We start from the raw sequence: 115343 nt of genomic DNA on the forward strand, positions 1-115343 counted from the left end.
CTCGCCGCCGAGTGCCGCAAGCAGAATCCAGCCGTCATAAGCAAACAAGGTGGCCAGTATGGCAGCGCCGAAATTCATGTCCGACATGCTGCTTGTAACGGCTGTAAAAATATGCTGATCGCCTTTCCAAAGGCCGAACACGATCATGCAGATAATCGGAATCAATTTGCCGACAGTCGTAATTCCCTGGACGATGCCGCCATATTTCGTTCCGATAATATTAATGATGCTTAAAAACAAAACGGCTGAAATCCCGATCAATTTAGACCAGCCGGAATCCCAATTGAACAAGTGCGCCATCAAAGAGCCGAAATACAAGCCGATTGCTCCGATAATGGCGGGGCCGTAAATGATAATTTGAACCCATCCGCACAAAAAGCCCCAAAATTCCCCGTACACTTCTTCGAGATATGTATAAAGTCCGCCCGTTTTCGGAATCTGAGTGCCGATTTCCGCAACGGTCAATCCGCCTGCAAGCGTCAAAATACCTCCTAACAGCCACGCGATAAGCGCAGTTTTCGCATCACCGGAGTAGGCAAGCACGGCGCCTGGTTTCATAAATACGCCGGAACCGATGATGGTGCCGATAACAAGTGAGAGGGCGATGGTAAGGCCGATCTCTTTTTTAAGTCCGTTCTCTTCAATCTGCATATCCTTTCCCTCCAGATGTAAAATAGTCATGATGAAAAAACTATTTTCCATATTGTAAACCCTAATTGCTGAAACACGAATAAAATAAATTTTCTGATTTTGTTGTTTTCCCTAAAAGATAAAGGTTTCTGCTTTTGAGAAGGAAAAAATACCGTTTTAAAAGCGAACATTAATGGTTTTTTTATATCAAAGGTTCGTTATTTAGGGAGCGGCAGTCTGCAGACCGTCTGTGAAGCAGATGGGTTGACTTTACGATCCGGATAACATAAATTGTATATATAAATATCTCGAAATCGAGATAATTGACTGGAGGATAACATAATGAAAGTTAATGGAATACACCATGTATCAGCATTGACGGCTGATGCGCAGAAAAATTTAGATTTCTATCGGAACATCCTGGGACTGAAGCTTGTGAAAAAGTCCGTAAACCAAGATGAACCGACGATGTATCATTTGTTTTACGGTGATGAAACAGCCAATCCGGGATCTGAATTGACGTTTTTCGAGATTCCGCGGATTGCGCCGTTTCATGCGGGAACAAACAGTATTTCTTCAATCGGCCTGCGTGTCCCGGATGCACAAGCGCTCCAATATTGGAAAAAACGATTTGAAGAGCATCAGGTCTCTCACAGTGAGATCGTGAAAATAGCGGGCAGGGACACACTCGCTTTTTGGGATCATGAAGGACAGCGGCTTGTGCTGACAGCTGACGAAAAAGGAAAAGACATCGGTGAAGCGGTGAAGCAAAGCGGCATACCGGAAGAATATTCTTTCCGCGGTCTTGGTCCCGTTGAATTGACCGTCCCGTATGCAGAACCGACGCTGCGTGTGTTAACCGATGTGCTGGGCTTCACTGAAATCGGGAAAGAAACGCATGAAGACCGGGGCACGGTTACGGTGCTCGAATCCGGAAACGGAGGCGCGCGTACAGAAGTCCATCTCATTGAAAGAAACGATCTTCCGCGCGAGCGTCCTGGAAAAGGCAGCGTGCACCATGTGGCCTTCCGCGTCCAGAATGAAGAGGAGCTTGCTTTATGGCACCGCATCATTACGAAAGAAGGTTTCAGCAACTCAGGCATTGTAGAGCGTTATTATTTCAAAGCGCTGTACTTCCGGGAGCCGAACGGAATTCTGTTTGAATTGTCAACGGACGGTCCGGGATTTATGGTTGATGAAAAACCTGAAGAGCTGGGCAAAACGGTTGCGCTCCCGCCTTATCTCGAACACCGCCGTTCTGAAATAGAAGCGCGGCTGAAACCGATTCAGTAAATCAGAAATCATGACAGATGCCTCCCGGCTTGACGGGGGCATCTTTTTTTTTCTTTTTTACCCGTTTTGTCATTCTTTTTACCTATTTGTAAACGGCAAAATAATTGTCTTTGTTTATTAATAAATTTTTCACATTTGGTTGTTACACTTGTTCAAAGTTAAACAAAAGGAGTGAAAACACAGGTGAAAATGAAAAAACGCGAGATAGACGCAGTCTTAATTCTCATTTTACTCGCTTCCGCATTCTTGAATATGTACAACATCTGGAATGACGATACGGTGAATCCTTATTACACCGCAGCGGTAACGAGTATGCTTCAAAGCTTTCATAATTTCTTTTACGCTTCATTTGACGCAGCCGGGTTTATCACGGTAGATAAACCGCCTGTTACATACCAGATTCAAACGATCAGCGCGCTGATATTCGGTATGCACGGGTGGAGCGTCATCCTGCCTCAGGCATTGGCGGGTGTAGGTTCAGTTCTATTCATGTACTTATTAATAAAGCCGACGTTCGGAAAAACGGCGGCGCGCATCGCCTCATTTGTCATGGCGTGTACACCGATCGCAGTAGCGGTCGCGCGGACGAACAATGTCGATGCTTTACTGGTCTTTTTCCTCTTGTTCGCTACATGGCTTCTCTTTAAAGCAATCAGAAAAGGCAGACTGATTTGGCTTTTGGCGGCATTTTTTGTCGTCGGAGCAGGCTTTAACACAAAAATGCTTCAGGCTTATATGATTTTGCCGGCCTTCTTGCTGTTCTATATGATTGCGGCAAACACCACGATTAAGAAAAAAATCATTTCATTGGTAAGCGCGTTAGCCGTTTTAGCAGCCGTTTCATTGTCATGGCCGCTCATTGTTGACAATATTCCTGCCAGCAAAAGGCCATATGTCGGAAGCAGCCAGACAAACTCCGTATTGGAATTGGCCTTCGGATATAACGGGATTCAGCGGCTGACAGGGCAAAGTTCCGGCGGCGGCCAGGGCGGGCCGGACGGAAACGCATCGAAAGAGATGTCTTCTTCCGGCGGTTCTTCACAAATGCAAAAACCGCCTGGCCAGTCTTCAAGCAGCAGTTCAGCAAGCGGAGACAAATCACAAAACGGCAGTATGACGGCACCTCCATCTAACGGGAAAATGCCAAGCGGCGGCGAAATGCCAAGCGGCGGTCAAGGAGGCCCTCCAAGCGGCGGAGATGGCGGCGGAGGCGGTCCCGGCGGCGGAGGAAAAAGCGGTACAGGCACCGGCTCGAAAATGCAATCAGGTTCAGGAATGTTCGGTACGGGAACCCCTGGTCCGCTGCGCCTTTTCCAAACGGAATTATCTGATCAGATCAGCTGGCTCCTGCCGTTTGCGATTTTTGGAATGGCCGGTTTATTGATCGCCGGGGCGAGAGAAAGAAGACGATTATCAGCAGAACAGAAGGAAACGATCTTTTGGGCAGCGTGGCTTGTGCCGATTGCCGGATTCTTCAGTGTCGCAGAATTTTTCCACCATTATTATCTCATTATGCTGGCGCCTCCGATCGCGGCACTTGTCGGTGCGGGATGGGTCGCCCTCGTTCATCTGTACCGCAAGCAGGCGGGATGGAAAACTTGGCTATTGCCGGCCGCTATTCTTGTGACAACCGGATTTGAGCTGTTTATCCTCAGAAACTACAATGATCAAATCGGCGCAGGCTGGAGCATCGGAGTAGGCGTTATCGGCGCAGTGGCTGCCATCGCTCTGTTCGTATTCAAACAGCGCCAAAAACCGCTCAGTTACTATGTTTCACTTGCAGCCCTTCTCGTCTTGATGGTCATGCCGATTTATTGGGCGAGCACACCGCTTCTGTACGGAGGCAACAGCTCATTGCCTGAAACAGGCCCTCAGCTCGCTTCAACAAGCGGAAAAGGCATGGGAATGGATAACGCATCTGTCAATACAAAACTGATCAACTATTTAGAGAAACACAACGCCGGAGCGGACTATCTATTTGCAACAACCGATTCCAACACTGCGGCGCCTTACATTATTAAAACGAAAAAAGCGGTCATGGCGATCGGCGGATACAGCGGGTCTGACCCGGCCATTACGCTGGCCCAATTTAAAAAGCTCGTAAAAGAAGGGAAAGTAAAATACTTCTTAGCATCCGGAATGGGCAAAGGCGGAAATAACGATATTGTGCAGTGGGTTGAGAAAAACGGAAAGAAAGTATCTTCAGATAAATGGCAATCAAACACAGATCAGAAAACGAAAAATAGTGATGCAGCTGATAAAAAAAGCAGCAAGGCCTCAGGTAAAAACAGCCGAATGAGCGGCGGGCCGGGCGGAATGAATCAATCAGCTTCACTATACGAACTTCAATCTGATGAATAGGAGGAAAAAACATGAGCAGACATATTCAATATTCAATAGTCGTCCCGGTTTATAACGAGGAACTCGTCATTCAGACAACCTATCAGCGTCTGAAAGAAGTGATGGATCAAACAAAAGAGCATTATGAATTGATCTTTGTCAATGATGGAAGCAAAGACCGCAGTATTGAGATTTTAAGAGAGCAAAGTCTGATTGATCCGAGAGTGAAAATTATAGATTTTTCCAGAAACTTCGGACATCAGATCGCGATCACAGCGGGTATGGATTATGCAGAGGGGAATGCAATCGTCGTCATTGACGCCGATTTGCAGGACCCTCCTGAATTAATCCTTGATATGATTGAGCAGTGGAAAGAAGGCTACGATGTGGTGTACGCCGTCAGAACGAAACGAAAGGGAGAAACCTTTTTCAAGAAACAGACGGCCTCTATGTTTTACCGGCTGCTGCGGAACGTGACTGATATTGATATTCCGCTCGACACCGGAGATTTCCGCCTGCTGGACAGAAAAGTCTGTGATGAGATGAAAAAATTAAAAGAAAAAAATCCTTTTGTCAGAGGGCTCGTCAGCTGGGTCGGCTTTAAGCAGACTGCTGTAGAATATGAACGAGATGAGCGGCTTGCGGGGGAAACGAAATACCCGCTTAAAAAAATGCTGAAGCTTTCCATGGACGGGATCACAACGTTCTCTCATAAACCGCTCAAGGCGGCAAGTTATGCGGGAATGATCATGTCCGGAGCGGGTTTTCTCTATATGTTTATCGTTTTATACATGAAGCTGTTTACGAACAGCACCATTACGGGCTGGTCCTCTCTGATTGTGATACAGCTGTTATTCAGCGGCATCGTTCTATTAATGCTCGGAATGATCGGCGAATATATCGGAAGGATTTATGACGAAGCAAAAGACCGTCCGCTCTATATCGTGCAAAAAGCGTACGGCATTAAAAACGAAAAGATTTATCGGGACCAGCATATGTCTTAACCGAAGCACCCTGTCCGGCCAGCGGACAGGGTGTTTTTATATCAGAAATAAAAGCCGCGGGATGACAGAATGTCCCGCGGCTTTTTTTATTCATCTGCGGCCGGTCTGCGTGTGCAGAGAGCGCATGATCAGTCCGGTTCCCGAAAGGTTCAGTAAAATGCTTGCACCAAGCGTCATTCCCCAAGCAGCGTTTTGCTGAGGAAGCTGAATGCTCAGCTGCAGCAAGATCAGACCGGTAACGACCAGCAAAAGTCCGGTTTGTTTCATGTGTATGTATCCTCCTTTGTACACTAAGTCATACGGCTGATCCAGGCCTAAAGTTTCATCCGTATATAAAAAATCCAAGGCGGCCGCCTTGGATTTTTGTTAAGAAGATGTTTCTTCTTTTTGAGTCAGTTTCATTTTTTTCGTCATTTCCTTGCCGTTTCTGATAATCTTCACGTCAACGGTGCTGCCGACTTTCGTATTCTTGTAGAGAATATTGCGAAGTTCGCTGCCCGTGTCGGTTTCTTTCCCTTTTAAGCTGATAATGATGTCTTCTGCTTTTAATCCGGCTTTGGCTGCAGGTGAGCCCTGCGCCACTTCGCGAATATAAACGCCTTTATTCAGCTGTTTGCCGAAAAGCCCGAGTGTGCCTTCCTGATAGTTTTGCGGCACTTGTTCCAAGTCGATCATGCTCACGCCGATATAAGGGCGCTCCACCTGTCCTTTCGTGAGAAGCTCTTCGGCGATCGGTTTTACATCGTTGCTCGGGATGGCAAAGCCGATGCCTTCTACATCACTTTCGCTGATTTTCATGCTGTTGATGCCGATGATTTTGCCGTCTGTATTCAAGAGCGGTCCGCCGCTGTTTCCGGGATTGATGGCGGCATCGGTTTGGATGACGTTGATGCTTGACTCACCGGCTGACGTAGAGATCGAGACGGTTCTGTTTAAGCCGCTCACGATGCCCTGTGTGACGGTGCGGGAAAGGTCTTTTCCAAGCGGATCACCGATGGCGATGACGGATTCACCCGTTCTGAGAGCGGATGAGCTGCCGAAGCTTGCCGTTTTTGTCACGTGTTTATCACTGATTTCTAAAACGGCCAAGTCTGTCAGAGAGTCGCTGCCGACGAGTTTAGCTGTTACATCGGTGCCGTCATATAATGACACTTTAAGGGAAGAGGCGCCTTCGACCACGTGGTTATTCGTAATGATATACGCTTTGCCGTTTGCTTTCTTAAAAATAACGCCTGAACCCGATCCCGTTTCCGCATCTTCACCCGATGAATTTGAGTTTGAATCTGAGCTTGATCCGAATCCGAATAAATCGGAACTGCTTTGCTGCTTCTGCAGATTGGTGATTCCGACGATCGCCGGTGAAATGTCTTCCACCATATTCGAAATGCTGCTTGAATTTGCCGATGAGCTGTTTGCCGATTTGCTGCTGCCGGAATCAGAAGATGTCTGCTTGGCGGTTACCGATGACGTTTCCTGAGCGGGAGCCGTATTGGAAGTATCTTGAGTCTGATGGTCTCCAAGCGGCGTAAATGTATAGATGCCGAGGGCGAGCCCTCCGCCGATCACTCCGCCGAGAAGCGGTCTGAACCAGCCGAAGCTTCGTTTTTTCTTGTCCTCGTCCGACGCGGAATATCCGGCCGGCTGCGGGTTTTCTTTTACTAAAAGGACTTCCTGTTCTTTTTGGTCTGTCCGATTTTCATCACGATAGTTATCCATCATGTTCACTCCGTTTCTCTATTTTCATCATAGCATGAAGCCTATTATTACTGACTCCATCTTAAACAAAAAGTGTGGGATAATAATGAAAAGATTGTGGGAAATTGTGAAAAAGGCGTAATCGGACGGAGGCGCTTTATATTGACAATTTCCATCGGATTTGAAATAATAAATGAGATATTATGTTCAATCCTTCACATGAAAAGATATGAAAAATTCTGTCAAGCTAATGGGGGAAATCTGTTAGCTTTTTCACTTTGTTAAATAGTCAGAAAGGAGTTGTCAAATGAAAGAAAAACATCATTGGATTATTTCTCTGCTCGCTGTGCTGGCGGTCGGGCCGGGGCTGATGTCGAATACCGCACTTTCGGCTGTCCAAAGCCTTGTCCGGCAGACGGTCGGCGGTGAAAACTTTGACTCTTTTCATCCGATTATTATCGGTAATATGGCATTTGCCTTATTCGTGCCGGCGGGGCCGTATTTAAGAAAAAGATTCGGCTCCCGGCCTGTCTATATGATTTCGATGGCCGCGGGTGTCATCGGAGCGCTCCTTGCTGCTGTGACAAATGATATTTATCCGCTCGCCGCGGGCCGTTTTTTACAGGGAGCTGCGGCGGGCACTATGCTGATGATTATGATCCCGATGCTGGTGCTTTCGTTTCCGATTGAGCGCCGGAATTACGCATTATTTGTGTTAATCGGCGGATTTTACGGGTCCGTCATTATGGGGACCGTTTTAGGCACGGCGGCGGCAAGCGCCGGCCATTGGCATTGGCTGTTCGGCATTTTTGGCCTGCTGTCTTTTTTCGGCCTCATTTTCAGTTATATGTGGCTGCGGGATGACGCTCATAAAAATGCTGAAAAATCTCCATTTGACGGCATCGGTTTTCTGTTAGCGGGTGTATCAGCCGTGCTGACCGCCTATACATTTATTCATCTGCCGAAATGGGGCTTTTCATCATGGCAGACATTGGCGGGATTTGGAGGAAGCATCGTCATTCTTCTGATCTTGCTGATCATGCAGTACAGAAACGAACATGCGCTGATTTCGATTAAACTTATGCTGATTCCAAAGCCGATTCTGGGTGTTTTCATGATCGCTGCGGGCAGTATTTCCATAGCGGTCAGTCTTTCTGCATTTCACGGGGAGCTTCAGACCGCATATCATATGTCACAAACTCAACTGATATTCCTATATGCGAGCCTTTTGGGAGGCGTGGCCATCGCCGCTGTCATCAGTGCATTAGCATATGATAAAGTCGGTCCGGGCATGCTCGGCATAACAGGCTCTGTTATACTGGTGTTCGTGAATTTTCAATGGATGACGGCGGATCATCATATACCGCTTATTCTATTTGCGGGGCTTTTCGTGATGCTGGCGGCCGGGACAGGGCTTATTGTGGCAGCCGGACTGATGGGAGCCGCGTTGGGCGGACCGCTTCCGGAACTGGTGAAACGCATGACGGCAGTTCAGTTTTTAAGGCTGTTCATTTATATGGGCGCACCTGTTTTAATAGGGTATTTTACGAAAAGAGATGCTTCCGGCATGCTTCGGGGCGCGCGCGGCACACAATCACCGCATGACCTGCTGATGGGGACATACAGCGATTTGTTTCTTATTGCTTTCATCTTAAGCTTGCTTTTAGTGTGTTTATCATTTGTCATGAATGCGACCGGCATGGGACATAAGCTGGCGCATAAACCGCATGCCGTCCGTAAGCAGGCGGCTGAACCGATCAGGCATCAGGTCATTCCCGATCATGAATACAGAAGTGCGGTCAGACAGTTTCAGCGTCATCATATAAGCAAAAACAGTATGTAACTTTTTCTAACAGCAAACCCTTTTCCCGGTGAAAAGGGTTTGTTTTTTCCCATAATAGCAGAATGGTATATTGCATGTTTCATCCTTTTTTAATATAATTTGTTAGAATATTCATAATTTAATATCGAAATTTTAAGTAAAAAAGGAGGCATTACATGAAACTGTATCTATCTGTGGATATGGAAGGGATTTCCGGACTGCCTGATGAAACATTTGTCAATTCCCGCATGCACAATTATGAGCGCGGCAGGGTTCTGATGACCGAAGAAGCAAACTGGTGCATCGCAGAAGCGTTTAATAACGGATGCACGGAAGTGACCGTGAATGACAGCCACTCAAAGATGAATAATCTGCTCGCGGAAAAACTTCACCCTGAGGCAGAGCTGATTACGGGGGATGTCAAGCCGTTTTCCATGATGCAGGGGCTTGATGAATCGTATTCAGGTGTGATGTTTATCGGCTATCATGCGAGAGCGTCGATGCCGGGCGTCATGTCGCACAGCATGATATTCGGCGTCCGCCACTTTTACATAAATGATAAGCCGGTCGGTGAACTGGGGTTAAATGCCTATCTCGCCGGATTTTACGATGTCCCTGTCATCATGGCTGCCGGAGACGATTGCGCCGCAAAAGAAGCGGAGGAGCTGATCCCGAATGTAACGACTGCCGCCGTCAAACAAACCATTTCAAGAACCGCGGTCAAATGCCTGTCCCCTCAAAAAGCCGGACGGCTCCTGACGGAAAAAACAGCCTATGCGCTCAAAAATAAAGATAAGGTCAAACCGCTGACTCCGCCTGAAAGACCTGTATTAGGCATTGAATTTGCCAACTACGGACAGGCTGAATGGGCCCATTTAATGCCGGGCACAGAAATCATCCCGGGAACGACAATCGTTCAATTTCAGGCAAAAGACATGCCGGAAGCCTATCAGGCCATGCTCGTCATGACAGAACTCGCCATGAGAACAACATTCTGTTAAAGGGGTGAACGGCATTGCTGCGGTATTTTATCAAACGTTTTATCGCCATGATTATGACCGTCCTCGTCATCACCACTCTGACATTTGTCATGATGAAAGTGATACCCGGCTCGCCTTTTAACGAAGAGCGGGGCACAAACGAAGCGGTCCAGCGAAATCTCGAATCCTACTACCATCTGAACGAACCTCTTATCACTCAATACGCCATCTATCTAAAATCCATTCTTACCTTTGATTTCGGTCCTTCAATTAAAAAACCGTCAGACAGTGTAAACGCCATGCTTGAACGCGGGTTTCCGGTCTCATTTGAGCTTGGGATAACGGCGATCATCATCGCTGTGATTTCCGGGCTCGCGCTCGGCATAATGGCCGCTCTCAGGCGCGGCGGCTTTCTCGATTATGCGGCCATGAGCCTTGCGGTGCTCGGGATTTCCATTCCGAATTTTATTATGGCTACGCTGCTGATTCAGCAATTTGCGGTTCATCTGAAATGGTTTCCGGCAGCTACTTGGACGAGTCCCGTTCACATGGTCCTGCCGACTGTTGCGCTTGCCGTCGGTCCCATGGCCATTATCGCGAGGCTGACAAGATCAAGCATGTCCGAAGTGCTGACTCAGGATTACATCCGCACGGCAAAAGCAAAGGGGCTTTCTCCCGTCAAAATTGTGATCAAACACGCATTAAAAAACGCTCTTATGCCTGTTGTGACAGTACTCGGGACGCTTGCCGCAAGTATTTTAACGGGCAGTTTCGTCATCGAGAAAATTTTTGCCATACCGGGAATGGGCAAATATTTCGTAGAAAGCATCAATCAGCGTGATTACCCGGTCATCATGGGAACGACCGTATTTTACAGTGTGATTCTGATCGTCCTGCTGTTTCTGGTTGATTTGGCATACGGCCTGTTAGACCCGCGCATAAAACTTCATAAGAAAGGGTGATCCTGATGAATCTCCCGCAAGAAACGGTAAAACACACAGAAGTGCCTGATGACTGGTTTCAGCCGGGCGCGGAAAGAAAGGGTGAAACCGAGTCGGTCAAGCGTCCGAGCCTGTCTTACAGTCAGGATGCGTGGCGGCGGCTTAAAAAGAACAAATTGGCGATGGCCGGGCTTGTGATTTTATGCTGCCTGTTTCTATCGGCTGTGTTCGGTCCGCTGATATCACCGCACAGCGTGACAAGGCAGACGCTCGCCGAGCAGAATCTTCCGCCGTCTTTTTCACACTGGTTCGGAACCGATGAACTTGGCCGGGACGTGTTTACAAGAACGTGGTACGGAGCGAGGATCTCTTTATTTGTCGGTGTGATGGCGGCGCTGATCGACTTTTTGATCGGCGTTATCTACGGAGGGGTCGCCGGATACAAAGGGGGCCGGACAGACAGCGCCATGATGAGAATCATCGAGGTTCTCTACGGATTGCCGTATCTGCTCGTTGTCATTTTGTTAATGGTGCTGATGGGGCCGGGGCTCAGTTCCATTATCGTCGCTCTGACCGTGACGGGATGGGTCGGCATGGCGCGGATTGTCAGAGGGCAGGTGCTGAGGATGAAGCATGATGAACACGTATTGGCTTCGAAAACGTTTGGAGCGAAAACATTTCGGATCATTAAGAAAAATCTGCTGCCGAATACGATGGGAGCCATTATTGTCCAAATGACGCTTACAGTGCCGGCGGCGATTTTTGCGGAATCATTTTTAAGTTTTCTCGGACTCGGCATTCAGGCGCCGTTTGCAAGCTGGGGCGTCATGGCAAACGACGGGCTGCCGGCGATTTTATCAGGCCATTGGTGGCGGCTGTTTTTTCCCGCTTTTTTCATTTCCTTGACGATGTACGCGTTTAACGTACTTGGAGACGGCTTGCAGGACGCGTTAGACCCGAAACTGAGGAGGTAGGAAAAATGGCGCAGCAAGTTCTTTCCGTTAAAAATCTGCATGTTACTTTTTCAACATACGGAGGCACTGTAAAAGCCGTAAGAGGCGTCAGCTTCGATTTATATAAAGGTGAAACGTTTGCGATCGTCGGTGAATCGGGCTGCGGAAAAAGCGTGACGTCACAAGCCGTGATGGGTCTTCTTCCGAAACATTCGGCAAAGATTGAATCCGGAAGCATACAATTTAAACAGAAAGACCTTTGCCAAATGTCGGATCGGGAAATGCGGGGAATCCGGGGGCGCGATATTTCTATGATCTTTCAGGACCCGATGACGGCGCTCAATCCGACTTTGACCATAGGGGATCAGCTCTCAGAAGCGCTGTTGGAACACCGCGCCATGACAAGAAAACAAGCTGAATCCGAAGTTCTCGCCATGCTGGATCTGGTCGGTATCCCGGACTCGAAATCCCGCCTGAAGCAGTACCCCCACCAATTAAGCGGGGGCATGCGGCAGCGGATCGTGATCGCGATGGCTCTGATCTGCGAGCCGGAAATTATGATCGCCGATGAACCGACAACGGCTCTTGATGTGACGATTCAAGCACAAATCCTTGAATTATTTAAGAAGATTCAAAGAAAAACAGGCGTGTCTATTATTCTGATCACACACGATCTCGGCGTCGTCGCTCAGACCGCCGACAGAGTCGCCGTCATGTATGCGGGGAAAATCGCCGAAATCGGCACGAGGCATGATATTTTTTACCGTCCGGCTCATCCATACACAAAGGGGCTGCTTCGTTCAGTGCCGCGGCTGGATATGGAGGATAGTGAGCTGTCGCCGATTGACGGGACGCCGCCTGATTTATTCGATCCGCCGCCGGGCTGCCCGTTTGCCGCCCGCTGCCCGGACAGGATGATCGTCTGTGAAAAGGTATACCCGGCAACAACCGTGACATCCAAAAGCCATATCGTTAATTGCTGGCTTCAGGATCACCGTGCAGAGCGGCTGAAGCAGCAGCTGACGGCAGCAGAGGAAAAAGGGGGATTGAAATGAAAAAGAGATGGGCGATCGGTGTGATTGCTGTTGTTTCGTTTGCTCTGATGGGCTGTACAGCCAATGAACAGGCGGGGACAGAACCCGGCAAAGCAAAAGAACAGGGGGGTGAAACGGTGCTGCGGCTCAATAACGAAAATGAGCCGACCTCACTTGATCCGCCGATCGGATTTAATAATGTTTCCTGGCAGCCGCTGAATAACATCATGGAAGGATTGACGAGGCTCGGAAAAGATAATAAACCCGAACCGGCCATGGCGGAAAGCTGGAAGGTGTCCGCTGATAAGCTGACATATACCTTCAATATCCGTGATAACGCCGAATGGACAAATGGCGATCCCGTTACGGCGGAAGACTTCGTGTACGCCTGGAAACGGATGCTCGATCCGAAAACGGGCGCATCTTCCGCATTTCTCGGCTATATGATCAAAGGCGGGGAAGAATTTAACAGCGGAAAAGGCAAAAAAGAAGACGTGAAAATCACGGCAAAAGATAAAAAAACGCTTGTCGTCACATTGGCGGCACCGCAGGATTATTTTCTGAGCGTCGTGTCCAATCCGGCGTATTTCCCGATTAATGAGAAGGTCGCCAAGGCTGATCCGAAATGGTTCACTGAAGCAAAAACCTTTGTCGGCAACGGGCCGTTCAAACTGACGGAATGGAAGCATGACGACAGCATGACGATGGTCAAAAACGAGACGTATTGGGATAAAAAGACGGTGAAACTGGATAAAGTCACATGGGCGATGGTCAGTGATCGGAATACCGACTATCAGATGTTCCAGTCGGGGGATTTGGATACCGCCTTTGTGCCGGCAGAGCTGAGCGAGCAGCTGATGGGAGGAAAAAATGTCCGCACGTGGGATCAGGCCGGACTCTATTTCTATCGTTTTAACGTAAAAATGGAGCCGTTTCAAAATGAGAAGATCAGAAAAGCGTTCGCGGCAGCGATTGATCAGAAAGAAATCACGGATTATGTGACCAAAAACAGTGAAAAGCCGGCACATGCCTTTGTATCCCCGGGATTTACTCAGCCTGACGGGAAAGATTTCCGCGAAGCGGGCGGCAGTTTATTAAATCCGGATGAATCAGAAGCCAAAAAACTGCTGGAAAAAGGCATGGCGGAAGAGCATTATGACAAGCTGCCCGCCGTTACATTGACATACAGCACAAAACCGGAGCATAAGAAAATAGCGGAAGCGGTTCAGCAGAAGCTCAAAAGTGTGCTCGGTATAGACGTTAAGCTCGCCAATATGGAATGGAACGTCTTTTTAGAAGAGCAGAAAGGACTGAAGTTCCAGTTCTCTCAAAGCTCATTTTTACCGGATTACGCAGATCCGATCAGTTTTCTTGAGGCTTTCCAAACGGATAATTCCATGAACCGCACCGGCTGGGGCAGCGCGGCATACGACGGCTGCATCAAGCAGGCAAAACAGGAGGCCGATGCCAAAAAACGTTTTGCGCTCATGCATAAAGCGGAAAAGCTGCTCATGAATGAGGCTCCGATCATTCCGATTTACTTTTACAATCAGGTGCATCTGCAGAACAGCGGCGTGAAGGGCATTGTTCGGCACCCCGTCGGTTACATTGATCTGAAATGGGCGGAAAAGTCCTGATCTTACAGCGGAAACATATGCCGCTCTTTATCCATTAAAGGAGCGGCGTGTTTCACTTTTCAATCCGGAAAGGAGATTGAAAAAGTTATGAACCATAAACCGAAAGCACTGCAAAAAGGCGACACGGTCGGTGTGATTGCGCCCGCAAGCCCGCCTGAGAGCGGGACGCTGCAAACCGCGCTGCTGTTTTTAGAGAATGAGCTTGGCCTTCATGTGAAACTCGGCCGGGCGCTGAAGACCCGTCACGGCTATTTGGCGGGAGAAGACCGGGCGCGTCTCGATGATCTCCATGACATGTTTAGTGATCAGAATGTCAAAGCGGTGATATGCGCGTGCGGAGGATTCGGCACGGGCCGCATTGCCGCCGACATCGATTTCGGCTTAATCCGCCGCAATCCGAAAATTTTCTGGGGATACAGTGATATCACGTTTTTACATACCGCCATTCATCAAAATACAGGGCTCGTCACATTTCACGGCCCGATGCTGAGCACGGATGTCGGGCTTGAAGACGCTGATCCCCTGACAAAAGCGTCGTATCATCAGCTTTTTACAGAAACGGAATTCACCTATACGGAGGACATTTCTCCCTTAGAGGTGCTGACAGGCGGAAGGGCCGAGGGAGAGCTTGCGGGCGGCAATCTGTCGCTCATTACGTCCACACTCGGCACGCCGTTTGAAATCGATACGAAAGACAAATTGCTGTTTATCGAGGATATTGATGAGGAGCCGTATCAAATCGACAAAATGCTGAATCAATTAAAGATGGCAGGAAAACTGTCAGACGCAGCCGGAATCCTGGTCTGTGATTTTCACCAATGCGAACCGAAGCATAAAGAAAAGTCGCTTACTTTAGAGCAAGTGCTGAATGATTACATTGTCAAATCAGGGAAGCCCGCGCTTAAAGGCTTTAAAATCGGCCATTGTTCACCGAGCTTCGCCGTTCCGATCGGAGCCCGCGCGGTTATGGATACGGCGGCCAAAGCGGTAACGATTGAATCGGGGGTTTCCGGAAGGGAGTGATCAGGCGTGAGGATAACAGATATTCAAACGGGACGGATGTCCGTGCCGCTGAAAAAGCCGTTTAAGACCGCTTTGCGCACGGTTTACAATGCTGAATCGGTCATTGTGAAGCTCACTTTTGACAACGGTCTGACCGGCTGGGGGGAGGCGCCGCCGACGGTTGTCATTACAGGCGACAGCACGGCCGGTATTGAAAGCGCCGTCCACGATGTGCTGAAGCCCGTTCTCTTGGGGCGGAGCCTTTTCGGCACGGAAGCTGTTCTGTATGATATCAGCCGGCTGTTGGAAAGAAATCAAAGCGCAAAAGCCGCGGTGGATATGGCTGTATATGACGGATGGGCGCAAATGCACGGACAGCCGCTTTACCGGCTTCTCGGCGGCTATCGGAATACACTGGAAACAGATTTTACCGTCAGCGTCAATTCTCCTGAGGAGATGGCGGGGGATGCAGACCGTTATATGAACAAAGGATTTCATATTTTAAAAATAAAAGTCGGCATAGGTGACATATCGGACGATGTTGCCCGGATTCAGGCGATCAGATCACGTGTCGGCGGAAACGTCAAACTGAGATTGGACGCCAACCAAGGCTGGACGCCGAAAGAAGCCGTGACTGCGATCCGAAAGATGGAAGACGCCGGCCTCGGCATTGAGCTGGTCGAGCAGCCTGTTCATAAAGACGATATCGCCGGGCTGAAGCAGGTTACCGATGCCGTAGACACGCCGATTATGGCGGATGAGAGCGTCTTTACCCCTCGTCAGGCCTTTCACGTGCTGCAGACGAGAAGCGCCGATTTAATTAATATTAAGCTGATGAAAGCGGGCGGCATAAAGCAGGCGGAAACAATCAATGCGATGGCCGAAACGTGCGGCGTGGAATGCATGGTCGGCAGCATGATTGAGACCAAGCTCGGCATCACCGCCGCGGCTCATTTTGCCGCGGGCAAACGGAATGTGACAAGGTTTGATTTTGATGCGCCGCTTATGCTGAAAGATGATTTGATTCAAGGCGGCATCACATACAGCGGCAGTCAGATTACGATTCCCGACGAACCGGGTCTCGGCATTACCGGTGTGTCGATACAAGAGGAGGCGAAAAGATGAGAGCAGCCGTTACAGCGGCGGCAGCCAACGTATGGACGCTGCCGTCATCTCCCCGTTCGGATGATGCGCCGATGCTTGAAAACCCGCCGCAGATCAGAAAATGGTTAGCGTTTATGGGATATGAAGAGCGGCTGCAATTATGCACAGACAACCTTGTCCAAACGCAAGCGCTTTTCGGGGAAGAAGTGATCATTCTCAAAGAGGAAGGGGAATGGGCTTTTGTCGCCGTTTCCGGCCAGCCTTCAAACAAGGATGCGCGCGGATATCCGGGCTGGATGAAAAAAAGCCAGCTTTCAAAAGACGGCTTTCATACATCTTCCCCCGCCGTATGGATTACCAAACCGACAGCTTTTTTATATCACACAAACGGCGAACCGGACTTGGAAGTAAGTTTCTTAACGCGTCTTCCGGCATCAGGACGTGAGAAAGGCTTTTTCCGGGTGCTGACGCCCCTCGGAGAACGGTTCGTAAATGAAGCTGACGCAGACGAGTGCCGGCATACGGAAGGACGGGCGGCCGATGTCATCGAAACGGGCATGATGTTTCTCGGGCTTCCGTATTTATGGGGAGGACTGAGCGGTTTCGGGTTTGACTGTTCCGGGTTTATGTATTCGATATTTAAAGCAAACGGCTATACCCTTCCCCGTGATGCAAAGGACCAAGCAAAAGCCGGATGCGGCGCGGCGGTAAACGATATCCGGCCGGCTGACCTTTTGTTTTTCGCCTATGAAGAAGGAAAAGGCGCGATCCACCATGTCGGTTTGGCGCTGGGAGACGGCCGAATGCTGCACTCCCCGAAAACGGGGAAAACAATCGAAGTGCTGTCTTTGGAAGGAACCGTCTATGAAAAAGAATTATGCACCGTACGCCGCTGTATAAGCGAAAAGGGGGAATAGAAAATGACGGCATCTCCGCTCCTTGAAGTCAGCGGGCTGAAAATGCATTTTGACGCAGGAAGAAAGAAAGCCGTAAAAGCAGTCGACGGTGTCAGTTTTCACATTAAAAGAGGGGAAACATTCGGACTTGTCGGAGAATCGGGATGCGGTAAATCGACGCTCGGAAGGGTTATTCTCCGTCTGTATGACCCGACGGCCGGTTCGGTATCATATGAAGGGACGGATATACACCGTGCCGCGGCAGAACAGCGGTCTGTCTTCTTCCGCAAGCTGCAGATGATTTTCCAAGACCCTTACGCCTCGTTAAATCCGCGCCTGACCGTAAGGGAAATTATTATGGAGCCGATGGAAATCCACAATCTTTACAATACAAGAAAAGCCCGTCTGATGATGGCGGATGAACTGCTTGAAGCTGTCGGGCTCCATCCGGATTTCGGCAGCCGGTATCCTCACGAATTCAGCGGCGGACAGAGGCAGAGAATCGGGATTGCCAGAGCGCTCTCTCTGCATCCCGAATTTATCGTGGCGGATGAGCCGATTTCCGCGCTGGATGTGTCGGTACAGGCTCAGGTCGTCAACCTTTTAAAAAGGCTTCAGAAAGAGAAAGGGCTGACATTTTTATTTATCGCCCACGATTTATCAATGGTCAAGCATATCAGCGACCGGATCGGCGTGATGTATTTGGGCCGCATGATGGAAATTACAGAAAGCGCTGCGCTTTACCGGGAACCGCTTCACCCTTATACGAAGGCGCTTTTATCCTCAATCCCGATTCCTGATCCGCTTCTTGAGGACAAGCGTGAACGGATTATTCTGAAAGGGGAGCTGCCGAGCCCCCTTAACCCGCCGAGCGGCTGTGTATTCAGGACGCGGTGTCCTGAAGCGATGGAGCTCTGCGGTAAGATAACGCCTGAGCTTGAAGAAGTGAAGGCGGGGCGTTTTGTCGCCTGCCATTTATACAAAAAGTGGCTGGGACAAAACTAGCTTCAAATAATGAGAAAGGTGAATTTGGGGGTACTCAAATTCATCTTTCTTTATTTTTATGTATAAATTCTTCTATTACCTTAGAAGTTGGCAGTGAATTTTCTTAAATTCACTGCCATTAATGCGAGACCCATTTCGTTTGCTACCTTCGATTTTCCTCGTACAGAAAATCGAGTGAAACGCAAATTAGCCTTCAAGAATCCAAAAACTGGTTCCACATCGGTTTTACGTTTTCGATAGATGGCACTCGTTTTCTCTTCTGAAAGCTTCGCTCTCACATATTCTTTTTGCTGTTCCCATTTTTTGTTCACCATTAGTTTTCGATTGTTTCCTTCTTTTGCCTTGGTACATGATGAACGGAATGGGCATCCTGAACAGTCTTCGCACTCGTAGACTTTGAAACTCCTTTGGAAACCTGTAGCGTCCGTTCGGACAGAATGATATTGAAATTCTAAACGTTTCTGATTAGGGCACGTATATGTATCGGTTTCTTGATCATATACCCAGTTATCAGGATTAAATGTATTTTGTTTGTACTTTTTCTTTTGTTCCTTCAAAAACATGTTATATGTTATCAGTGCTTCTCGGTTTCTGTTTGAGAGAATATCACTAAAGTTTTGTTCACTACCATAACCTGCATCTGCAACTATATGTTTCGGTAACTCGAAATAATGTTGCTCGATCTCATCTAAAAATGGAATTAACGTACGTGTATCTGTTGGGTTTGGAAATAGACTATAAGCAAGCGCATATTGACCTTCCGTTGCGATTTGTACATTGTAACCAGCTTTCAATTGCCCGTTTTTCATATAATCATCTTTCATTCGCATAAATGTCGCATCTAGATCTGTTTTAGAATAGCTATTACGTGGTCCAAAGATTTTAAGATCCTGTTGGTACTTCCGTTTTCTTAGGATAAAATCAATCAACTGTTTACGCACTTGTTTCGGGTATTTTCGTTCCCTTCGTAAGGCTTTTCGTTCCGTAACGTCTGAAGATGCTTCTATTTGTTTATCATATTCGGTCACTACTTCGTCTACTTTTTGAACCATTTGAGTGAGCTCTCCAAATGATAGCTGTTCATCACTTTCCCGTTCCATTTGGGGTATGATTTCGTTCTCAAGCAACTCATTGTACAACTGGTTTGACTTATCAATTAAACGCTGATGAAATTTCTCAATCGCTTTCTTCCAGACAAACGTAAATTTATTCGCATTCGCTTCAATCTTTGTACCATCGATAAATATCGCTTCTTGATCGATCAGTTTTTCTTCAATCAATTGGCAGCGAAATTGGATGAAACATTGACGGATTAAATCTTTCACTACTGGTTGAACACGAAATCGGTTAATTGTACGGTAGCTTGGTTCATACCCTTGAGCTAACCACATCATACGGATACTGTCTTTTAATAGGGCCTCTATTTTACGCCCTGAAAAGACAGATTGAGTGTAGGCACATAGAATAATTTTAAGCATCATGCGTGGATGATAGGCAGGACAACCTTCATTTCGAAGAAATGGTTCAAACGCTTCTTGAGGGATACTTTCCACTAAATGATGGACATGGTAGGCAATATCATTATTTTGTAACTTTACTTCTAAATCTAAAGGCAAAACGATTTGATTCATGGTATAATCTTTAAACATAAGGACACTTCTTTCTGATTAGATTTTGTATGGTAACTTAATTTTATCAGAAGTTGTCCTTATTTTTTATTGTAAAATAATCAAAAACGGTGAAAGTTTACTCGTCGTAAAATTTCACCGTTTTTTTCGTCTTAGAGGTGGGTTTTGTCCCAGCCCCTTTTTGATTAAACCTGATGCAGAAATGACACGCAGACCGGATACGGAACCGGAATGTCAGATTGAAGCAGAGTCAATTTGCCTGTTTCCGGATCACGTTCAAACAAAACCAGATTTCCCGTTTCTTCGTTTGACGCGACAAGGAATGTCTCGGAAGGGTCAAACGCGAAATCACGCGGCCAGTTTCCTTCTGTCGGCACCCATTCAATAAGAGACAATTCACCGGAATATTGGTTGATCTTATAGATGGCGATGCTGTCATGTCCGCGGTTGGCGGCATAAAGAAATCTGCCGTCTTTAGATATGCGTATCGCGCTGCCTTGCGATTTGTCCGTAAAGCCTTCAGGCAAAGCGGAAATGACCTGCAGCTCTCTGAATTCACCTAAGGTCGGGTTGTATTCAAGCGCGATGACTTCATTACTGATTTCCGTCATGACATAGGCGTATTTTTCCGCCGGATGAAAAACGATATGGCGCGGCCCTGAACCCGGTGCGAAAGAATGAGTTTTCACCTCTGTGAGCGAACCGTTTTTCATTTGGTAAGTATAAAGCGTATCCGTCCCTAAATCGACGGCTGCAATGTAGTTATGCTCAGGTGTATAGCCTGCGAAATGGGTATGCGGTTTCTCTTGTCTTTCATGAGGACCTGTTCCCGTATGAGCGGCTTCGGCAGCCGGCTCCCGCAGACTTCCGTCCTCATTGACGGGAAAGGCGTGCACTTTTCCGCTGTGGTAATTAGCGGTTAACACATATTCATGTTTATCATCAATGCTGACGTGGCATGGAGACGGGCCTTCAATCAGCTGGTGGTTCACAAAAGTTAATTCCCCGCTGTTCTGATGAATCTGATAGGCTGCGACACCGCCTTTTCCGTCTGCCTTTTCAATGGAATACAGCATGCTGTTATCAGAATTCGGAGTGACGTATGTCGGGTTGCCGAGCTTTGCTGCCAGCTTCGGACGGCTGAGCCGTTTCGCTTCTGTATCAAGTTCAAAACAATAAATGCCTTCGCTTCCGCCTTTTGTATATGTTCCCGCGTATCCTATGTACTTAGCCATTCGGTTTCCCCCTTTAGAGTCTTGTCTTCTCTATATTAACGTATCTTGAAGGAAACTGCCTTGTAAATGTTTAAGATGTTCTGACAAGCGGCAAGGTGCAGCAGCGGAAGGAACCGCCTGATTTAATAATTTCGGAAAACTCGGTTTCAATGACCGTATAACCTCTTTTTCTGAGCTCGCGGTTCGTATGACGGTGCTGCGGCAGGCTGATAATTGTCTGATTGCCGATTGACAGGATATTCGGGCCGAGCGTGAATTGCTCTTCTTCAGGCACTTCTATCATCTCAAAACGTTCGGCGAGAAGATCAATTTCTTTCTGCCGCAAGCCATTTTTGCAGTATAGCGCTTCCGTTTCCGAGATCATATTAAATACACAGTCCAAATGTAAGAAATCCTCCTTGAGAGGGATCGGCACAACCGTCATCTCCGGCAGCGCCTCCTGCAGCTCCCGGACAGCCGCTTTATCCGTGCGCTTGCTCAGCCCGGCGTAAACGGTGCCGTCTGCGATCAAGATGTCGCCGCCTTCAATGTTCGCTTTTTTAGGGATTTTCTTATTGTCAAGCAGGCCTTGAAACACGGTTTCTTCTCCCTGCCGGACTGAAGCCGCCATGTTTGAAATAAACGCCGTCTCGCCTAAGACAAATCCGATATCCCGGGTGAATACCTGCTCAGGCAATGCGGGATCGGCAGGCAGCAGGACGACTTCAATCTGATGAGATCTTAAAATGTCAATAAACTCACTATGCTGTTTGAGGGCAACGGGTATGTTAATATTTTCTTGTTTGAAATGTTTCTGCGTTCCGTTAATAATATCCTTGATGGCCATGTGTTCCGGCCGGCATAAGATGACTGTCTGCAAAGCATCAAACTCACTGCGGCAAGCCGGTTTCCGCGTGGATTTGGGAATGGATACGTCCATGTGATATCCTCCTATCGGTATTCAATGTGCGTTTATTATTCCCGGATGTGATGAATAATGAAACATTTCTGAGAGAATATCTAACCAACTTAATATTTAAAATTTTAGACAAAACGGTCAAAGTATTGTTTAATAGGGTACAGATGAATGAGTCAAAACGACCAGACACCAAAGGGGAGTTTAAATAATATGAAGTTGCCAGAATCAAGATTTTGCAAAGAAACAAGGGTTGTTAAAACAAGCAGGGTTTTTCCGCTTGATACGAATAATCACAATACGCTGTTTGGCGGAAAGCTGATGAGCTACATTGATGATATCGCTTCAATTTCCGCGGCCCGCCACTGCCGGTGTGAAACAGTCACGGCTTCAATGGATTCTGTAGATTTTTTGCGCCCCATCGGCCAACAGGATTCCGTATGCCTTGAATCTTACGTCACATGGGTCGGCACATCGTCTATGGAGGTGTTTGTCAAAGTCATTAAAGAGCATCTGATGACGGGCGAACGCGAGCTTGCGGCAACGTCGTTTCTGACCTTTGTCGCGCTTGATTCAAACGGGAAATCGGTACCCGTTCCGCGGATCGTGCCGGAAACCGAGGAAGAAATCATGCTTCACAATACGGCCGTTCAGCGCGCCCGAGAACGAAAAAACCGCTTAAAACACAGCAAAGCCCTGGCCGAGGCGCTCGGAACAGATAAACCTTGGTAATCGTCAAACCGCTTTTTTAAAAAGCGGTTTTTTTATGCTGAGAAAGGACTTTTCCTGCCGGATCCATAATCTATAACAGGGAAAGGAGACGTGGCGTGCATGATGAAACATAAGTCTTCCGGCACCATCCTGACAACCGGGCGTATCCGTCTGCGGACTATGCGGGATGACGATGAAGAAAATTTGTACGGGCTGTTTACCGACAGAGAGGTCATGAAATATTATCCTTCTCTCAAAAGCAGACGGGAAACGAAGGAATGGATTGCCTGGAACAAACGATTGACCGCAGGATACGGCGTCAGTCTTTGGATCGCAGAGGAAAAAGAGACGGGCGCATTTCTCGGTCAATGCGGAATCGTTCCGCAGACGGTAAACGGGAACACTTTGATGGAAATCGGCTATATGTTTGCCCGCCGCCGCTGGGGCTGCGGCTATGCGACAGAGGCGGCGAATGCCTGTCTGGACTACGGTTTTCATATGCAGCAATACGGACGCATAGCGGCGCTGATTGATCCGGAAAACGCTGCCTCCGTCCGTGTCGCGGAAAAAATCGGCATGGTGCCCGGTGAGACCGTTACCAAATGGGAGAGGCAGCTGACGGTTTTTGACATCACATCTGACGTTGAACGTTTCGGCGAAATGTAGTATGATACAAACAGATATGTTTTCTAGGGTTCCGCATGTTCATACATGGCCTGGTCCGAGAGAAGACACATATGCGGACATATCCCGCATATGCACACGGAGGGAAAAAAGCCCGGGAGAGTCAATCTCATGTGAGACGACTATCCGGGCTTTTTTGTATTGTCCGGATACAGAAAGGGTGAAGAACATGAAATGGGGTTTAGTGGTCATAGCGGCCGTATTTGAAGTGGTATGGGTCACCGGCCTGAAACATGCTGATTCGGCACTGGCGTGGAGCGGCACGATTACGGGAATCATCATCAGTTTTTATCTATTAATCAAGGCGACAGACAGCCTGCCCGTAGGAACGGTATACGCGGTCTTTACCGGACTCGGGACAGCGGGCACCGTGCTCAGTGAAATCCTGCTTTTCAAAGAACAGGCCGATCCGGTGAAAATCGTGCTGATCGGCGTTTTGCTGATCGGTGTCATCGGATTAAAGCTGGTCACACAGGATAAGCCTGAGACGAAGGAGGAGAAGGCGTAATGCATTGGATCAGCCTGATAGCCGCGGGTCTTTGTGAAATGCTCGGGGTCATTTTAATGAATCAATTTCAAAAAGAAAAGAAAGTCAAGTGGATTCTTTTCATTATCGCCGGATTTGCGGCTTCTTTTTCCCTGCTTTCTTATGCGATGGAGACGATCGCGATGGGCACGGCCTATGCGATCTGGACCGGTATCGGCACAGCGGGCGGCGCATTAGCCGGCATTCTTTTCTACGGCGAGCAGAAGGATGCGAAGCGCATCTTTTTCATTGCGCTTATTTTATGCGCTGCCGTAGGGCTGAAAATTCTTTCGTAAATTGATTTTTATCAAATCTTCAGTATAATCTATTAGTAAGTTACGAATTATGAAGATACGAGGGATTAAAACAGATGAATTCATATATGACACAGCGGCTGAAAGAATACCGCCGCGGGAATGAGGAAAAAGGGCGCCTGCTTGTCAGCTGCCCCGACCAGCCGGGAATTGTATCGGCCGTGTCGGCGTTTTTGTTTGAACATGGCGCAAACATTATTGAATCAAATCAATACACGACTGACCCTGAAGGCGGACGGTTTTTTCTTAGGATCGAATTCGACTGTAAGGGCATTCGTGAGAAAAAAGAGGACTTACAGCAGGCGTTCGCCTCAATCGCCCAGACATTCGGCATGACATGGAGCCTGTCTCTGGCAAGTGAGCTGAAGCGAGTGGCGATCTTTGTATCGAAGGAGCTGCACTGTCTTCATGAACTGATTTGGGAGTGGCAAAGCGGCAATATGATGGCCGAAATTGCGGTCGTCATCAGCAACCACGAAGAGGCCAAAGAAGTGGTCGAACCGCTGAATATTCCGTTCCATTACATGAAAGCTAACAAAGACATCCGCGCCGAAGTGGAGCGGCGCCAGCTTGAGCTGCTGGAGCAGTATAAGATTGATGTGATCGTTCTTGCCCGATACATGCAGATTTTGACGTCTGATTTTGTATCTGCCCATCCGAATCGGATTATTAACATCCACCATTCATTTCTGCCGGCCTTTATCGGCGCTAATCCGTATAAACGGGCTTATGAGCGCGGAGTGAAATTAATCGGCGCGACTTCTCACTATGTGACGGACGATCTTGACGAAGGGCCGATTATTGAACAGGATATTGAACGCGTCGATCACAGAGATCACGCAGAGGATCTGAAGAATATCGGCAGAACGATTGAGCGGAGCGTGTTGGCAAGAGCCGTAAAATGGCATCTGGAAGACCGCGTCATCGTTCACGGAAACAAAACGATCGTATTTAATTAATGACGGTCCGCCGGGGAGGCGGACTGTTTTTTATGGATGAAAATGTCTTGACAAGAACCTGTTTTCTTTGCATAATATAAAAAAAACATTGAGCGTTGAAGAGGATCAGTACGCAGAACTTTCTGTGACAGAGAGCAAAATGGCCCGCTGAAACATTTTGCCGCATGAAACCTGCCGAACCTGCCTTGGAGTCCTGAGGGGAAAACTCAGGCGCGATAACCTGGCGTTACAGGAAAGCGGGACGCGTGAAAAACGCGTTCAAACAAGGTGGTACCACGGAAAGCCCATTTCGTCCTTATTTTTCAGGACGGAATGGGCTTTTTTTATTGACGAGAGCCGGTTTGGATTGATTGCCACGGAGGAGAAATGATGAAAAAACAAAGAATTGTTGTGAAAATCGGGAGCAGCTCGCTCACCAACAGTAACGGAAGTATTGATGAAGCAAAAATCAAGGAACATACGGAAGCCATTTCTTTATTAAAAGAAAACGGGCATGAAGTGATCCTCATTACCTCAGGCGCGGTGGCAGCGGGTTTTTCCGCTCTCGGCTATCCGTCGCGACCCGTTACGATAAAAGGAAAGCAGGCAGCTGCCGCAGTCGGCCAGACGCTTTTAATGCAGCAATATATGGACCATTTAAAAAGATACGGTCTGACACCGGCACAAATTTTATTAACAAGAAATGATTTCTCAAAAAGAGAGCGGTACAGAAATGCCTATGCCACTGTAATGGAACTGTTGGAGCGTGGCGTCGTGCCGATTATTAATGAGAATGATTCCACATCAGTCGAAGAGCTGACGTTCGGTGATAACGACATGCTGTCGGCGCTTGTAAGCGGGTTGATTCATGCAGACCAATTAATGATTCTCACAGACATTAACGGGCTGTACGATGCCAATCCGAATGAAAACCCCGACGCAAAGCGGTTCGACTATCTGAATGACATCACACCTGAATTGCTTGGATATGCCGGATCAGCAGGCTCAAAGGTCGGCACCGGAGGCATGAAGTCAAAACTTCTCGCCGCCCAGACCGCATTGTCGCTCGGGGTGAAGGTATTTATCGGAACCGGCTCCGGACGGGAAAAACTGATGGGAATTTTAGACGGAAAAGGCGACGGCACTTATATCGGCGATAAAGACCTGTCCTCAGTGAATAATACACGGCAATGGATCATGTTTCATTCTCCGATATCAGGGGAAATCATCATTGATGGGGGAGCGGAGCAGGCGATGATCCATAACGGGTCAAGTCTCCTCCCGGCCGGCGTCGCCGATGTCTGCGGCAGTTTTCCGAAAGGGGCCGTAGTGGAAGTCAGAGGACCCGGCGGCATTATCGGAAAAGGGCAGACGCAGTACTCATCCGATGAAATTTTAGAAGTCAAAGGGAAGCGGAGCGACCAGCTTTCAGGAACGAAGCAGGTGGAAGTGATTCACAGAGATGATTGGGTGAATTTATTTGACGAGGGGGAACACAAATGAGTGAAGTATTGCAAAAAGCGGCTTTGGCAAAAGAAGCGGCTGCCGAAATGGTCATGAAAACGACGGCTGAAAAAAACGAAGCGCTCCAATGTATTGCAGACGGACTCAGAAATGAACGCCGGCTGATTTTAACAGAGAATCAGAAAGATATTGAAGCGGGACGGAACAGAGGACTGACACCTGACATTATTGACAGGCTGACTCTTGATGAAAAACGCCTGCTCGATATCGCGGACGCCGTGGAACTGCTAATCGGTCTTGAAGATCCCGTCGGTGAATCGCTGGAGACCATTCAAAAAGAGAATGGATTATCTATTGAAAAAATCCGCGTGCCCCTTGGAGTAGTGGGCATGATCTATGAGGCCAGACCGAACGTTACCGTAGACGCGGCGACACTCTGCCTGAAAACCGGAAACGCGGTTGTGCTCAGAGGAAGTTCTTCCGCCATCCACAGCAACATAGCGCTTGTCAGTGTGATGAAACGCGCACTTGGGCTGTCAAAGCTTCCGATTGATGCCGTTCAGCTCATAGAAGATACAAGCAAAGAAACCGCCAAACAGCTCTTTACATTAAATGACGGGCTGGATGTATTGATCCCGCGCGGCGGTAAAAATTTAATTGATCTTGTTGTCAGGGAATCAACCGTACCCGTTTTAGAAACCGGAGCGGGCAATTGCCACGTGTACATAGATGAGTCAGCAGATCCTCAAATGGCAAGCGAGGTCGTCATCAATGCCAAAACACAGCGTCCTTCGGTCTGCAACGCGATTGAATCTCTTTTGATTCATGAAAAATGGGCCGAAGAACACGGACGAAAGCTGCTGAATCAGCTGACAGAAAAAGGGGTGGAGCTCCGGGGAGACCAGGTGATTTGCAGACTGGAGCCTCAAGCGAAACAAGCAGAAGAAGCCGATTGGGGAGCGGAGTACCTGGCGCCGATTCTCAGTGTGAAAACGGTGCAGGACGTACAGGAGGCGGTCCGCCACATTCAGCAGTACGGCACAAACCATTCAGAAGCCATTCTGACGGAGAACGCCGAGCATGCGGCTTACTTCCAGACCGCCGTTGACGCCGCCGCCGTGTATCATAATGCTTCAACCCGGTTTACAGACGGTTTTGAATTCGGATACGGAGCCGAAATCGGCATCAGCACGCAAAAGCTTCACGCGAGAGGGCCGATGGGGCTTCCGGCGTTAACATCTACAAAAATCATCATCAAAGGAAACGGACAAATCCGCGTATAATCTTTTAAGCTTATCCTTCAAAAAGGGTAGGCTTTTTTTATGCGGAAAGATTGACGGTTTCTATTATATTGTGTAAGATTAAATTGTACACAATATAATAGGGGTGAATTCACATGACAAAACCATTATTTACTGCAACCGTATCAGCCGCCGGCGGACGTGAAGGGAAAGTCACGTCTTCTGACGGAGTGCTGAATCTTGATGTTGCCATGCCGGGAACGCCAAGAGCAAAAAAGCTCGAGCATGCCACAAACCCTGAACAGCTGTTTGCCGCAGGATATTCAGCCTGCTTTGACAGCGCTCTTCAGCTCGTAGCAAGAAAAGAGCGTCTGAGTATTGAAACAGAGGTCACTGCGCATGTCAGTCTGCTGAAAGATGAAGCAGACCAAGGATATAAACTAGGCGTTACGCTTGAGGTCAAAGCAGCCGGCATTGATAAACAGGAGCTTGAAGCCCTTATCCAAAAAGCGCACGGTGTCTGCCCGTATTCAAAAGCGACAGCGGGAAATATTGAAGTGAAGCTTCTGGCAGCAGAATAAAAATAAGGATGCCCATTTGGGGCATCCTTATTTTTTGCCGTGCAGCGTATTCAAAACCTCATAAAGCGACTGCTTTAACTGCTTTAATTCCTCTTTTGACCGTCCCGTCTGTTCCAGCATGGCAATGGGGATATCCGCCGCTGTTTTCTGCAAGGCCCGTCCTTCATCTGTGAGCCTGATCGTCACGGATCGCTCGTCTTCAGCCGACCGCTTTCTCATGATGATTCCGTGCTGCTCCATCCGTTTCAGCATCGGTGTCAGCGTTCCGGAATCCAGGTACAAAAGCTCACCCATCCGTTTCACATTCAGTTCTTCGTGCTCCCATAATAAAAGCAGCGCCAAATACTGGGGATAAGTTACGTTGAGCTTATCAAGCAGCGGTTTGTACCGTTTCGTCATTTCCCTTGAGCTTGCGTACAGCAAAAAACAAAGCTGATTCTCCAGTTTCATATGTTCAAAATCTTTTTCTGCCATTACTTCTTTCACCAACTCTTTGTTTGTTAACGTTACCCCTATTGTAGCCGAAAAACGGTCCATTTCCTATTCCTCATGTTTAAAAATATGAGCAGGGGCAATATATACAGTAAGTACAATGAGGAGGCTGATAATAATGGCATTATTTACTTCAAAAGCGACCGCAGTCGGCGGACGAGCAGGACATATTAAATCCGAAGACGGGGTGCTGGATTTTGACATCATCATGCCGAATGCAAAAAAAGACGGAGAAACCGGCACAAACCCTGAACAGCTCTTTGCGGCAGGGTATGCTGCCTGCTTCGGGGGAGCGCTTGAGCTTGCCGCCCAAAAACAAAAAATCGACATGACCTCTGAAATTGAAGGACAGGTCAGCCTTTTAAAAGATGAGAGTGACGGAGGTTACAAAATCGGCGTAACGCTCGTCATTGATACAAAAGATCTTGACAAAGAAACGGCGGAGAAGCTAGTGCACGCCGCTCACGAGTTCTGTCCGTATTCAAAAGCAACAAGAGGAAATGTAGACGTCAAACTTGAATTAAAATAAATCAACGAACGAATATCCCGGATTTCATATCCGGGATATTTTATTAACGAAAACATCAGTAATGATCTCTTCTCTCCCGGAATAAGTATACGATATAGCACTTTTGCATAATGACACCAAGAGAAAAGAGGGAGAAATCGATGTCTCTTCCAAACATACCGAACATCACCCCCGACATTACACTCTCCAGATGTGAGACCCTGAACCTCCTTCTTTCATCCGTGGCTATGGAAGAAATCGGACTATCCCATATTCTGCAGGCGGAAGCGGAAAGGATTCAAATGTTTCTCGGCGCTTCCGGCGATCCCTCCTTGGAGGAACTGTCATCAATCAATAGAAGCACTGAACGGCTCCTGCGCACCGTCATGAAATCACAACTCCTTTTGCAGACGAAGCTTGAGGACATTATCTTCTTACAGGATTCTGAAGCCTGTATGGACCCGGACGACCCAAGCAATCCGAGTAATCCGGGCGATCCTGATGACCCGTGGAATCCGGACGACCCAAGTAATCCGAGTGATCCGGGCGATCCTGATGACCCGTGGAATCCGGACGATCCCAGTGATCCGGAAGATCCATGCGACCCGTGCTTTCCGAATCCGCATCCTGAAGATCCGTGTGACGGCCTGTTTTACGGCCGCATTGGCTGCTGTGAGTGCGGGGATTGTGAGGACTGCGGTTGGAAGAAAAAAGGCGGGGAGCGTTCATAAAAAAAGAGACGGGTGAAGCATATGCCGTATCCAAGCATCTCAAAAGCGAAACAGACATCTTTTGAAGCCATGCATTGCCTCACGATTGCGCTGTTAAATATATTATCTGTGACCGTGGATAAAAGAAGGGATTCAGATTACAAAGAAGAAATCAGGCTGTTCTCCGCATTGTGCCGCTGGCAGATGGAAACTGGCGGCCGTCTGTTTTTAATGGTCAGCCTGGAAGAAGAGCAGAAGCAGATGTATGAGCGGCACTTTCATGAAATGAAGACAGTTACGGAACGAACGAAAAAATTCATTTTTGAAAGCCCGCGCGAATTCCGGGCGCATCCCATTACGAAGCGGGCTGTCAGGCAGCTTCAGGAATGGGATGCAGAATCAACTGCCGAACCTGCCGTCAGATGGGTGCGGCCTGTCATCATAACGATGAACGGCACTCCTGAACGGCCTTGGTTCAATCAACAACTCCAAAATCGGGAAAGGTGAGAAAATGAGCGGAAATGCTGAATGTAAACTGACTCTTTGCATGATTGTGAAAAACGAGGAGAGATACATCTCCCGTTGTTTATCAAGTGTACAAGACATCGTTGATGAGATCGTCATCGCAGACACCGGATCACAAGATAATACAAAAGATATATGCAAAAGCTTTCAGGCAAGAGTGTTTGATTTCGAATGGGAGAATGATTTCGCAAAGGCCAGAAATTACGCCCTGCAGCATGCCGAAGGGGATTGGATTTTAATGCTTGACGCGGATGAAGAGCTCGATCAGGAGACGGGCCGCTTTTTAACTTCGCTGCTTCATGACGGATTACCGAGCCGGGGCCTTTTGAAAATCATCAATTATACGGGGAAGCAGCTCGATGAAAACGAAGCGTTTGAAAGCATGCAGCCGAGACTGTTCCGCAATCATAAAGGCCTTCTGTATCAAGGCAGAATTCACGAGAATATCTCGGCTTCCAATGAGGAAGAAAACAATGCTTTTTTCACGCTCCCATGTGTGATTCATCACTACGGCTACTTGGAGCAGGAAGAAAAGATCAAGCAAAAACATAAACGGAATATCAGCATTTTAAATGAAGAGCTTTCAGAGGAAAACCCTGATCCGTGGCTTGTCTATCATTTGGCAAGTGAATGCTACAGAATAAAAGACTATGAAAAAGCATTACATCTTGTCAACGGCTCAATTTTTCAATTTTTAAGCGAAAAACGAATGCCTCCGTCTCTCCTGTATTATTTGAAATATACAATATTGCTTGAGCTCAAACGGTATGAAGAAGCCGAACAAGGGATTGAAAAAGTGCTCAAGCTATATCCTGATTACAGCAATCTTCATTATTATAAAGGCCTTGTATTATATCATTTGGAAAAGTACAGAGCGGCAATCAAAGCATTTGAAAACGGAACGCAGGTTGAAGGAGAAAACGCTGATCACTTAATTTTAAAAGGTGCCGCCGATTTCAGAGCTTTTTATTATATGGCGAAATGCCATGCTGAATTAAACCATGATATGACGGCCATCGCTTACGCCAAAAAATCCGTGAAGTTCAATCCTCAATTTAAACCCGCGCAAGAGCTTCTGTCTCAATTAAAAAAGGATCAGCGGACAAACGCCTGATCCTTTTTTTTGCATGTTTCATTAAGATAATCGAATAATGTTTAAAGCTGCACCGACGCTTCCTCCAAGCAATGTGGCCGCACCCAATAATCCGAACAGCTGAAGCTGGATGGTGCTGCCTGCTGGCAAAGTCACAATAAAGGAGTTATTAAAGTTTGCCAAAGACGCGACCGGGGCGATAATCGAACTTGCAGGAGGAGTGCCGTTGATTAAAATACGCGAACTTACAAGCAAGCCGGCCGTTAAATTAATATGGTAGGAGATATAGTAACGTCCCGCCGGAGCAACGGTGAATACGGTATTTGCGGCATTAGCCGTTATATCCGCCGAAAGGTTTTGTTCATTCGGTAAAGAAATGGTCGTGCCGCCGACAATAACTGCGACAACACCGCCGCCCGTATTGCTTGCATAGCCGGAAGTTGCTGTCAGACTTGTTCCGGTGCTTCCGGTCGGTCCGGTGCCGCCAGTAGCGCCGGTGCTTCCGGTCGGTCCGGTAACGCCAGTAGCGCCGGTAATTCCAGTCGGTCCGGTGCCGCCAGTAGCGCCGGTGCTTCCAGTCGGTCCGGTGCCGCCAGTAGCGCCGGTAAATCCGGTCGGTCCGGTAACGCCAGTAGCACCGGTAAATCCGGTCGGTCCGGTAACGCCAGTAGCGCCGGTGCTTCCGGTCGGTCCGGTAACGCCAGTAGCACCGGTAAATCCGGTCGGTCCGGTGTCGCCAGTAGCGCCGGTGCTTCCCACCGCAGCTAAAAGTGTATAGTCAGCTGAGGCTCCAGGGGTTCCCGCCGGGCTGTTTACGTTTGCGACGTAAGAGCTGCCGTTGAAAGTAACTGGCTGTCCGGCGGTATAGGCAGCGGCGGCGAGGGGATCAAACGGTACGATGCCCTGCAGTCCGGCGCCCGTGACCCCTGTCGGCCCGGTCGGCCCCGCGGCGGCAAGCAGTGTATAATCCGGCGATGTCCCGGGAATGCCTGAAGGGTTATTGATATTTACGACATAAGAAGCACCCTCATACAATACAACCTGCCCCGCTGTATAAAAAGGCGCAGCAGTGGGATCAAAATCTGTCAATCCTGTCAATCCGGCTCCTGTAGCGCCTGTTGGTCCGATCGGCCCGGTTGATCCTGCGGCAGCTAAAAGCGTATAATCGGCAGACGTATCCGGAATCCCTGCCGGCGAAGCTGTGTTCACGACATAGGAGCTTCCGTTATACAAGACAACCTGTCCGGGTGTATAAGCGGGAGCAATCAGCGGATTAAAAGCAACAATCCCTTGAAGACCCGCACCGGTGACCCCCGTCGGCCCGGTCGGTCCGGTTGGCCCTGTCGCTCCGGCCGGGCCGATTGCTCCCGTCGGTCCTGCGGGCCCGCCGGCTGGTCCCGTCGGCCCCGTAGCACCAGTCGGTCCCGCCAGTGTAGGGATATTTGAGATACTGTCCAATTTTGAACCGAGAAGAAGCTCCTGTTTCATTAAGCTGTCAAGCGTATCCCGGACGCTCTCATTCAAGTTCAGAATATCCGCAAGACTTGACGGGGGCCCTGTTAATCCGGGAATCGTTCCGAGCGCGTATTGGATTTTTTCCCCTTCCGCATTCAGAATATGTGCCATTCCCAGCTCTTCCATAGCAATTGACGAAAGAAGAAGGTTAATGGTATCGTCTCTGGAAAGTGTAACGACAGGGGTGATATTAGGCAAATTAGGCTGTGACACAATGTCCCTCCTTATGAGTTGGCTGAAAATCATTTTATTACGAACAAAGTTCCCCGAAATAAGCGTAAGCAGTACTGTATCAGTATATTCACTGACTCTGTCCAAGTTTCTGAACGAATTCCCGCATTAAATTCATCATATATGAAGGAAATACTTTAAATATAGAGAAAATACATCGCACAGCATTCGCAAATCGGTCAAAATGACAGCGGGACATGTGATCGTCTATAAAGCGATGGCTACATATCTTGAGCGTTTCCAGTAAAAACTCTCTTTTTCATTTCAAGTTTTCTGTATAAGAGGGCGAGAAGCATGGATGGGATCGTACAAACAATCATTCCGATAAAGGCATACCGGGGTTCAATTTCATATAAAAAACCTCCGAAAATAGTAAATACCGCAGTGCTCCAGCTGAGAGCAAGCGCTGAATATATGCCTTGGGCTTTCGGGATTTGCGCCGGTGAAATATTCTTAATTAAGTATTTCATAAATGCATAGTGTCCCATCGCGAATGAACAGGCATGCAGCGTCTGCGCAATACAGAAAATGATGACATGCGGAAAGGCAAATACGAGTATCCAGCGTACGGTAGCACCAAGCGCCGCCAAGGCGAGCAAAGAGCCTGCCGTAAATTGATGAAAGTATCGGTCAGCGATTGCAAAGAAGATAATCTCCGCGATAACGGCGATGTTGATGATGATTCCGATGGCATATGCGGGCGCATCGATTTCCTGCAAAAAGAGATAACCGTAATTGTAGTAAGATGCATGTGCCGCCTGCAGTAAGATAACGATTGCGAGCACCAGACCGAAATATTTGATGCGGAATAAGGCAAACATACCCTCTTTTCTTGCGCGGTCTGTTTCCGGCCGTTTCGAGAGGACAGCTGGTGCATGCATAAAGCTGAGGCATGCGAATATCAGGGTGCCCAAAAGCAGTGCCCATAAAATCGCTTGATCTCCGAATATACCTGTAAAGACGGACAGGATGACGCCGGCTGAAACAAAACCCGCGGACCCCCACTGGCGGCTTGTCCCATAAGCCTTTAATTCGTTATGCTGTACAAGGACGCCGCAAGCGCTGTCTAAAGCAGGCATTAAAGCAGGGTAAAACACATGCAGCACTAATGTGACAAGAAGCAGGCTTTGAAAAGAATCAGCGGGAATATAACATAAAAGTGCGAGAAGCGTCCCGATTCTGGCGCCGTTTAATAAGGCTTTGCTGCTGAATTTTCCTGATAAATAAGGGAAGAAAAATAATGTGGAAATCCCTCTTGCCGCCAAGCCCAGGCTCATAATGAAACTGGCTTCGGATACGGAAACCCCTTTTATATGCACCATCCATCCCGTCCAATAGGGCAGAAAAACACCCCATGTCATAAAAAAACTAAAAAAATGCAGACTCATCCAGCGATATGCTTTCATTCCCGTTCCTCCTTTAATTGGCATGTTATCATGTAAGGACATAAAGACAATATGAGATATCTCATATTTTTGGGGTGGACGATGGAAATTTATAAAGGCGAGAAAAAGCGGCATCAGTTAGAAAAACACTCAATCGCGCATTTATTCTCTTTCCCCGCTGAAGAGTTTATGGAAGTGCGCGAATATGAGCGGGACGAATGGATGATTCAAGAGGGCAGGAGGCCTGACTTCCTGTTTTACGTGATTGAAGGAAAAGCGAAAATATATGTAACCCATCAAAACGGGAAAGTTTCTTTAATTAATTTTATCAACAAAAATGATTACATCGGAGAGATGGAACTATTACATGAAGTGTATTACACAAAAGGAATTCAAGCCTCAGCGAAGACTGTTTGTTTTGCTCTGCCTATTTACCGCTGCCGCGCGCAATTGCTGCAGGATGCGAAATTCCTGCGTGAGTTGGCTAAGTTTTTAAGTGCTAAGGCAACGCTTATGGCTTCGAAATATTCACAAAGTCTGGCGTTCCCGCTTGAAAACCGGCTTGCTGATTTTATTTTGCAGACGGCTTATGAAGGGGTTTATAAAGAGAAGCACGTAACGGTCTGTGATTATTTGGGTGTATCTTACCGTCATCTCTTGCATGTGCTGACGCAATTCTGCCAAAAAGGGTATTTGCAAAAAGAAGGGCGGGGCTATCAAATTAAGCAGTATGATTCACTAAGTGAACTTGCAGAAGCGCTGAAGAATAAGTAGCACGCCCAGAAAAAACAGCCACCCGCGATTTGCGGATGGCTGTTTTCATTATACAAGCTGAGCTTGTTTTTTTCGTGCCTGTTTCGCGGCGTCGACCATATTTTTTAATGCCGCAACGGTTTCTTCCTGCTGTCTTGTTTTCAGTCCGCAGTCCGGGTTTACCCAGAAGCGGTCAGTCGGACACACTTCAAGCGCGTCATCAATAATTTGATAGATTTCTTCAGTTGCCGGCACACGCGGGCTGTGAATGTCGTATACACCGAGTCCGAGGCCTTTCACGTAAGGATGTTCTTTCAAGTATTCTAAAAATCCTCCGTGGCTTCTGCTGTGTTCGATTGTAATGACATCCGCGTCAAGATCATTGATCGTATCTACGATATCTTCAAAGTTGCTGTAACACATATGCGTATGAATCTGCGTCTCATTTTGCACAGAAGACGTCGTTAACCGGAATGCTTCTGCGGCCCAAGTTAAATATTCATCCCAATCCTGCGTTTTTAACGGCAGTCCTTCGCGGAGCGCGGGTTCATCCACTTGGATAATTTGGATACCGGCATCTTCAAGCGCTTTTACTTCTTTTCTGAGGGCAAGCCCGATCTGGAAGGCGATTTCTTTTCTTGAAATATCCACACGCGGGAATGACCAGTTTAAGATGGTGACAGGTCCCGTCAGCATGCCTTTCATGTGTTTTTCCGTCAGCGATTGGGCGTAGACCGTATCTTTTACCGTCATCGGTTCGATAAATTCGACATCTCCGAAAATGACAGGCGGACGTACGCAGCGTGAACCGTAAGACTGCACCCATGCATATTTCGTAAAGGCGAATCCGGCCAGTTTTTCACCGAAGTATTCGACCATGTCCGTCCGCTCAAATTCTCCGTGAACGAGCACGTCTAAGCCGATTTCTTCCTGAATGTCAACCCAGCGCTTCGTTTCCGCATTAATAAAGGTTTGGTACTGTTCATCTGTCCAATCTTTTTTCCGCCATTTTTGCCGTGCGCTCCGCACCTCGGCAGATTGAGGGAAGCTTCCGATTGTCGTCGTCGGCAGAAGGGGAAGACCGAGTGATTCATTTTGCAGCGCCAATCGTTCTTCAAAGCTTGCCGGACGGGAGAAATCTTTTTCAGTCAGCTGATTCAGCTCTTCTTTTTGATCTGAGTTCGCTCCTGTTGCGAATGCTTTTAAAGCCTTAAGTGCCGCTTTTGACTCTTCGATCTGCTCACTGACGGCCGCTTTGCCGGACAGAAGCCCTTCTTTTAAGACGCCGAGTTCCGCCAGTTTTTCTTTAGCGTATGACAGGCCGTTCAGCAAATCCTTTTCAAGGTGCTCGTCAGGGTGTTTTGCCACCGGCACGTGCAGAAGGCTGCTTGAAGGCTGAATCCATAATTCCTCAACGTCAGCGTGGCTGAGGATATCCAGAGCTGCATCAAGGCGTTCTTCAACATCGATTTTCCAAATGTTGCGCCCGTCGATCACACCGGCTGCCAGCACTTTATCTTTCGGGAAGCCGTGCTTTTTCAGCTGCTCAAGGTTTCTGCCTTTATCATGCACGAAGTCAAGCCCGATTCCCTGTACGGGATAAGAAACGAGTTCTTCATATGCATCAACCGAATCAAAGTATGTCTGCAGGAGAACATTCAGTCCTGAAAGCTCTTTTGTGATCGCTTCATAGAGGTCTTTGGCGGCACGGACGTCTTCAGAAGAAGCTGTCACAAGAGCAGGCTCATCAATCTGAACCCATTTGACGCCTTCTGCTTCAAGCTCTTTCAGCAGCTGCACATAAAGAGGAACAAGGCATTTTTGAATCGCTTTCGCTTCTGATTCTTCGTATCCTTTCGCAAGCGTGACGAATGTGTACGGACCGACGATGACAGGTTTCGTTTCCGCTCCGAATTCTTCTTTGATCCGGCGGTAGTCATCAAGCTGTTTGTTTCTCGTCAGACGGAATTCAATGCTTTCGTCATATTCAGGAACGATGTAATGGTAGTTGGTATTAAACCATTTCGTCATTTCACTGGAAACGGCGTCTTTTACACCGCGGGCAATCGCAAAGTATGTATCAACGGGATCCGTGATGCTGCGGAATCTTTCCGGAATCCAGTTAAAGCTGACGGCTGTATCAAGCACATGGTCATAATGGGTGAAATCAGAGACCGGCACGATATCGATATGTTGGTCAAGCTGTGTTTTGACAGCTGATAAGAATAAACCGTCAAGTTCTTTAAGAAACGTTTCTTTGTCAGTGTTTCCTTTCCAATAAGCCTCAAGCGCTTTTTTCCATTCTCTGTTCAAGCCGATTCTCGGAAAACCGAGGTTCGAAGTTTTGATTGTTGTCATTAAGTTTCCTCCTTTAAGTGAGATGTAACAAAAAAGCCCCTTTCTCATGAGAGAAAGAGGCTTTAACTTCAAAATGTAAGCCTCTCTCATCTCTCAGATCACGTCTGATGGAATTAGCACCGTGCCTTATGAGACAGTCGTCTCGGCGCAAAAATCACGCGCCCCATTTCACAATGGAATTACGGTCGGTTGCTGTTGGGGTCAAAAGGCCAATCCCTCGCCCAACTCTCGATAAGAGAAAGTATTTCAATTTTTTTGAAAAGTTACATCATTTGTTGGTTATCTTATCAGCTTATTCAGATCACTGTCAATAGAAAATCTCACATTTTAAAAATTGGTGTTGTGACAAGCTGATCAATCATTATATGAGAAAAATATCAGAAAGACAGCAGCTGTGCCTGTTCGGCTCTTTCCATCAGCACTTCAGGCGCGTCTAAATACAGAAACCCGTTCCCGGCCAATGTTTTGGCGATGTCCAAAGGAAGGGTCCGCCGCACGAGCTGGGCGTAGACTTCAGCCTCAGAAAGCGTCCGCTGAAACGCGTCCTGTTCAAGCCCTTTTATTAAGGCAAGCGCTCCGCTCACATGCGGGGCGGCCATTGAAGTGCCCGTCAGCTTCCCGTATTTATGGTTGGGAAGGGTGGAGAGAATATTTTCTCCCGGAGCCACTAGGTCAATCTCTTTATTGGCGTTTGAAAATTCAGACGATTTACGGGCGATTGAGACTGATCCGACTGCGATCACTTCGTTGTAAGCGGCCGGATACGACAGTTCCTCTGTACGCTCGTCTCCGTCGCCTTCGTTTCCTGCCGCGCAAACGACCAGAACACCGCTTTTTACCGCATTTGCAACGGCTTCTTTCAATTCAGGCACATCGCTTGGCCCGCCGAGTGACATGGAAATGATATCGGCCTTTTGTTCAACGGCGTAGTTGATGCCGTTAATGATCCATTCGTATTTGCCGCTGCCGTTTTTCCCGCCGAGAACTTTAACGATTAAAAGGCTTGCTTCCGGCGCGACACCCGAAATTCCGCCGTTTGAATCATTGGCGGCAATCGTTCCGGAAACGTGTGTCCCGTGTCCGTTATAATCGGAAATCGCGTCTTCTTTGCCTCCGTCATCATCGGTGAAGTTTTTCCCGCCGACAATCCGGTCTTTCAAATCAGGATGATTGATGTCGCAGCCTGTGTCAAGCACCGCGATTTTAATATCCTTGCCTTTAAACCCTTTTGCCCACAACTCTGGCGCCTTAATCACTTTAATACCCTCTGGAAGCTCGTTCACATCCATGATCTGTTCATCCGTGACATAAGGAATCAAATGCATTTCACCATTCATAAAAAAGCCCTCCTTTTTTATGCTTGCGAGTGGATACAAGGGTGTTGCTACTATTTTATGGCAGAGCATGCCGGCCGGAAAGAGTCATTTGAAGCATTTTCATAAAAAAGGCGTAATCTATTGCACTAAAAAATTTCAAATAAATGGATAGTTTAACAGCTTTTATTTTCATTCATGACCCGCTGACGCTATAATTGGAAATGGGAAAGGAGAAGAGATATGAAGATAAATGAAGCATTATACGACTATTTTACAGAACAAGCGGATCAAATTGCGGAAGAGTGGATCGAAACGATGGAAGATTCGGACCCGAATTCGGTTTATTCTTTGGCAAATCCTGTCATCACAGAAGAACTGACGGAGCAGGATAAAGAATTTTACCGGCATATTAATAAAATGTATATCATGCCGGAAAAAGAATTTTTAGAAGAGTTCGAGCAGTGGGTGATTGAGCTCGCGAAAGACCAGAAGCATCTGGATACACCCGTCCAGTATGTGGTCCGTGAATTCATGAGAAACCGGAGGCTATACATCAGTTATTATGATGCGTTTGCCGATAAACATGAATCTTCGTTTGCAGAGGGAGAAAGGAAGAAATGGGAGAATTTAATTGTACGAGTATTTGATTTTACGATTTACACGTTTGTCGATCATGCCGAGCATAACTCGAAAATGCAGCTGAACGCGCAAAGAGAAATGATTTTGGAGTTAAGCTCTCCGGTTATCACGCTGAGCAAACGGACGGCGCTGCTGCCGCTTGTCGGCGATATTGACACGGAGCGCGCCAAATTCATTCTTGAAAATACGCTGAGCACATGTGCCAAACGGCTGATTGAACATCTGTTTATTGACCTATCGGGTGTAGTGGTTGTCGATACGATGGTGGCGCATCAGATTTTTAAATTAATTGAGGCGCTGAACCTGATCGGCGTCACGTCCACTTTATCCGGAATCAGGCCGGAAATGGCTCAAACCGCCGTACAGCTCGGCATTAATTTCTCAGATATTACGATCAAGTCCAATCTCGCTCAGGCTCTCAATTATCATCAATAACATACATAACAAAACAGGCTGCCGAATCACTCCGGCGGCCTGTTTTTATACAAACAACAATGAAATGAGCCAGCTTGCGCCGAATAACAGAAGCACGAGCAGGAAAAAGCACCAGTCGGCGCGGCGCACGGTAACAGTTCTGTAAAACGTGCGGTTTCGGCTCCCCGTAAAGCCTTTAGATTCCATCGCGATCGCCGTGCGTTCCGCCTTTCTGATTGCGCCTGCCAATAGCGGAATGGTGAAGCGCCTGACGGCGGAGAGCTTTCCTTTCAGCCCGGAATCAGACGCCGCGCCCCTGATTCTGTGCGCCTGCCGGATGATCAGGATTTCATCTTTCAGAAGAGGGAGAAACCGGAACCCCGCGATAACGCCGTATGCAAGCTTGGGCGGCAGCTTACACTGCTGAACCAGACTGAGCATGAACAGAATCGGATCGGTTGTGAAAAGAAACATCATCGACAAAGCGGAAAAACATAAAATACGAAACGCGATAGAAATCCCGAGCGCCGCGTTATCACTGTTGACGGCAATCGGCCCGAGCTTAAACAGCAGGTTGCTTCCGGTTGTCGGGACGTTTCCGAATACGGCGGCTGTCCATAAAGAACCGAAGGCCAGAATGACAAACGGAATCGTGAACAGCAGCCATTTTTTCAGCGGCACACGCCCCGCCGAGAGGACGCCTCCCGCAATGATGATATAAAACAAAGCAGGGGTGTACGGATTATAAATAAACGACAGCATAATGACGCATAACAATACAGCCGCCGCCTTTATTGACGGGTTAACAGCCTCCAGCCGCAAGTTCATTTCTCCGCCTCCTGTCGTGTTTCATCCATTCATACCGCAGCGGCAAAGCCAAATGCGCCTGCTCGGCGATCCTGGTGTTATCAGAAAATAAAGCGTCGGGAGTTCCCCGGAATACCAGTTTCGTGCCGCAGAGCACAAGGATCGTGTCGGCATAATCTGAGACGAGTTCCATATCGTGTGTCACCATCAAAACAGCCGTTCCTTCCTTTTGAATCTCACGGAGCATTTGCATACACTCCCGCGCCGTTTTGGCATCCTGTCCGAAAGTCGGTTCATCAAGCATCAAAACGTTCACATTGTGCATAAGCATTGTCGCGACGCTGAGCCGGCGTTTTTGTCCTTGGCTTAAAGAAAAAGGATGCTGTGAGGCATGGCGTCTCAGGCCGAATCGGGTTAACAGCTGAAGAGCTTTCTCCTTTGCGGGTCTGCTGCTTTCAAAACCGAACATCAGCTCTTGAATGACGGAATCTGTGACAAATTGGTGTTCAGGATTCTGGAAAACATATCCGATCAGCCGCCGCAGCTCTTTTTCAGAATAGGAATCAATCGGTCTGCCGTCTATTTTGATGTCTCCGCTCAGCGGACGGATGAGCTTGGCCGCGGCAGAAAGGAGCGTGGATTTTCCTGTTCCGTTAGGGCCGGCAATCGCGGTGATTGAACCTTTTTTTACGGAAAAGCTCACATCCTGAAAAATGACGTCTGCTCCTCTTGAGAATGACAGCTCGTGAACGCTCAGCGCGTCTTCTGCCGAAAGCGCGGCGGGCCGGGGTTCGGGCAGAGATGGTACAGGTTCGTGAAACAGCTTTTCTTTACACAATGTAAAAGGAATGCTGACGTGCTCCTGCAATGAGATCACACGCGGAATCGGAATGCCGAGCTGCATCAGCTCTTCAATCTTTGTTTCAAAGATAACGTCCGTCTCTCCGTCCATCACCTTCTGACCCATTTCGTCAAGGACAATCGTCCTGTCCATCCACGGCGCCCAATGATCAAGCTGATGTTCGATAACGAGAAGGCCGAAGCCTTTTTTTGCTTGAAGATCTTTGATCAGCCGCACTAATTCACGTGCGGAATATGGATCAAGCTGTGCCGTCGGTTCGTCCAAAATAATGAGTTCCGGTTCCATCGCAATGATACAGGCAAGCGCCACTTTTTGTTTTGAACCGCCTGACAGCGAAGCGATCGTTCGCGTTTTCAAATGAGTGATCTCTAATTTTTCTAAAACGTCATTGATGATTGCGTCCATATCTTCTTTTGTATATTGCAAATTTTCCAAGCCGAAGGCGATTTCATCTTCAACCGTCAGCATGCAAAACTGCTGGTCCGGATCTTGAAACACGACGCCGATGGATCTGGCGGCGGGTTCTGTCAGGTGTGAAAGAGGTGTTCCGTATAAAGAAACGGTGCCCGATTGAACCCCATCGCATGCTTCCGGGTACAGACCGTTTAAACAAAGAGCGAGCGAGCTTTTGCCGCATCCGCTCGGCCCGAGCAATAAAGCCCGCTCTCCTTTGCGGAGCTGAAAGGACACGTTTTGAAGAATCGGCTTTTCATCCTGATCATAAGAAAAGGTAAGACAGCCGGCCGATAGAAGGGGCTCAGATGCCTGCATCTTGGTTCACCTGTTTCTTTTTCTTCTTGAATTGTTTTCCGAGCGCCATGCCGTTCAGCACCCCTGTGTAAGCCAGCGCATCACTGATTGCTTTGCCGAGAAGGCCGGCAAGAAGCGCACCTGAGATCAGACGGACAAGAAGCATGACGGCTAATAAACCCGGATTCAAAACAGAGTATCCGGAAACGAACAAGTCATAAATGAAGCTCGTCACAGAAGACCCCATACCGGATAAAAGAAGCACGGGCAGGGTATAAATCCGCCAGCGTGTCGCAAAAAAGACCGCTTCCGCACCGATTCCCTGTGCGATCCCGATCAGAATCACCATCGGTCCTGACGGATTTCCGAGTAAGCACTCCACAAACGCGGCGATGATTTCAGAAACAAGAGCCGCTCCCGGTTTTTGAATAATGTACGCGGCAATTATCGAGACGATAAACCAGATACCGTAAATCGGTTCGTAGCTCATCCGGCCGAAAAACCCTGCCGCTATATTGCTTGCATGAGTTGATACTAAATAAATGACAGCAAATACTACACTGATGACGGACATGACGACAATTTCTCTCATTTTCCAATTTTTCATTGTGATCTCCTGCTTTCTTATCGGATAGTCGTATGTATGAAAGAGATGATTTTACAGGCGGTTTATATTCAGTTTCATATTGCGGTGTCCTCCCCCGTTTTTTAATGAAAAATAAAAAACTGCATATCCGAGGGAATATGCAGCAGCAGAACGAAAACGCATGGGGAAAAACCCTGCGCTCCGGTCAATCTGCACTTCCCCACGCTGGTATTATCCAGATCGGGTTATAAGGGATCAAAACACGCCTGCCGCATGTTTTATCTCAGCCGATAACAGCACCCCTAGTGCGTTTCCTATACAGTTTTTTATGATGACATCATCATAGTTGATCATGTCTGATTTGTAAACAGCCTTTCTCCAAACAGAGTTTGGAATCGGACCGGATGATCATTCATAAAGATAAGAAGAGCCCTTTTGATCAAAAGGAAACGGAGGACATCTATGTTTGTTCATACAGTGCAGTCTGGCGACTCGTTATTTTCCATCAGCAGAAAGTACGGATACCCTGTTGACAGCATCAGAAGCGTCAACGGGCTTGAGGAAACGAATATCGTTCCGGGGCAGGCGCTTTTAATCCCTCTTAATGAATATACGGTTCAGCCGAATGATACGTATGCCGTTATCGCAGGTAAGGCTTATGTGCCGCAGATGCAGCTGATGCAGGCAAACCCGGATATTCCGCCGAACCGGCTGCGGGCGGGTATGAAAGTGAAGATCCCTGATATCTCTAACTATCTTGCGGGAACCCTGCAATTTTATGTCATTCGGACGCCTGAAGCGGATAGAGAGTTAATTAATGATTTTGCGCCGTATTCTTCGGCGATTTCTTTGTTTGAATATCATTTTGGCCCGAACGGAGATATCATTAACGATTTAAACGACAGAACCGCAATAGAAACCACATGGCAGAACAGAGTGCGCCCGCTTGCCGTTATTACAAATCTGACAGAAGGGGGATTCAGTCCGGAATTAGCCCATCAAGTGCTGCAAAATCCGACGGCACGAACGAATCTCGTCAACAATATCGTCTCCTTAACCGTAAGAAAGGGATACGGCGGTGTAAATATCGATTTTGAACGGGTCAGAGAAGCTGACAGGGACCTCTTCACAGGATTTCTCCGGCAGTTAAAAACCCGGCTTTCAGAGCATCAGCTCGCGTTAACGATATCGGTTCCGGCGAAAACAAGTGATGCAGTGCCGTGGCTGAGGGGATATGATTACGGCGGAATCGGAGCCGTCGTCGATTATATGTTCATTATGGCGTACGACTGGCACCACGCCGGCAGTGAGCCGGGACCCGTGGCGCCTTTGACAGAGGTCAGGCAAACGATCAATTTTGCCATCAGCAGGGTGCCGAGAAGAAAAGTGATTCTCGGTGTTCCGCTGTACGGGTATGATTGGGTGATTCCGTACCGTCCCGGAACGATCGGATCCGCCATCTCCAACCAGCGCGCCATGGAAACGGCCATGAAGCATCAATCAGTGATCCGTTATTCCCAGCAGGAGCGTTCCCCTTACTTCCGGTATACTGATGAAAATGGAAGAACGCATGAAGTGTGGTTTGAGGATGTGCGGAGCATGAGTGAAAAAATGGTTCTCGTTCGGGAGTTCGGACTGCAGGCGATCGGCGCGTGGCAATTAACGCTCGGTTTCAAACCGGGCCCGTGGCTGCTTAGGAACTTTTTCACGATCCGAAAAATATAGCTGCATGTCCCCCTCCGCAAGTGATTTTTTTTCCTATGATAACGGGTCTTCTTTTGGACAATCTAAAATTGAACAGGAGGTCTGTCATATGAAGAAAAGGGAAGAGCAGTATATCAACGAGGCTGAGTATGTACCGCATCCGACAAAAGAAGGGGAGTACGCGCTCATGCTGCATGAATCCTATCATTTCCTTTCAGAAGAGGATGAAAGCGATTTGCCGGAATAAGGGCTTTTATGCCTTTATTCCGTTTATTTTATAGGCATGTGCTGAAATCACAAATTTAAGGTTGACACATTCCTTTTTTTTCTGTAATCTCAGTGTGTCAATTCAAATAAGAACTTCGTTAGGTGAGGCTCCTGTATGGAGATACGCTGCTGCCCAAAAATGTCCAAAGACGCCAATGGGTCAACAGGAATCATCGACATAAGGTGATTCTTAACGCAGCTGGATGGCTGTCCTATGCCATACAGTGCTAAAGCTCTACGATTGGAGGCCCCGCACGTTTATTTGCCGTGCTTGTTTTCGCCTTCATATCTGAAGGTTTTTTTTATGCCTCAAAACGTACACGACTGAGCATGATAAGGAGGTGCGGAGTATGGATTCTCCCCATTCGAGTATGTCAGAAGAAGTACCCATATACAGCCAGATAACCAGTGACGACATGATGAGGAGACAAACCGCCGCACTTCCCTTGACGGACGGCGCGTCTCCGTAAAGGAGGTACGAGTCCCGATGGTCCAAAACATGACCTATGACGAACTCATATTACGCATTATCATTTTATTGCGGGACGGAAAAATAAAAGAATTCCGAAACATGATAGATGAGCTTCAGCCCTATGACATGGCATTTTTATTTAAAGAAATGCCGGAAAAGCACCGGGCCCGCTATCTGTCATATATGACGGTTGATGACATCACCGACATGATCGGAGAGCTGGAGCGGGAATTTCAGCTTGCCGTTTTGCATAAAGTCGGTAAAACGAAAGCCACTCTCGCAATGAATAAAATGGATAACGACGATCTCGCCGCTTTGCTGGAAGAGATGGATGAAGAACTGAAAGAACAGCTTTTATCCAGCATGGAGGCTGAGGAATCAAAGGCCGTACAGCTTTTGATGAACTATCCGCAAGAATCGGCGGGCCGGATGATGACGAACCGCTTCGTCTGGATTCCGCAGCATTATACAGTAAAAGATGCGGTCGTGAAGCTGAAAAGCTTTGCGGAAATCGCAGAATCAATTAACTACTTGTACGTGATTAATGACAGCAAGCAGCTTGTCGGAGTGCTCTCTTACAGAGATTTAATTCTCGGCGAGCCTGACGATAAAGTGCAGGATCTCATGTTTACACGTGTCATCTCGGCCGGGGTGCTCCAAGACCAGGAAGAAGTCGCCCGGCTGATCCAGCGGTATGACTTTTTAGCCATTCCGATCGTGGAAGAAAATCATGTGCTTGTCGGTATTGTCACTGTCGATGATATTATTGACGTCGTGATTAAAGAAGCCGATGAAGATTACGAAAAATTCGCAGCCTCCGGTAAGGCGATTACATTTGATACGAAAGCGTACGTTGCAGCGTACCGCCGTTTGCCGTGGCTCATTCTGCTTTTGTTTATCGGATTGATTTCCGGAAGCATTCTGAATTATTTTGAAGATACATTGCAAAAAGTAGTCGCCCTCGCATTTTTCATGCCGATGATTGCGGGAACGACGGGTAATACAGGCACACAGTCACTCGCCGTCGTCATCAGAGGACTCGCTAAAGAAGAAATGAATAAAAAAACCATCTTTAAACTGATTTTCCGTGAATTAAGAACCGGAATCTATATCGGCATCGTCTGTGCGATCGCGATTACGATTGTCGCTACCGTCTGGCAGAAAGACTTAACGCTCGGTTTTGTCGTCGGTTCATCGCTGCTTGCAACGTTGATTATCGGTACGATGGCCGGAACGATTGTCCCTATTATTCTTCATAAACTGAACATTGACCCGGCGATTGCATCAGGACCGCTGATTACGACGCTGAACGATATTTTGTCCTTATTAATTTATTTCGGCATTGCAACTGCATTTCTTCATGCTTTATAAAAAAAGTCCGTCTCACAGGAGGCGGACTTTTTTGATCAGCGGTTTTTATACTTAAAATGAGCATTAAGCTGTCCTTCCAGCATTTTTTTGCGGAGCTGCGGGTCGTTTTTGAGAGCCTGTTCTTTTTTTCGCATGTCTTTTAAAATCTCAGCCGTCTGCACGCCGTCTTCCCGCTTGTTGGCAATATCCATCAGCCGCTCAACGTCCGCGAAGGAATACTTTCTCGTTCCCCGTGATGAACGCTGCGGGTAGATTAATTTCCGTTCTTCATAGTATCTGATCTGTCTGACTGACAATCCGGTTAATTCGCTTACAATGCCGATCGAGATTACTTTTTTATCTTTGTAAGATTGTTCGTCTGCCGTCATTTTTCCACCCCTGGATGTCTTTTACTCATATTATATAAGAAAAAAAGAGAAAAAACCTGACGCTTGTCAGGTTTTCTGACGCGGAATAGAAAATTTTAGAAAAAAAGCGGCAGAAAAATTGACAAGGTTAATGCATGGTCCTTTGCCCCGTTTTATGCTTACTGTACAGACACAATGAGGAGGAAGGATAGGGATGGAGAAAGAAAAAGCGGTTTCGCTGGCAAAAGAAATCATTGAATTAGATATGAAACGCGATGAAATGCTGGAGGCGTTCATGCAGCTTGCCGGGGAACACGCTTTTCCGCTGCTCAGAGCCGTCCAGAACGGACTTTACCGAAAAACATCATAATCCACAGAAGTTTTACAATGGCTTTATACGTCTTTGATATAAAAGCGTTATTCTGATCATAGAATAACGGAAAACAAAGGAGGCCGCCATGAGTCATTTGCTTCAAAATGCATTGGACAAAGAGAGAAACCATTATTCCAAAAAGCTTCTTCAGATCGGAGTCTATACGAAAGAAATACTCAATTCCATGACAATTACGGAGCTGAGAAAGGAATACGCGTATTTTTTTCGGAACATTCCCTATAAAGAACGGAACCCTTATACAAATTAAATGATGTATAAGGGTATTTTTTTATATAAAAAAGAAGGAATTCTGAAAAACGGCACGAATAGAATATAAAACAAAGAACGACTCTTATGAATTGTAAGGGTTTACATTATTTTTTTATAAAAATCTTAAATACGGGGTAGATATGATGAGATTATCATTTAACGAAGAAGAAGTGATGCGTTCGATGAATTTGTACAAAGTTTTTGCAAGGGCTTTCAAGAGTGTGTCTGAACACAGCATCCGAGACAGTAAAGAACACGGTTTTAATCCGACTGAATTTGCCGTTTTGGAGCTGCTCTATACGAGAGGACCGCAAAAGCTTCAGCAAATCGGGTCGCGCCTTTTGCTTGTCAGCGGGAATGTCACCTATGTCATCGACAAGCTTGAAAGAAACGGGTTTTTGGTCAGAGAACAAGACCCGAAGGACAAACGGTCTGTTTACGCCCATTTAACTGATAAAGGAAACGAGTATTTGGATAAAATTTATCCGATTCATTCATTGAGAATTGCGAGAGCGTTTTCAGGACTTATGCCTGAAGAACAGGAACAGCTGATAGCCTTACTGAAAAAAGCGGGAATTCACAGCCAGCATTTGCTTTTCCGTTAAAAGAAAGCGGATACAAACACTCTTCTTCACGAAGAGTGTTTTTTTCTGTTCCGGACAGTAGAGCCTGAAGCGGTTTTTGCATAAGCTGATACAGGTCGGCATCATTATTTACCAATCATAATGTGACATGTCCCATGCCAAAATATGAGGGTGCTTTGATTATAAAGAAGGTGAACATGTGAGAAGCTGTCTGCTGTCTATATGGTACTTACTTGATCCGCTTTATTTCTTCTTTACCCGGCTGACGCTGATTGATAAACGGCAATCGAATGTATTCCGCGTCCGTTTGACTAGATATAAAGGAAAAGATGTCATCCTGAGCGACGGAACCAGAATTAAAAAAAACGACGTGTTAGTTAAGATTCATCTTCATAATGTCAAACTCCTGAAAGAGCTGCAGCCTATTGAAAGCGCGGTCAGAAGGGGGATTATGCTATATCAGAAGGTATATCAATCCATGCCTCATTTAGCGGATTATATTAACCAGCATAAACGGAAAGACGAGATTAAGGGAGTCGTCGGCATTACAATGCTTCATAAAGGAGCTGCGAGACTCGGTTTTGATGTGATAAAACCGTCCAGCGGCTGCTATAGGCTGTTTAAGAAAGCGGCCCATATTCCGATTTTATACTTTACTGCAAAACAGCTCACCCTCAAAAACATTCCTTACTCCTGCTATTTATTTATTTCCAAAGAAAAATTGATGTGCACGTATCAGACTGAAAAGAGCTGACAAAAAGCGTCAGCTCTTTCTCTTGATTTGCTCAAGCACGATTGAAAGCGGGCCGTCCTGCGGGTTCCGGTAAAAATCATAAAACGGATCTCCCTCTGTCCTGACGCGGTTCACTACTGTATCGATCGTATAATCATCAGGTGTTAAAGAGGAGTTGACTTCGCTCCAATAAAGGGGAGCCGCAACCGTTCCCAATTCGTTGCCCCGGGTCGAATAGGGGGCGATAATGGTTTTCCCTTCGGCATGCTGCAAGTAATCTAGGTAGAGCCTGCCGTTTCGGTTTTTGATAAACCGCTCTGTCGTAAAAAGATCCGGCCGCGTCCTGACGCAATAATCGGCGATGAGCATTGTGAACGCACGGGTTTCTTCATAGGTGAATGCTTCCGGTGAAAGCGGGATGTAGAGCTGAATGCCTTTATTTCCGGAGAGCTTCGGGAATGACGTAATGCTGAATGAGTCAAACAGCTGTTTCAGCACATGCGCAGCCTCCACTGCCATAGGAAAATCATTCCTTGACGGAGGATCAAGATCAATGACAATCTCTGCGGGCCTTTCAGAATGCACTGTCTGAAACGGAACGTGAAATTCAAGCGCCAGCTGATTAGCCAGCCATAAAAGTGACGGTATGCTGCTGCATACGATGTGCTCATGGCTCCCGTCAAACACGCTTGAGACAAAGTCCGGCGTGTAGTCCGGTTTGTTTTTTTGAAAAAAAGATTCGCCAGGCGCGCCGTGCGGATAACGGATCACCGTGACGGCCCGATCTTTAAGAAAGGGCATAAGAAAATCGCTCATTTTCACCATGTAACTGAGGAAATCTGCTTTCGTTTTTTCACGTTTTTTAAAAACAATCTTATCCAGGCTTGTGAACTGCAGCTTCGGCGGCAGCGTTTTAGAGTGAAGGATAAGCTGCTGATACGTGCATTCCGTCCAATCCATTTCAAACTGAAAAGACACAAAAGATACTTCACGCAGCGTGTCCTGCAATATGGTTAAATACTGCACGGTCATGCAGATAGAAGGCTCAAGTGTATACTCGCCGCTTTTTTGTTTTTTTCCGTGGGTCTCCATAATGGTTCTGACGGCGTTTTTTTCTTCCGCCTGCATGCCGTGGGAAACGGACGCGATCGGGACGGCGGTGCCGTCTTTTAAAACAGAGGCCGTTACATACCCGTTCTTCGGATTAAACCCGGTTAATAGCACATGTGCCGTTTTCATATGTTTATACTTTTGCCAGTCGGGAGAGCGTTTATTTTCCGCCCAGCCGCTGGAAGCCCTTTTTGCTACGATACCTTCTCCGTCATGGCGGACGACCTTGTCCCAAAGCGCATCAAAGTCAGTGTGTTCCGGAATGTATTGGATCGCTTCTTCCGCTAAGTGATGAGGGCAGGCGGGAAGATTTGCTTCTTTAAGCAGTTTGGAAAGGGCGCGTTTCCGTTTCACATACGGTAATGAGACGGTGGAGGCGCCTTCCAGAACGAGGAGATCAAATGCCAGAAAGCGGCACGGCCGTCTATCAGCGGTGCTTTCAATTGCTTCCGTCCGTTTTAAACGTCCGCGGATTTGAAGATGCTCAAAGTCCGCTCTGTACGGATTGATTAAATAGACAAGCTCTCCGTCAAGCGTAATGGGGAACCTGTCTTTCATGTGCTGAAAACACCGAGCCGCAAAAGCTGTGATTTCCGGAAATTGATTCGTCAGCGTCTGTCCGTTTCTGCTGGTTAATGTAACGCCGCTTTCGTCTATGCGGAAAAGACAGCGGAATCCGTCATACTTTACCTCATAGCGCCACTCACTGCCTTCAGGCGGTACAGAGGTCAAAATCGGCTGCATCGTCAGCACCATGATTAAGACGTTCCGGCTTTTTGTCTGGTCGTTTTCTGCTTTTTGCCTCCGCCGCCTGCTGACGCGGCGTCTTTTGTCCGCGCCGGCGCAGCCTGTTCGCGATCCGGCCGCTTCGTCCGGTCAATGCTTGCCTGAAGCGCGCTGACAAGATCGATGACATCTTCGCGCGGGCCGGCAGCAGCCGGTGTCACGCCCGCTTCTTCATGTTCGAGCTTATCGTTAATTTTAGCGAGAAGGGCTTTCCGGTACGTGTCTTCGTATTGTTCCGGGTCAAACTCGGTTGTCAGCTCATTAATTAACGTAATCGCCGTCTGCAGCTCTTTTTCATTAACGGCTGTCTGCTCGGGAACGCCCGGCACATGTCCGGCATTTCTGACTTCATCCGGATAATGAATGGATTCCATCACGATGCAGTTGTCATACACGCGAAGAATCGCAAGCTGCTGTTTAGAGCGGATCGTAATGGAGGCAATCCCGATTTTACCCGTCGTCCTCAGCGCTTCCCGCAGAAGTGTATAGGCTTTTGTGCCGTTATCTCCCGGCCCGACATAATACGACCGGTTAAAATAAATCGGATCAATTTCCTGCAGCTGGACAAAGTCAACAATCTCAACCGCTTTTTCTTCATGTTCCTGTTTTACGTCTTTCAAGTCTTCGTCTGTCATAATGACGTATTTCCCTTTTACATACTCATAGCCTTTCACAATTTCATCAGGTTCCAGACTTTTTTCACATCCGGTGCAGATTTTTTCGTATTTAATCGGCGCATGGTCTTCTTTATGAAGACTGCGGAATTTTATATCTTTATCTTCAGTGGCCGCAAAGAGCTTGACCGGGATATTGACGAGGCCGAAACTGATCGAACCCTTCCACATCGTGTGCATGAATAAAAACTCCTTTTTGTCTTTATTGTGGATAAACGGGTCCGTTCCATGTGTAGCAACTTATGGGTGTTGCGGCGCTTCATGGAGCGGCTGTTCCATTTCCTCAGGCGGAAATGGTCGGCTGAAAAGCAAATGAATTCTCTATTTACAATCAGTAATCGGTAAGTTCTTTAAAGCGCTGAAGTCCCTGAAAATCATCAGTGGTAATCAAAAAGATTATACAAAATCATTCCCCGGGAAATGCCCACGCATTCCCATGTAGTGACTGAGAAAATTTCCCGCTCCCATATGAACTGAATTCGCGGTCAGCCGCCGCTTACTTTTCCGGAGATCTTAAGTGATGTAAACGCCGCCAGACAAGCAATCTGGAGACAGGCGGGACGTTGTATTGCGCTTATTCCCTCCCGCTATACCGATCTGAAACGACTCACATTTATAACGGGCATGTCTAAAAGATATTTCAGCCTCAAGGTTTTGTGTTAAAATCATTCTTAAGTTTCGGAATATAGACGTAAGCCGGGAGTGATAGATCATCGAAGATTTCATCATATCAATAATAGAGGCGTTTAAAAGCTTATCTTACGCCGGGATTTTTTTGGCGCTCAGTATAGAATTCATCCCGGCGGAAATTGTTCTTCCGCTTGCGGGCTATTGGGTCTCAAAAGGGGATATGACGCTTGCCGGGACCGTGTTTGCCGGTTCGCTCGGCGGTGTTTCAGGTCCGCTTGTCTTATATGGAATCGGCAGGCTGGGCGGTCGGCCGTTTTTGCTGAAATATGGAAAGTATATATGGATAAAACCCGAATCCCTGCAGAAATCAGATGATTTCTTTCAGAAGCACGGAGGTTTGGTCGCGTTCAGCGGCCGTTTTATACCGGGGGTCAGGACGCTGATTTCTTTGCCGTGCGGCATTGCGAAGATGAATGTCTGGGTGTTCTCTCTATATACATATGCGGCGATGCTGCCGATTACATTTGCTTACGTATACCTCGGAATGAAACTCGGGGAAAATTGGAAAAGCGTCGGTTCCATTCTCGATCAATATATGCTGCCGCTCGGTATATTCATTGTGTTGCTTCTCATTCTTTGGATGTTTTTAAAGAGAAGAAAACAGCGGGCCAAAACAGAAAAAATTTCTCAATTTGTTAAAAAAGTTAAGCGTTGACAAATGATGAAACAGGCTTTATCATGAGCGTATAAACAAATATTTCTTGAAATCCCAAAGGGGAGTAGCGTCCGGATATTCCGGAAACAAAGTCGTCAATTCATGGATCATATCCATCGGCTTTGTTGGCATGCCAATCATTCATGTCTAGCAAGACCTTTGCCTTATATCGGCAAAGGTCTTTTTTGCGTAAAAAAACCGCCGGTATAAGCTCGGATGATAGAAAAAAGAAACGGAGGGAATGGATTGGACTTTGCATTATTATTGGAGTATGGATGGGTTCTTCTCGTTTTAATCGGGCTGGAAGGGATTTTGGCGGCGGATAACGCGCTGGTGATGGCTGTGATGGTGAAGCATCTTCCTGAAAAACAAAGGAAGAAGGCTTTATTTTACGGATTGGCGGGCGCGTTTATTTTGCGTTTCGGGTCGCTGTTCGCCATTTCTTTTCTGGTGAATGTTTGGCAGGTCCAGGCCGTCGGCGCTTTATATCTGTTTTACATTGCGGTCAGCCATTTGCTGAAGCGGTATGTATTTAAAGATAACAACGGTCAGAAAACGCAGAAAGAAAGCGGGTTTTGGCAGACTGTCTTGAAAGTGGAGCTCGCGGACATCGCTTTTGCCGTTGACTCCATTTTAGCGGCGGTCGCGCTTGCCGTAACGCTCCCGGGAACACAGCTTCCTGCCATCGGCGGCTTGGACGGCGGTCAGTTTCTCGTTATTTTAGCCGGCGGCGTAATCGGTTTAATCATTATGCGTTTTGCGGCATCAATGTTCGTATCCTTACTGAAAACCAGGCCGGGCCTTGAAACGGCGGCATTTGTGATTGTCGGATGGGTAGGCGTGAAGCTCGCTCTTTATACATTGGCCCATGAGGAACTCGGTATAATTCCGGCAGATGTCATCCATTCGGCGGCCTGGAAAATCATTTTCTGGGCGGTTCTGGCTGCCATCGCGGTTTGCGGATGGTTTATGTCAGGAGCAAAACAAATAGAGTCTGGCGCGGAATCGGAAAAAAGAGAACACGCGTAAAATGATCAAAAAGGGAGTCTGGCTTTTTAAAAAGCAGGTTCCCTTTTTTGTTTGAAACGCTTACATTTAAGACATATGATAACAATTTTATAACAGCATTGTTACAAAAAACACAGAGAAAACCCCCTTAATTCTGCATGGGGGCACGAAATCATGTATAGTACGTCTTATTGGCTTGTCATAATTGAGACAAATGAAATCGATTTCTCTTTTTCTTCCTTTGCGAATCCCTACTAAATTAGCTATGATTATGAGTAGTTATAGGGAGGAACTGAGGTGAAACCAGTGCTTAGCCTTTTGTTTAAATTGGGAAAAAAGAAGCAAACGCTTGAAACATCTGTTGAAAAAATACAAAAAGGCGACAAAGATCTGCAGAACGATTTAATACAGCAATATAAGCCTTTTATCGCGAAGACGGTTTCATCCGTTTGTAAACGATATATAGATGAAAAAGACGACGAATTCAGCATCGGGCTGATCGCGTTTAACGAAGCCATTGAAAAGTATTCGGCTGAAAAAGGTAATTCGCTGCTTGCATTTGCAGAGCTGATTATAAAAAGAAAAGTGATAGACTATATCAGAAAAGAAGCAAGAACCGCTCAGCATATCAATATGGATGTGCAGGAAGGCGACGACCAGGAATCTTCGCAGAGCCTTATCGAAGCGGAGCTTTCCATTGATGAATACCGAGAACAGATAGAGCAGGAACAGCGCCGGGAAGAAATTCTTTTTTTTCAGAAGCAGCTCAAAGAATACGGGCTGTCTTTTAAAGAGCTGCTGGAACAATCGCCGAAGCATACAGATGCGAGGCAGAATGCGATTAAGGTAGCCTACACGCTTGTTGAAAATGAAGAGCTGGCGTCCATTTTGCACCAGAAAAAACAGCTTCCTGTCAAACAGCTGGAGCAGCTCGTGTCGGTCAGCAGAAAAACGATCGAACGGAACCGAAAATATATCATCGCCATGAGTATTATTATTACCGGTGATTATATTTATTTAAAAGATTATCTTAAAGGGGTGTTGCACTCATGAGAAGAGGGATCATAGTAGAGAAAAATAAAAAATTCGTCACGTTGCTAACCCCTGACGGACAATTTTTAAAAACAAAAAATGATCACCGCACTTGTGAAATCGGAGAGGAAATTACGTCGTTCGAAGGCGAAACGCGTATGGGAAGAAGGGCCAGCTTTTTTGATTTTCTGAAACTGCGCCCTTTTAAATTGGGAGTGTTTACGATGACTGCTATTATTTTGTTTATTTTAATTTTGCTCCCGGTTTTTTCTGATAATAAAGCTTACGCGTATATGACGCTTGACATTAATCCCAGTATTGAAATGGCTTTAAACAGCAAATATGAAGTCATTGAACTGACACCGCTGAACCATGACGCCAAACAGGTCATCAGTGACATCGGAGATTGGAAAAGCAGCGATTTTAAGGATGTCATCAGTAATATTATTACCGATTGCAGCAAGCATGGATATGTAAAGGAATCAAAAGAGATTTTAATTTCCACGGTTTATGAAAATACAGATGACAATACATATAAAAAAGGCGTTAAAAAACAGCTGGCCGACATGACTGAAAAATATAAGGGTACCTACCAGGTCCAATCGCTTGAATCTGATATGGAAACAAGAGAAAAAGCAAAACAGGAAGGGATGTCAACAGGCAGCTATATAAGAAGAAACGAAAAGAAAACAGAAGAAAAACAGCCTGAAAAGCAAACCGACGGCAATGAAACAGATCAAAAAGATACCGAAACAGACGCTGATCAAAGCGAGCAGCCGGACACAGACAAGCCGGCGGCTGATGAAAAGACAGCTCCTGATGAAGAAAAGGCAGCAGAGAAGCCGGGAAACAATGAAACAACGCCCGGTACGGAAGAAGCGAAGCCGGACAGTCAGGACGGCAATCAGCAAACCGAAAAAAATGCAGCTTCCGGATCAGAGGAAAACACACAAAAGGAACAAGATGGGGAAACAGAGCAGCCCCCAACACAAAATCCTCAGGAAAACGGAAATGACAAAGAGCCTAAGCAAAAGTATTACAATCATTACTGGAATCATGATCGCAATGAACATTGGGAATCCTATCGGCATCATGAAGATTCGTCAGACCGAAGGAATCCGAACGGCTACCGGCACGGAAAGGAGAATGCCGATAAATATCAAAATTCGCCGAGAAGTCCCGGCGAATAAGCTGCATTATTGATTTTTCCCGTTTAATTGTGATTGAGCCTGCTGTACAAGACGTTTTGTCATTTCCCCGCCTACAGAGCCGTTTGCGCGTGCTGCTGTATCAGAGCTAAGGTTCACGCCGAATTCTTGAGCCACTTCGTATTTAAATTGGTCAAGTGCCTGCTCAGCCCCTGGAACTAAGAGTTTATTTCTGCTCGCCATCTTTTTCATCTCCTTTTCTCTGGCAAGATGTGTTTTCGCATTTTAGTTTCAAACGGAACGGTATTGATTATGCTGGCAATTGTTGTACAGCAAAAAAACCCCGGCGCAGACACCGGGGCGAAGAAGCGTTATGAATTATAATAAATGGCTGATCATTTTGTAGGCTGAGGCTTGAATATGGAAAGTCAAAACGGAGAGCACCGTGACGGCGATTATGGATCTGATATTGTTCCATTGTCCGCTTCCGAGTTCTTTAAAGCAGCCTTTGAGCTTGTCCGTCTGCTCTTCGACGAGCTCCTGCAGGCTCGTTTCCTTCATCGGCGGGTTTGCCTTATGAAGAAGATAATCAATCACTTGGGCGCAGCTTTCATAGTAGCTGATCGGGCTGATGACGTCGTCTGATCTGTCTGTGATCGTGTTAAAAGCAATTTTTAATATGCCGCGTATATGTTCGAAGTCATAAATTGATTTTAAATCACGTACAATGAGAAGGATGACAGCTTGTTCAATTGTATATTTTTTGCCGAGTAAGGGGTGGCCGATTAAATCTTTAATATCGCGCTTCACCCAGTTTTGGACGGCGGTTGATTTTAAAGACGTCAGCTCGCACAGATTTCCCAGCTCGACAATCTCGTTAGTTGAAAGCCCGTATTCCTTTTTCTCTTTTTTTCGTTCGAATCTCGTCAGAAATTCAGGGATATGCAGACGGCTTTCCGCTTCATCCAAGGTCATATCCGCTGATTGCAATAAGATTTGGAGAGGAGTTGCGTCTCCTTGGCCTTTTAACGCGTAAAGAAGCCGGACCATATCAGTTCGGGTCAGTTTAAACGTGTTCATGGTTCACCTCTGATTGATTACGTGTTCACTTTTTAATATCACTGAGAATTACATTAACATCATACGTCGAAATTGTTGCATTTTCAAACAGATCATTTATAATTTAAGTAAATAAGTTCTTTTGATCTTAAAAAAGACGGAGGTAATTATGGCGAAAAGAATATTTCTGTTTATTTTAACGAACCTTTTGGTCATTACGACAATCGGAATTGTGCTTACGATTATTACAAGCGTTACCGGTGTCGGCTCGTATATACAAAATGGCCGCATTGATCTGATGGCATTGCTCGTGTTCAGTCTTGTCGTCGGTTTTGTCGGTTCTTTTATTTCTCTCGGAATGTCCAGATGGATGGCCAAAACGATGATGGGCGTCCGGGTGTTAAATCCGAAGAAACAGTCGCTCAGCTATGAAGAGCAGCAATTGGTTGACCGTGTGCACAGATTGTCACGTGCCGCAGGGATGACGAAAATGCCTGAAGTCGGCATTTATCATTCCCCGGAGGTCAATGCTTTTGCGACCGGGCCTTCTAAGCGCCGTTCGCTTGTCGCGGTTTCTTCAGGTTTATTGCAGCAGATGGATGATGCTGCGGTGGAAGGGGTTCTTGCCCATGAAGTCGCACACATCACAAACGGTGATATGGTCACGATGACGCTGCTGCAGGGAATCGTCAATACGTTCGTCGTATTCCTTTCCCGAATCGCGGCATGGGTTGCAAGCCGCTTTGTCAAAGAAGACCTCGCACCGGTCGTTCATTTTATCGCGATGATCGTGTTTCAGATTATCTTTTCCATTCTCGGCAGTCTTGTCGTCTTCGCCTACTCGCGCCACAGAGAGTTTCACGCTGACCGCGGCGGTGCAGACCTTGCCGGCAAGGATAAAATGATTCACGCCCTGCGTACGCTGAAGTCTTATACAGGACATGTGAATGAAGAAGACCAGACGGCAGTGCAGACGTTAAAAATTAACGGCAAAAAGCATTCGTCATTGTTCTCCACACACCCTGATCTCGATGAGCGCATTCGCAGGCTGGAAGCAAAATAATCAACAAAACCTCTGACAATCGTTTCAGAGGTTTTTTGTTTAAAGATCGGCAAACTACATAAGGTAATGAAAAATCTTTCTAAAAAGACCTTTAAAAATTCTCCCAATATCATTAGAATAATTACGTACTACATTTGAGAGGCAGAAGGAACTATCTTATGAAATTAAAACTGAAGAAATTCATACAGATCTTGTCGCCAGCACAGCTGATTGCATTATATTATTTTCTTGCTGTGACGGTGGCATTTATTTTGCTAAGTCTGCCGGCCGCCCACAAACAAGGGGCCAGCTGGTCGTTTATAGACGCGCTGTTTACGGCTGTCAGCTCAGTCAGTGTCACCGGTTTAACGGTCGTCAACACGGCTGATACATTCAGCACGGCCGGGATTGTCATTTTGGCTTTCGTGCTTCAATTCGGCGGAATCGGCATCATGACGCTCGGAACATTCGTCTGGCTCATTATGGGCAAACGGATCGGTCTGCGGGAACGGAAGCTCATCATGGTGGATCAGAATCAATCGCAGTTTTCCGGTATCGTCAACCTGATGAAGCAAGTGCTGTTTTTGATTTTATTAATCGAGTTTTTAGGCGGCATCATCTTAGGAACATATTTTTTAACGTATTATGATTCGTTTGAACAGGCATACTTGCACGGATTCTTTGCGAGCGTCAGCGCCACGACAAACGGCGGTTTTGATATTACGGGAAATTCACTCGTCCCGTTCAGACATGACTATTTCGTGCAGTTTATTACGATGCTTCTGATTATTTTCGGTGCGATCGGTTTTCCGGTGCTCGTTGAAGTAAAGGACTTTTTGTTTTCAAAACAGCGCAGATATTCATTCACGCTGTTTACGAAAATTACGACCGTTACGTTCGGAATGCTCGTTTTGTTCGGAGCCGTGGGCATTTACGCGCTTGAAGCAAGCCATGTCATGAAGGGGAAAAGCTGGCATGATGTTTTATTTTTATGTCTCTTTCAATCAACCGCTACGCGAAGCGGCGGGCTTGCGACAATTGATATCAGCCAGCTGTCGGCGCCGACATTATTTTTCATCTGTGCCCTCATGTTTATCGGCGCATCACCGAGCTCGGTCGGCGGCGGAATCCGTACGACGACGTTTGCGCTTAACCTTCTTGCTCTGTTTCATTTTGCCCGGGGGAATAAAGCGGTCAAGGTCTTTAAACGCGAGCTTCACCAGGCTGATGTCATGAAGTCGCTGGTCGTTACGATGATGGCGATTCTGCTCGTGTTCGGATCGACGCTGATTCTGGCCGTGACGGAGAAAAATCAGACGCTGCTCGGACTGCTTTTTGAAGTGTGTTCCGCTTTCGGAACGACCGGCCTGTCGCTCGGGATTACTCCGCATTTAAGCGACATCGGAAAATGCGTGATCATGATTGTGATGTTTATCGGCCGGATCGGCATTTTGACGTTCCTTTATTTGATCGGCCGAAAAGAAATCGAAGCAAATTATCACTATCCGAAGGAAAGAATGATTATCGGCTGACACCGCTTTTCAGAAAGCGGTGTTTTTTATTGCCGTAAAATGGATGTGTGGAAACAGTTTCTTTGGAGAGGTGACGTCATTGTTTGCCGTATTTTGGAAGTCGGTAATTATGATAGCGGTCGGTACCTTTTTATTGCGGATTGCCGGACGGAAATCAATCAGCCAGCTGTCGGTGACCCAGACAGTCATCATGATTTCGATCGGCTCGATTATTATTCAGCCGTTTATTGAACATAATTTATGGGAAACCATTTTCGCGGCGGCGATTTTTATTGCGGTGTTAATCCTGATGGAATATTTAGAAATCAAATCAAGCTTTTTTGAGTTTTTATTTTCAGGAAAAACCGTCGCCGTTGTCAGAAACGGAAAAATCATCCCGGAAAACTTAAAAAAAATGCGTTTTACCGAAGCTCAGCTGTCAATGAGGATCAGGCAGAAGGCCTCGGAGACATTCAAGATTTTAAATATGTGCTGCTTGAGCCGAACGGACAGATCGGCTATGAACTCATTGATGAGGCCAAAAACGTGACAGTGCGCGACTTGAAAAAAATACTTGATGAATTCAAAACAGATTTGCTGACAGAAGGAGGAAATCAAATGAAACGCAAAGCAGCAAAGAATGAAGCTTTAACCAATAACAACACACCGACTGAGAGCATGGACAAAGATGCATACAAAACACAATATGACGGTGATCCCGGACTGAGAGGCGCAAACCGCAAATCAAAACACGGCAAACAAGGAGGCGAGTAACATGACGAAAAAAAACCGCCACAGCAAAGACATGCAAAACCATAAAAAGCCGATGGACCCTAAATTGCTTGAAGAAGAGTTTGCAAGCGAGCTCGGTGATTATAACGCCGGAAAATGGATTGAAACGCTTGAACAGACGAAGCCAAAGAAAAAAGAAGACGGCAAACAATAAAAAATACCTCTTAGGCGGCAACGCTTAAGAGGTATTTTGCATTATTTCGAATAAGCACCGTTTCTTGTTCCTTTCACCGCTTCAAGCAAGCCGGTTATCCGCAGCTCAATAAACGGCTGTGCGGCCGTTTTCACCGCATTGCTGGAGAGAATGGACGTAAGAGCGGCCGTTAACATTAAGAGTATGACTAAATTCTGATAATCAGACAAGTGATCTTCAAGCCCGATCTGCCGCAGCGTTTTTATAATGAATCCATGCAGCAGATACACGTAAAACGTTCTCGTCCCCCATTTCGTAAAGAAATAACGCTTTTGCGGAACGAGCGCCAAAAAGCTGAAAGTGGCGGCAAAGGCCAAAACATACCAGCCGATGCGCGACAGACCGCTCAACAGCGACACTGAGCCGAATGTGGAATAAGGCTCCGATCCGAACAGCCACGAGTAATCAAAGTCAATGCACCAGCATAACAGGAAAACAATCCCCAGCACGCCCGCGGCAATCTGCCTGCCTCTTTTAGCCCGTAGCAAATCAAAGTGCTGTTTCTTTAAATAAAACCCGACGAGAAACATCGGAAGAAAAACAAACGTCCGTGAAAGACTCAGCGTGCTGCTGATAAAATCAAGATACCCGATCATGACGGCAAGCCCGCAGCTTGCCCCAAGCGCCCACATTTTCGGCAGCTTCGTAAAGGGATAAAGCAGCAGATTCCAAAAGAATAAGCTGACTAAAAACCAGAGAGACCACTGCGGATCAATCGGATTGACGCTTGCCATGCTTTCATCCTGAATCAAATAGTAAAAAACTGAGTAAATGCCCTGGAAAATCAGGTACGGAATAATCAGCTTCACAGCCAGCTTCTTCACATAACCTGTCCGCTTAAAGTTTTTTGCGAAATAGCCGGAAACCAGGATAAAGGCCGGCATATGAAAAGTATAAATGAATTTGTAGAGATGGAGCATAAACTCATTTCCGTTAATAAATGACCGGAGGATATGGCCGAACACCACCAGAAAAATCAAGATAAACTTGGCGTTGTCAAAGTAACTGTCTCGCGATTTTGTCATAGCATCACCTTCTCTTCAAAAATCATCCACTGCATGATTATTTCCTGTTGGTGTTCATTTTAAAATAAAAAACAAAAAATTGAAGGAGGACAAAAGGGATTGTTAGGATGATGTAACGGGGAGGTAAGGATCGTAGAAAAAGACTTTAACTTGTCATATCATTGAAATTTTCTGAAATGTATAGGGCGAATGAAGGAAGATGAGGTATTTTGTAGAAATATTGAAGGATAGGTTTTTGAAGAAGGAGTGTACTGAATGGCTGAAACTCTGGATTTGCAAACAAACGAGTCGCTGAAAGAGCAGCTGAAGCGGATGAAAGAGGAAAATGACCGCCTGAAGAGTGATTTGAACCGGTATCACGTGATTATGAATAACACGCTTGATGCCATTTTTATATGCCATAAGGAAATGAAAATCGTCCAGGCGAACGAGGCTGCGGCCCGGATGATGCAGATTGAGGCAGAGAACCTCATTAACCGCTCCGTCCTGGATTTTTTATATTCCGTGCCTCAGGAAGAACTGAATAAGGCCGTGAAAAAGTTTTTAAAAAAAGGCCATCTGTGGAAAGAGGTGCCGATTAAGCTTGACAGCGGCGCGACGAAATACATTGAATTCCTCGCCAGAGACGGAATTGGGGAGGATTATTTTTTTGTGGTGATGAGGGATATCTCCTCTAAAAAAATATTAGAGCGCGAATTCTCCATGAACGAGCAGCTGTTTAAAGATTTGTTTGACAGGGCTGTCGACGGCATCGTGCTGTTTGATAAGGACGGCGGGTTTATTGATGCGAACCTCTCTTTTTGCAAAAGCTTTGAGATCGGCCAGAATGAATTGTCCCATCTGTCGCTCCGCCATTTTACCGACGGAGAAAACAAAAAGCATCTGAAAGAAATCTGGGAAACCCTCCGCAGAAAAGGAAACGCCAAAGGAGAACTGCCCGTCAAGCTTCGGTCCGGCGAAGAGAAGCTGTTTGAATTTACGATTACGTCCAACTTAATCAGCGGGTTCTACATGTCCATTATGAGAGACATAACAGAGAAACGGCTGATGGAATTGAAACTCTTTAAAAGCGAAGAGCGATTCCGCGAAATTTTTGAAAACGCCATGGACGCGATTGTCATTTGGTCTGATGACGGAAAGATTGCCAAAGCAAACGAATCGGCGTGCCGCATTTTCGAACTGCCGATGGATAAGCTGGTGGAGACGAATTTATGTACGTTTATCGTTGATCCGCAGAAAAAATACAAGCAGATTAAGAAGAAATATGAAAAATACGGGGAAATCCGTGAAGAAATGCTGTTTCAGATGGCAAACGGCCAATTTAAAGAGCTGGAATTCACATCAAAACGAACCATACTTGAAGGTCAGCATTTAACCATTTTAAGAAATGTCAGCGATCGTAAGCGCATGGAAAAAGAATTGCGGGAAAGCGAGCTGAAATTCAGAAAAGTATTCAACGGCTCAATGGACGGCAAGGTCTTATTTGACAACCAATTCCGCATTATTGACGCGAATCCTCTCGCAAGCCGTATACTCGGTATGCCGGATGAGGAGCTGAGAGCGTACACCGTTCCGGATATTCTTTCTTTATTTGATATTGAAAACGCGGGTGTTCCCGCCAGAAAGATTGATTTAGAAGGAATGGATAATGAAATCCCCTTCCTGTTAAGCAGCAGCGACAGCCGCAAACTGGAATTCTCCTTCAAAAGAAATATCATTCAAAATATGAATCTGGCCATCTTTAAAGATGTCACAGAGGCCAAAGAGCTTGAAGAGAGGCTGAGGAAATCCGACACTCTTCATGTTGTAGGGGAGCTGGCGGCGGGCATCGCCCACGAAATCAGAAACCCGATGACGGCGCTGAAAGGGTTCATTCAGCTTCTTCAAGGAAGCATTGAAGGCGAATATTCTCTGTACTTTAACGTCATTACCTCAGAATTAAAACGCATCGAGTCTATCATCACTGAATTTTTAATTTTAGCGAAACCCCAGGCGATATTATATGAAGAAAAAGACGTGACGCAGATTATGAAAGACACGGCTGATCTTCTGAATGCCCAGGCCAATCTTGTCAATGTGCAGATCCATCTGAACCTGACCGGAAACATCCCGCCGATTTACTGTGAACCGAATCAATTAAAACAGGTGTTTATCAATATTTTAAAAAACGCCATTGAAGTCATGCCGGGCGGCGGCAATATCTACGTGACCATTCAGTCTTCTGATCAAGACCACATTTTGATTTCTATTCAAGATGAAGGAACAGGCATTTCCGAAGACAAATTAAAACGTCTGGGTGAACCATTTTACACGACAAAAGACAGGGGAACGGGCCTCGGTCTCATGGTCAGCTATAAAATCATCGAAGAACATCAGGGACGCATTCATGTGGAAAGTGAAGAAGGGAAGGGCACGGTTTTTCATTTGACGCTTCCGATCCGGCAGAATACCGAAGAAAGAAGGAGCGGCGAATGATCTGTTTTACAAGTATGAAAGTACCGTTTGGAACCGTCATCGTAACAGAGGAAGAGAGCTTTATTAACGGCCTGTTTCTCACCGTGGAAGATTTTGAGGAATGGCGGAAAGACGCGCCCGGCGTAAAGCCGTGCGAAACCGCTTTGCTGTCGGAGGCGAAACAGCAGCTGGCATCATATTTTTCAGGAGAAAGAAAGCAATTCTCTCTGCCTCTGAGACAAAAAGGCACACCCTTTCAAGAAAGGGTATGGAACGCGCTGACGATGATTCCTTACGGGGAATCCCGAAGCTACGGCGATATGGCTGAAGCGATCGGAAAACCGAAAGCGGTGCGCGCCATCGGACAAGCCAATAAACGAAACCGGCTGCCGATTTTGATCCCGTGCCATCGGGTAATCGGCAAAAACAGCGCCTTAACGGGATACGCGGGCACGAAGACGGATGTAAAAGCGGTGCTGCTGAACATCGAACAAATATCCTATAAAGAAAAATAAAGCGTATGGCACGTTCCGTTTTTTCGCGTCCGACATATCATTTTATTAAGTGAAAAAAGTTGCCCTGATGAAAAAGGAGGACGAAGCCTGATGAAAATGAGCCGTCCGCAAAAGATAGCCGGTTATGCAGAGCTGTTTTTTAAAATGCATCTCATTACAGCCGCCCAAAAAGATGAAGTGATTACATTGTGCAGACAAAAAAACCGCTGACATTGCCTGAGGCAATATCATCAGCGGTTTTTCAGCTCAGCTGGCAGTCAGCGAATAATTGTTCAATTTCTTCCGTGTAAGAACCGGTCACAATTCCTTTCTCGGTTATTATGCCGGAAATCAGGCTGCCCGGTGTGATGTCAAAGGCCGGATTGAAGACCGGAACATCCTCGGGAGCGGTGCGTATGCCGGAGATCTGTCTGACTTCATCCGGATCTCTTTCTTCAATCGGAATCTGATCGCCGTTTTCAATCTGCAAGTCAAATGTCGAAAGCGGTGCGGCCACAAAAAACGGAATTTGAAAGGCGTTTGCCAAAATAGCGAGGCCGTACGTTCCGATTTTGTTGGCCGTATCACCGTTTTTTGCAATTCTGTCAGCGCCGACAATGACCGCAGAAATATGTTTTTCCTTCATTGTATGGGCGGCCATGCTGTCCGTAATGAGCGTGACATCAATTCCGCCCTGCATCAGCTCCCACGCCGTCAGCCGTGATCCTTGAAGAACGGGTCTTGTTTCACATGCGTAGATATGAAGGCCGAGGTCTTTTTGTTTCGCTAAGTAAAAGGGGGCAAGCGCCGTACCGTACCGGCTTGTGGCAATCGAGCCCGCATTGCAGATGGTCATGATCTGATCGCCTTTATTAAAAAGGTGCAGAGCATTTTGGCCGATCATTCGGCATGTTTCTTCATCCTCAATCTGAATTTGAATGGCTTCATGAACGAGCGTTGTCTTCGCTTCATTGATTGAGATCGCATCCCTGATCGAATCCGTAAGTCTGTCAAGCGCCCACGCAAGGTTGACGGCAGTGGGCCTCGAACTGTTTAAATACGCTTTGACATCCGCGAATTGACGTCGGAAATCTGAAAGGTCGCGGGCTTCAAATGACTTGGCGGAGAGTGCGAGTCCGAACGCTGCGGTTATACCGATGGCCGGGGCGCCCCTTACTTTCAGCGTGACAATCGCGTCGAATACATCTTCCTTTGTTTCAAGTTCCGCATATTCAGTGACGTCGGGAAGCTTTTGCTGATTTAAAATGCGGATGTAGGTTTCTTTCCATTCCACAGAACGGGGGATGGCAAATTCATTGGTCATGCTGCATCATTCCTTTACACGGAGCTTAAATTGGTCCAGAACCTCGGTGATATGCTTCAGTTTTTTTCTGTTTTCGATATAATAGGCGCCGATGTCAAGCGCCAGCTTCTTCCGTTCGATTCGTTTGTCAAACGGAGTGATTTCATCTAAGTCAGCCACATGGGCGAGTCCGATCGTGCGCCGGATCAATTCGCATCCCGCAAAACCGACCGCTTCCTCAAACGCGTTTTTCAGTGTGTCTTTCAGCAGGTGTCTGCGGGAAGGCAAGCAGTCTTTCTCCCATGCTTCACTGAATGTTTTCACAAATGTATCCCATACGGCAGCGGTGTGGTCATATAACGGCTGTCTGTCGTCACCGTCGCGGCTGAGGGCGTTTAACAGCAGATTGGCGATAAATTGGCCGATGTCAAACCCGATCGGTCCGAAGAAAGCAAACTCGGGATCAATCACCTTTGTTTCATGTTCATCGGCGAAGATGCTTCCCGTGTGCAGATCGCCGTGAACCAATGTTTCCGCGGAATTCAGAAAGATGGCTTTCAATTCGTCAGCGCCTTCTTTCAGCCGGGAATTGTTCCAAACTTTTTCTGCGTATGGGCGCAGCTCTTCTTCAAAATCGTTTGTCTCATGGTCGAGAAACGGTTCTGTAAACACAAGCCTTTCTGTAATATTGCAAAGCTCAGGATTTGTAAACTGCTTTGCGAGCTGCTGCTTTACTTTCGCATCAAGCGCGTAATCGGATGAGTAAAAAAGCGTTTTCCCTAAAAATTCACCGATATGAACCGATAAGTTCGGATAATGCTGCCCTTCCAGCAGCCCTTTTCTTGAAATCCGCAAACGGGAGAGGTCTTCCATTACCGTGACGGCCATTTCAGTATCGGAATAGTAAACGGCCGGAACGAGGTGCGGCACGTGTTCGCCCTGGCGGATGAGGGCGCTGCTTTCGATTCTCGCCCGGTCAATGGTAAGCGGCCAGCTTTCACCGACGACTTTCGCGTAAGGGATTGCCTGTTTAATAATCAGTCCTTTTTTGTTTTCTTTATCGTAAACATAAAAGACGTAATTTAAATTGCCGTCGCCGATTTCACGGCATGTCAGAGTGCTTTTGCTTTGGAATAAGCCGAGCTTGACGGCTAACGCGGCGGCGGAGCTTTCTGTTAATTGTTCATAAAGACTTGTTTTAGTTGCTGACATGGATTTACCCTCCAATTATGTAGTGGCAGTAAGAGATCGTGACGGAGAATACGCCCGAAAAAAAGCCCCCTTCTCTGAAAGAGAAGGAGGCTGAAACAGTGCAGTCCGCCTCTTATCTCTCAGATAACATCTGATGGAATTAGCACCGTGCCTTATGAGACAATCGTCTCGGCGCAAAATGTACGCGCCCCATTTCACAATGGAATTACGGTCGGTTGCTGTTGGGGTCAAAAGGCCAATCCCTCGCCCAACTCTCGATAAGAGAAAAATATATTGATTTGTATCACAATTCGGATTAATCAGTTGATGAAAATATTAGCAGATGCCGGATATTCTTGTCAACGTTTTTTTGAAAATTAATATAAATCACGCCGCAAGTCTTGGAAAACCGGAATGGTTCCGCGGACGGCCGCGCTTTCTGACACATCGATTTCCGCCCGGACTGCGCCTTCCGTCCGGTCTCCTTCGGCTAAAATCCGGCCCCACGGGTCAATAATCAGGCTGTGGCCGGCAAATTCATTATCGGGATTGGACCCCGTGCAGTTAGAGGCTGCGACAAAACATTGGTTTTCAATTGCTCTGGCGATAAGCAGGCTTCGCCAATGATCAAGGCGGGGCAGAGGCCATTCAGCAGAGATAAACAGGACATTCGCGCCCTGGGACGTATGCTTTCTGATCCATTCGGGGAAACGGATATCATAGCAGATCAGCCCGGCGCACTTGACACCATCAAGCTCAAAGGAACCGTCACTGTTTCCTGCTGACAAGTAAAGGTGTTCATCCATCAGCTGAAACAGATGTGCTTTCTGATACCGCTTCACGATCTGTCCGCTGTTATCGGCGATGTACATGGTGTTATAGACATTTTCGCCTTCTTTGACCGCAAAAGATCCGGCAACGAGGTGTACGTTGTATGTTTTTGCCGTTTCTTTAAGCCATTGTTCCGAAACTTTGCCGTTTTCATCCGCCAGCTGATCTAGCCGTGTGAGATCATAGCCGGTCGTCCACAACTCAGGAAGCACGATTACATCCGCATGGCGGCTTTCTTGCTCAATCAAAGATTCTGCTTTTTTAAAGTTTTCTGAAGGATTTCCGTATGAAATATCAAATTGCAAACAGGAAACGGTCCATTTCATTTTTTAACACCTCAAGTTTCTCTTTACTTTTTTTATTTAACCATATATGATGATGGACTATCATTTCAAGACATTTTTAGAAGGTGAAAAATATGAACTTTGAAATCTCAGATGTACTCAAACAGCTGCCGGAACAATTTTTCGCATCATTGGTGCAAAAAGTGAATCAAAAGCTGAAAGAAGGCAGAGACGTCATCAATTTAGGGCAGGGAAACCCTGATCAGCCGACGCCTCAGCATATCGTTGAAGAAATGAAGCGCGCCGTCGAAAGGCCGGAAAATCATAAATACTCATCATTCCGGGGCGCTTACAGCTTCAAAAAAGCAGCCGCTGCATTTTATGAAAGGGAGTACGGGGTCACGCTTGATCCGGAAACGGAAGTCGCCGTGCTGTTCGGAGGCAAGGCGGGACTTGTTGAGCTTCCGCAATGTCTTTTAAACCCTGGAGATACCATTCTGGTGCCTGATCCCGGATATCCTGATTACTGGTCGGGCGTCGCCCTTGCAAAAGCGAAAATGGAAATGATGCCGCTGACGGAAGAAAGAGGGTTTCTCCCTGATTACAGCGTAATTCCTGAAAAGGTGCGGAGCGAGGCGAAGCTGCTGTATCTCAATTATCCGAATAATCCGACCGGCGCTGTGGCGACAGAGGCGTTTTTCGAGGAGACGGTCGGTTTTGCGGAGCAAAACGGCATTTGTGTCGTTCATGATTTCGCGTACGGAGCCGTCGGCTTTGACGGGCATAAACCGCTGAGCTTTTTGCAGACCGAAGGCGCAAAAGAGACGGGAATCGAAATCTATACCTTGTCCAAAACCTATAATATGGCGGGCTGGCGGGTCGGATTTGCCGTCGGAAACGCTTCTGTCATCGAAGCGATCAACCTTTATCAGGATCATATGTTTGTCAGCCTGTTTCCCGCGTCACAGCAGGCGGCGGCAGCCGCTCTTTTAGCGGATCAGGCATGCGTCGCAGCGCAAAATGACAGATATGAATCGAGACGCAATGCATGGATTGAAGCCTGCCGCGATATCGGCTGGGATGTGACGGCTCCGGCGGGCTCCTTTTTTGCATGGCTCCCTGTGCCTGACGGTTATACGTCACAGTCGTTTTCAGACCTGCTGCTCGAGAAAGCGGATGTCGCGGTCGCTGCCGGAAACGGGTTCGGAAAATGGGGGGAAGGCTATATAAGAGTCGGTCTTCTGACAAGTGAAGAAAGACTTAAAGAAGCTGCGGAACGGATCGGGAAACTGAATCTTTTCACCCGAAAAAGCATTGACATATCAGGATAACAATGCGATAATTCAAAATACTTTATAAAATCATTATTCTTATCAAGAGCAGGCAGAGGGACGAGCCCGATGAAGCCCGGCAACCGACTGATAAAGCACGGTGCTAATTCTTGCAGCAGGAGCTGAGAGATAAGATTCGGACATAACACGAAGCCTCTTTCTGCTCATACGGAAGAGGTTTTTTTATGTTTTGCGAAAGAAAGAGAGGCGTTCACGCATGAGCGAAGTATTGGCAACATATCTTCTGACAGACACAACGGACAGTGAAAAGCGGGCGGAACAGATTGCGGCGGGGCTGACGGTAGGCTCCTGGACTGACCTGCCCCTGGTGAAGCAGGAACAGCTCAGAAAACATAAAGGGCGGGTCGTAAAAGTTGAGGAGAAAGAAGGAACCTCAGAAAACGAAACACAATCCGTCATCACCATCGCCTATCCCGAGGCGAACTTTTCAAGAGATATTCCGGCCGTCCTGACGACGGTATTCGGAAAGCTGTCACTGGACGGAAAAATAAAATTGACTGATCTTGAATTTTCCGAAGGGTTTAAACGCTCCCTTCCCGGGCCGAAATTCGGTATATACGGCATCCGCAAACTGCTGGGCGAATTTGAAAGACCGCTTCTGATGAGCATATTTAAAGGCGTGATCGGACGGGATCTCGCCGACATTAAAGAACAGCTCAGACAGCAGGCGCTCGGCGGCATGGATCTTATTAAAGATGACGAAATTTTCTTTGAAAATGAACTGGCTCCGTTTGAAACCCGCATTATCGAAGGAAAACAAGTCCTGAAGGAAACCCGGGAGGAGACGGGGCATAAAACGCTGTATGCCGTAAACCTTACGGGAAGGACCGCTGAATTGCGGGATAAAGCGAGGCGCGCGGCAGAACTCGGGGCGGACGCGCTTTTATTGAATGTGTTCGCTTACGGTTTAGATGTGATGCAGAGCCTTGCTGAAGACAGGGAAATCCCGATTCCGATCATGGCGCATCCGGCAGTCAGCGGCGCGTTCACATCATCTCCCGTTTACGGCTTGTCGCATGCGCTTTTGCTCGGCAAGCTGAACCGCTATTGCGGCGCTGATTTCAGCTTATTTCCGTCACCTTACGGAACCGTTGCTCTTCCGAAGGAGTCCGCGCTTGCAATCCATGATGAATGTGTAAAAGACGATGTCTTTCATCCGTCGTTTGCCGTCCCGTCAGCAGGCATTCACCCCGGTATGGTGCCATTATTGATGCGCGATTTCGGCATCGACCACATCATCAATGCCGGCGGAGGCATTCACGGCCACCCGAAAGGAGCCGAGGGCGGCGGAAAAGCGTTCCGCGCCGTCATTGATGCGGTGCTTGAAGCGCAGCCGATTGAAGAAAAAGCCGCGTCGTGCAAAGATCTTCAGCTCGCATTAGACAAATGGGGAAGGGTGGAAGCCGTATGACCCGCACACCGCTGATTATTTGTGATTTCGACGGAACGGTCACCATGAACGACAACATTGTCAGCATGATGAAAGAATTCGCGCCTCCTGAGTGGCTTGAATTAAAAGACGGTGTTCTGTCAAAAAGCATATCAATCCAAGAAGGAGTCGGCCGGATGTTCGGACTGCTGCCGAGCAGCTTAAAAGAAGAACTGACCGGCTTTATCCTGAAGGATGCGAAAATACGGGACGGCTTTTTGGATTTTGTCTCGTTTGTCCGCTCAAACGATCTCCCGTTTTATATCGTAAGCGGGGGAATGGACTTTTTTGTGCATCCGCTTTTGGAAGGGATCGTAGAAAAGGAGCGGATTTTCTGCAATCATGCATCCTTTGACAATGAATATATTCATATAGACTGGCCGCACGCCTGTGACGGAGCCTGTACCAATCAATGCGGCTGCTGCAAACCGTCAGTCATCCGGAAGCTATCCGATCAGCAGAAATTTCTCGTTATGATCGGTGATTCGGTCACGGATGTCGAGGCTGCAAAGTTATCCGATATGTGTTTTGCGAGAGATTATCTTTTGACTGAATGCAAAGAACTCGGCCTCCGGCATCTGCCTTTTCAAGATTTTCATGAGGTGAAAACAGGCATTGAAAACATCGGGGAGGTGCAGGCATGGCTGCAAAAGAAGAACGCTGGCGCGAACTTGCCGAGGTAAAACGCGAGCTGGCCGAAAGAGACTGGTTCCCGGGAACGAGCGGGAATCTTTCCATCAAAGTATCTGACGGGCCGCTGACTTTTCTCGTTACGGCGAGCGGAAAAGACAAACGAAAAGAAACAGACGAAGATTTTCTCTTAATCGATGAATACGGGAAGCCCGCTGAGACAGGCCATTCTTTAAAACCTTCAGCGGAAACGCTTCTCCATACTTACTTATACCAAAAGACAGACGCCGGCTGCTGTCTGCATGTCCATACCGTCAATAATAATGTCATCTCAGAGCTTTACGGGGATGAAAAACAAATCACTTTTCAGGGGCAGGAGATGATTAAGGCGCTCGGATTATGGGAGGAAAACGCGTCCGTGACCGTTCCGATCATTGACAATCCGGCGCACATCCCGGCATTGGCCGAAAATTTCGCGCACCATGCGGACGCCGGCTCAGGCGCGGTGTTAATCCGCAATCACGGCATTACGGCATGGGGGCGGACCGCATTTGAAGCGAAAAGGGTGCTGGAAGCCTATGAATTTTTATTCAGCTGTCACCTCAAGCTTCTGGCACTTCGTCCGCAGCTGGTAAAATAAAAGGAGGAATAGAAAATGGCGACCATCAGAATTCATGACGAAAAGAATACGATCATTGAACATCAGGAAGAAGTAGCACGCTTCTTAGACGAGCAAGAGGTGATCTATGAGCAGTGGAACATTGAAAAACTTCCGTCTGAGCTTTCGGAAAAATACGATCTAACTGAAGATGAAAAAGAACGGATTCTCGCGGCGTTTGACACGGAGATTCAGGACATTTCAGCCCGGCGCGGATATCAGTCTCAGGATGTCATTTCTTTATCAGATACCACGCCGAATCTTGATGAATTATTAAAAAATTTCCAAAGAGAACATCACCACACGGATGATGAAGTCCGCTTTATCGTCAGCGGACACGGCATCTTCGTCATTCAAGGCAAAGACGGCACATTTTTCGACGTCCGTTTAAATCCGGGAGATTTGATTTCAGTTCCGGAGAACATCCGCCACTACTTTACGCTTCAGGAAGACCGCCGGGTCGTCGCAATCCGAATCTTTGTGACGACTGAGGGCTGGGTGCCGATTTACGAAAATGAAAGTGTGCAAAACTGATAGACGCCCGAACCTCTCATGCACCCACCGGCATGAGAGGTTTTTTATTGTAATATAAAGTCAGCTGTGGCTGTTTTTTAAATCTTGAATATGCCGCATTCTGTTTATATCATTACCCGAATGGGTATTATTCTCGTATTCATGCAAAGATTCCAATATGAAATGAAAAAATAAGTTATTTAGTAAAAAAATGTTTACAAATAAAGTATAATCTGTAATAATGCTCAATAACCCAATCAAACTTGTTTCCTATTCTTTTAGCGGTGAGGGGTGAAGTGAATGGGCAGTTATTCTGAACAAGAAAAATTGCTTGTATCTATTGATAAAAAAAGAAAAATGATGATAGATGCAGCTAACAGGCAAGGGTTTACAGGATATGACACGATCAGGCACAGCCAGGAACTGGACTGTCTGATGAACGCGTATCAGCAGCTGGTAAACCGTGATCGTACACATCACCAAGGAATACAGGGCCTTGTGAAGAAAATAGGCTTGTTCTCCCGCGGTGACGTCATGCCTGCATATGAAGCAAACAAATGATTGATGATAAAACAGATAACGAAGACTGAATGCGCTTCCTGATCAAGCGCCGCATCCGAAAGATGACCGCGTACAGTCAGCAGATTTTTCCGCTGACACGGCTCACGAAGCGCCTCGTACTATCTGCCGGCTATGATGCCGTTCCTCTGGTATATCCTCTTACACATATTCTTCTTTAAATAAAAAACACCCCGATCCAGGGTGTTTTTTTCATCGAGAAGCGGCAGGGAGGGCAATGGTGACCTCTGTGCCCTTATCGACTTCGCTTTGAATGTCAATCGAACCGCCGTACATCAGCATGATTCGTTTACATACGACAAGGCCGAGGCCGGTGCCTTTTTCCTTTGACGTTACAAACGGAAGAAAAATGTGCTCAAGCATATCTTCAGAAATGCCCATTCCGTTGTCGGCCACCTTAATGACTGCTTTATGATCGCGGGCTTCTAAATAGATGGACAGCCGGCCGCCTTCCTGCATGGATTCCAGCGCGTTTTTCGCGACATTTAAAATCACCTGTTTAATATGGTCTTTCGTGCAGTTGACCTTGAGCGGCCGATTGACGAGAATCTCCACATTCACTTCCACATTATACAGATTCCCTTCAGAATAAATAATCGGCATAATCTCATCAAGAATATCCTGCAGCGAGTTCACTTCCAACCGTTCAGCAGTGGGTTTTCCAAGCACTAAAAACTCACTGACAATCTGATTGATCCGTTTAATCTCCTGCTCAATAATTGAGAAATACAGCTGATCTTCCTCCGATTTGTATTTTTTCTGCAAAAGCTGAATGAAGCCGCTGATCCCTGTAAGCGGGTTGCGGATTTCATGGGCGGTGCTGGCGGCAAGCGTTCCGATCAGCTCCAATTTCTGCGCTTCATTTTGAGCACGCTCCAGCTGGGTCTTGCGCTTAAGCAGATAATATTGAACGAGGATGAACAGAATATTCAGCAGCACGGCAATACTGGACATCGGCAGCAGCACGCTTTTGGTCAGCTCATTCAGCTCAACCGGTTTCGGATAAACATTGATATTCCAATTAATATCATCCAGATAGCCGCTGACCGGTTTCACACCTTCTGATTGATCAGCCCGTCCGCTGGCAAATATCACTTTATTCTGATTGGTTGCCTTGACATAAACGTCAGGGCTCAGCATATTGATCATATTTCTCAAATAATCGACTTGTATGGCGGCTACTAAATAATCCGTGACTTCCCGTTTTGCGTCTAACACCGGCACGCAGATCGTGAAGATGCGCTGGCCTGTAATTCTGCTGGAGTAGTCATTTGTGATGACCGTTTTTTTCGTCTTTTTCGCCTTCGTAAAATACGGTCTGTCGGCCAAGTTCACCTTTGATTTCAGATCAGTCGTGCTTGCGATGACATCACCTTTGGAATTCAGCATATACAGACCGCTGAATCTGGGTTCATCCTCAAAAGCCTGATCAAGAATGTCAATGATCTTTTCTTCATTGACAGGCTTATCGACAGCGATCGCAAGTGTTGTCATCCGGGCTTTTGTTTCACCGATTAAATAATTGAGCTTATTGCGGTGAAGGTTGAGCATCATACTGGCTTCCTGTATGTGTTTATCGGCTATTTTCTGCTTTTCTTTTTCATAAATGAAAAAGCTGATAATAAGTGCCGGGATGATCACCAATATGAGATAAAGCTTGATCTTTCCCCGGGCACCTTTAAATGTATTCACTCTGCATCGCTCCAACATTACACTTGAATAGAGGTATTATATCATTTTTATACTTCTTTAATAAGAAAAAATAACCAAAATGATAGAAAAACAAATTATTTTATTAAGGTCAGACAAAAAGAAGAGAAATTTTGGAAACATTTTTGTTGACATTTTTCATTTTGTTTATTAATGTTTCTCTGTAACGGTTTCTTTTGTAAAAGGATGATTGAATGTATGACGGATAAAACAGAAAACTCATTGAAATTATTTATTGTACTGTCACGTGCGTACCGATCTATTAACGACCATATGAATAAACATATTCATAAGCACGGCCTGAACCCGACGGAATTTGCGGTGCTTGAGCTGCTGTACCACAAAGGCAACCAGCCGCTTCAGCAGATCGGCGACAAAATTTTATTAGCGAGCGGAAGTATTACATACGTTGTTGACAAATTAGAGAAAAAAGAACTTCTCATCAGAAAAGCCTCGCCGACTGACAGGAGAGTGACTTTCGCACAGATTTCTGAAAAGGGAATCCGTCTTTTGGACGATATTTTCCCTGATCATGCTGAAGAAATTAAAGAAATGATCAGTGTGCTGAGTGATGAAGAGATAGAAATGTGTACGGAAATGCTGAAAAGAGTGGGATTAAACGCTAAACATTTTCATCAGAAATAAAAAAGGAAGCCATTTGAAAGGCTTCCTTTTTTATATTACTGATTTTGGTCAGTCGCGGCGTTTCTAGGCTGTATCAATACCTCGACGCGCCTGTTTTTGCTGCGCCCTTCAGCGGTTTTGTTCGACACGGCCGGTTTATACTCTCCGAAACCTTTGGCGCTGAAAACTTTTGCGTCAAGTTTCGGGTTTTCTGTCAGAATAGCCATGAAGTTGACGGCCCGCATGACGCTTAAATGCCAGTTAGATTGATATTGTGAGTTTTTAATCGGTACATTGTCCGTATGTCCGCTGATGATAATGTTCCTCGGCGGATTCAGCACAAGGAGATTCGAGATTTCCTTGGCAAGCGGAATATCTTCCTGACGGATATCCGCCCGTCCGGAATCAAAAAAGATACTGTCTTTAATCGTAATTAAGAGTCCTTCTTTAGTCAGCTTTGTTTCAAGCTGAGTTTCAAGCTTTTTATTTTTTATAAATTGATTGACTTGCTTTTGCACGCCTTCAAGTTCTTCGCGGTCGGCTGCTTCTCTTTCTTTCTTTTTCTGTTCTTTATCTTTTTCCTTGTCTTTTTTTAACTGATCAACGCCGTCTTTTTCGTTTTCAGGAGGGGTGAGGCTTGAATATTCAAGAACACCCGTGCCTCCGGTAAACACGGCGTTAAATGATTTAGACAGCATTTGGAATTTCGCCGCATCGACCGAGCTCATGGCGAACAATACAATGAACAGAGCCAAAAGAAGGGTGAGCAAATCCGCGTACGGGATCAGCCAAGACTCATCCACATGCTCGTCATCATGCTTCTTCTTCTTTTTTCTCGCCATTGTTTGCCTCTCCTTCTTGTTCAGCGACTTTTGCGCGTTCATTCGCAGGAAGATACATGAGAAGTTTTTGTTCGATCACTTTCGGAGCCTGTCCTTCAAGCACTGACAGAACGCCTTCGATCATGATTTCACGCAGTTTGACTTCCTGCTTTGATTTGCGTTTCAGTTTGTTGGCGAAGGGATGCCATAGTACATATCCTGTGAAAATCCCGAGAAGGGTGGCGACAAACGCCGCACTGATGGCATGTCCGAGCGCCTCGGTGTTGTTCATGTTGGAAAGAGCGGCGATAAGGCCGATGACCGCACCCAAAACGCCGAGTGTCGGCGCATATGTGCCGGCTTGTGTAAAGATGGCTGCGCCGGCCTGGTGTCTGTCTTCCATCGCTTCAACTTCCTCAGTCATAATATCTCTGATAAATTCTGCGCTTTGTCCGTCAACCGCCATGCTCAGGCCGTTTTTCAAAAATGCGTCATCCACGTCTTCAATGCTTGCTTCCAATGCGAGCAGACCTTCACGTCTGGCGATTTGCGCCCATTGAGAGAACATAGGAATTAATTGCGCAATTGTCAGCTGTTTGTTTTCTTTAAACAGCACTTTAAAAAGGGCAGGCACTTTTTTGATTTCTTTTCCGGGGAATGCGATGATCACCGCAGAAATCGTACCGAACAAAATAATCAGAATAGCTGCCGGGTTAGCGAGTGCGCTTAAGCTGACCCCTTTCAGCACCATGCCCACGCTTAAAGCAATCAAGGCGAGGATGATACCGATAATCGATGTTTTATCCATAGTTTTCACCAAATCCTTTATACTAGCTTTCTATGGTTAATATCGGTGGCAGTGCATGGAACTTTAGGGTGATTGAGAAATTGTTCCCGAATTCTTCACAGTTTCTCCCTTCCGGCATGGAGAAAGAAACAAAAAAGCGGCTCCCCGAAAGGAGGGAACCGCTTTTTTCTTATTGTGCCCGGACTTTGATGCCGTCCTCTTCCATTACGACACGGAAGGCTTTTATTTCGTTGTCATCCAATAAGAGATCTGTCATTTCGTCCTCGATCAATTCTTGGATGGTTCTTCTGAGCGGGCGTGCTCCGAAAGCTGGGTGGTAGCCGATTTCAGCGATTTGTTCTTTCGCATCATCGGTGACGCTCAGGCTGATGCCGCGCTCTTTTAATGTGTCTTCAAGCTCTGTGAGAAGCAGGCTGACGATTTTCACGAGATGTTCTTTTTTCAGGGATTGGAATTCAATAATGCTGTCAAACCGGTTTAAAAACTCCGGTTTGAAGAACGCGCTCAGTGAATCAATCAGCGTTTGTTCTTCCAGGACGCTCTCTTCAGATTGGAATCCGACTTTCACCTGTTTTTCGCCGGTTCCAGCGTTGCTTGTCATAATCAAAACGGTATCTTTGAAGCTGACCGTTCTGCCCTGGCTGTCTGTCAGACGGCCGTCCTCCATAATCTGCAGAAACATATGCTGGACATCAGGGTGGGCTTTTTCAATCTCATCGAGCAGCACGATGCTGTACGGATTGCGGCGCACTTTTTCCGTTAATTGACCGGCTTCATCGTGTCCGACATATCCCGGCGGTGAACCGATGATTTTTGATACGGCGTGTTTTTCCATGTATTCACTCATATCGAGACGGATAATGGAATCTTTTGTACCGAACAGTTCATCTGCGAGTGTCTTTGATAACTCGGTTTTTCCGACTCCGGTCGGTCCGACAAAGAGGAAGGAGCCGACAGGTCTGTTTTTGGATTTTAAGCCGACGCGGCTTCGTCTGACCGCTTTCGCCACTTTTTTCACGGCTTTTTCCTGACCGATGACGCGCTGATGAAGATGCTCTTCAAGTTCCTTCATTTTTACTTGTTCATCAGCCTGGAGTTTTCCGACCGGAATGCCTGTTTTCTGTTCAATGATGGCTTGAATATGCTCCGCCCCGATTTCAGGTGAAGAGGCCGGTGTTTCATGCGCCAGCTGCTTTTCCAACGCCGCTTCTTCATCACGCAGTTTCGCGGCAAGCTCATAATTTTCTTCATGAAGCGCTTTTGTTTTCTCCGCGTCAATTGCTTTGAGTCTCTCAGCCGCATCTTCTTCATTTACGGTATCAAGCTCCAAGTTCGCCTTAGAGCCGGCTTCATCTAATAAGTCGATCGCTTTATCCGGCAGGTGGCGGTCCTGAATGTAACGGGATGAAAGCGTAACACAGGCGTTTATCGCTTCATTGCTGAATGTGACGCCGTGGTATTTCTCATATTTATCTTTAATGCCTTCCAGAATGCTGATGGCTTGTTCTATTGTAGGCTCGTGAACCATGACGGGCTGGAAGCGTCTTTCAAGCGCCGCATCTTTTTCAATCTGGCGGTACTCTTTCAGCGTTGTCGCCCCGATGACCTGCAGCTCGCCTCTGGCAAGCGCCGGTTTCAGGATGTTCCCGGCATCCATTGATCCCTCGGCAGAGCCGGCGCCTACAAGAAGATGAATCTCATCAATGAACAAGATGACGTTTTTCCGTTCTTTTAATTCGTTCATTAATTGTTTCATTCTTTCTTCAAACTGGCCTCTGATCCCTGTATTGGCGACGAGAGAAGCGACGTCAAGCAGGTAAAGCTCTTTGTTTTTCAATTTGTTCGGCACATCGCCTTCAGCGATTTTAAGCGCGAGGCCTTCTGCAATAGCCGTTTTACCGACGCCCGGCTCACCGATCAGCACCGGATTGTTTTTATTCCGGCGGTTCAAAATTTCAATTACGCGCGCCACTTCATTATCGCGGCCGATCACAGGGTCAATCAGACCTGCTTTTGCGGCGTTTGTGACGTTTTGAGCGAGCTCGTCGAGCAGGCCTTTTTCAGGGCCGGCCTGCTGTTTATTTTGATTGGGAGCGAAACCTTGCTCAAACGGGAATCCGAATGATTGCGGCCCCATGCTCATAGACGGTTTTCGGGTTAATTCTGTATAACATGTTTCACATAAAACGAATTGTTTTTGAATGGAATTGACTTGCATGTTCAGGCGAATCGTCGCCTCGTTTTTCTGACAATGTTGACAACGCATTTGCCAAAACCTCCTTGAAAAATGTTTGATCATCTTTGACCAAATGGATTAGAAAATAAGGTCTTAACTTTGACCTTCTTTGATTAATAGTATACTCTGACCTTCTTTGACTTTCAAGTATTTTGTTTCAAACCCCGAAAAATAAATGTTTACAGCATGATAAGTGATATTTGTGAGGTTTGATTATTTTTGACCAATATAGTCAGAAAGGAAATGAAATGCTTTGACCTTTCTTGATGAAGAGTATACGCCGGCCCTTTTTTTCTTTCAATATTTTTGCTTAGAGGAGAGAGCTGAATCTGTTTTCTCCGGGGAAGGACGATTTGTTCGTCTTTTCGGGCGACTTGTCTCATAAGCATATATAAAGGCCTGGACAAATCTGCGCTTAGCCGGAGGGTGAAATGGGACAAACAAAAGGTTCTGCAAGTCAGCTTGCATTTGTATACGTAGGCACGGTTGTAGGAGCCGGTTTTGCCACGGGACGGGAAATCGTTGAGTTTTTTCTGAAGTTTGGCTGGATCGGTCTGTTCGGTATCGTGGTAAGCGGTCTGATGTTTACATATTTAGGCGCCAAAATCATGATCATTTCCAAACGGATTCACGCAGCATCTTATCAGGAATTGAACACATATTTATTCGGCCAGTCCATCGGCCGCGCCGTGAATATGTTTATGATGTTTATATTGCTGGGAGTGACCTCTGTCATGCTCTCCGGAGCGGGGGCGCTGTTTCATGAACAGCTTGGATGGTCCGCACAAGCGGGGATCCTTCTGACGATCGTACTGAGCTTTGCCGTCATGACAAGCGGTGTTAAAGGTGTGTTCGGCGTCAATATATTGGTTGTGCCGCTTTTAATTTCTTTCTCTTTTATCGTGACAGCTGATTCATTTGTATTTACAAGCACGAGAAACGCGGACGAATGGGTATGGCCTGACAAGTGGAATTGGCTTTTGTCCGCCGTCTCTTACGGCGCGTTAAATTTATCGCTCGCCCAAGCCGTCCTTGTGCCGCTTGCGAACGAAATGTCTTCAGAGAAGGTGATCAGAAGGGGGGCTTATATAGGCGGCGTTCTGTTGACACTGGTGCTTGCCGCGAGCTTTTTATCATTATCGGTGCTGCCGGATGTGCTGGAGTTTGACATTCCGATGGCTCAAGTTGTCTATTCGTATTCGCGTTCGCTTCATATCATTTATTTGTTTATTATTTTCGGGGAAGTGTTTACGTCGGTCATCGGCAATTTATACGGATTGGAAAAACAATTAAACAGTTTTCTTCATATAAGAAGTACATATATTTACGGCGGCATTTTGGCGTTTGCTTTCATTATCAGCCAAATCGGCTACGGACAGCTGATTTCCACCGTTTATCCGGTGTTTGGATATGTGAGCCTCGCTTTTATCGGCGCATTGATTTGCAAAAAAATCCCGAAAGAAAAATAAGGATATAAGGAAAATGTCTGTATTTTTTGGGAATTACCCTTCTTTTTTCCTGACATTTCTGTATAATGAATTGGGAAATGATGGGGAGGAGTAAGAGATGAAAGCTCGACGTGTATTATTGGGATTTATTTTTATTTGTATCGGCATTGCGTTTTTTTTACAGAAGGCGGGAGTTATACATATATCCGCAGGTTCGGCGTGGCCGTTTCTTTTCATTATAATGTCCGCAGGGTTTCACGCCGGATTTATTTTTGCGAAAAAAACGCCTGACCAGGCGGGACTGCTCGTTCCGGGCGGTATGTTTCTTGTGCTGGGCTGCCTGTTTTGTTTTGAAACGGCAACGGGATGGACGTATTCAGGCGTGACGTGGCCTGTTTATATATGGGCGCCTGCTCTCGGTCTGTTTGAGCTGTGGTATTTCAGCGGGAGGAAGTTAGGTGTATTGATTCCTGCTTTCATCCTGACTGCCGTGGGAGCACTATGCTTTGCCGGTATGCTGATGCCGGGGCGGTGGCCGCTTTTGATCATCGCAGCCGCGCTTTTGTTTCACGCGGCTGCCTTTATGCAGCCGAAAAAAAGATCGGGCCTTCTTATTCCGGGCGGCATTTTGCTTGTGACGGGCGGCTTGTTATGGTTTGAAACGCTGACGGATTGGACATACGCAAATGTGACATCGCCTGTCTACCTCTTTGCCGTTGCGTTCGGCCTGTTTGAAGCCTGGCTGTTCGACAGAAGGAAAAGGGGGCTTTTGACTGCTGCTGCGGTTCTGTGCGCCGCGGGCATTTTCGGCATATTCACCAATGCAAATGAAGTCATCAGCGAACGCGGCTGGCCCGCTCTCATTCTTTTGCTGGGCGCCGCTTTTCACATTCCGATTTTCGGCCCGAAACCTGTCAAAAACGCGGGACTTCTCGTACCGGGCGGCATCTTGTTGATTACGGGGATCTTGTTTGTCTTTGAAACGGCAACCAATTGGTCCTACTCCGGTGTGACATGGCCTGTTTACCTGCTTGCAACGGCATTCGGTTTATTTGAGCTGTGGCTGTTCGGCGGGAAAGAGAAGGCGCTGCTCATCCCGGTTGCGGTGCTGACCTTGACAGCACTTTGCTTTATGATGACGAATCAGCCGATCATTCCGGTTTCTGTTTTCTGGCCTGCTTTATTTGTTCTGATCGGGATTGCGCTGATGGTATTTCCGGGGAAAAAACGCGGGGCTTAAACCCGCTTTTGCAGCCTGACACAGGGTTCAGGCTGTTTTTTTATTGTCACGGGAAACAACATTATGGTATGATAGCAAAAGTGAAAAAAGAAGAAAATCCGTATTGATGCGGGAGAGGTTCTAGCTACACCCTCTATAAAAAACTAAGGACGAGCTGTATCCTTGGATACGGTTTTTTTTATGTTTTTTAGGGCGCCTTCTCCGAAAAAGGCGCTTTTTTTATGGAATGATAGATAAGGGAGAGAAAGACATGAAAAAAGAAAAAGCAGTTGTGGTGTTCAGCGGAGGCCAAGACAGCACGACTTGTTTATTATGGGCTTTGCAAAACTTTGAAGAAGTGGAAACCGTTACATTCCATTATAATCAGCGTCACCAAGAAGAAATCGATGTGGCAAAATCGATTGCCGAAAAGCTCGGTGTCAAAAACCACTTGCTTGATATGTCTCTTTTAAATCAGCTTGCGCCGAATGCGCTGACAAGAGATGATATCGAAATTGAAGCGAAGGACGGGGAACTGCCGACAACCTTTGTACCGGGACGCAACCTCGTGTTTTTATCCTTTGCTTCGATTCTTGCGTATCAAATTGGCGCGCGCCACATTATTACCGGTGTTTGCGAGACTGATTTCAGCGGCTACCCGGACTGCCGTGACGAGTTTGTCAAATCCTGCAATGTCACCGTCAACTTGGCGATGGAAAAGCCGTTCGTCATTCATACGCCGCTTATGTGGCTGAACAAAGCAGAAACGTGGAAACTTGCGGATGAGCTCGGCGCGCTTGATTTTGTAAAGAATAACACACTGACTTGCTATAACGGCATCATTGCGGACGGATGCGGCGAATGCCCGGCATGCCTGCTCCGCAATAAAGGATATGATGAATATATGAAAATGAAAGGAGAGCGGAACTAATTGCTTTCTCAAATTTACCCGCAGGTTCAGCATCCTTATTCGTTTGAGTTGAATAAGGACATGCACATTTCAGCCGCGCACTTTATTCCCCGCGAAAGCGCCGGAGCGTGCAGCAGAGTCCACGGGCACACGTATACAGTAAATATTACCGTTGCGGGGGATGAACTGGACGATTCAGGCTTTCTCGTGAATTTCAGCGTGCTGAAGAAATTGGTGCACGGCGCTTATGACCATACATTGCTGAATGACCATGAGGAATTTTCTGATGATGACAGATATTCACTGCCGACGACCGAGGTCGTGGCCAAAACGATTTACGATAAGGTGCAGTCCTACCTTGAAACACTGGAGAATCAGCCGGTCTGCGTGCAGATTTTTGTCAGGGAAACCCCGACAAGCTATTGCGTATACCGCCCGAAAAAAGGTGATAGGAATGGCTAAAGGAATTCCGGTATTAGAAATTTTCGGACCGACGATACAAGGGGAGGGCATGGTTATCGGCCAGAAAACCATGTTCGTCCGCACGGCGGGCTGCGACTACTCCTGCAGCTGGTGCGACTCCGCTTTTACATGGGACGGCTCAGCCAAAAAAGACATCCGCTGGATGACGGCGGAAGACATTTACCGCGAGCTGAGAGAAATTGGCGGAGACGCCTTTTCCCATGTCACCATCTCAGGAGGAAACCCGGCGCTGTTAAAGCAGCTTGACGCGCTGATTCTGCTGCTGAAAGAGCACGGGGTGCGCGCCGCTTTAGAAACGCAGGGAACGGTCTATCAGGATTGGTTCACAATGATTAACGACCTGACGATTTCACCGAAGCCGCCAAGTTCGGGGATGACAACCGATTTTGCAAAGCTCGATCACATTGTGTCTTCGCTTGATGCGGCAGAAAGGCTTAACGCGGTCAGCTTAAAGGTCGTCATCTTTAATGATGAAGATCTGGAATTTGCCAAAACTGTGCACAAGCGGTATCCGGGAATCCCGTTTTATTTACAAGTCGGAAATGATGACGTGCATACGACAGATGATCAGTCACTGATTGCACATTTGCTTGGGAAATATGAAGCGCTTGTTGATAAGGTAGCTGTCGATGCGGAGCTGAATCTCGTCAGAGTGCTCCCGCAGCTGCACACCCTGTTATGGGGCAACAAACGCGGAGTATAATAGAAAGGAAGATGAACATGACGACAAGAAAAGAATCAGAATTAGAAGGTGTAACATTACTAGGCAACCAAGGTACAAATTATTTGTTCGAATATGCACCGGACGTGCTGGAATCCTTCCCTAATAAACATGTAAACCGTGACTACTTTGTAAAATTCAATTGTCCGGAATTCACATCTTTATGTCCTAAAACAGGGCAGCCTGACTTTGCGACAATCTACATCAGCTACATTCCTGATGAAAAAATGGTTGAAAGCAAATCATTAAAGCTGTATCTATTCAGCTTCAGAAACCATGGTGACTTCCACGAGGACTGCATGAATATCATCATGAATGACTTGATTGAATTAATGGACCCGCGCTACATCGAAGTATGGGGCAAATTCACGCCAAGAGGCGGAATTTCCATCGATCCATACATAAACTACGGAAAACCTGGCACGAAATATGAGAAAATGGCCGAGTACCGCATGATGAATCATGATTTGTATCCGGAGACGATTGATAATCGTTAATTATTCCGTTGTGTGATACGGAGTGTGAAACGAAGTGGAGTCACAGTAAAATCCGAACATTCAGCGTTAATTTTCAGCGGAAATGTGACCTGGTCACAGCGAAGTGTGACCGGAGTGTGACCCGCACTAAGCTCAATAAAAGTGTGACCTGAGGTGCAACCTGAACTGTGACTTTTATGCAGTGAAAAATTGATAGTACAGAAGCAGATTAAGGCGTACAATTTGTACGTCTTTTCTTTTTTATCCGAATGAAAAAATGCCTATCTAGAGATCATAGGCATTAAATATTATTATCAATATCTTCATTTATTTTTTGGCTAAGTTTCTGAACCTTCTCTTTAACATTTGAAACAGCTCTTTTTTGAATTTCATCAAAGTTCTCCTGAATATAGTCGATGACACTTCTTATTAGAACTTCACTTTCAAAATTGAATATCTCATTTATTTCTGACTGTTCTTCATCTGTTAGGTGATGGTATTGAAGTTGCTTAGCATTTACTTCAGCAGCTACATCAATACTAATTTAGTTGTTCTGGTTGTACAATTTCATATTCACCTTCTGCATACTCTTGCTCCGCATAATGGCCTCCCCATTGACAGAGCTCCTGCAAGATAGGTTTAAGAGATTCTCCAAGTTCAGTGGATGAATATTCAACCTTCGGCGGTACTTGATTATACATCTTTCTGCTCACAAGTCCACTGGCTTCAAGCTCTCTAAGTGTTTGAATCAGCATTTTCTGAGTTATATTTGGGATAATGCGCTTTAATTCACTCGTTCTCTTTGGTCCATTCATTAAAAAGTATAATACAAGGCCTTTCCATTTTCCGCCAATAACTTCCTTTGTCACTTCAAACCCACAACTAAATTTTTTCATGTCTAAAGCTCTCCATTCCACATTTATTACTTTTTAGTTACTATATCACAAAAAAGTGGGTACTTCCGATAATGTGCTTACTGAAGGATACTATATCTTGTAAGTTGTTCTTCAAGTACTTAAAGGTACTAGACATAAAATAAAATTAATTCTAAAGGAGTGTTAAGTATGGGTAAATTTGAAGGTAAAATAGCGCTTGTAACGGGTGGAACAAGTGGGATTGGTCTTGCTGCAGCACAAAAATTTGTAAACGAAGGTGCATATGTTTATATCACGGGACGCAGACAAAACGAACTTGATAAAGCAGTTAACCAAATTGGCAAGAACGTAACCGGTGTTCAAGGTGATATTTCTAAGCTTGAAGACTTAGACAAACTATATGACATTATAAAGCAGGAAAAAGGTAAGTTGGACATTCTTTTTGCTAATGCAGGCATCGGCAACTTCCTTCCATTAGGTGAAATTACTGAAGAGCAGGTTGATAGAACGTTCGACATTAACGTTAAAGGAACCATCTTTACTGTTCAAAAAGCGTTATCACTATTCCCGGACAAAGCAGGTTCTATTATTGTAACGGGCTCTACTGCTGGATCAATTGGCAACCCAGCGTTTAGTGTATATGGAGCATCTAAAGCAGCATTAAGAGCACTGGTTCGCAACTGGATTCTTGACCTAAAAGGTACTGAAATCCGTGTAAATGTGGTTAGTCCAGGAGCTATTCTTACACCTGCCTACGATGAGCTTTTTGGTGATGCACTTGAAGAAGTAATGGAAAATAGCAGAAATACTGTTCCAGCTGGAAAAGTTGGGACACCTGAAGAAGTAGCAAACGCTGTATCTTTCCTTGCTTCAGACGAAAGCAGTTACTTGACGGGTGTTGAATTGTTCGTAGATGGCGGGCTAGCACAGGTATAATTTCCCTGCGCAGAGATTACAAATAGTCCCCAAAAAAGGTTAAAATCAATCGTTTGGTAAGGTGTGAAATTGGTGTGACTTCATGATTAATGTCTAGAGCAAGTACTTATGGGACAAGACTTTGACCTGCCTTTTCTTCCACGAGGATTGCATGAACATCATCATGAATGACTTGATCGAATAAATGAACCCCCGCTGCATTGAAGTATGGGGCAAATTCACGCCTAGAGGCGGAATCTCCATTGACCCGTATACAAACTACGGCAGACCGGGAACAAAATATGAAAAAATGGCCGAACATCGGATGAGGAATCATGATATGTATCCGGAGACGATTGACAACCGTTAATTTTCAGACGGAGTACGGTCTCGGAATATAACCTAAATACCCCCGCCTTTTAAGCGGGGGTATTTTTCGTCTGTGCCGCGCCGCCAAAAAGGTGCATGATATTTGCACAGAACTTCTATAAGGAAAGGAGAGATCATTTGGAGAAAAGAAAAAGACGAGTAAACCCGGGGGGAGTGTACTCGCCGCTTCAATACGTGACGGGTGCTGGATGGCAGCTCGTCTGTTTTATTATAAAATAGGGAACGTATGTTTGTAAAGACCTGCGCTGTTTTTTCTCATTCGGATCGGATCAATTGTAAAGGAATGGTCAGCATGATAGCATGTCCTGTAAAAAGAAGGAGTGTTCGTTATGGAGCCGTTAGAGTTAAACGGTGTAAGGCTGAAAATGTATGATTGTAAAGAAAGTGCGGGCAAAAACGGCCGCATGATTTCATTTGTATTGAAGGTGACCTCTGAAACGTATCATGATATTGCCGTCCTTTTGTATGAAAAAACATTTGACATCAAGGCGCCCGAGCGCGGGCTTGAATTCCGCGGTAAAATAACCAACTACTATACATCCGTCACAAATCTTTACAATAAAGATGAGACCGGTGATTTTTATGTAGAAATGACCGAGATCTGAATTCATTTGAAAAAGCTGCCGGGCGGCAGCTTTTGTGCGGGATATGTAAATGGTTCGGATTGTTCGAGGGGGTTTAATAGGAGTCTCTGATGATTTTATAATTCTTATGGTTGACGACAGTGAGGGAATCTAATTCAAGGTCACGATAATTATCCATGATGGTTACATCAACGATGACGGAGTTTTCATTTACTTTTTCAACAATACCGGTTAATCCGTTTTTAAATTCAATGACGTTTCCAACCTTAGCAATTTTCACGAGCTTCCTCTCCTTTATCATAAATCCTGTTTGAAAATATTTTGCAGTATTTTCTTTAAGAAGTAAAGCGATATGGGTATCAGCCCGCTCAATCATTGTCCCGGCGGGGGAAAGATGGTATATTGTTTTTCGGGAAAAAGCCGAGAAAAGGAGGCTGTATTCGTTGCTGCCTGAGGAAATTTCAGAACGTATCAACCAAATGCGCACCGGTGAAATCAAAGAATTCAGGGTGCAGAAAGAACATTTTCTTGCATTTCGAGCGGTTTTGTCGAAGCAGGAAGATTTTAAGCATTTCCGCGGTATTGCCCAGCAGGGCGGGGATGTTATATTCCAGTATTTAGAACAGCCAAGAAGCTGACGGCTCCTCGCACTTGAGGAGTCTTTTTTTTGTTTTTTAGTTTCTCATTTCATCTGGCTGTAACAGATGTAAACAAAATGTAAAATCCCTCCGATGGATACTTTTACTGCTATTTGGTTAATGTTGTGAAAATGACGGCTGTTTTCCTGCCAATAACAAGGCTGTTAACGAACTTCTTCCATCATAAAAGCTGATTGGGAGCACTGGAAAATCTTTAACCGTGAATTTGCGCACAGCTCTTGTTAAGGTAGTGAAGTATTTAAGGAGGAAATCGTATGACGACAAAATTTGCTGCCTTGGCTGTCTTTTTTCTATGTTTTATGCCTGCATCAAAAATTGAACATACAGAAGCTCTGTTTACTTTTGCGAAGAAGCCAAAGCAAGAACCCAGCACACTGGTTGCTGATTTAAATAAAAAAAGCTCGGTTCCGAAGCTTTCAAAAACGGATCATAAGCATTCTATCCAACCGATAAAGCTGTCATCTCACCAAGAGAAGAAAGCAAAACCGGAAGAGACGGATTATCAGCCGCCGAAAAAAACGTATTCCCGCGCTGACAGACAACTTCTGGCACGTCTCGTTCACGCAGAAGCGAAAGGTGAATCTTATAAAGGGAAGGTTGCGGTAGCCAGCGTAGTGCTGAACCGCACTGAAAAAAACGGCTTCCCGGATACCATTCGGGGTGTGATCTATCAAAGGAATGCATTTGAACCGGTAGCAAACGGAAGCATTAATCAAAAGCCCGATAAGGATTCCGTCGCCGCCGCAAATGAGGCGCTTGACCATCCGGGCAGAGAAACGAACGCGTTGTTTTTCTACAATCCGAAAACGGCATCTGACCACTGGATCCGTTCACGAAAAATTATCGAACGGATCGGCAGACACGTATTTGCGATGTAAGCATAGCGGGATCAAAAATATCCCGGCTATGCTTTTTTCAATTTTGAGAAATCGAAAATATTTTCAGAACTTGTCTCATATGATGATGGAAGAACGAGAGACAAGGAGAGACACCATGAATCGATTTGTGAAAGGGATCATTCTTTTATCCATCGCCGCCTTTTTCGCGGAATGTCTGGAATTTGTCGTGAATATGATACTGGCGCGGGAGCTTGGCGAGCATGGGATGGGACTTTACATGAGCATTCTGCCCACCATTTTTTTAATTATCGTCATCGCCAGTCTGGAGCTTCCGATCTCCATTTCAAAATTCATCGCGGAATCCAATCAGAAGCTGCATGAAAGCATGCTCCGGCATGCCTTCAGAATGACCGCCGTTTTTACCGCGTTTTCAACCGCGGCCGCAAGCATCGCGCTGCCGTTCATTCCTGTATTCGATACGTATCACCCGTTTATTAAAGGGATTGTCATCGGGCTGATTCCAGTCGTCGCTTTTACATCCATCGCCAGAGGTTATTTTATGGGTGTGCAGCAAATGGGAAAAATCGCGGTTGCGAATGTCTTGAAAAAAATCATTCAAGTGCTTTGTCTGTTTATCTTTTTTCAATGGTACTCTTTTGAAATTGATATGGCCGTGCTCATTTCGTTATTTGTGCTGGTCGCAAGCGATGTTGTGGTGTTCGTTTACTTGTATACGCAGTTTATTTTGGCGCGGAGGGCGCTTTCCGGCCATCAGCACATTCATCTTCGCGGGAAAGACGTGCGGAAACGCCTCCTGGCCGTATCCATCCCGACAACGGGACTTCGTATATTTCATGCGGTGACAAACGCCATTGAACCCTTTTTAGTGAAAGGAGCGCTGCTGGCGTCCGGGGCAGCCGGGACAGCCGCGATTGATCAATACGGCATGCTAGCCGGTGTAGCGATGACAATCGGTTCGTTTCCCGCATTTATCGCCCATTCGCTGATGGTCGTCATGATTCCCAGCATTTCAGAAGCGTATGCGCTGTCCCAATATGATATTGTGCTGAAACGGCTGAGACAAGCGATTTTTATTACATTCGGCTACGGCATTCCGGCAGTCTGGGTCATGTTTCAGTTCGCGGGCCCGCTGACCCATTTGTTTTTTCAGTCTCCGGAAGCGCAGTATTATTTGCAGCTTTTGTGGCCGTTTTTTCTTTTTCACCTGTTTGTGATGCCGCTTCAGGCCTGTCTGATCGGCATCGGCCACGTGAAAACGGCGTTTTATCATAACGTATGGAGCAGCATTGTAGGGCTTTCGATGATGTATGTGCTCGGTTCTATGCCGGAATTGCAAATGCTCGGCATTATACTCGGCATGAATACCGGCATGATTCTTCTGACAAGTTTACATTACGCGACGATCTGCAAAGACCTCGGTGTCTCCGTGTTTTTGACGGGCGGCGGAAGAACAGCGCCCCGGATCGAAAGCTGAAAAGGCTGATACATTTCAATAAGGAAGGGCAAGCTATCCGAAACGCGTGAAAGGAAGATCATATGCATAAAAACCGCCTAATTGTATGTGCAGTCCTTTTGATAGCTGCCGCCGTCTGGATGCCTGAAGCAAACGCCTCATCAGAAAAACAGGCAGTTCCCGCCGTGTTTCTGATGAAGACGATTGAAGGAGACGAGATATCGATTCCGAATAAAGGGCAGAAAACGATATTGCATTTTTGGACATCGTGGTGTCCGCCGTGCAAAAAAGAACTGCCGCAATTCCAAACGTATTATGAACAGCATCAGTCCGATGATGTAAGCCTTGTAACGGTAAATCTGATGAATGCCGAGCGAAACAAAAATACCGTTCAAAACTTTGTCAGTCAGCACCATCTCACTTTCCCGATTGTTCTTGACACGAAAGGCGAGCTTATGAAGGAATACGATGTCATGACGATTCCCACGTCATTTCTGCTGAATGAAAAAGGAGAAATCGAAAAAAAGATCGTCGGTCCGATGACCGCCTCACAATTAAAAGAATGGTCAGAGAAATAAAAAGGTGCGGAGGAATTCCTCCCGCACCTTTTTTGCATATAATGAACAGCTGAAGAAACACTAATGATAATTATTATCAAAAAGAAATTAAAACAATTATAATTGAAATCTTCCGCCGGCATGCTATAATAAAGAAAACACTGCGATAACACTGTGAAAATGCTGCCTGTCAGGCGGCTGTTTTGCTTTTATCGGGGAATTGAAGATGATTTGCGTTCTCAATTAGAGAGGAGAATTCATAATGAATGAACAAGTGATGACACAAACCCATTCACAACAGAACATACAAGAAGAGCGGGCCGGAAAAAAGTGGCTCCAGCATGCAGAACTCATTGCGGCGCTCGTATCCGGCGTCCTTATTCTTGCGGCCTGGTTTTTTACTGAAACAAAAGGCCTGTCCGTCACTTTGTATATCCTTGCCTTCCTGATCGGGGGATTTGCAAAAGCGAAAGAGGGAATTGAGGATACCATTGAGACGAAGGCGTTAAATGTGGAAATGCTGATGATTTTTGCGGCTGTCGGCTCCGCCCTGATCGGTTATTGGGCTGAAGGCGCTGTTCTTATCTTTATTTTTTCGTTAAGCGGCGCGCTCGAAACATATACGATGAATAAAAGCAGCCGTGATTTAACATCTTTAATGAAACTGGAACCGGAGGAAGCGACACTGCTTGCGGACGGACGAGAAAAGCGGGTGCCGGCTGCTGAACTTAAGATCGGTGACATGATCGTCATTAAGCCGGGCGAACGCGTAGCAGCAGACGGGATCATTGAGTCTGGCGTGACGAGCCTCGATGAATCGGCGCTTACGGGTGAAGCGATGCCGGCGGAAAAAACAGCCGGTGATTCTGTGTTTACAGGAACGGTAAACGGAAACGGCTCCTTAACGGTTCGTGTGACGAAAACAAATGAACAGTCTTTATTCAGAAAAATCATTCGGCTGGTGGAATCAGCCCAAAACAGCGTGTCACCGGCTCAGGCATTTATTGAACGATTCGAAAGTGTCTATGTCAAAGGCGTGCTGTTAGCCGTGGCTTTGCTTTTATTCATTCCTCATTTCGCTTTAGGCTGGAGCTGGAGTGAAACCTTTTACCGGGCGATGGTGTTTATGGTGGTCGCCTCCCCGTGCGCGCTTGTCGCTTCTATTATGCCCGCTGCGCTTTCCCTTATCTCAAATGGTGCCCGCAACGGATTATTGGTTAAAGGAAGTGTGTTTTTAGAGCAGCTGGGAAGCGTACGGATGATCGCATTTGACAAAACCGGCACGGTCACAAAGGGACAGCCGGCAGTCGCGGCATTTCAAGCTGCGGAACATGTGAGTGAAGATGAGATCATGCAGGCGGTGTATGCGATGGAAAAGCAATCAAGCCACCCGCTTGCAAAAGCGATAGCTGAATTTGCCGAAAGCCGGGGCGCCGCGCCCGGAGGACATCTATCGATTGACGAGACGTCCGGATTCGGTGTTCAGGCTGAAATAGAAGGCGTCAAATGGATGGTCGGAAAAGCGGGGTTTGCAGGTGAAGATGCGGCAGATGCTTTTTTGCAAACATCGGGAAAAGAATTAAAGGATAAAGGTTTTACACTGGTCTTTGTTAAAAAAGATGACCGGATTGCGGGCTGCTTTGCCTTAAAGGATCAAATCCGACCTGAAGCCAAAGCCGTGATGGCTGAGCTTGAATCACTGGGCATTAAAACAGCCATGCTCACCGGCGATCAGTCTGAAACTGCGGCTGCCATTGCAAAAGAGGCGGGCATGACGACGGTTGTTGCCGATTGTCTGCCGGACCAAAAGGCAAAAGAAGTGAAGAAGCTGAAAGAAACGTACGGCACAATCGCCATGGTGGGGGACGGCATTAATGACGCGCCCGCTCTGAAAATCGCTGACGTCGGTATTGCGATGGGCGGGGGAACGGACGTGGCTCTTGAAACGGCTGACTTAGTCCTTATGAAAAATGATCTTCACAAGCTTGTGAAAATGTGCAGACTCTCAAGGAAAATGAACCGGATTATTAAGCAGAATATTGTTTTCTCGCTCTCGGTCATCTGCCTTTTGATCTGCGCTAACTTTCTGCAGGTGATGGAACTGCCGTTTGGCGTGATCGGGCATGAGGGGAGCACGATTCTGGTCATATTGAACGGACTGAGATTATTAAAATAAACATGACAGCCGCACACGGGCGGCTGTTTTTTTAATGTTCGTTCACAGCATAAACGCCGGAAAACTGATAGAATGAATAAAGAGTCACTTTGGTAAGGAGGAAAAGCAAAAAATGAACAGATTAAAACGTGTTTCATCTTGGCTGAAAAAAGAAGGACATGATGCGGCGTTTATACATACAAAGGAAAACGTATTTTATTTAACTGATTTTTACACGGATCCGCATGAGCGGTTAATGGGATTGTTCTTGTTTCAGGAACAGGAGCCGTTTTTCGTTTGTCCGGGAATGGAAGCCGGACAAGCCCGAAGCGCCGGGTGGGAGCATGGTATTATCGGCTACGGCGATCACGAAGATCCGTGGGAGCTGATCAAAGCCGAGCTCACAAAACGAAATGTGCGGCTTGATTCCATCGCGGTTGAAAAGGATTCGATCTCTCTTTCCCGCTCAGAACAGCTCAAACAAGCTTCAGGGGGCGCGGCATTTGTTTCGGCAGAAGAAACGCTCAACCAATTCCGTCTCGTAAAAGATGAGAAGGAAATCAGCATTCTCAGGGAAGCGGCAAAACTCGCGGATTACGGAGTTGAAGTCGGTGTCGCGGCGCTTAAAGAGGGTGTGAGTGAAACCGAAGTACTCGCGCAGATTGAGTTTGAGCTGAAGAAAAAAGGCGTGCAGGGCATGTCATTTTCAACGATGGTGCTGTTCGGGGAAAAATCAGGCCAGCCCCATGGAAATCCGGGTGCAGACCGGTTGAAAAAAGGCGATTTCGTTCTGTTTGATCTGGGCGTTATTCTTGACGGCTACTGTTCAGACATTACGAGAACATTCGCATACCAATCAATCAGCCCGAAACAGGAAGAGATTTACGAAACGGTGCTTAAAGCTGAACAGGCGGCGCTTCAATTAAGCAAACCAGGCGTCAGAATCGGCGATCTCGATTTAAAAGCCCGCGGCATTATTGAAAAAGCCGGATACGGAGACTATTTCCCGCACCGCCTCGGCCACGGACTCGGGATTTCGGTTCACGAATATCCATCAATGAGCAGCGCGAACGACACACTCCTCAAAGAAGGCATGGTATACACGATAGAACCGGGGATTTACGTGCCGGATGTCGGCGGCGTGCGCATAGAAGACGATGTGTTCGTCACAAAAGACGGCGCCGAAGCATTAACGCAGTATCCGAAAGAATTAACGATTCTGAAATAGAAAGCTTTGTGATAAAAAAGGACGATTCTGGAACGCAGCGTCCTTTTTTATCACCTTTTAAATGAAAAAATCATCAAAATGCTGAAATGGTTTGATGTCATGCTTTTCATTCAGGGGCCGCATGGCAAGGTAACTGCCGCCGACTATGGCGAGACACAAACCGATTAAGCAAAGAATCCCCATCGCTGTTCTTCTCCTTTCAAACGAATAGGCTGTTTCTGTTTCTAGCTTACTGTATGAAACGCATTCCAGATCAAGGGAAAAAAGAAAGGGGGACGCCATGGCTACGATCAGAGACATTGCCGGCGCTGCCGGAGTTTCCGTTACAACGGTATCAAGAGTATTAAACGATCATCCTTATGTAAGTAAGGACAAAAGAGAAAGAGTGAAAAAAGCGATGCAATCGCTCGGATATACGCGCAACATTCATGCTGTACATTTATCCAAAGGTTTTTCCGATATGATCGGCGTTGTGCTTCCGTCGGTGAATCTGCCGTATTTTGCAGACCTTGTCACAGGTATTGCCGAGGCTGCCGAAGCGTCAGGCGTGCATCTTTCTTTATACCAGACAGATTATCAGCAGCAAAAAGAACGTTTTGCTTTATCACAATTACAGGAGCGCCAAGTGGACGGCCTGATTATCTGCTCAAAAGCAATTCCTGATGAGCATCTGCTTACCGTGAAAGAACCGCTCATCCTCTGCCAGTACACTGATGCGGCGGGGCTTTCCTCCATCAGTAATCCGCATCGGGAAGCATTTCGGCACGGTCTGGATTATCTGATAGAAAAGGGACACCGGAAAATAGCGATCAGCCTGGCCAGAAAAAAGGGAAAAAACAGTCAAGTACGCATTGCCGCATACAAAGAGGCGCTCAAGAAGATCGGGCAGCCTTACAGGGAAGAGCTGGTTGTGGAAAAGGCGCTGACGCTGCTTGACGGGAAAGCCCTTTTTCAGAGATGGAAGAGCTGGGATGACAAACCGACTGCGCTGTTTGCGGCGAATGATCAAGTATCCGCAGGTCTTTACCTTGAAGCCAAGGCAAACGGGACGCGCATCCCGGAAGAGCTTGCGATTTTGAGCATCGACAATCATGATATCAGCAAGATGTTAGGTATTTCCACAATAGATATACAAACAAAAGAAATGGGAAAGCAGGCTTTTCACATGCTTGAGAACAGGATCAGCGGCGGGCCTCCGGCAAGGAAAGTTCTTGATTACCGCCTTATTGAACGATCAACCGTCTAAAAAAAGAATTGACGCGCTTTCCGTTCGTTTTGTACGATATGAGGTATTGAATGACAAAGGAGCTGAGGATCATGAAGGGGTCCTTTACAGTTGAAAAGGTATTAAATAACAATGTGCTCATCGCAACACATGATAGATACAGTGAGGTCGTCTTAATCGGAAAAGGGATCGGCTTTGGAAAAAAACAAGCGGATGTCATTGAAGATAAAGGGTATGACAAGATGTTCATCTTAAAGGATGAAAAAGAACAAAAACAATTTAAAAAGCTCCTCGGTTATGTGGACGAGACACTTGTCGACATCTCCAATGACGTCATTTATCATATCAAGAAGCGGACAAGCCAACCGTTAAATGAGCATATCCATATTGCGCTGACTGACCATATCGCCTTTGCGGTAAAGCGGCTGCAGCAGGGTTTTGACATTAAAAACCCGTTTCTCATGGAAACCGAAACGCTTTATCCGGAAGAATTCCAAATTGCCCGTGAAGTCGTCGGCATGATTAATGAAAAGACGGGAATCTGCCTTCCGGAAGGGGAGATCGGCTTTATCGCTCTGCATATCCACTCCGCCCTGACGAATCGGCCCCTTTCAGAGGTCAATCAGCATTCACAGCTGATGTCCCGGCTCGTTCAGGTGATTGAGGAATCTTTCCAGATGAAAGTGAATAAAGAAAGCGTCCACTATTTGCGGCTGATCCGGCATATCAGATTTACCATAGACAGGATTAATCGGGAAGAGCAGACAAAAGAACCAGAAAAGTTAATGTTATTATTGAAAAATGAATACCCGCTATGCTACAATACTGCTTGGAAACTGATAAAAATCTTGCAGCAAATACTGAAAAAACCAGTTCATGAGGCGGAAGCGGTTTATCTCACGCTTCATTTGTACCGATTAACCAATAAAATTTCATAATTTCAGTTGAAACCTTAAAAACGTGTCACTGATTCGATCAGGCATGAGTGATTGAGGGTAAAAAACGGGAAGAACGGTCCCGTTATTTTGCACACCCTTTTTACTCATGCCTTTTTTGTTGTGTAAAAGGGCAAATGTAAACGGTTAAACTGAAGACTTGCGCCAGTGAATTCGTTGTCATGAATTTTCGCTGTAAGGTCACACTAGCTAACAGAGGAGGTACATCTTTTATGTTTAAAGCATTATTCGGCGTTCTCCAGAAAATCGGCCGTGCTCTTATGCTTCCGGTTGCGATTTTACCGGCTGCGGGGATCTTGCTTGCGTTAGGGAATGCCATGCAGAACAAAGATATGATTCAAGTCATGCACTTCTTAAGCAATGATAACGTTCAGCTTGTGGCGAACGTCATGGAAAGCGCCGGCCAAATCGTATTTGACAACCTGCCGCTTCTTTTTGCAGTAGGGGTTGCGATCGGTCTTGCCAACGGAGACGGTGTTGCCGGAATCGCGGCTATTATCGGATACTTGGTCATGAACGTATCCATGAGCGCCGTGCTTATGGCAAACGGCAGTATTCCGTCTGACAAAATTGAACGGGCAAAGTTTTTTGCGGAAAACCATCCGGCCTATATTAACATGCTGGGGATACCCACTTTGGCGACGGGCGTGTTCGGCGGTATTATCGTCGGGGTTCTGGCCGCGTTATTGTTCAACAAGTTTTATAAAATTGAACTTCCGCAGTACCTCGGATTCTTTGCGGGTAAGCGGTTCGTCCCGATTATCACATCAATTTCCGCATTAATTCTCGGTCTTATTATGTTAGTGATCTGGCCTCCGATCCAGCACGGTCTGAATTCCTTCTCCACGGGTCTTGTGGAAGCGAATCCAACCTTGGCGGCCTTTATTTTCGGGATGATTGAGCGGTCATTGATTCCGTTCGGTCTTCATCACATTTTCTACTCGCCGTTCTGGTATGAATTTTTCAGCTATAAAGATGCCGCCGGGGACATCATCCGCGGAGATCAGCGGATTTTCATGGCTCAGATCAAAGACGGCGTGCAGCTGACGGCGGGAACATTTATGACGGGGAAATATCCGTTTATGATGTTCGGTCTTCCGGCGGCAGCGCTTGCAATCTATCATGAAGCGAAGCCTGAAAAGAAAAAACTTGTAGCCGGAATCATGGGTTCTGCCGCTCTGACAAGTTTCTTAACGGGAATTACCGAGCCGCTTGAATTCTCATTCTTGTTTGTGGCTCCTATCCTGTTTGCGATTCACTGCGTATTCGCGGGGCTTTCCTTTATGGTCATGCAGCTGCTGCATGTAAAAATCGGTATGACCTTCTCAGGCGGTCTGATTGACTACTTCCTGTTCGGAATTCTGCCTAACCGGACGGCTTGGTGGCTTGTCATTCCGGTCGGCTTAGGATTAGCCGTCATTTACTACTTCGGTTTCCGGTTTGCGATCAGAAAGTTCAATCTGAAAACGCCGGGCCGTGAAGAAGAGGCTGCGGATGAAGGTGCGGGCGCCTCAGGCGAAGCCGGCGACCTTCCTTATGAAATCCTGCAGGCAATGGGTGATCAGGAAAACATTAAGCACCTTGACGCTTGTATCACGAGACTCCGCGTTACGGTCAACGACCAGAAGAAAGTGGATAAGGCCCGTCTGAAACAGCTTGGCGCCTCAGGCGTTCTTGAAGTCGGAAACAACATTCAGGCCATTTTCGGCCCGCGTTCTGACGGTTTAAAAACACAGATGCAGGATATTATTGCCGGACGCACGCCGCGCCCTGAACCGAAAGTATCCGCGCAAGAAGAAGTCAGCCAGCAGGTTGAAGAGGTTATCGCAGATCCGCTCCGAAACGAGCAGGGTGAAGAAGTGTTCGCTTCTCCGATCACCGGCGAAATCCATCCGATTACTGATGTGCCTGACCAGGTGTTCTCAGGAAAAATGATGGGTGACGGTTTTGCGATTCTTCCTGAAGAAGGAATCGTCGTATCGCCTGTCCGCGGAAAAGTGCTGAATGTTTTCCCGACAAAACATGCGATCGGCCTTCAGTCTGACGGCGGAAGAGAGATCCTGATTCATTTCGGAATCGACACAGTCAGCCTGAAAGGTGAAGGATTCACTTCTTTTGTTTCTGAGGGTGACCGGGTTGAACCGGGGCAAAAACTGCTTGAAGTTGATCTTGAAGCGGTTAAACCTCATGTTCCTTCATTAATGACACCGATTGTCTTTACAAATCTTGCCGAGGGTGAAGCGATTTCCCTTTCGGCCGAAGGTACCGTAAAACGGGAACAAAAAGATATTGTGAAAATCGGAAAATAAGCATATAAATACGCCGTGCTTGTCAGATGACAAGTACGGCTGTATGATATAATATTGTGTAGTAAAATAGCTTTAATTTAAAGGAGAATGATAATCATGGCACAAAAAACATTTAAAGTAACAGCAGATTCCGGAATCCACGCTCGTCCTGCGACAGTTCTTGTACAGACTGCAAGCAAATACGATGCTGACGTAAACTTAGAATATAACGGCAAAACAGTAAACCTTAAGTCAATCATGGGCGTTATGTCTCTAGGTATCGCTAAAGGCGCTGAAATCACAATTTCCGCTTCAGGCGCTGACGAAAACGATGCTCTTAACGCTTTAGAAGAAACAATGAAAAGCGAAGGACTCGGCGAGTAATGCAAGAATTAAAAGGAATAGGCGCTTCAGCCGGAATTGCGATTGCGAAAGCATACCGGCTTGAAGAGCCGGACTTAACGGTTGAAAAGAAAAACATTGCTGATGCTGCGGCTGAAGTAAGCCGTTTTGATGAAGCGATTGTACGTTCTAAAGAAGAGCTTGAAAAAATTAAAGAGCATGCTTTAAAAGAACTGGGACAAGACAAAGCTGACATTTTCTCCGCGCACCTTTTAGTTCTGAGTGATCCTGAGCTGTTGAACCCGGTAAAGGAGAAAATCAGCACAGATTCAGTCAATGCTGAATTCGCTCTGAAAGAAACAGCTTCCATGTTCGTTACTATGTTTGAATCAATGGATAACGAGTACATGAAAGAGCGTGCGGCGGATATCCGTGACGTAACAAAACGTGTGACGGGGCACCTGCTGGGCGTGGAAATTCCGAACCCGAGCATGATCTCAGAAGAGGTTGTTATCGTGGCTGAAGATTTGACACCGTCTGATACGGCGCAATTAAACCGCCAGTTTGTAAAAGGTTTTACAACTGATATCGGCGGACGCACTTCACACTCCGCGATCATGGCCCGTTCGCTTGAAATTCCGGCTGTTGTCGGCACAAAAGCGGCTACAGGGACAATTGAAAACGGTGTTACGGTAATCGTAGACGGCATCGATGGTGATGTGATCATCGATCCTTCCAGTGAAACGTTAAAGAAATATGAAGAAAAGCACAGTGCTTACCTGGCGCAAAAAGCTGAGTGGGCGAAGCTCGTCAATGAACCGACTGTTTCTAAAGACGGCCATCATGTAGAGCTTGCCGCAAACATCGGCACCCCGGATGATGTAAAAGGCGTTCTTGAAAACGGAGGAGAAGCTGTAGGGCTTTACCGTACGGAATTCCTTTACATGGGACGCGACCAGCTTCCGACGGAAGACGAGCAGTTTGACGCTTATAAAACGGTTCTTGAGCGTATGGAAGGAAAATCAGTTGTCGTGCGGACATTGGATATCGGCGGCGACAAAGAGCTTCCTTACCTGCAGCTCCCTAAAGAAATGAACCCGTTCTTAGGCTACAGAGCCATCCGCCTTTGCCTTGAAGAGCAAGAAATCTTCAGAACTCAGCTTCGTGCGCTGCTTCGTGCAAGTACATACGGAAACTTAAAAATCATGTTCCCGATGATTGCGACAGTAAACGAGTTTAAACAGGCGAAAGCGATTCTTCTCGAAGAAAAAGAAAAACTCGTCGAAGCCGGCGTAGCGGTTTCTGACGATATTGAAGTCGGTATGATGGTAGAGATTCCGTCTACAGCCGTTATCGCAGATCAGTTTGCCGCAGAAGTTGACTTCTTCAGTATCGGAACAAATGACTTGATCCAATACACGATGGCTGCTGACCGCATGAACGAGCGCGTAGCTTATCTGTATCAGCCATACAATCCGGCGATTCTCCGTCTGATCACCCTTGTTATTGAAGCCGCTCACAAAGAGGGCAAATGGGTCGGCATGTGCGGAGAAATGGCGGGAGACGAAATTGCGATTCCGATTCTTCTCGGCTTAGGCTTAGATGAGTTCTCAATGAGCGCTACATCCATCCTTCCGGCAAGAACGCAGATCAGCAAGCTTTCTAAAAAAGAAGCTGAATCATTCAAAGAAACAATCTTGTCTATGAGCACGACAGAAGAGGTTGTCGCATTCGTTAAAGAAACATTCAATAAGTAATACAAAAGCCAGACGGTGTAAGCCGTCTGGTTTTTTTCATATTCGGAAAAAAGGGGGGAACAATAACTTTCAACAGGAGGGATTATCATGACAAAATCATTTGCAGCGGGGGATACGGTCTATGTGATTTACCGCAATCCGCATGCCGCCAATGTTGCCCATATTAAAGAGGCGGAGATCGTCCATCACCCGTATCATGAGGGAGAACTTTCTCTGTTTTTATACGAAACCTATCATCCGCTGGCCGAAGATGACGCGGTCTTTTCGACATATGAGGAAGCGGAAGCGCTTTACAGCGAGCTTTTTGAAGAAGACCGGTATCATTGATCAAAGGAAATGTTTACAACGCATATTCACTCTCTTTTGGACGGAAAGTAACAACATGAGAATATGTAAAGGGAGTGTCTGTCTATGCTGAAGCCGTTTGTTCCCCAGCTTGTTTATATAGAACCGAGAGCGCTCGAATACCCGTTAGGACAAGAGCTGAAAAATAAGTTTGAAAACATGGGGCTTGAGATCAGAGAAACGACATCGCATAATCAAGTCCGGAATATTCCGGGAAAAAATCACTTGCAGCAATACCGGAACGCGAAATCAACATTGGTAATCGGCGTCCGGAAAACACTGAAATTCGATTCTTCAAAGCCGTCCGCCGAATATGCCATTCCATTTGCGACGGGCTGTATGGGGCATTGCCACTATTGCTACCTGCAGACGACGATGGGGTCAAAGCCTTACATCCGGACATATGTCAATGTGGAAGAGATTCTGGATCAGGCTGATGAGTATATGAAAGAACGGGCGCCGGAATTTACAAGATTTGAAGCCTCTTGTACGTCTGATATCGTAGGAATCGATCATCTGACACATACATTAAAAAGAGCCATTGAACATTTCGGACAAAGCGAATTGGGACAGCTCAGATTCGTGACTAAATTTCACCACGTCGATCATTTGCTTGATGCAAAACATAACGGAAAGACTAGGTTCAGATTCAGCATCAATGCGGACTATGTCATTAAAAACTTTGAACCGGGAACTTCTCCGCTCGACAAACGGATAGAAGCCGCCGTCAAAGTCGCTAAAGCGGGCTATCCGCTCGGTTTCATCGTGGCGCCGATTTATATTCACGATGGCTGGGAGGAAGGCTATAAGGAACTGTTTGAGAAACTTGATGCGGCGCTTGATGAAGACGTTCGGCATGACATCACATTTGAACTGATCCAGCACCGTTTTACAAAACCGGCCAAACGGGTGATTGAGAAGAACTATCCGAAAACAAAGCTTGAGCTTGATGAAGAAAAGCGCAGATACAAATGGGGACGCTACGGAATCGGCAAGTATATATACCAAAAAGACGAAGAGCATGCTTTAAGGGAAACACTGGAGTCTTATATCGAAACCTATTTCCCTAAAGCGAAAATCGAATATTTTACGTAAGGCGGAGCTGTCGGCATGACGGCTCTTTTTTTGCTGCGCCAAATGGCGGAAATTTTTGATATTTATTTCAAGGTTTATTCATTTTCTTGGCCGAAAGACCGATATAACTCTCAGGAGGGGATGGTTATGTTTAAAAAAATGCACATCAAAATTGCTGTGTTTGTATCGGTAATGCTTATCGTAACGGTTGTTTTTTTAACGGTTTCTTCATATTTGACATTAAAGCCGATGATGACGGAGGAAGCAAAACGTACGACAGAGAATGTCACCAATTCACTCGGTCAGAACATTGAGCTTCAGCTGAAAAATGATGAGACCGTATTAATGAGATTAGCAGGCGGTGAATTGTCCCGGTCTTTTCTATCAGATGGGAAGAAAGAAACCGCGCGGCTTTTTAACGATGAGTTAAAACAGATCGGACGGAATGACAAATATGTCGCGCTTGCGTACGTCGGAACCGCAAACAAACAAATGTTTACATATCCAAAGGCACATTTTGCCAAAGACTATGATCCGACAAATAGAACGTGGTATAAGATGGCGGCCGAAAAACCCGATAAAGTTGTCTGGACTGACCCTTATAAAGATGCAGTGACGGGAGACATGATTGTGACGGCGTCAAAAGCCATTCAAAACAGCGGAACCGTCGTCGGAGTGGCGAGCTTAGATCTGAAGCTGTCCTCCATTCAGAGCATGGTCAACGAGCAAAAGGTTCCATATAAAGGATTTGCGTTTTTGGCGGATGAAAACGGTTCTCTGCTGGCGCATCCGGAAAAACAGGGAAAAAATATTTCGGAAGATCAGACGTTGAAAGACATCACTACGGATAAAGAAGGCATCAAAGAGCTGCAGGGGAACATGGTCGTCTACCAAACGGTAAAAGAAACAGGGTGGAAAGTCGGAACGCAGTTTGAAAAAGATCAGCTGATGGGAGTAGCCGACAAAATGAACACGGTGAGCATTTTTATGTCACTGATCGCTCTTGTGATTACGATCGGACTCAGCTATTTACTAGCAAAAACGATAACCGGGCCGATTCAGCAGCTGATCGCCAAAACAAATTCAGTCTCAGCCGGAGATTTAACCGTCCGCGCCCAGACGAAATCAAAAGATGAAGTAGGCGAGTTAACAAAAGACTTTAATCAAATGGTTGAAAATATGAAAGAGATGGTCGAACAGGTTAAGGCCTCCTCAGAAAATGTGTCTGATACATCTGACCAGCTAACCGTCATTTCACAAGAAACAAATGAAACGAGCGGACAAATCGCAAAAGCGATAGAGGAAGTCGCCGCCGGAGCGACAGAGCAAGCGTCAGAGGTTGAGACGATCAACGAAAAATCAGAAAATCTCTCAGTCAAAATAAAAGGAATCGCAGATCGCGCAGGCAGCATAAAACAACTCTCAAAATCTTCAGAGGATGCCAGCTACAAAGGACTGGACGCGCTCGGGCAGCTGCTGATGAAGTCAAACGAAGCCAATTCAGAAACGAAAAAAGTAGAGGCAATGCTGAATGACCTGGAAGAACAAACGAAAAACATAGAAGAAGTCGTGACGGCAATATCCGCCATTTCAGACCAGACGAATCTCTTGGCGCTGAATGCGAGTATTGAAGCCGCTAGAGCGGGAGAAAGCGGACGAGGCTTTGCCGTCGTCGCTGAAGAAGTCCGCAAGCTTGCTGAACAATCAGCTCTTTCTTCCGGCCATATCAGTGAAACGGTCCGGCTGATTCAATCTGAGACAAAAGAAGCGTCACACGCGATGATTGAGGCAAGCAGAATGAATGATGAACAAAACAGCGCCATTCATGAAACGGGTGAGGTCCTCAATCTGATTACGACGGAAATGCAGTCTCTCGTTCAAGGTATAGATCATATTTACAATGACATTCAAAAAATGAGTGAAGAACAAGCCGCGATTCAAGAAGCGATTCAAAGCATCTCCGCCATTTCTCAAGAATCTGCGGCAGCGGCGGAAGAAGTGAATGCTTCTACTGATGAACAGCTCGTTACGCTTGAAAAAGTGAAGCAATCGACTGATATGTTAAAGAGCGCAAGCGAAGATCTGATCAGCGCTATTTCTAAATTCACCTTGTAACGCGGACTCTATCAGCCTATAATATGGTAATATAGACATGAGAGAATGATATTATGAATCGCATCAGGGGAGGAAAGCGCAGTGAACAAAACGGTCGGATTTATCGGTTTGGGCGTCATGGGAAACAGTATGGCATCGCACATTTTAGAAGCGGGCTATCCTGTTTTAGTCTACACGCGGACGAAACAAAAAGCGGAAGAGATTCTGAATAAGGGAGCGGTCTGGCAGGAGACGGTCAAAGACCTTTCAGAGAAAGCAGACATCATTATTACCATGGTCGGCTATCCGAGTGATGTCGAGGAAATCTATCTCGGCGAAAACGGCATTCTTCGTCATGCAAAAGAAGGGGCGTTTGTCATTGACATGACGACATCAAAACCGTCTCTGGCGAAGAAGATAGCGGAGAAAGCCAAAGAAAAATCCATTCACGCCCTGGATGCACCCGTTTCCGGCGGAGACATCGGCGCGAGGAACGGAACGCTTGCCATTATGGCCGGAGGAGAAAAAGAAGCGTTTGAAGCATGCCTGCCGCTTTTCTCCGTTATGGGGGAAAACATTCAGTATCAAGGGCCGGCTGGCAGCGGCCAGCATACGAAAATGTGCAATCAGATCGCGATTGCAGCGGGAATGGTCGGAGTGGCTGAAGCGATGGCTTACGCTGAAAAATCCGGTCTGAACCCGGAACAAGTGCTGAAAAGCATTACAACCGGAGCTGCCGGAAGCTGGTCATTGTCCAACCTCGCTCCCCGTATGCTGAAAGGCGATTTTGCACCAGGATTCTACGTGAAACACTTTATTAAAGACATGGGAATCGCCCTTGAAGAAGCGGAGCTGATGGGAGAAGAAATGCCCGGATTGGCACTTGCCAAATCATTATACGACAAGCTTTCCGCGCAAGGTGAAGAAAACAGCGGAACTCAAAGCATTTATAAGCTTTGGGTGAAATAAAAAAGATTGCCCGAACGCGATATTTTATGGATACGAGGAAGCGAAGGCTTACGGTATTGTTGATGGTGTTTTGTAAACAATAATCTGCAAACCTTGATTCTTAGAGCCTTTAATGAAGACAGGAACTTGGCAGGGTAATGTATTAACATGTATCCGTTTATAGTATTCTACTGTTTGGAATCCCCCTCGTTTGTTTGATGCAGGCTGTCTATTATAAATCAAAAGGGGGATTTCCGAATAGTTATAAGGATTAATACAACTTTCCAACAGTAGGATGTATCATGTTTGATTCAACTATGAATTCGAGTAACCCAAATGTACATTACAATAAATCGAGTTGATTCCCGCAATTAAAACCTAATAATTGGGCATCCGAAATTGAAATTCTATAGATTAGCCTTCTAGCAAAACTGAAAAATAAAAGAGGATGTATCGTAAAAAATCCAAGAGATTTACGAAAACATCCTCGATTCAGAGATTTCATCATTACATGTTGTTTTTTGAGAATTCCAGATGAAATCAACGTTAAACCCATTTGTTAATAATATGAATTTTAATGTTGTACAGTAATATAGTGTTTCAGTACTCCTCTATGGGTTTGGTTTCCCCAAGTCGTTGCTACCATTACATCATACTTGCCTGCTGGAATATTTTTTGTTGAAAAGCTTACTCTAAAACTGCGAATATTACGGCCATTAACAATTGTATATTTGACTGAATCTCCTTTTTTATTTAAAAGATCAACTACAACACCCTCGTTTAGTTCATGATTAGACATAGTACCTGTTACGACAATAGAAGTAGCGTGTTTTGAGTAAGTATTAGCATCTGTTTGGAATTTAATTGCTCCTTTTGAAGTCATGGCTAACGCTTCTGAACTGTTTGAGAAAATCCCGAATGTCAATAGAGCAACTGTGAATAAGAAACCCATTCAATATATTACTAAATTTTGAAAAAATATTCAACAGAAAATAGGTAAATTCTACTTTTTATTAAATAAAGTATTACTAAAGAAGCAAAGGCTAACAAAACCAATTTAATCATCACGTTTAAGATTTTACAAAAAAGCTCCCAGCACTTATGTGCCGGGAGCTTAAAATGTTTATAAATTTATAAAGTGTCAGGCCCTTCTTCGCCCGTACGGATGTTGATTGTGTTGTGAATTTCAAAAATAAAGATTTTCCCGTCTCCGGAATTACGGGTTTTGAGCACTTTTTGCACCGTCTCAGTCACTTTTTCGACAAGCAAAAGATTGCCCGCAGGGGCAATCTTTTTTATTATTTATTTTCCGATAAATTGCTGTGTCCAGATGTTTCCTGATTCTACGTAACCGACACCGATTTGAGTGAACTCAGGATTCATGATGTTCTTTCTGTGGCCTTCACTGTTCATCCAAGCTTTAACGACAGCTTCAGGAGTCGGCTGTCCTTTGGCGATATTTTCACCGGCGGTTTTATAAGTGATTCCGAAAGATTTCATCATATCGAAAGGTGAGCCGTAAGTAGGACTTTGGTGATCGAAATAGTTTTTGTCTTTCATATCTTGTGATTTTGCGTGAGCTGATTTGCTTAGTTTATCATCAATCTGCAGAGGTTTTAAGCCTTGCTTTTGTCTCTCTGCATTTGTCAATTCAACGACTTTCTTTTCGTACGCACTGACAGAAGAAGGAGTTTTCTCGCTGCTGTTGTTTGTGTTATCTGTCTGCTTTGCATTGTCAGCAGCCTGGTTTTGCTGGTTTTGATCGGCTTTCGGTTTTTCGGCAGCTGCCGGTGCCGTTTTTGCCGGTGTTTCTTTTTGAACGTCTTTAACTGTCATATCAGAATGCTTTGCGTGTTTTTGCAGCTGCTGTTTCAGTTCTTTCTCATTTTTAACGTTCAGCTTTTTCACGCTCGTTTTCATATGTAGTTTTTCAATAGCCTCTTGAAGAGTCAGATGCTGTACGGTGTTTCCTTTTTTCACGGTAACGACGTGCTGGCATGACAGCTCTTTGGCAGATGCCTGCTGAATGCCTCCGAATGTAATCAAACTGACTGCCGCGGCAGCAGATAAGAGAAATGCTTTTTTCATAAGTTTATAGCCTCCCAGAGAAGTTGTTTTTTTCTACATGAAAAATCTTATCACAGCTTTTTTGTCATAATGCAGGCAGCCATTTCCTTTGACAACAAACTCTTGTCATAATTGTAATTGAGCGCAGAAAAATGGCTCTATACCGGGAAAAACGATCTGTATTTATTTTTTAAAATCCGTTACATCTCTTCAAATTATTTGAAGTGTTAGATATATTTTAAGATAATTTGATCTTGACAGTTTTTTTTACCCGTTTTCGCTGTAACAACTTTTACAAAAATGTTACAATTAAAATCTGTTTATGTAAATATATTCAATGATTTGAGAGGTGTAACAGAAAGTGGCTGAAGTTGCGCGTGAACCAAAGAAAAAAACGAAACGTTACAGAGCGCTGAGAATGAATCTCTATTTTTTAGTTGTTTTCCTTCTCTTTACGGCACTGATTTTTAAACTCGGCATCGTCCAGATTGTCGAAGGGGATAAACACCGCCAGGATGCGGAGAAGGCAAATGCAAAAACCGCCTATTATCCGACACCGCGGGGAAAGATGTATGACAAGCGGAACAGAGTGGCGGTTGATAACCAGGCTGTGCCTGAAATTGTATACGTTTCTACCTCAAAAACCTCGGCAAAGGACAAATTGAAAACGGCAAAAAATCTCGCCGCACTGATTCATATTGATACTGAATTTATGAAGGATCGAAATATCATTGATTACTGGCTTGCCGCACATCCGAAGAAGGCGGAAAAGCTTATGAAGGATTCAGAAAACAGCCTGAAATCCCAAGAAGTATACAAACGCCAGATTGAACGCGTCCCGAAGCAGGAGATTGACGCGATCAAACAAAATAAAAAAGAGCTGGAAATCGCGGCGATTTATACGCGTTTTTCAAGCGGCAACGCCTATCAGCCGCAAGTCGTCAAATCAATGGACCCGAATAAGCTGAACGGAAACGGAAACAGCGGTTCACTGCTTGACGAGCATGAAAACAACAAGCAAAAACCAAAAAGCGACCTGACATATGAAGAAGTTTCCGTGGTATCCGAGCACCTGAAAGAGCTCCCCGGCATTGACGTGATCAATGACTGGACGCGGAAATATCCATACGACAAAACGCTGTACTCTCTGTTCGGCGGTGTGACGACACCGGAACAGGGATTGTTGGGCGAACGGAAAGATTATTATGTCACAAGAGGCTACTCACTGAATGACCGGGTGGGTAAAAGCTACATTGAATATCAGTATGAAGACTATTTAAACGCACATAAAGAAAAAGTAGAGTATGTGGAAAACAGCAAAGGTGAAGTCGTCAGCCAAAAGCCCGTCGATGAAGGCAGCAGAGGCTACGATCTGCAGCTCTCGCTCGATATGGAATTACAGTCGAAAGTCGAAAAAGTCATTGAAAAAGAGCTGAGAAGAAGCCGCGCCGCAGGCAACTTTATGGTTGACAGAGGATTTGCCGTCATGATGGATCCGAACAACGGGGATATTCTCTCAATGGCGGGGAAACGCATCGATCTCGAAACAAATAAAACACAGGATTTTGCGATCGGAGCATTTACGACCCAATATGAGATGGGCTCTTCTGTTAAAGGAGCGACTGTTCTCGCGGGTTACCAAAGCGGCCTCCCGCATTATAAAACGTTTGTCGATGCACCGCTTGTATTTAAAGGCAAAACGAGAAAACAATCGTGGACACAAATGGGAGCCATTACTGAGCTGACCGCGCTGCAAAGAAGTTCAAACGTATATATGTTTCATGTGGCCATGCATATCGCCGGCATTACCTACAGGCCGTACGGCACGCTGCCTGCCGGATTAGACGATATTAAGAAAATGCGCAACTACTACGCCCAATTCGGTTTGGGTGTGAAGACCGGGATTGATCTTCCGCAGGAATCAGCGGGCATGCAGTCAAATCCGCAAATGGTCGGGGGATTGCTGCTTGACTTTGCGATCGGACAGTTTGATACGTATACGCCGCTTCAAATGGCTCAATATATTTCAGCCATCGCAAACGGCGGGTATCGCGTTCAGCCGCGGATCGTCACAAGCATTCATGAACCGGACAGCAAAAATAAGATTGGAAAAGCGATTGAACAGCGAGATATTAAAATTTTGAACAAAGTAAATAACAGCCCGAGCGATTTTGATCAGGTTCATAAAGGAATGAAATTGGTCACAAGCTCACCTCAAGGAACGGCTTATTCAACATTCCAAGGTTCCGGCGCTGATGTTTCCGGAAAAACGGGAACCGCGGAGACGCACTATTACGGCACGAACAAAAACTGGTGGGGGAAGTACACGTATAACCTGACCTTTGTCGGCTATTATCCGTCAGAACATCCACGAGTGGCATTCAGCGTCGTCGTTCCGTCTGTTCGAAATGATAAAGATCATGTAAGCAAAAACATTGCCAAGGGAGCAATTGACGCTTACAAAGAACTTGAAAAGAAATACAATAAAAAATAACAAATGAAAGGGCGGCCGAACATCTCGTGCGCCCTTTCTTTCATTCAGGAAAATTGACGTTCACAATAAGAATAGAAGGAGAATGCTCATTTTTTAGCGAATCAATCTAGTGGAATTTCTTTTTATACCAGTCCGTGTTCAGCCTGCAGTGCGAGTATAATGCAAAGGAGGGATTCTGTGGAACAGGATACTCAGCATGTCAAACAGTTTCAATCGAAAACCGATCTTCATGCCGTTTTGACGTCTAACGGGCGTATTATGTATATTTCTGCAAACTGCAAATCGTACTTCAGTTATTCTCAGGAAGAGATGATCGGGTCATTTCTCAAAACGTTCCTGCATGAAGAAGATCAATTTTTGGTTGAAAGTTACTTCTATAATGAGCATCATTTGATGCCTTGCACCTTTCGTCTTATTAAAAAAGATCATACCATCGTATGGCTTGAAGCGGGTGTGGAAATTGTCACACCGCAAATGGAGGGGACGGATCGGGAAATCATCCTCAAAATCAAGGTGCTTGAGGAGAAGACGCCCCGCCGGCCTTATATGTATGAACAAAAGAAGCAAAAGGCAGAACAACAGTCGGAAGATGCGGCTGGAAACGGCGAATTCGAGCGTCTTGTCGAAATGCTGCCGAATCCTTTATATGTCAGCATCAACGGCACAATCGCCTACGCCAACAACGCGATGCTTGCCATGCTGGGAGCCGAAAGCAAAGACGAGGTAATCGGCAGGCGCTCTTATGAGTTTATTGAAGAAGAGTACCACGACATTGTGAAAAACCGAATTGTGCGGATGCAAAAAGGAATGGAAGTCGGAATGATCGAACAGACGTGGAGAAGGCTCGACGGCACGCCCGTTCATTTAGAAGTGAAGGCGGCACCGACGACATATAAAAATCAGCGGGCGGAATTGCTGCTTCTGATTGATATTTCTTCACGGAAAAAATTCCAAACGATTCTGCAAAAAAGCAGAGAGCGTTATCAGCTCCTCATTCAGAATTCAATTGACACGATCGCCGTGATTCACAATGATAAATGGGTATTCATGAATGAGTCGGGCATTTCGCTGTTTGAGGCTGAAACATATGAAGATTTAATTGGGAAAAACGTCTATGATCAGCTTCATCCCTGTGATCATGACGGCGTGAAACAGCGGATCCAAAATATTATCAACCGAAAGACCGAGTCAGAAATTATTAAGCAATCGTGGTTTACCTTTAAAAACCGGCTGATCTACACGGAAATGGTCTGCATTCCGACGACGTTTTTCGGAGAAACGGCCGTGCAGGTCATTCTGCGTGACATTTCTGAGCGGAAGCAGACGGAGGAATTAATGCTGAAGTCGGAGAAGCTGTCTATCGCAGGGCAGCTGGCGGCGGGAATCGCTCACGAAATCCGCAATCCGCTGACGGCGATCAAAGGATTTTTACAGCTCATGAAGCCGACGATGGAGGAAAACGAACATTACTTTGAAATTGTGTTTTCTGAACTGAGCAGAATCGAATTAATTTTAAGTGAGCTTTTAATGCTTGCCAAACCTCAGCAAAACGCCGTGAAAGAGCGTGTAAACTTAAAGAAAATTATAAGTGAAGTGACCGCTCTTTTAGAGACGCAGGCAAATCTTAAAGGGATTTTTATCAAAACGGATTACGAACATGACAGCATGTATATTAACGGTGATCAAAATCAGCTGAAACAGGTGTTTATCAATCTGATTAAAAATGCCATTGAGTCGATGCCGGATGGGGGAACGGTTCACATTCTTATGACAGAAGATGAGTATTCCGTTAATGTGACGGTGAAAGACGAGGGTGACGGGATACCGGAAAACGTGCTGAAACGAATAGGCGAACCGTTTTTGACAACGAAAGAAAAAGGAACCGGCCTGGGGCTGATGGTCACATTCAACCTTATTAAAAACCACCAGGGAGCTATCCAAGTAGACAGCAAACCGGATAGAGGCACGGCCTTTCATATTACATTCCCGAAACAATAAAAAACAACGGCGTTATGCCGTTGTTTAAATAGTCTGCATGGATTCTCTCGTTTTTAAAATAAATGCTTCCAGCCGGTCCAAGCCTTCTCTCAATGTATCCAGTGAATATGCGAATGACAGCCTCACATACCCTTCACCCAACTTTGAAAACGAGCTGCCGGGCACAAGAGCCACACCTGCATCCTCTAAAAGAGCCATACTAAAATCAAACGATGACATTCCGAATGACTTAATGGAAGGGAAGATATAAAATGCGCCTGACGGCTTTACGACGTCAAGCCCCATTGAAACAAGACGGTCATATACATAGTCAAGCCGCTTTTTATACTGTTCTCTCATAATAAGCGCATCATCAACACCGTTTGTCACCGCTTCAAGAGCCGCTTTCTGAGAGATTGAAGACGCGCATGTCACACTGTATTGGTGAACTTTTAAGATGTGCTTGGCAATTTCTTTCGGTGCGAAAATGAAACCGATTCTCCAGCCCGTCATGCTGTGTGATTTTGACAGGCCGTTGATGACGATCGTCTGGTCTCTCAAATAAGACGCGATCGAATAATGCGGTCTGTCATAGGTTAATTCGCTGTAAATCTCATCAGACAGGACAAAAACATTTCTGCCCTTCAGGACGGCTGCGATGTTTTGCAGCTCTTCCTCAGACAATGTCACTCCGGTCGGATTTGACGGATAAGGAAGAATGACGCATTTTGTTTTTGGTGTCAGCGATTCTTCAATGAGCCGCGCCGTCAGCTTAAATCCGTGTGTCGTCGTATCCACATGGACCGGAACGGCGCCCGACATGCGGATGATCGGTTCGTAGCCCGGATATATCGGTCCGGGGAGAATAACTTCATCGCCCGGAGATAAAATCGTCCGCAAAGACGCGTCAATCGCTTGGCTTGCCCCGGTTGTGACGATGATTTCAGTTTCAGCTTCATAATTCAAATCAGCTTTTTTCTTCATATAAAGCTGTACGGCCTGTCTCAGCTCAAGGCCGCCCGCATTCGGAGTATATGCCGTTGCGTTCTCGTCGATTGCCTTTTTGGCAGCCGCTTTGACATGGTGCGGCGTGAAGAAATCCGGCTGACCGATCGTAAGCGAAATGACATTGTCGTGCTGAGCTACAAGATTTGAGAATTTGCGAATTCCTGAAATTTCAATTTCTTTTACATTCGGATTAAGCAAATGTTCCATAATTCATCACCTTATACTATATATTGAGTTTCTCCTATTTTACCACTAGCTGAGCATTTGTCATCTTTTTATTGAACTATCCCGAATATATGTCCGATATGTGAAAACATACCTTCTTTCAGAAAAAAATAAGACAACCAGCTGAAATGATTGTCTTCATTGTATCATGATCTATCTATTGTGATATGTGGCGAATGTCATTAATACCCGTATTCAAAGCTGACGTCTTCCCGCCATAAGATGTATGGAGCGGGCTTGTCGGGACGCTCTTTCGCCTCTTTTTTCATTTGCAGGTAAGCCGTTTTGCTGATATCTTCTAACACCGTCATTTGATCTTGGTCGAATATGACTACTGTACCCATTTATTACACCCTTCTTCCTGAAAAATCCTTGACTATTTTACCACTCGATGTCAAAAAGTCAATGGGATATCAGAAAAAAGCATCTTTTTATAAAGAGTTCATGGCCAGTTGGCCCGAATACATTCACTTTTTCCGTTTCCAGCCGATATATACAGTACAATACTGAATGCGGATAGCGAGGGATTGAATTGTCTTTACAACAATACGATATTTTATTGGATTCAGGCACAAACGAATTAGAAATCGTCAAATTTGAAGTAGGTGTCAATACATTTGGCATAAATGTGATGAAAGTCCGGGAAATCATTCAGCCGGTAGATGTCACATCTGTGCCTCAGTCTCATAAAGACGTAGAAGGGATGATTAAGCTGAGAGGCGAAATTCTTCCCGTCATCAGTCTGTATACCTTTTTCGGCGTTGATGCCGAAGGAGCAAAAGACGATAAATATATCGTAACGGAATTCAACAAGCGGAAAATCGTCTTTCACGTCGGTTCCGTTTCACAAATCCACAGGGTGTCCTGGGAGGCGATTGAAAAGCCGACTTCCCTGAACCAGGGCATGGAGCGGCACTTAACGGGAATCATCAAACTGGAAGACACGATGATCTTTCTGCCTGATTATGAAAAGATCATTTATGATATTGAATCGGCATCCGGAGTTGAAACTTATCATGTCCATCAGGAAGGATTTGATGAAAGACGGGCGGGTAAAAAACTGATTATCGTTGAAGATTCGCCGCTTCTGTTGCGTCTTTTGACGGATGAGCTGACTGAGGCGGGGTACAGTGAAATCGTTACGTTTGAAAACGGAAAAGAAGCGTATGATTACGTCGTGGAACTGACGGATAGAGGAGAAAACCTGTCAGACCATATTGACATGATTATCAGTGACATTGAGATGCCGAAAATGGACGGGCATCGTTTGACGAAGCTCCTTAAGGATAACCCGCAAAGTTCTGATGTGCCGATTATGATTTTCTCGTCCCTGATTACGGACGACCTGCG

111 protein-coding genes, 3 pseudogenes, 7 riboswitches and 1 other annotated feature (2 of these 122 only partly in view) are annotated in these 115343 nt (G+C 46.2%); of the genes and pseudogenes, 79 read left to right on the plus strand and 35 right to left on the minus strand.

The window, feature by feature from the left end; genetic code table 11:
• A protein-coding gene (locus NYE50_RS07335; RefSeq protein ID WP_007610842.1) for an APC family permease crosses the window boundary here: on the minus strand, positions 1-651 show its start. 666 nt of this gene lie to the left of the window's left edge; only the first 651 of its 1317 coding nucleotides appear in the window; the start codon lies at positions 649-651; its stop codon lies off the left edge, out of view.
• A 321-nt stretch (positions 652-972) separates the two neighbouring features.
• On the opposite strand from NYE50_RS07335, the gene NYE50_RS07340 reads away from it, so the two are divergent.
• The 3 genes from NYE50_RS07340 (at position 973) to NYE50_RS07350 (ending at position 5267) form a co-directional block, all read left to right on the plus strand.
• Entirely contained in the window at positions 973-1923 is a 951-nt protein-coding gene (locus NYE50_RS07340) for a ring-cleaving dioxygenase (protein ID WP_159354055.1), read from the plus strand.
• A gap of 183 nt (positions 1924-2106) precedes the next feature.
• Entirely contained in the window at positions 2107-4284 is a 2178-nt protein-coding gene (locus NYE50_RS07345; RefSeq protein WP_014417530.1) for an ArnT family glycosyltransferase, read from the plus strand.
• Between the two features lie 11 nt (positions 4285-4295).
• The gene (locus NYE50_RS07350) at positions 4296-5267 is read left to right on the plus strand and encodes a glycosyltransferase family 2 protein (protein ID WP_025649641.1); all 972 of its coding nucleotides are present in this window, start codon (positions 4296-4298) and stop codon (positions 5265-5267) included.
• Between the two features lie 90 nt (positions 5268-5357).
• Here NYE50_RS07350 and NYE50_RS07355 read toward each other — a convergent pair whose 3' ends face one another.
• Together NYE50_RS07355 and htrA are read right to left on the minus strand one after the other, a co-directional pair.
• A complete protein-coding gene (locus NYE50_RS07355; protein WP_014417532.1) occupies positions 5358-5534 on the minus strand; it encodes a hypothetical protein in 177 nt (58 codons plus the stop codon).
• Positions 5535-5633: 99 nt separating this feature from the next.
• Positions 5634-6983, minus strand: coding sequence for a serine protease HtrA (gene htrA, locus NYE50_RS07360; protein WP_025649642.1), 1350 nt, complete (start codon positions 6981-6983; stop codon positions 5634-5636).
• Between the two features lie 286 nt (positions 6984-7269).
• Between htrA and NYE50_RS07365 the strand changes: the two genes are divergently transcribed.
• The 10 genes from NYE50_RS07365 to NYE50_RS07410 all read left to right on the plus strand — a co-directional run bounded on the left by NYE50_RS07365 (position 7270) and on the right by NYE50_RS07410 (position 18336).
• Positions 7270-8805, plus strand: coding sequence for an MFS transporter (locus NYE50_RS07365; protein WP_021493817.1), 1536 nt, complete (start codon positions 7270-7272; stop codon positions 8803-8805).
• Positions 8806-8960: 155 nt separating this feature from the next.
• On the plus strand, positions 8961-9785 hold the full coding sequence (locus NYE50_RS07370) for a M55 family metallopeptidase (RefSeq protein WP_007407248.1): 825 nt from the start codon (positions 8961-8963) through the stop codon (positions 9783-9785).
• 14 nt (positions 9786-9799) lie between these two features.
• A complete protein-coding gene (locus NYE50_RS07375; protein WP_021493816.1) occupies positions 9800-10726 on the plus strand; it encodes an ABC transporter permease in 927 nt (308 codons plus the stop codon).
• Positions 10727-10731: 5 nt separating this feature from the next.
• Positions 10732-11679 (plus strand): ABC transporter permease, encoded by a 948-nt coding sequence (locus NYE50_RS07380; RefSeq protein ID WP_003154782.1) that lies wholly within the window; start codon positions 10732-10734, stop codon positions 11677-11679.
• 5 nt (positions 11680-11684) lie between these two features.
• A complete protein-coding gene (locus tag NYE50_RS07385; protein WP_159354056.1) occupies positions 11685-12713 on the plus strand; it encodes an ABC transporter ATP-binding protein in 1029 nt (342 codons plus the stop codon).
• Entirely contained in the window at positions 12710-14329 is a 1620-nt protein-coding gene (locus NYE50_RS07390; protein ID WP_022553464.1) for a peptide ABC transporter substrate-binding protein, read from the plus strand. The genes NYE50_RS07385 and NYE50_RS07390 overlap by 4 nt, the downstream gene beginning before the upstream one ends.
• A gap of 87 nt (positions 14330-14416) precedes the next feature.
• Entirely contained in the window at positions 14417-15352 is a 936-nt protein-coding gene (locus NYE50_RS07395) for a S66 peptidase family protein (protein ID WP_014417538.1), read from the plus strand.
• Positions 15353-15388: 36 nt separating this feature from the next.
• A complete protein-coding gene (locus NYE50_RS07400; RefSeq protein ID WP_206695487.1) occupies positions 15389-16456 on the plus strand; it encodes a dipeptide epimerase in 1068 nt (355 codons plus the stop codon).
• Complete coding sequence (locus NYE50_RS07405; protein ID WP_014417540.1) at positions 16453-17352, plus strand: C40 family peptidase; 900 nt, start codon at positions 16453-16455, stop codon at positions 17350-17352. The genes NYE50_RS07400 and NYE50_RS07405 overlap by 4 nt, the downstream gene beginning before the upstream one ends.
• A gap of 3 nt (positions 17353-17355) precedes the next feature.
• On the plus strand, positions 17356-18336 hold the full coding sequence (locus tag NYE50_RS07410; RefSeq protein ID WP_224988657.1) for an ABC transporter ATP-binding protein: 981 nt from the start codon (positions 17356-17358) through the stop codon (positions 18334-18336).
• A gap of 80 nt (positions 18337-18416) precedes the next feature.
• On the opposite strand, the gene NYE50_RS07415 is transcribed toward NYE50_RS07410, so the two are convergent.
• From NYE50_RS07415 to NYE50_RS07425, 3 genes are all read right to left on the minus strand, one after another.
• Positions 18417-19985, minus strand: coding sequence for an IS1182 family transposase (locus NYE50_RS07415; protein WP_340762868.1), 1569 nt, complete (start codon positions 19983-19985; stop codon positions 18417-18419).
• Between the two features lie 164 nt (positions 19986-20149).
• Positions 20150-21199, minus strand: coding sequence for a lactonase family protein (locus NYE50_RS07420; RefSeq protein WP_012117380.1), 1050 nt, complete (start codon positions 21197-21199; stop codon positions 20150-20152).
• Between the two features lie 70 nt (positions 21200-21269).
• Positions 21270-22118 (minus strand): dimethylarginine dimethylaminohydrolase family protein, encoded by an 849-nt coding sequence (locus NYE50_RS07425; protein ID WP_159354057.1) that lies wholly within the window; start codon positions 22116-22118, stop codon positions 21270-21272.
• Between the two features lie 189 nt (positions 22119-22307).
• Between NYE50_RS07425 and NYE50_RS07430 the strand changes: the two genes are divergently transcribed.
• The 8 genes from NYE50_RS07430 (at position 22308) to NYE50_RS07465 (ending at position 28553) form a co-directional block, all read left to right on the plus strand.
• The gene (locus tag NYE50_RS07430; protein WP_159354058.1) at positions 22308-22826 is read left to right on the plus strand and encodes an acyl-CoA thioesterase; all 519 of its coding nucleotides are present in this window, start codon (positions 22308-22310) and stop codon (positions 22824-22826) included.
• A gap of 99 nt (positions 22827-22925) precedes the next feature.
• The gene (locus NYE50_RS07435) at positions 22926-23471 is read left to right on the plus strand and encodes a GNAT family N-acetyltransferase (RefSeq protein ID WP_159354059.1); all 546 of its coding nucleotides are present in this window, start codon (positions 22926-22928) and stop codon (positions 23469-23471) included.
• A gap of 12 nt (positions 23472-23483) precedes the next feature.
• A riboswitch (guanidine-I (ykkC/yxkD leader) is annotated at positions 23484-23592 on the plus strand.
• 66 nt (positions 23593-23658) lie between these two features.
• Positions 23659-23997, plus strand: a complete 339-nt coding sequence (locus tag NYE50_RS07440) for a DMT family transporter (RefSeq protein ID WP_007407236.1) — start codon at positions 23659-23661, stop codon at positions 23995-23997.
• A complete protein-coding gene (locus NYE50_RS07445; protein ID WP_007407235.1) occupies positions 23997-24311 on the plus strand; it encodes a DMT family transporter in 315 nt (104 codons plus the stop codon). The genes NYE50_RS07440 and NYE50_RS07445 overlap by 1 nt, the downstream gene beginning before the upstream one ends.
• Before the next feature lie 74 nt (positions 24312-24385).
• Positions 24386-25288, plus strand: a complete 903-nt coding sequence (gene purU / locus NYE50_RS07450; protein ID WP_003154764.1) for a formyltetrahydrofolate deformylase — start codon at positions 24386-24388, stop codon at positions 25286-25288.
• A gap of 86 nt (positions 25289-25374) precedes the next feature.
• Positions 25375-25588, plus strand: a binding site (T-box leader).
• A 69-nt stretch (positions 25589-25657) separates the two neighbouring features.
• The gene (gene proB / locus NYE50_RS07455) at positions 25658-26770 is read left to right on the plus strand and encodes a glutamate 5-kinase (RefSeq protein WP_032874651.1); all 1113 of its coding nucleotides are present in this window, start codon (positions 25658-25660) and stop codon (positions 26768-26770) included.
• Complete coding sequence (proA, locus tag NYE50_RS07460; protein ID WP_012117384.1) at positions 26767-28014, plus strand: glutamate-5-semialdehyde dehydrogenase; 1248 nt, start codon at positions 26767-26769, stop codon at positions 28012-28014. Before proB ends, proA begins: the two co-directional genes overlap by 4 nt.
• A 113-nt stretch (positions 28015-28127) precedes the next feature.
• The gene (locus tag NYE50_RS07465) at positions 28128-28553 is read left to right on the plus strand and encodes an organic hydroperoxide resistance protein (protein ID WP_095061377.1); all 426 of its coding nucleotides are present in this window, start codon (positions 28128-28130) and stop codon (positions 28551-28553) included.
• Between the two features lie 27 nt (positions 28554-28580).
• Here NYE50_RS07465 and NYE50_RS07470 read toward each other — a convergent pair whose 3' ends face one another.
• Positions 28581-29090: a MarR family winged helix-turn-helix transcriptional regulator gene (locus NYE50_RS07470; protein ID WP_014417547.1), complete on the minus strand. Its 510-nt coding sequence runs from the start codon at positions 29088-29090 to the stop codon at positions 28581-28583.
• A gap of 73 nt (positions 29091-29163) precedes the next feature.
• On the opposite strand from NYE50_RS07470, the gene NYE50_RS07475 reads away from it, so the two are divergent.
• The 4 genes from NYE50_RS07475 (at position 29164) to NYE50_RS07490 (ending at position 31902) form a co-directional block, all read left to right on the plus strand.
• Positions 29164-29574 carry an organic hydroperoxide resistance protein gene (locus NYE50_RS07475; protein ID WP_003154758.1) on the plus strand — a complete coding sequence of 137 codons (411 nt, stop codon included), beginning with the start codon at positions 29164-29166 and terminating at the stop codon, positions 29572-29574.
• Between the two features lie 140 nt (positions 29575-29714).
• The gene (locus NYE50_RS07480; RefSeq protein ID WP_014417549.1) at positions 29715-30284 is read left to right on the plus strand and encodes a hypothetical protein; all 570 of its coding nucleotides are present in this window, start codon (positions 29715-29717) and stop codon (positions 30282-30284) included.
• Between the two features lie 21 nt (positions 30285-30305).
• Positions 30306-30770 carry a hypothetical protein gene (locus NYE50_RS07485; RefSeq protein ID WP_017417627.1) on the plus strand — a complete coding sequence of 155 codons (465 nt, stop codon included), beginning with the start codon at positions 30306-30308 and terminating at the stop codon, positions 30768-30770.
• 4 nt (positions 30771-30774) lie between these two features.
• A complete protein-coding gene (locus NYE50_RS07490; protein WP_025649651.1) occupies positions 30775-31902 on the plus strand; it encodes a glycosyltransferase in 1128 nt (375 codons plus the stop codon).
• Between the two features lie 21 nt (positions 31903-31923).
• Here the strand turns inward: NYE50_RS07490 and NYE50_RS07495 are convergent, their stop codons facing one another.
• Both NYE50_RS07495 and NYE50_RS07500 read right to left on the minus strand, forming a co-directional pair.
• Positions 31924-33609 (minus strand): BclA C-terminal domain-containing protein, encoded by a 1686-nt coding sequence (locus NYE50_RS07495; protein WP_318248547.1) that lies wholly within the window; start codon positions 33607-33609, stop codon positions 31924-31926.
• A 239-nt stretch (positions 33610-33848) separates the two neighbouring features.
• On the minus strand, positions 33849-35033 hold the full coding sequence (locus tag NYE50_RS07500) for an MFS transporter (RefSeq protein WP_159354062.1): 1185 nt from the start codon (positions 35031-35033) through the stop codon (positions 33849-33851).
• Between the two features lie 81 nt (positions 35034-35114).
• On the opposite strand from NYE50_RS07500, the gene yeiL reads away from it, so the two are divergent.
• Complete coding sequence (yeiL, locus tag NYE50_RS07505; RefSeq protein WP_061862115.1) at positions 35115-35786, plus strand: transcriptional regulator YeiL; 672 nt, start codon at positions 35115-35117, stop codon at positions 35784-35786.
• A 48-nt stretch (positions 35787-35834) separates the two neighbouring features.
• Here yeiL and metE read toward each other — a convergent pair whose 3' ends face one another.
• Positions 35835-38123: a 5-methyltetrahydropteroyltriglutamate--homocysteine S-methyltransferase gene (gene metE, locus NYE50_RS07510; protein ID WP_172869163.1), complete on the minus strand. Its 2289-nt coding sequence runs from the start codon at positions 38121-38123 to the stop codon at positions 35835-35837.
• A gap of 83 nt (positions 38124-38206) precedes the next feature.
• Positions 38207-38361: riboswitch (SAM riboswitch) on the minus strand.
• A 139-nt stretch (positions 38362-38500) separates the two neighbouring features.
• A complete protein-coding gene (locus NYE50_RS07515; RefSeq protein WP_029974679.1) occupies positions 38501-39460 on the minus strand; it encodes a S8 family peptidase in 960 nt (319 codons plus the stop codon).
• Positions 39461-39679: 219 nt separating this feature from the next.
• On the opposite strand from NYE50_RS07515, the gene NYE50_RS07520 reads away from it, so the two are divergent.
• Positions 39680-40513, plus strand: coding sequence for an STAS domain-containing protein (locus NYE50_RS07520; RefSeq protein ID WP_159354064.1), 834 nt, complete (start codon positions 39680-39682; stop codon positions 40511-40513).
• Positions 40514-40558: 45 nt separating this feature from the next.
• On the opposite strand, the gene NYE50_RS07525 is transcribed toward NYE50_RS07520, so the two are convergent.
• From NYE50_RS07525 to NYE50_RS07535, 3 genes are read right to left on the minus strand one after another with little or no spacing between them, the layout of a single operon-like run.
• Complete coding sequence (locus tag NYE50_RS07525; RefSeq protein WP_159354065.1) at positions 40559-41320, minus strand: energy-coupling factor transporter transmembrane component T family protein; 762 nt, start codon at positions 41318-41320, stop codon at positions 40559-40561.
• Positions 41295-42932 carry an ABC transporter ATP-binding protein gene (locus NYE50_RS07530; protein ID WP_128496598.1) on the minus strand — a complete coding sequence of 546 codons (1638 nt, stop codon included), beginning with the start codon at positions 42930-42932 and terminating at the stop codon, positions 41295-41297. Before NYE50_RS07530 ends, NYE50_RS07525 begins: the two co-directional genes overlap by 26 nt.
• Positions 42919-43518 (minus strand): ECF transporter S component, encoded by a 600-nt coding sequence (locus NYE50_RS07535; protein ID WP_159354066.1) that lies wholly within the window; start codon positions 43516-43518, stop codon positions 42919-42921. The genes NYE50_RS07530 and NYE50_RS07535 overlap by 14 nt, the downstream gene beginning before the upstream one ends.
• A 179-nt stretch (positions 43519-43697) precedes the next feature.
• Positions 43698-43811, minus strand: a riboswitch (TPP riboswitch).
• Between the two features lie 148 nt (positions 43812-43959).
• On the opposite strand from NYE50_RS07535, the gene NYE50_RS07540 reads away from it, so the two are divergent.
• The 3 genes from NYE50_RS07540 (at position 43960) to mgtE (ending at position 47311) form a co-directional block, all read left to right on the plus strand.
• Positions 43960-45222 (plus strand): glycoside hydrolase family 18 protein, encoded by a 1263-nt coding sequence (locus NYE50_RS07540; RefSeq protein ID WP_007407217.1) that lies wholly within the window; start codon positions 43960-43962, stop codon positions 45220-45222.
• Positions 45223-45310: 88 nt separating this feature from the next.
• On the plus strand, positions 45311-45448 hold the full coding sequence (locus tag NYE50_RS07545) for a transcriptional regulator SplA domain-containing protein (RefSeq protein WP_003154740.1): 138 nt from the start codon (positions 45311-45313) through the stop codon (positions 45446-45448).
• 107 nt (positions 45449-45555) lie between these two features.
• Positions 45556-45721, plus strand: a riboswitch (M-box (ykoK) riboswitch).
• Between the two features lie 234 nt (positions 45722-45955).
• Entirely contained in the window at positions 45956-47311 is a 1356-nt protein-coding gene (gene mgtE / locus NYE50_RS07550) for a magnesium transporter (protein WP_007407216.1), read from the plus strand.
• A gap of 35 nt (positions 47312-47346) precedes the next feature.
• Here mgtE and NYE50_RS07555 read toward each other — a convergent pair whose 3' ends face one another.
• A complete protein-coding gene (locus NYE50_RS07555; protein ID WP_014417562.1) occupies positions 47347-47679 on the minus strand; it encodes a MerR family transcriptional regulator in 333 nt (110 codons plus the stop codon).
• Positions 47680-47872: 193 nt separating this feature from the next.
• Between NYE50_RS07555 and NYE50_RS07560 the strand changes: the two genes are divergently transcribed.
• The 4 genes from NYE50_RS07560 (at position 47873) to NYE50_RS07575 (ending at position 49639) form a co-directional block, all read left to right on the plus strand.
• Positions 47873-48028, plus strand: coding sequence for a hypothetical protein (locus NYE50_RS07560; RefSeq protein ID WP_003154733.1), 156 nt, complete (start codon positions 47873-47875; stop codon positions 48026-48028).
• Positions 48029-48116: 88 nt separating this feature from the next.
• Entirely contained in the window at positions 48117-48299 is a 183-nt protein-coding gene (locus NYE50_RS07565) for a Fur-regulated basic protein FbpA (protein ID WP_015388327.1), read from the plus strand.
• 142 nt (positions 48300-48441) lie between these two features.
• Positions 48442-48906: a MarR family winged helix-turn-helix transcriptional regulator gene (locus NYE50_RS07570; RefSeq protein WP_007610911.1), complete on the plus strand. Its 465-nt coding sequence runs from the start codon at positions 48442-48444 to the stop codon at positions 48904-48906.
• 178 nt (positions 48907-49084) lie between these two features.
• The gene (locus NYE50_RS07575; RefSeq protein ID WP_015417328.1) at positions 49085-49639 is read left to right on the plus strand and encodes a YkoP family protein; all 555 of its coding nucleotides are present in this window, start codon (positions 49085-49087) and stop codon (positions 49637-49639) included.
• A 9-nt stretch (positions 49640-49648) separates the two neighbouring features.
• Here NYE50_RS07575 and NYE50_RS07580 read toward each other — a convergent pair whose 3' ends face one another.
• Positions 49649-51484 (minus strand): DNA ligase D, encoded by a 1836-nt coding sequence (locus NYE50_RS07580; protein ID WP_224988595.1) that lies wholly within the window; start codon positions 51482-51484, stop codon positions 49649-49651.
• A gap of 2 nt (positions 51485-51486) precedes the next feature.
• On the minus strand, positions 51487-52368 hold the full coding sequence (gene ku, locus NYE50_RS07585) for a non-homologous end joining protein Ku (protein ID WP_007610913.1): 882 nt from the start codon (positions 52366-52368) through the stop codon (positions 51487-51489).
• Positions 52369-52897: 529 nt separating this feature from the next.
• Here ku and NYE50_RS07590 point away from each other — a divergent pair.
• From NYE50_RS07590 to NYE50_RS07605, 4 genes are all read left to right on the plus strand, one after another.
• Positions 52898-53533 carry a DedA family protein gene (locus tag NYE50_RS07590; RefSeq protein ID WP_369878818.1) on the plus strand — a complete coding sequence of 212 codons (636 nt, stop codon included), beginning with the start codon at positions 52898-52900 and terminating at the stop codon, positions 53531-53533.
• Positions 53534-53779: 246 nt separating this feature from the next.
• Positions 53780-54562: a TerC family protein gene (locus tag NYE50_RS07595; RefSeq protein WP_032874684.1), complete on the plus strand. Its 783-nt coding sequence runs from the start codon at positions 53780-53782 to the stop codon at positions 54560-54562.
• Positions 54563-54838: 276 nt separating this feature from the next.
• Positions 54839-55594, plus strand: a complete 756-nt coding sequence (gene sigI / locus NYE50_RS07600; protein WP_159354070.1) for an RNA polymerase sigma factor SigI — start codon at positions 54839-54841, stop codon at positions 55592-55594.
• The gene (locus tag NYE50_RS07605; RefSeq protein WP_159354071.1) at positions 55591-56763 is read left to right on the plus strand and encodes an anti-sigma factor domain-containing protein; all 1173 of its coding nucleotides are present in this window, start codon (positions 55591-55593) and stop codon (positions 56761-56763) included. The genes sigI and NYE50_RS07605 overlap by 4 nt, the downstream gene beginning before the upstream one ends.
• Positions 56764-56769: 6 nt before the next feature.
• Here the strand turns inward: NYE50_RS07605 and NYE50_RS07610 are convergent, their stop codons facing one another.
• Both NYE50_RS07610 and NYE50_RS07615 read right to left on the minus strand, forming a co-directional pair.
• Positions 56770-56964 carry an alpha/beta-type small acid-soluble spore protein gene (locus tag NYE50_RS07610; protein ID WP_003154717.1) on the minus strand — a complete coding sequence of 65 codons (195 nt, stop codon included), beginning with the start codon at positions 56962-56964 and terminating at the stop codon, positions 56770-56772.
• A gap of 135 nt (positions 56965-57099) precedes the next feature.
• On the minus strand, positions 57100-57801 hold the full coding sequence (locus tag NYE50_RS07615; protein ID WP_159354072.1) for a DUF1836 domain-containing protein: 702 nt from the start codon (positions 57799-57801) through the stop codon (positions 57100-57102).
• 148 nt (positions 57802-57949) lie between these two features.
• Between NYE50_RS07615 and htpX the strand changes: the two genes are divergently transcribed.
• The 5 genes from htpX (at position 57950) to NYE50_RS07640 (ending at position 61279) form a co-directional block, all read left to right on the plus strand.
• Positions 57950-58843, plus strand: a complete 894-nt coding sequence (htpX, locus tag NYE50_RS07620) for a protease HtpX (RefSeq protein ID WP_007407207.1) — start codon at positions 57950-57952, stop codon at positions 58841-58843.
• Between the two features lie 158 nt (positions 58844-59001).
• Entirely contained in the window at positions 59002-60354 is a 1353-nt protein-coding gene (locus NYE50_RS07625) for a TrkH family potassium uptake protein (protein ID WP_007408478.1), read from the plus strand.
• Positions 60355-60463: 109 nt separating this feature from the next.
• Positions 60464-60883: a YetF domain-containing protein gene (locus NYE50_RS07630; RefSeq protein ID WP_236563918.1), complete on the plus strand. Its 420-nt coding sequence runs from the start codon at positions 60464-60466 to the stop codon at positions 60881-60883.
• 68 nt (positions 60884-60951) lie between these two features.
• The gene (locus NYE50_RS07635) at positions 60952-61107 is read left to right on the plus strand and encodes a hypothetical protein (protein ID WP_003154713.1); all 156 of its coding nucleotides are present in this window, start codon (positions 60952-60954) and stop codon (positions 61105-61107) included.
• 1 nt (position 61108) lies between these two features.
• The gene (locus tag NYE50_RS07640) at positions 61109-61279 is read left to right on the plus strand and encodes a hypothetical protein (protein WP_007610936.1); all 171 of its coding nucleotides are present in this window, start codon (positions 61109-61111) and stop codon (positions 61277-61279) included.
• A 41-nt stretch (positions 61280-61320) separates the two neighbouring features.
• Here the strand turns inward: NYE50_RS07640 and NYE50_RS07645 are convergent, their stop codons facing one another.
• Positions 61321-62343: an acyltransferase family protein gene (locus NYE50_RS07645; RefSeq protein ID WP_029974694.1), complete on the minus strand. Its 1023-nt coding sequence runs from the start codon at positions 62341-62343 to the stop codon at positions 61321-61323.
• Between the two features lie 255 nt (positions 62344-62598).
• On the opposite strand from NYE50_RS07645, the gene NYE50_RS07650 reads away from it, so the two are divergent.
• Positions 62599-64818, plus strand: coding sequence for a PAS domain-containing sensor histidine kinase (locus NYE50_RS07650; protein WP_154817627.1), 2220 nt, complete (start codon positions 62599-62601; stop codon positions 64816-64818).
• The gene (locus NYE50_RS07655) at positions 64815-65312 is read left to right on the plus strand and encodes a methylated-DNA--[protein]-cysteine S-methyltransferase (RefSeq protein ID WP_159354074.1); all 498 of its coding nucleotides are present in this window, start codon (positions 64815-64817) and stop codon (positions 65310-65312) included. The genes NYE50_RS07650 and NYE50_RS07655 overlap by 4 nt, the downstream gene beginning before the upstream one ends.
• A gap of 241 nt (positions 65313-65553) precedes the next feature.
• Here NYE50_RS07655 and mtnA read toward each other — a convergent pair whose 3' ends face one another.
• The 3 genes from mtnA to NYE50_RS07675 all read right to left on the minus strand — a co-directional run bounded on the left by mtnA (position 65554) and on the right by NYE50_RS07675 (position 68942).
• On the minus strand, positions 65554-66615 hold the full coding sequence (mtnA, locus tag NYE50_RS07665) for an S-methyl-5-thioribose-1-phosphate isomerase (protein WP_017417644.1): 1062 nt from the start codon (positions 66613-66615) through the stop codon (positions 65554-65556).
• Between the two features lie 6 nt (positions 66616-66621).
• The gene (mtnK, locus tag NYE50_RS07670) at positions 66622-67806 is read right to left on the minus strand and encodes an S-methyl-5-thioribose kinase (protein WP_224988592.1); all 1185 of its coding nucleotides are present in this window, start codon (positions 67804-67806) and stop codon (positions 66622-66624) included.
• Positions 67807-67915: 109 nt separating this feature from the next.
• A riboswitch (SAM riboswitch) is annotated at positions 67916-68070 on the minus strand.
• 92 nt (positions 68071-68162) lie between these two features.
• Positions 68163-68942 carry a carbon-nitrogen family hydrolase gene (locus tag NYE50_RS07675; RefSeq protein WP_003154702.1) on the minus strand — a complete coding sequence of 260 codons (780 nt, stop codon included), beginning with the start codon at positions 68940-68942 and terminating at the stop codon, positions 68163-68165.
• 92 nt (positions 68943-69034) lie between these two features.
• On the opposite strand from NYE50_RS07675, the gene NYE50_RS07680 reads away from it, so the two are divergent.
• The 6 genes from NYE50_RS07680 to NYE50_RS07705 all read left to right on the plus strand — a co-directional run bounded on the left by NYE50_RS07680 (position 69035) and on the right by NYE50_RS07705 (position 74043).
• Positions 69035-70231, plus strand: coding sequence for a pyridoxal phosphate-dependent aminotransferase (locus NYE50_RS07680; RefSeq protein WP_159354076.1), 1197 nt, complete (start codon positions 69035-69037; stop codon positions 70229-70231).
• 36 nt (positions 70232-70267) lie between these two features.
• Positions 70268-70367, plus strand: a riboswitch (SAM riboswitch).
• An 81-nt stretch (positions 70368-70448) separates the two neighbouring features.
• The gene (gene mtnW, locus NYE50_RS07685) at positions 70449-71663 is read left to right on the plus strand and encodes a 2,3-diketo-5-methylthiopentyl-1-phosphate enolase (RefSeq protein WP_159354077.1); all 1215 of its coding nucleotides are present in this window, start codon (positions 70449-70451) and stop codon (positions 71661-71663) included.
• Positions 71660-72364, plus strand: coding sequence for a 2-hydroxy-3-keto-5-methylthiopentenyl-1-phosphate phosphatase (gene mtnX / locus NYE50_RS07690; RefSeq protein ID WP_095061347.1), 705 nt, complete (start codon positions 71660-71662; stop codon positions 72362-72364). The genes mtnW and mtnX overlap by 4 nt, the downstream gene beginning before the upstream one ends.
• The gene (locus NYE50_RS07695) at positions 72322-72951 is read left to right on the plus strand and encodes a methylthioribulose 1-phosphate dehydratase (protein ID WP_029974830.1); all 630 of its coding nucleotides are present in this window, start codon (positions 72322-72324) and stop codon (positions 72949-72951) included. Before mtnX ends, NYE50_RS07695 begins: the two co-directional genes overlap by 43 nt.
• A gap of 15 nt (positions 72952-72966) precedes the next feature.
• The gene (locus NYE50_RS07700) at positions 72967-73503 is read left to right on the plus strand and encodes a 1,2-dihydroxy-3-keto-5-methylthiopentene dioxygenase (RefSeq protein ID WP_029974828.1); all 537 of its coding nucleotides are present in this window, start codon (positions 72967-72969) and stop codon (positions 73501-73503) included.
• Positions 73504-73782: 279 nt separating this feature from the next.
• Positions 73783-74043 (plus strand): aspartyl-phosphate phosphatase Spo0E family protein, encoded by a 261-nt coding sequence (locus NYE50_RS07705; RefSeq protein WP_003154690.1) that lies wholly within the window; start codon positions 73783-73785, stop codon positions 74041-74043.
• A 210-nt stretch (positions 74044-74253) separates the two neighbouring features.
• Here the strand turns inward: NYE50_RS07705 and NYE50_RS07710 are convergent, their stop codons facing one another.
• Positions 74254-75771: an ATP-binding protein gene (locus tag NYE50_RS07710; protein ID WP_029974827.1), complete on the minus strand. Its 1518-nt coding sequence runs from the start codon at positions 75769-75771 to the stop codon at positions 74254-74256.
• Positions 75772-75969: 198 nt separating this feature from the next.
• Here NYE50_RS07710 and NYE50_RS07715 point away from each other — a divergent pair, with 198 nt between their 5' ends.
• Positions 75970-76416, plus strand: coding sequence for a MarR family winged helix-turn-helix transcriptional regulator (locus NYE50_RS07715; RefSeq protein WP_003154686.1), 447 nt, complete (start codon positions 75970-75972; stop codon positions 76414-76416).
• A 35-nt stretch (positions 76417-76451) separates the two neighbouring features.
• Here the strand turns inward: NYE50_RS07715 and motB are convergent, their stop codons facing one another.
• From motB to clpE, 3 genes are all read right to left on the minus strand, one after another.
• Positions 76452-77237: a flagellar motor protein MotB gene (gene motB / locus NYE50_RS07720; RefSeq protein ID WP_017417652.1), complete on the minus strand. Its 786-nt coding sequence runs from the start codon at positions 77235-77237 to the stop codon at positions 76452-76454.
• A complete protein-coding gene (motA, locus tag NYE50_RS07725) occupies positions 77209-78024 on the minus strand; it encodes a flagellar motor stator protein MotA (protein WP_007408461.1) in 816 nt (271 codons plus the stop codon). Before motA ends, motB begins: the two co-directional genes overlap by 29 nt.
• A 169-nt stretch (positions 78025-78193) precedes the next feature.
• Positions 78194-80290, minus strand: a complete 2097-nt coding sequence (clpE, locus tag NYE50_RS07730; RefSeq protein WP_340763913.1) for an ATP-dependent protease ATP-binding subunit ClpE — start codon at positions 80288-80290, stop codon at positions 78194-78196.
• 401 nt (positions 80291-80691) lie between these two features.
• On the opposite strand from clpE, the gene NYE50_RS07735 reads away from it, so the two are divergent.
• The 6 genes from NYE50_RS07735 (at position 80692) to queF (ending at position 85538) form a co-directional block, all read left to right on the plus strand.
• Positions 80692-81729: a YkvI family membrane protein gene (locus NYE50_RS07735; RefSeq protein WP_172869187.1), complete on the plus strand. Its 1038-nt coding sequence runs from the start codon at positions 80692-80694 to the stop codon at positions 81727-81729.
• Positions 81730-81826: 97 nt separating this feature from the next.
• The gene (locus tag NYE50_RS07740) at positions 81827-82948 is read left to right on the plus strand and encodes a hypothetical protein (protein WP_172869189.1); all 1122 of its coding nucleotides are present in this window, start codon (positions 81827-81829) and stop codon (positions 82946-82948) included.
• Between the two features lie 108 nt (positions 82949-83056).
• Positions 83057-83101: riboswitch (PreQ1 riboswitch) on the plus strand.
• Positions 83102-83198: 97 nt separating this feature from the next.
• Positions 83199-83858, plus strand: coding sequence for a 7-cyano-7-deazaguanine synthase QueC (gene queC / locus NYE50_RS07745; RefSeq protein ID WP_003154679.1), 660 nt, complete (start codon positions 83199-83201; stop codon positions 83856-83858).
• Positions 83859-84299: a 6-carboxytetrahydropterin synthase QueD gene (gene queD / locus NYE50_RS07750; RefSeq protein ID WP_014417585.1), complete on the plus strand. Its 441-nt coding sequence runs from the start codon at positions 83859-83861 to the stop codon at positions 84297-84299.
• On the plus strand, positions 84292-85023 hold the full coding sequence (gene queE / locus NYE50_RS07755; protein ID WP_224988590.1) for a 7-carboxy-7-deazaguanine synthase QueE: 732 nt from the start codon (positions 84292-84294) through the stop codon (positions 85021-85023). Before queD ends, queE begins: the two co-directional genes overlap by 8 nt.
• Positions 85024-85040: 17 nt before the next feature.
• On the plus strand, positions 85041-85538 hold the full coding sequence (gene queF / locus NYE50_RS07760) for a preQ(1) synthase (RefSeq protein ID WP_224988588.1): 498 nt from the start codon (positions 85041-85043) through the stop codon (positions 85536-85538).
• 518 nt (positions 85539-86056) lie between these two features.
• Here queF and NYE50_RS07765 read toward each other — a convergent pair.
• Positions 86057-86413, minus strand: a complete 357-nt coding sequence (locus NYE50_RS07765; protein ID WP_163093931.1) for a winged helix-turn-helix transcriptional regulator — start codon at positions 86411-86413, stop codon at positions 86057-86059.
• A 168-nt stretch (positions 86414-86581) separates the two neighbouring features.
• Between NYE50_RS07765 and NYE50_RS07770 the strand changes: the two genes are divergently transcribed.
• From NYE50_RS07770 to NYE50_RS07780, 3 genes and pseudogenes are all read left to right on the plus strand, one after another.
• Entirely contained in the window at positions 86582-87328 is a 747-nt protein-coding gene (locus NYE50_RS07770; RefSeq protein ID WP_014417587.1) for an SDR family NAD(P)-dependent oxidoreductase, read from the plus strand.
• Between the two features lie 136 nt (positions 87329-87464).
• Positions 87465-87677 (plus strand): annotated as a pseudogene (locus NYE50_RS07775) (preQ(1) synthase); the annotation flags it as partial.
• Positions 87678-88026: 349 nt separating this feature from the next.
• Positions 88027-88302: a DUF3219 family protein gene (locus tag NYE50_RS07780; protein WP_014417589.1), complete on the plus strand. Its 276-nt coding sequence runs from the start codon at positions 88027-88029 to the stop codon at positions 88300-88302.
• A 73-nt stretch (positions 88303-88375) separates the two neighbouring features.
• On the opposite strand, the gene NYE50_RS07785 is transcribed toward NYE50_RS07780, so the two are convergent.
• Complete coding sequence (locus tag NYE50_RS07785; RefSeq protein ID WP_003154669.1) at positions 88376-88561, minus strand: YkvS family protein; 186 nt, start codon at positions 88559-88561, stop codon at positions 88376-88378.
• A gap of 163 nt (positions 88562-88724) precedes the next feature.
• Here NYE50_RS07785 and NYE50_RS07790 point away from each other — a divergent pair, with 163 nt between their 5' ends.
• The 6 genes from NYE50_RS07790 to NYE50_RS07815 all read left to right on the plus strand — a co-directional run bounded on the left by NYE50_RS07790 (position 88725) and on the right by NYE50_RS07815 (position 95193).
• Positions 88725-88919: a hypothetical protein gene (locus NYE50_RS07790; protein WP_014304905.1), complete on the plus strand. Its 195-nt coding sequence runs from the start codon at positions 88725-88727 to the stop codon at positions 88917-88919.
• Positions 88920-89194: 275 nt separating this feature from the next.
• A complete protein-coding gene (locus NYE50_RS07795; RefSeq protein ID WP_224988586.1) occupies positions 89195-89818 on the plus strand; it encodes a cell wall hydrolase in 624 nt (207 codons plus the stop codon).
• A gap of 115 nt (positions 89819-89933) precedes the next feature.
• Complete coding sequence (locus NYE50_RS07800; RefSeq protein ID WP_003154663.1) at positions 89934-91274, plus strand: polysaccharide biosynthesis protein; 1341 nt, start codon at positions 89934-89936, stop codon at positions 91272-91274.
• Positions 91275-91336: 62 nt separating this feature from the next.
• Positions 91337-91831, plus strand: coding sequence for an endospore biogenesis thiol-disulfide oxidoreductase StoA (gene stoA, locus NYE50_RS07805; RefSeq protein WP_017417663.1), 495 nt, complete (start codon positions 91337-91339; stop codon positions 91829-91831).
• A 241-nt stretch (positions 91832-92072) separates the two neighbouring features.
• Positions 92073-93986, plus strand: coding sequence for a heavy metal translocating P-type ATPase (locus NYE50_RS07810; RefSeq protein ID WP_159354084.1), 1914 nt, complete (start codon positions 92073-92075; stop codon positions 93984-93986).
• Between the two features lie 112 nt (positions 93987-94098).
• On the plus strand, positions 94099-95193 hold the full coding sequence (locus NYE50_RS07815; RefSeq protein ID WP_014417594.1) for a M24 family metallopeptidase: 1095 nt from the start codon (positions 94099-94101) through the stop codon (positions 95191-95193).
• Positions 95194-95250: 57 nt separating this feature from the next.
• Here the strand turns inward: NYE50_RS07815 and NYE50_RS07820 are convergent, their stop codons facing one another.
• Entirely contained in the window at positions 95251-95376 is a 126-nt protein-coding gene (locus NYE50_RS07820) for a hypothetical protein (protein WP_014721086.1), read from the minus strand.
• 97 nt (positions 95377-95473) lie between these two features.
• Between NYE50_RS07820 and NYE50_RS07825 the strand changes: the two genes are divergently transcribed.
• From NYE50_RS07825 to NYE50_RS07865, 9 genes are all read left to right on the plus strand, one after another.
• Positions 95474-96439 (plus strand): LacI family DNA-binding transcriptional regulator, encoded by a 966-nt coding sequence (locus NYE50_RS07825; protein ID WP_098081364.1) that lies wholly within the window; start codon positions 95474-95476, stop codon positions 96437-96439.
• 50 nt (positions 96440-96489) lie between these two features.
• Positions 96490-97356, plus strand: coding sequence for a glucose PTS transporter transcription antiterminator GlcT (gene glcT, locus NYE50_RS07830; protein WP_012117426.1), 867 nt, complete (start codon positions 96490-96492; stop codon positions 97354-97356).
• Positions 97357-97586: 230 nt separating this feature from the next.
• Positions 97587-99683: a glucose-specific PTS transporter subunit IIBC gene (gene ptsG, locus NYE50_RS07835; RefSeq protein ID WP_007409599.1), complete on the plus strand. Its 2097-nt coding sequence runs from the start codon at positions 97587-97589 to the stop codon at positions 99681-99683.
• A 96-nt stretch (positions 99684-99779) separates the two neighbouring features.
• Positions 99780-100046 carry a phosphocarrier protein HPr gene (locus tag NYE50_RS07840; RefSeq protein WP_003154654.1) on the plus strand — a complete coding sequence of 89 codons (267 nt, stop codon included), beginning with the start codon at positions 99780-99782 and terminating at the stop codon, positions 100044-100046.
• Positions 100046-101761, plus strand: coding sequence for a phosphoenolpyruvate--protein phosphotransferase (gene ptsP / locus NYE50_RS07845; protein ID WP_015417356.1), 1716 nt, complete (start codon positions 100046-100048; stop codon positions 101759-101761). Before NYE50_RS07840 ends, ptsP begins: the two co-directional genes overlap by 1 nt.
• Before the next feature lie 87 nt (positions 101762-101848).
• The gene (locus NYE50_RS07850) at positions 101849-102088 is read left to right on the plus strand and encodes a transcriptional regulator SplA domain-containing protein (protein ID WP_003154646.1); all 240 of its coding nucleotides are present in this window, start codon (positions 101849-101851) and stop codon (positions 102086-102088) included.
• A gap of 84 nt (positions 102089-102172) precedes the next feature.
• Positions 102173-103201: a spore photoproduct lyase gene (gene splB, locus NYE50_RS07855; RefSeq protein ID WP_003154644.1), complete on the plus strand. Its 1029-nt coding sequence runs from the start codon at positions 102173-102175 to the stop codon at positions 103199-103201.
• A 126-nt stretch (positions 103202-103327) separates the two neighbouring features.
• On the plus strand, positions 103328-105295 hold the full coding sequence (locus NYE50_RS07860; RefSeq protein ID WP_109567368.1) for a methyl-accepting chemotaxis protein: 1968 nt from the start codon (positions 103328-103330) through the stop codon (positions 105293-105295).
• Positions 105296-105376: 81 nt separating this feature from the next.
• The gene (locus tag NYE50_RS07865) at positions 105377-106243 is read left to right on the plus strand and encodes an NAD(P)-dependent oxidoreductase (RefSeq protein ID WP_003154640.1); all 867 of its coding nucleotides are present in this window, start codon (positions 105377-105379) and stop codon (positions 106241-106243) included.
• Between the two features lie 553 nt (positions 106244-106796).
• On the opposite strand, the gene NYE50_RS07870 is transcribed toward NYE50_RS07865, so the two are convergent.
• The 3 genes and pseudogenes from NYE50_RS07870 to NYE50_RS07880 all read right to left on the minus strand — a co-directional run bounded on the left by NYE50_RS07870 (position 106797) and on the right by NYE50_RS07880 (position 108310).
• Entirely contained in the window at positions 106797-107174 is a 378-nt protein-coding gene (locus tag NYE50_RS07870) for a hypothetical protein (RefSeq protein ID WP_159354086.1), read from the minus strand.
• A gap of 179 nt (positions 107175-107353) precedes the next feature.
• Positions 107354-107485 (minus strand): annotated as a pseudogene (locus tag NYE50_RS07875) (P-II family nitrogen regulator); the annotation flags it as partial.
• A gap of 39 nt (positions 107486-107524) precedes the next feature.
• A complete protein-coding gene (locus tag NYE50_RS07880) occupies positions 107525-108310 on the minus strand; it encodes a CAP domain-containing protein (RefSeq protein ID WP_159354087.1) in 786 nt (261 codons plus the stop codon).
• Positions 108311-108650: 340 nt separating this feature from the next.
• On the opposite strand from NYE50_RS07880, the gene NYE50_RS07885 reads away from it, so the two are divergent.
• On the plus strand, positions 108651-110783 hold the full coding sequence (locus tag NYE50_RS07885) for a peptidoglycan D,D-transpeptidase FtsI family protein (RefSeq protein ID WP_076424033.1): 2133 nt from the start codon (positions 108651-108653) through the stop codon (positions 110781-110783).
• A gap of 177 nt (positions 110784-110960) precedes the next feature.
• Positions 110961-112781 carry a PAS domain-containing protein gene (locus tag NYE50_RS07890; protein WP_159354088.1) on the plus strand — a complete coding sequence of 607 codons (1821 nt, stop codon included), beginning with the start codon at positions 110961-110963 and terminating at the stop codon, positions 112779-112781.
• On the opposite strand, the pseudogene NYE50_RS07895 reads toward NYE50_RS07890, so the two are convergent.
• Both NYE50_RS07895 and NYE50_RS07900 read right to left on the minus strand, forming a co-directional pair.
• A pseudogene (locus NYE50_RS07895) lies at positions 112762-113975 on the minus strand (aminotransferase A). The gene NYE50_RS07890 and the pseudogene NYE50_RS07895 overlap by 20 nt on opposite strands.
• Before the next feature lie 200 nt (positions 113976-114175).
• Complete coding sequence (locus NYE50_RS07900; RefSeq protein ID WP_007409608.1) at positions 114176-114337, minus strand: hypothetical protein; 162 nt, start codon at positions 114335-114337, stop codon at positions 114176-114178.
• A 188-nt stretch (positions 114338-114525) separates the two neighbouring features.
• Here NYE50_RS07900 and cheV point away from each other — a divergent pair, with 188 nt between their 5' ends.
• Positions 114526-115343 carry the 5' portion of a chemotaxis protein CheV gene (gene cheV / locus NYE50_RS07905; protein WP_159354089.1) on the plus strand. Its footprint extends 94 nt past the window's final position, so only the first 818 of its 912 coding nucleotides appear in the window; the start codon lies at positions 114526-114528; its stop codon lies off the right edge, out of view.

Source organism: Bacillus sp. EU55, from assembly GCF_038005925.1.
Classification (GTDB): domain Bacteria; phylum Bacillota; class Bacilli; order Bacillales; family Bacillaceae; genus Bacillus; species Bacillus velezensis.

Bases quoted from the DNA above. Each gene is read 5' to 3' on its own strand.
- NYE50_RS07340 (WP_159354055.1), top strand. From the start codon at position 973: ATGAAAGTTAATGGAATACACCATGTATCAGCATTGACGGCTGATGCG.
- NYE50_RS07350 (WP_025649641.1), top strand. From the start codon at position 4,296: ATGAGCAGACATATTCAATATTCAATAGTCGTCCCGGTTTATAACGAG.
- NYE50_RS07355 (WP_014417532.1), bottom strand. From the start codon at position 5,534: ATGAAACAAACCGGACTTTTGCTGGTCGTTACCGGTCTGATCTTGCTG.
- htrA (WP_025649642.1), bottom strand. From the start codon at position 6,983: ATGGATAACTATCGTGATGAAAATCGGACAGACCAAAAAGAACAGGAA.
- NYE50_RS07365 (WP_021493817.1), top strand. From the start codon at position 7,270: ATGAAAGAAAAACATCATTGGATTATTTCTCTGCTCGCTGTGCTGGCG.
- NYE50_RS07370 (WP_007407248.1), top strand. From the start codon at position 8,961: ATGAAACTGTATCTATCTGTGGATATGGAAGGGATTTCCGGACTGCCT.
- NYE50_RS07380 (WP_003154782.1), top strand. From the start codon at position 10,732: ATGAATCTCCCGCAAGAAACGGTAAAACACACAGAAGTGCCTGATGAC.
- NYE50_RS07385 (WP_159354056.1), top strand. From the start codon at position 11,685: ATGGCGCAGCAAGTTCTTTCCGTTAAAAATCTGCATGTTACTTTTTCA.
- NYE50_RS07390 (WP_022553464.1), top strand. From the start codon at position 12,710: ATGAAAAAGAGATGGGCGATCGGTGTGATTGCTGTTGTTTCGTTTGCT.
- NYE50_RS07395 (WP_014417538.1), top strand. From the start codon at position 14,417: ATGAACCATAAACCGAAAGCACTGCAAAAAGGCGACACGGTCGGTGTG.
- NYE50_RS07400 (WP_206695487.1), top strand. From the start codon at position 15,389: ATGTCCGTGCCGCTGAAAAAGCCGTTTAAGACCGCTTTGCGCACGGTT.
- NYE50_RS07405 (WP_014417540.1), top strand. From the start codon at position 16,453: ATGAGAGCAGCCGTTACAGCGGCGGCAGCCAACGTATGGACGCTGCCG.
- NYE50_RS07410 (WP_224988657.1), top strand. From the start codon at position 17,356: ATGACGGCATCTCCGCTCCTTGAAGTCAGCGGGCTGAAAATGCATTTT.
- NYE50_RS07415 (WP_340762868.1), bottom strand. From the start codon at position 19,985: ATGTTTAAAGATTATACCATGAATCAAATCGTTTTGCCTTTAGATTTA.
- NYE50_RS07420 (WP_012117380.1), bottom strand. From the start codon at position 21,199: ATGGCTAAGTACATAGGATACGCGGGAACATATACAAAAGGCGGAAGC.
- NYE50_RS07425 (WP_159354057.1), bottom strand. From the start codon at position 22,118: ATGGACGTATCCATTCCCAAATCCACGCGGAAACCGGCTTGCCGCAGT.
- NYE50_RS07430 (WP_159354058.1), top strand. From the start codon at position 22,308: ATGAAGTTGCCAGAATCAAGATTTTGCAAAGAAACAAGGGTTGTTAAA.
- NYE50_RS07435 (WP_159354059.1), top strand. From the start codon at position 22,926: ATGATGAAACATAAGTCTTCCGGCACCATCCTGACAACCGGGCGTATC.
- NYE50_RS07440 (WP_007407236.1), top strand. From the start codon at position 23,659: ATGAAATGGGGTTTAGTGGTCATAGCGGCCGTATTTGAAGTGGTATGG.
- NYE50_RS07445 (WP_007407235.1), top strand. From the start codon at position 23,997: ATGCATTGGATCAGCCTGATAGCCGCGGGTCTTTGTGAAATGCTCGGG.
- purU (WP_003154764.1), top strand. From the start codon at position 24,386: ATGAATTCATATATGACACAGCGGCTGAAAGAATACCGCCGCGGGAAT.
- proB (WP_032874651.1), top strand. From the start codon at position 25,658: ATGAAAAAACAAAGAATTGTTGTGAAAATCGGGAGCAGCTCGCTCACC.
- proA (WP_012117384.1), top strand. From the start codon at position 26,767: ATGAGTGAAGTATTGCAAAAAGCGGCTTTGGCAAAAGAAGCGGCTGCC.
- NYE50_RS07465 (WP_095061377.1), top strand. From the start codon at position 28,128: ATGACAAAACCATTATTTACTGCAACCGTATCAGCCGCCGGCGGACGT.
- NYE50_RS07470 (WP_014417547.1), bottom strand. From the start codon at position 29,090: ATGGACCGTTTTTCGGCTACAATAGGGGTAACGTTAACAAACAAAGAG.
- NYE50_RS07475 (WP_003154758.1), top strand. From the start codon at position 29,164: ATGGCATTATTTACTTCAAAAGCGACCGCAGTCGGCGGACGAGCAGGA.
- NYE50_RS07480 (WP_014417549.1), top strand. From the start codon at position 29,715: ATGTCTCTTCCAAACATACCGAACATCACCCCCGACATTACACTCTCC.
- NYE50_RS07485 (WP_017417627.1), top strand. From the start codon at position 30,306: ATGCCGTATCCAAGCATCTCAAAAGCGAAACAGACATCTTTTGAAGCC.
- NYE50_RS07490 (WP_025649651.1), top strand. From the start codon at position 30,775: ATGAGCGGAAATGCTGAATGTAAACTGACTCTTTGCATGATTGTGAAA.
- NYE50_RS07500 (WP_159354062.1), bottom strand. From the start codon at position 35,033: ATGAAAGCATATCGCTGGATGAGTCTGCATTTTTTTAGTTTTTTTATG.
- yeiL (WP_061862115.1), top strand. From the start codon at position 35,115: ATGGAAATTTATAAAGGCGAGAAAAAGCGGCATCAGTTAGAAAAACAC.
- metE (WP_172869163.1), bottom strand. From the start codon at position 38,123: ATGACAACAATCAAAACTTCGAACCTCGGTTTTCCGAGAATCGGCTTG.
- NYE50_RS07515 (WP_029974679.1), bottom strand. From the start codon at position 39,460: ATGAATGGTGAAATGCATTTGATTCCTTATGTCACGGATGAACAGATC.
- NYE50_RS07520 (WP_159354064.1), top strand. From the start codon at position 39,680: ATGAAGATAAATGAAGCATTATACGACTATTTTACAGAACAAGCGGAT.
- NYE50_RS07525 (WP_159354065.1), bottom strand. From the start codon at position 41,320: ATGAACTTGCGGCTGGAGGCTGTTAACCCGTCAATAAAGGCGGCGGCT.
- NYE50_RS07530 (WP_128496598.1), bottom strand. From the start codon at position 42,932: ATGCAGGCATCTGAGCCCCTTCTATCGGCCGGCTGTCTTACCTTTTCT.
- NYE50_RS07535 (WP_159354066.1), bottom strand. From the start codon at position 43,518: ATGAAAAATTGGAAAATGAGAGAAATTGTCGTCATGTCCGTCATCAGT.
- NYE50_RS07540 (WP_007407217.1), top strand. From the start codon at position 43,960: ATGTTTGTTCATACAGTGCAGTCTGGCGACTCGTTATTTTCCATCAGC.
- NYE50_RS07545 (WP_003154740.1), top strand. From the start codon at position 45,311: ATGAAGAAAAGGGAAGAGCAGTATATCAACGAGGCTGAGTATGTACCG.
- mgtE (WP_007407216.1), top strand. From the start codon at position 45,956: ATGGTCCAAAACATGACCTATGACGAACTCATATTACGCATTATCATT.
- NYE50_RS07555 (WP_014417562.1), bottom strand. From the start codon at position 47,679: ATGACGGCAGACGAACAATCTTACAAAGATAAAAAAGTAATCTCGATC.
- NYE50_RS07560 (WP_003154733.1), top strand. From the start codon at position 47,873: ATGGAGAAAGAAAAAGCGGTTTCGCTGGCAAAAGAAATCATTGAATTA.
- NYE50_RS07565 (WP_015388327.1), top strand. From the start codon at position 48,117: ATGAGTCATTTGCTTCAAAATGCATTGGACAAAGAGAGAAACCATTAT.
- NYE50_RS07570 (WP_007610911.1), top strand. From the start codon at position 48,442: ATGATGAGATTATCATTTAACGAAGAAGAAGTGATGCGTTCGATGAAT.
- NYE50_RS07580 (WP_224988595.1), bottom strand. From the start codon at position 51,484: ATGGTGCTGACGATGCAGCCGATTTTGACCTCTGTACCGCCTGAAGGC.
- ku (WP_007610913.1), bottom strand. From the start codon at position 52,368: ATGCACACGATGTGGAAGGGTTCGATCAGTTTCGGCCTCGTCAATATC.
- NYE50_RS07605 (WP_159354071.1), top strand. From the start codon at position 55,591: ATGAGAAGAGGGATCATAGTAGAGAAAAATAAAAAATTCGTCACGTTG.
- NYE50_RS07610 (WP_003154717.1), bottom strand. From the start codon at position 56,964: ATGGCGAGCAGAAATAAACTCTTAGTTCCAGGGGCTGAGCAGGCACTT.
- NYE50_RS07615 (WP_159354072.1), bottom strand. From the start codon at position 57,801: ATGAACACGTTTAAACTGACCCGAACTGATATGGTCCGGCTTCTTTAC.
- htpX (WP_007407207.1), top strand. From the start codon at position 57,950: ATGGCGAAAAGAATATTTCTGTTTATTTTAACGAACCTTTTGGTCATT.
- NYE50_RS07625 (WP_007408478.1), top strand. From the start codon at position 59,002: ATGAAATTAAAACTGAAGAAATTCATACAGATCTTGTCGCCAGCACAG.
- NYE50_RS07630 (WP_236563918.1), top strand. From the start codon at position 60,464: ATGATAGCGGTCGGTACCTTTTTATTGCGGATTGCCGGACGGAAATCA.
- NYE50_RS07635 (WP_003154713.1), top strand. From the start codon at position 60,952: ATGAAACGCAAAGCAGCAAAGAATGAAGCTTTAACCAATAACAACACA.
- NYE50_RS07640 (WP_007610936.1), top strand. From the start codon at position 61,109: ATGACGAAAAAAAACCGCCACAGCAAAGACATGCAAAACCATAAAAAG.
- NYE50_RS07645 (WP_029974694.1), bottom strand. From the start codon at position 62,343: ATGACAAAATCGCGAGACAGTTACTTTGACAACGCCAAGTTTATCTTG.
- NYE50_RS07650 (WP_154817627.1), top strand. From the start codon at position 62,599: ATGGCTGAAACTCTGGATTTGCAAACAAACGAGTCGCTGAAAGAGCAG.
- NYE50_RS07655 (WP_159354074.1), top strand. From the start codon at position 64,815: ATGATCTGTTTTACAAGTATGAAAGTACCGTTTGGAACCGTCATCGTA.
- mtnA (WP_017417644.1), bottom strand. From the start codon at position 66,615: ATGACCAATGAATTTGCCATCCCCCGTTCTGTGGAATGGAAAGAAACC.
- mtnK (WP_224988592.1), bottom strand. From the start codon at position 67,806: ATGTCAGCAACTAAAACAAGTCTTTATGAACAATTAACAGAAAGCTCC.
- NYE50_RS07675 (WP_003154702.1), bottom strand. From the start codon at position 68,942: ATGAAATGGACCGTTTCCTGTTTGCAATTTGATATTTCATACGGAAAT.
- NYE50_RS07680 (WP_159354076.1), top strand. From the start codon at position 69,035: ATGAACTTTGAAATCTCAGATGTACTCAAACAGCTGCCGGAACAATTT.
- mtnW (WP_159354077.1), top strand. From the start codon at position 70,449: ATGAGCGAAGTATTGGCAACATATCTTCTGACAGACACAACGGACAGT.
- mtnX (WP_095061347.1), top strand. From the start codon at position 71,660: ATGACCCGCACACCGCTGATTATTTGTGATTTCGACGGAACGGTCACC.
- NYE50_RS07695 (WP_029974830.1), top strand. From the start codon at position 72,322: ATGGCTGCAAAAGAAGAACGCTGGCGCGAACTTGCCGAGGTAAAACGC.
- NYE50_RS07700 (WP_029974828.1), top strand. From the start codon at position 72,967: ATGGCGACCATCAGAATTCATGACGAAAAGAATACGATCATTGAACAT.
- NYE50_RS07705 (WP_003154690.1), top strand. From the start codon at position 73,783: ATGGGCAGTTATTCTGAACAAGAAAAATTGCTTGTATCTATTGATAAA.
- NYE50_RS07710 (WP_029974827.1), bottom strand. From the start codon at position 75,771: ATGTTGGAGCGATGCAGAGTGAATACATTTAAAGGTGCCCGGGGAAAG.
- NYE50_RS07715 (WP_003154686.1), top strand. From the start codon at position 75,970: ATGACGGATAAAACAGAAAACTCATTGAAATTATTTATTGTACTGTCA.
- motB (WP_017417652.1), bottom strand. From the start codon at position 77,237: ATGGCGAGAAAAAAGAAGAAGAAGCATGATGACGAGCATGTGGATGAG.
- motA (WP_007408461.1), bottom strand. From the start codon at position 78,024: ATGGATAAAACATCGATTATCGGTATCATCCTCGCCTTGATTGCTTTA.
- clpE (WP_340763913.1), bottom strand. From the start codon at position 80,290: ATGCGTTGTCAACATTGTCAGAAAAACGAGGCGACGATTCGCCTGAAC.
- NYE50_RS07735 (WP_172869187.1), top strand. From the start codon at position 80,692: ATGGGACAAACAAAAGGTTCTGCAAGTCAGCTTGCATTTGTATACGTA.
- NYE50_RS07740 (WP_172869189.1), top strand. From the start codon at position 81,827: ATGAAAGCTCGACGTGTATTATTGGGATTTATTTTTATTTGTATCGGC.
- queC (WP_003154679.1), top strand. From the start codon at position 83,199: ATGAAAAAAGAAAAAGCAGTTGTGGTGTTCAGCGGAGGCCAAGACAGC.
- queE (WP_224988590.1), top strand. From the start codon at position 84,292: ATGGCTAAAGGAATTCCGGTATTAGAAATTTTCGGACCGACGATACAA.
- queF (WP_224988588.1), top strand. From the start codon at position 85,041: ATGACGACAAGAAAAGAATCAGAATTAGAAGGTGTAACATTACTAGGC.
- NYE50_RS07765 (WP_163093931.1), bottom strand. From the start codon at position 86,413: ATGAAAAAATTTAGTTGTGGGTTTGAAGTGACAAAGGAAGTTATTGGC.
- NYE50_RS07770 (WP_014417587.1), top strand. From the start codon at position 86,582: ATGGGTAAATTTGAAGGTAAAATAGCGCTTGTAACGGGTGGAACAAGT.
- NYE50_RS07780 (WP_014417589.1), top strand. From the start codon at position 88,027: ATGGAGCCGTTAGAGTTAAACGGTGTAAGGCTGAAAATGTATGATTGT.
- NYE50_RS07795 (WP_224988586.1), top strand. From the start codon at position 89,195: ATGACGACAAAATTTGCTGCCTTGGCTGTCTTTTTTCTATGTTTTATG.
- NYE50_RS07800 (WP_003154663.1), top strand. From the start codon at position 89,934: ATGAATCGATTTGTGAAAGGGATCATTCTTTTATCCATCGCCGCCTTT.
- stoA (WP_017417663.1), top strand. From the start codon at position 91,337: ATGCATAAAAACCGCCTAATTGTATGTGCAGTCCTTTTGATAGCTGCC.
- NYE50_RS07810 (WP_159354084.1), top strand. From the start codon at position 92,073: ATGAATGAACAAGTGATGACACAAACCCATTCACAACAGAACATACAA.
- NYE50_RS07815 (WP_014417594.1), top strand. From the start codon at position 94,099: ATGAACAGATTAAAACGTGTTTCATCTTGGCTGAAAAAAGAAGGACAT.
- NYE50_RS07820 (WP_014721086.1), bottom strand. From the start codon at position 95,376: ATGGGGATTCTTTGCTTAATCGGTTTGTGTCTCGCCATAGTCGGCGGC.
- NYE50_RS07825 (WP_098081364.1), top strand. From the start codon at position 95,474: ATGGCTACGATCAGAGACATTGCCGGCGCTGCCGGAGTTTCCGTTACA.
- glcT (WP_012117426.1), top strand. From the start codon at position 96,490: ATGACAAAGGAGCTGAGGATCATGAAGGGGTCCTTTACAGTTGAAAAG.
- ptsG (WP_007409599.1), top strand. From the start codon at position 97,587: ATGTTTAAAGCATTATTCGGCGTTCTCCAGAAAATCGGCCGTGCTCTT.
- NYE50_RS07840 (WP_003154654.1), top strand. From the start codon at position 99,780: ATGGCACAAAAAACATTTAAAGTAACAGCAGATTCCGGAATCCACGCT.
- ptsP (WP_015417356.1), top strand. From the start codon at position 100,046: ATGCAAGAATTAAAAGGAATAGGCGCTTCAGCCGGAATTGCGATTGCG.
- NYE50_RS07850 (WP_003154646.1), top strand. From the start codon at position 101,849: ATGACAAAATCATTTGCAGCGGGGGATACGGTCTATGTGATTTACCGC.
- splB (WP_003154644.1), top strand. From the start codon at position 102,173: ATGCTGAAGCCGTTTGTTCCCCAGCTTGTTTATATAGAACCGAGAGCG.
- NYE50_RS07860 (WP_109567368.1), top strand. From the start codon at position 103,328: ATGTTTAAAAAAATGCACATCAAAATTGCTGTGTTTGTATCGGTAATG.
- NYE50_RS07870 (WP_159354086.1), bottom strand. From the start codon at position 107,174: ATGGGTTTCTTATTCACAGTTGCTCTATTGACATTCGGGATTTTCTCA.
- NYE50_RS07880 (WP_159354087.1), bottom strand. From the start codon at position 108,310: ATGAAAAAAGCATTTCTCTTATCTGCTGCCGCGGCAGTCAGTTTGATT.
- NYE50_RS07900 (WP_007409608.1), bottom strand. From the start codon at position 114,337: ATGGGTACAGTAGTCATATTCGACCAAGATCAAATGACGGTGTTAGAA.